100 protein-coding genes, 2 pseudogenes and 1 CRISPR repeat array (2 of these 103 only partly in view) are annotated in these 115,343 nt (G+C 65.4%); of the genes and pseudogenes, 45 read left to right on the top strand and 57 right to left on the bottom strand.

The window, feature by feature from the left end:
• Positions 1-182 carry the 3' end of a response regulator gene (locus ACPXYO_RS10105; RefSeq protein WP_423919777.1) on the top strand. It extends 664 nt beyond the left edge of the window, so 182 of the gene's 846 nt are visible here — the last part of the coding sequence; its start codon lies beyond the left edge, outside the window; its stop codon occupies positions 180-182.
• A gap of 29 nt (positions 183-211) precedes the next feature.
• Here the strand turns inward: ACPXYO_RS10105 and ACPXYO_RS10100 are convergent, their stop codons facing one another.
• On the bottom strand, positions 212-1,144 hold the full coding sequence (locus ACPXYO_RS10100; protein ID WP_423923802.1) for a thioesterase family protein: 933 nt from the start codon (positions 1,142-1,144) through the stop codon (positions 212-214).
• 83 nt (positions 1,145-1,227) lie between these two features.
• Here ACPXYO_RS10100 and ACPXYO_RS10095 point away from each other — a divergent pair, with 83 nt between their 5' ends.
• From ACPXYO_RS10095 to ACPXYO_RS10085, 3 genes are all read left to right on the top strand, one after another.
• Positions 1,228-2,199 (top strand): TIGR03621 family F420-dependent LLM class oxidoreductase, encoded by a 972-nt coding sequence (locus tag ACPXYO_RS10095; protein ID WP_423919774.1) that lies wholly within the window; start codon positions 1,228-1,230, stop codon positions 2,197-2,199.
• An 84-nt stretch (positions 2,200-2,283) separates the two neighbouring features.
• A complete protein-coding gene (locus tag ACPXYO_RS10090; RefSeq protein ID WP_423919771.1) occupies positions 2,284-5,667 on the top strand; it encodes a PD-(D/E)XK nuclease family protein in 3,384 nt (1,127 codons plus the stop codon).
• Positions 5,664-9,155: a UvrD-helicase domain-containing protein gene (locus ACPXYO_RS10085; protein ID WP_423919768.1), complete on the top strand. Its 3,492-nt coding sequence runs from the start codon at positions 5,664-5,666 to the stop codon at positions 9,153-9,155. The genes ACPXYO_RS10090 and ACPXYO_RS10085 overlap by 4 nt, the downstream gene beginning before the upstream one ends.
• Positions 9,156-9,223: 68 nt before the next feature.
• Here ACPXYO_RS10085 and ACPXYO_RS10080 read toward each other — a convergent pair whose 3' ends face one another.
• From ACPXYO_RS10080 to ACPXYO_RS10030, 11 genes are all read right to left on the bottom strand, one after another.
• The gene (locus tag ACPXYO_RS10080) at positions 9,224-10,633 is read right to left on the bottom strand and encodes an amidase family protein (protein ID WP_423919766.1); all 1,410 of its coding nucleotides are present in this window, start codon (positions 10,631-10,633) and stop codon (positions 9,224-9,226) included.
• A gap of 54 nt (positions 10,634-10,687) precedes the next feature.
• Positions 10,688-11,185, bottom strand: a complete 498-nt coding sequence (locus ACPXYO_RS10075) for a phosphotransferase family protein (protein ID WP_423919763.1) — start codon at positions 11,183-11,185, stop codon at positions 10,688-10,690.
• A 66-nt stretch (positions 11,186-11,251) separates the two neighbouring features.
• On the bottom strand, positions 11,252-11,656 hold the full coding sequence (locus ACPXYO_RS10070; protein WP_423919760.1) for a hypothetical protein: 405 nt from the start codon (positions 11,654-11,656) through the stop codon (positions 11,252-11,254).
• Positions 11,653-12,087, bottom strand: a complete 435-nt coding sequence (locus ACPXYO_RS10065) for an LLM class flavin-dependent oxidoreductase (RefSeq protein ID WP_423919757.1) — start codon at positions 12,085-12,087, stop codon at positions 11,653-11,655. The genes ACPXYO_RS10070 and ACPXYO_RS10065 overlap by 4 nt, the downstream gene beginning before the upstream one ends.
• A 92-nt stretch (positions 12,088-12,179) precedes the next feature.
• Entirely contained in the window at positions 12,180-13,553 is a 1,374-nt protein-coding gene (locus ACPXYO_RS10060; protein WP_423919754.1) for a hypothetical protein, read from the bottom strand.
• Positions 13,550-14,179, bottom strand: coding sequence for an RNA polymerase sigma factor (locus ACPXYO_RS10055; protein ID WP_423919752.1), 630 nt, complete (start codon positions 14,177-14,179; stop codon positions 13,550-13,552). The genes ACPXYO_RS10060 and ACPXYO_RS10055 overlap by 4 nt, the downstream gene beginning before the upstream one ends.
• A 66-nt stretch (positions 14,180-14,245) precedes the next feature.
• A complete protein-coding gene (locus ACPXYO_RS10050; protein WP_423919749.1) occupies positions 14,246-15,457 on the bottom strand; it encodes a CaiB/BaiF CoA transferase family protein in 1,212 nt (403 codons plus the stop codon).
• A 43-nt stretch (positions 15,458-15,500) separates the two neighbouring features.
• Positions 15,501-16,442 carry a TauD/TfdA dioxygenase family protein gene (locus ACPXYO_RS10045; RefSeq protein ID WP_423919747.1) on the bottom strand — a complete coding sequence of 314 codons (942 nt, stop codon included), beginning with the start codon at positions 16,440-16,442 and terminating at the stop codon, positions 15,501-15,503.
• Entirely contained in the window at positions 16,439-17,464 is a 1,026-nt protein-coding gene (locus ACPXYO_RS10040; RefSeq protein WP_423919744.1) for an LLM class flavin-dependent oxidoreductase, read from the bottom strand. The genes ACPXYO_RS10045 and ACPXYO_RS10040 overlap by 4 nt, the downstream gene beginning before the upstream one ends.
• The gene (locus tag ACPXYO_RS10035) at positions 17,461-18,834 is read right to left on the bottom strand and encodes a cytochrome P450 (protein ID WP_423919742.1); all 1,374 of its coding nucleotides are present in this window, start codon (positions 18,832-18,834) and stop codon (positions 17,461-17,463) included. The genes ACPXYO_RS10040 and ACPXYO_RS10035 overlap by 4 nt, the downstream gene beginning before the upstream one ends.
• Before the next feature lie 5 nt (positions 18,835-18,839).
• Positions 18,840-20,141, bottom strand: a complete 1,302-nt coding sequence (locus tag ACPXYO_RS10030; RefSeq protein WP_423919739.1) for an MFS transporter — start codon at positions 20,139-20,141, stop codon at positions 18,840-18,842.
• A gap of 127 nt (positions 20,142-20,268) precedes the next feature.
• Here ACPXYO_RS10030 and ACPXYO_RS10025 point away from each other — a divergent pair, with 127 nt between their 5' ends.
• The 7 genes from ACPXYO_RS10025 (at position 20,269) to ACPXYO_RS09995 (ending at position 27,413) form a co-directional block, all read left to right on the top strand.
• Complete coding sequence (locus ACPXYO_RS10025) at positions 20,269-21,111, top strand: nitrilase-related carbon-nitrogen hydrolase (protein WP_423919736.1); 843 nt, start codon at positions 20,269-20,271, stop codon at positions 21,109-21,111.
• A gap of 58 nt (positions 21,112-21,169) precedes the next feature.
• Positions 21,170-22,579 carry a dihydropyrimidinase gene (hydA, locus tag ACPXYO_RS10020; protein ID WP_423919733.1) on the top strand — a complete coding sequence of 470 codons (1,410 nt, stop codon included), beginning with the start codon at positions 21,170-21,172 and terminating at the stop codon, positions 22,577-22,579.
• 66 nt (positions 22,580-22,645) lie between these two features.
• Positions 22,646-23,647 carry a TIGR03842 family LLM class F420-dependent oxidoreductase gene (locus ACPXYO_RS10015; RefSeq protein ID WP_423919730.1) on the top strand — a complete coding sequence of 334 codons (1,002 nt, stop codon included), beginning with the start codon at positions 22,646-22,648 and terminating at the stop codon, positions 23,645-23,647.
• Positions 23,648-23,657: 10 nt separating this feature from the next.
• Positions 23,658-24,635 carry an ABC transporter permease gene (locus ACPXYO_RS10010; RefSeq protein ID WP_423919728.1) on the top strand — a complete coding sequence of 326 codons (978 nt, stop codon included), beginning with the start codon at positions 23,658-23,660 and terminating at the stop codon, positions 24,633-24,635.
• A 13-nt stretch (positions 24,636-24,648) separates the two neighbouring features.
• The gene (locus ACPXYO_RS10005) at positions 24,649-25,455 is read left to right on the top strand and encodes an ABC transporter ATP-binding protein (protein ID WP_423919726.1); all 807 of its coding nucleotides are present in this window, start codon (positions 24,649-24,651) and stop codon (positions 25,453-25,455) included.
• Complete coding sequence (locus ACPXYO_RS10000) at positions 25,452-26,234, top strand: ABC transporter permease (protein ID WP_423919723.1); 783 nt, start codon at positions 25,452-25,454, stop codon at positions 26,232-26,234. The genes ACPXYO_RS10005 and ACPXYO_RS10000 overlap by 4 nt, the downstream gene beginning before the upstream one ends.
• A gap of 51 nt (positions 26,235-26,285) precedes the next feature.
• Positions 26,286-27,413: an ABC transporter substrate-binding protein gene (locus ACPXYO_RS09995; protein WP_423919721.1), complete on the top strand. Its 1,128-nt coding sequence runs from the start codon at positions 26,286-26,288 to the stop codon at positions 27,411-27,413.
• A gap of 115 nt (positions 27,414-27,528) precedes the next feature.
• On the opposite strand, the gene ACPXYO_RS09990 is transcribed toward ACPXYO_RS09995, so the two are convergent.
• Positions 27,529-27,864 carry a DUF86 domain-containing protein gene (locus ACPXYO_RS09990; RefSeq protein WP_423919718.1) on the bottom strand — a complete coding sequence of 112 codons (336 nt, stop codon included), beginning with the start codon at positions 27,862-27,864 and terminating at the stop codon, positions 27,529-27,531.
• Positions 27,861-28,298, bottom strand: coding sequence for a nucleotidyltransferase family protein (locus tag ACPXYO_RS09985; protein WP_423919715.1), 438 nt, complete (start codon positions 28,296-28,298; stop codon positions 27,861-27,863). The genes ACPXYO_RS09990 and ACPXYO_RS09985 overlap by 4 nt, the downstream gene beginning before the upstream one ends.
• A gap of 337 nt (positions 28,299-28,635) precedes the next feature.
• Between ACPXYO_RS09985 and ACPXYO_RS09980 the strand changes: the two genes are divergently transcribed.
• From ACPXYO_RS09980 to ACPXYO_RS09960, 5 genes are all read left to right on the top strand, one after another.
• The gene (locus ACPXYO_RS09980; protein WP_423919712.1) at positions 28,636-29,973 is read left to right on the top strand and encodes an HNH endonuclease signature motif containing protein; all 1,338 of its coding nucleotides are present in this window, start codon (positions 28,636-28,638) and stop codon (positions 29,971-29,973) included.
• Positions 29,974-30,079: 106 nt separating this feature from the next.
• Positions 30,080-31,243: an ATP-binding protein gene (locus ACPXYO_RS09975; RefSeq protein ID WP_423923800.1), complete on the top strand. Its 1,164-nt coding sequence runs from the start codon at positions 30,080-30,082 to the stop codon at positions 31,241-31,243.
• On the top strand, positions 31,240-32,235 hold the full coding sequence (locus ACPXYO_RS09970; RefSeq protein ID WP_423919709.1) for a molybdopterin-dependent oxidoreductase: 996 nt from the start codon (positions 31,240-31,242) through the stop codon (positions 32,233-32,235). The genes ACPXYO_RS09975 and ACPXYO_RS09970 overlap by 4 nt, the downstream gene beginning before the upstream one ends.
• 121 nt (positions 32,236-32,356) lie before the next feature.
• The gene (locus ACPXYO_RS09965) at positions 32,357-32,953 is read left to right on the top strand and encodes a winged helix-turn-helix domain-containing protein (protein WP_423919707.1); all 597 of its coding nucleotides are present in this window, start codon (positions 32,357-32,359) and stop codon (positions 32,951-32,953) included.
• Positions 32,943-33,215 carry a hypothetical protein gene (locus tag ACPXYO_RS09960; protein ID WP_423919704.1) on the top strand — a complete coding sequence of 91 codons (273 nt, stop codon included), beginning with the start codon at positions 32,943-32,945 and terminating at the stop codon, positions 33,213-33,215. The genes ACPXYO_RS09965 and ACPXYO_RS09960 overlap by 11 nt, the downstream gene beginning before the upstream one ends.
• Positions 33,216-33,552: 337 nt before the next feature.
• Positions 33,553-36,507: direct repeats of the CRISPR family, unit length 36 nt; unit sequence GCTTCAATGAAGGGCGGATCAATTGATCCGCCAGAC.
• 170 nt (positions 36,508-36,677) lie between these two features.
• Here the strand turns inward: ACPXYO_RS09960 and cas2 are convergent.
• From cas2 to ACPXYO_RS09910, 10 genes are all read right to left on the bottom strand, one after another.
• Positions 36,678-36,974 (bottom strand): CRISPR-associated endonuclease Cas2, encoded by a 297-nt coding sequence (cas2, locus tag ACPXYO_RS09955; protein WP_423919702.1) that lies wholly within the window; start codon positions 36,972-36,974, stop codon positions 36,678-36,680.
• A gap of 4 nt (positions 36,975-36,978) precedes the next feature.
• Positions 36,979-38,619, bottom strand: coding sequence for a CRISPR-associated endonuclease Cas4g/Cas1g (cas4g/cas1g, locus tag ACPXYO_RS09950; protein ID WP_423919700.1), 1,641 nt, complete (start codon positions 38,617-38,619; stop codon positions 36,979-36,981).
• Positions 38,612-39,520, bottom strand: coding sequence for a type I-G CRISPR-associated protein, Cas3-extension family (locus ACPXYO_RS09945; protein WP_423919697.1), 909 nt, complete (start codon positions 39,518-39,520; stop codon positions 38,612-38,614). Before ACPXYO_RS09945 ends, cas4g/cas1g begins: the two co-directional genes overlap by 8 nt.
• Positions 39,517-42,522: a type I-G CRISPR-associated helicase/endonuclease Cas3g gene (cas3g, locus tag ACPXYO_RS09940; RefSeq protein WP_423919694.1), complete on the bottom strand. Its 3,006-nt coding sequence runs from the start codon at positions 42,520-42,522 to the stop codon at positions 39,517-39,519. The genes ACPXYO_RS09945 and cas3g overlap by 4 nt, the downstream gene beginning before the upstream one ends.
• Positions 42,512-44,206 carry a type I-G CRISPR-associated protein Csb2 gene (gene csb2, locus ACPXYO_RS09935; protein WP_423919691.1) on the bottom strand — a complete coding sequence of 565 codons (1,695 nt, stop codon included), beginning with the start codon at positions 44,204-44,206 and terminating at the stop codon, positions 42,512-42,514. Before csb2 ends, cas3g begins: the two co-directional genes overlap by 11 nt.
• Complete coding sequence (cas7g, locus tag ACPXYO_RS09930; protein WP_423919688.1) at positions 44,203-45,429, bottom strand: type I-G CRISPR-associated RAMP protein Csb1/Cas7g; 1,227 nt, start codon at positions 45,427-45,429, stop codon at positions 44,203-44,205. The genes csb2 and cas7g overlap by 4 nt, the downstream gene beginning before the upstream one ends.
• 895 nt (positions 45,430-46,324) lie before the next feature.
• Complete coding sequence (locus tag ACPXYO_RS09925; RefSeq protein ID WP_423919685.1) at positions 46,325-46,558, bottom strand: hypothetical protein; 234 nt, start codon at positions 46,556-46,558, stop codon at positions 46,325-46,327.
• A gap of 41 nt (positions 46,559-46,599) precedes the next feature.
• A complete protein-coding gene (locus tag ACPXYO_RS09920) occupies positions 46,600-47,370 on the bottom strand; it encodes a nucleotidyl transferase AbiEii/AbiGii toxin family protein (protein WP_423919683.1) in 771 nt (256 codons plus the stop codon).
• A complete protein-coding gene (locus tag ACPXYO_RS09915) occupies positions 47,370-48,356 on the bottom strand; it encodes a transposase (RefSeq protein ID WP_423919681.1) in 987 nt (328 codons plus the stop codon). Before ACPXYO_RS09915 ends, ACPXYO_RS09920 begins: the two co-directional genes overlap by 1 nt.
• Before the next feature lie 162 nt (positions 48,357-48,518).
• Positions 48,519-48,698, bottom strand: a complete 180-nt coding sequence (locus ACPXYO_RS09910; protein ID WP_423919678.1) for a hypothetical protein — start codon at positions 48,696-48,698, stop codon at positions 48,519-48,521.
• Between the two features lie 221 nt (positions 48,699-48,919).
• On the opposite strand from ACPXYO_RS09910, the gene ACPXYO_RS09905 reads away from it, so the two are divergent.
• Positions 48,920-49,912 carry a crotonase/enoyl-CoA hydratase family protein gene (locus ACPXYO_RS09905; RefSeq protein ID WP_423919675.1) on the top strand — a complete coding sequence of 331 codons (993 nt, stop codon included), beginning with the start codon at positions 48,920-48,922 and terminating at the stop codon, positions 49,910-49,912.
• Entirely contained in the window at positions 49,909-50,730 is an 822-nt protein-coding gene (locus ACPXYO_RS09900; protein ID WP_423919672.1) for an alpha/beta fold hydrolase, read from the top strand. Before ACPXYO_RS09905 ends, ACPXYO_RS09900 begins: the two co-directional genes overlap by 4 nt.
• Before the next feature lie 3 nt (positions 50,731-50,733).
• Here ACPXYO_RS09900 and ACPXYO_RS09895 read toward each other — a convergent pair whose 3' ends face one another.
• The 4 genes from ACPXYO_RS09895 to ACPXYO_RS09880 form a co-directional block, all read right to left on the bottom strand.
• Positions 50,734-51,165: a hypothetical protein gene (locus ACPXYO_RS09895; RefSeq protein ID WP_423919669.1), complete on the bottom strand. Its 432-nt coding sequence runs from the start codon at positions 51,163-51,165 to the stop codon at positions 50,734-50,736.
• A gap of 43 nt (positions 51,166-51,208) precedes the next feature.
• Positions 51,209-51,979, bottom strand: a complete 771-nt coding sequence (locus ACPXYO_RS09890) for an SDR family oxidoreductase (RefSeq protein WP_423919666.1) — start codon at positions 51,977-51,979, stop codon at positions 51,209-51,211.
• Positions 51,980-51,989: 10 nt separating this feature from the next.
• Positions 51,990-53,240 carry an acyl-CoA dehydrogenase family protein gene (locus tag ACPXYO_RS09885; RefSeq protein ID WP_423919664.1) on the bottom strand — a complete coding sequence of 417 codons (1,251 nt, stop codon included), beginning with the start codon at positions 53,238-53,240 and terminating at the stop codon, positions 51,990-51,992.
• A 90-nt stretch (positions 53,241-53,330) separates the two neighbouring features.
• Positions 53,331-54,881, bottom strand: a complete 1,551-nt coding sequence (locus ACPXYO_RS09880) for an acyl-CoA carboxylase subunit beta (protein WP_423919662.1) — start codon at positions 54,879-54,881, stop codon at positions 53,331-53,333.
• 215 nt (positions 54,882-55,096) lie between these two features.
• Here ACPXYO_RS09880 and ACPXYO_RS09875 point away from each other — a divergent pair, with 215 nt between their 5' ends.
• Complete coding sequence (locus ACPXYO_RS09875; protein ID WP_423919660.1) at positions 55,097-55,339, top strand: hypothetical protein; 243 nt, start codon at positions 55,097-55,099, stop codon at positions 55,337-55,339.
• A gap of 65 nt (positions 55,340-55,404) precedes the next feature.
• On the opposite strand, the gene ACPXYO_RS09870 is transcribed toward ACPXYO_RS09875, so the two are convergent.
• Positions 55,405-56,202 (bottom strand): zinc-dependent alcohol dehydrogenase, encoded by a 798-nt coding sequence (locus ACPXYO_RS09870; RefSeq protein WP_423919657.1) that lies wholly within the window; start codon positions 56,200-56,202, stop codon positions 55,405-55,407.
• 36 nt (positions 56,203-56,238) lie between these two features.
• Here ACPXYO_RS09870 and ACPXYO_RS09865 point away from each other — a divergent pair, with 36 nt between their 5' ends.
• Positions 56,239-57,024 carry an SDR family oxidoreductase gene (locus tag ACPXYO_RS09865; protein ID WP_423919654.1) on the top strand — a complete coding sequence of 262 codons (786 nt, stop codon included), beginning with the start codon at positions 56,239-56,241 and terminating at the stop codon, positions 57,022-57,024.
• Between the two features lie 124 nt (positions 57,025-57,148).
• On the opposite strand, the gene ACPXYO_RS09860 is transcribed toward ACPXYO_RS09865, so the two are convergent.
• Entirely contained in the window at positions 57,149-57,559 is a 411-nt protein-coding gene (locus tag ACPXYO_RS09860) for an acyl-CoA thioesterase (RefSeq protein WP_423919651.1), read from the bottom strand.
• Between the two features lie 73 nt (positions 57,560-57,632).
• Here ACPXYO_RS09860 and ACPXYO_RS09855 point away from each other — a divergent pair, with 73 nt between their 5' ends.
• Positions 57,633-59,270, top strand: a complete 1,638-nt coding sequence (locus ACPXYO_RS09855; protein ID WP_423919648.1) for a Ppx/GppA phosphatase family protein — start codon at positions 57,633-57,635, stop codon at positions 59,268-59,270.
• A 151-nt stretch (positions 59,271-59,421) separates the two neighbouring features.
• Positions 59,422-61,737: an MMPL family transporter gene (locus ACPXYO_RS09850; RefSeq protein ID WP_423919645.1), complete on the top strand. Its 2,316-nt coding sequence runs from the start codon at positions 59,422-59,424 to the stop codon at positions 61,735-61,737.
• Between the two features lie 54 nt (positions 61,738-61,791).
• On the opposite strand, the gene ACPXYO_RS09845 is transcribed toward ACPXYO_RS09850, so the two are convergent.
• Positions 61,792-62,271, bottom strand: a complete 480-nt coding sequence (locus ACPXYO_RS09845) for a YbaK/EbsC family protein (RefSeq protein ID WP_423923798.1) — start codon at positions 62,269-62,271, stop codon at positions 61,792-61,794.
• A gap of 37 nt (positions 62,272-62,308) precedes the next feature.
• Positions 62,309-63,361 (bottom strand): annotated as a pseudogene (locus tag ACPXYO_RS09840) (LLM class F420-dependent oxidoreductase); the annotation flags it as partial.
• Between the two features lie 68 nt (positions 63,362-63,429).
• On the opposite strand from ACPXYO_RS09840, the gene ACPXYO_RS09835 reads away from it, so the two are divergent.
• Complete coding sequence (locus ACPXYO_RS09835) at positions 63,430-64,653, top strand: acyl-CoA dehydrogenase family protein (protein WP_423919643.1); 1,224 nt, start codon at positions 63,430-63,432, stop codon at positions 64,651-64,653.
• A gap of 47 nt (positions 64,654-64,700) precedes the next feature.
• Entirely contained in the window at positions 64,701-66,302 is a 1,602-nt protein-coding gene (locus ACPXYO_RS09830) for an FAD-binding oxidoreductase (protein WP_423919640.1), read from the top strand.
• 109 nt (positions 66,303-66,411) lie between these two features.
• On the opposite strand, the gene ACPXYO_RS09825 is transcribed toward ACPXYO_RS09830, so the two are convergent.
• Positions 66,412-68,097, bottom strand: a complete 1,686-nt coding sequence (locus tag ACPXYO_RS09825) for an ABC transporter substrate-binding protein (RefSeq protein ID WP_423919638.1) — start codon at positions 68,095-68,097, stop codon at positions 66,412-66,414.
• A 229-nt stretch (positions 68,098-68,326) separates the two neighbouring features.
• On the opposite strand from ACPXYO_RS09825, the gene ACPXYO_RS09820 reads away from it, so the two are divergent.
• A complete protein-coding gene (locus ACPXYO_RS09820; RefSeq protein WP_423919635.1) occupies positions 68,327-69,244 on the top strand; it encodes an LLM class F420-dependent oxidoreductase in 918 nt (305 codons plus the stop codon).
• Between the two features lie 53 nt (positions 69,245-69,297).
• Positions 69,298-71,280, top strand: coding sequence for an ABC-F family ATP-binding cassette domain-containing protein (locus ACPXYO_RS09815; RefSeq protein WP_423919632.1), 1,983 nt, complete (start codon positions 69,298-69,300; stop codon positions 71,278-71,280).
• A 36-nt stretch (positions 71,281-71,316) separates the two neighbouring features.
• Here the strand turns inward: ACPXYO_RS09815 and ACPXYO_RS09810 are convergent, their stop codons facing one another.
• Positions 71,317-72,162: a metallophosphoesterase family protein gene (locus ACPXYO_RS09810; protein ID WP_423919629.1), complete on the bottom strand. Its 846-nt coding sequence runs from the start codon at positions 72,160-72,162 to the stop codon at positions 71,317-71,319.
• Between the two features lie 155 nt (positions 72,163-72,317).
• Between ACPXYO_RS09810 and surE the strand changes: the two genes are divergently transcribed.
• A complete protein-coding gene (gene surE / locus ACPXYO_RS09805; RefSeq protein ID WP_423919626.1) occupies positions 72,318-73,133 on the top strand; it encodes a 5'/3'-nucleotidase SurE in 816 nt (271 codons plus the stop codon).
• A gap of 35 nt (positions 73,134-73,168) precedes the next feature.
• Here the strand turns inward: surE and ACPXYO_RS09800 are convergent, their stop codons facing one another.
• Entirely contained in the window at positions 73,169-74,467 is a 1,299-nt protein-coding gene (locus ACPXYO_RS09800; RefSeq protein WP_423919623.1) for an MFS transporter, read from the bottom strand.
• 134 nt (positions 74,468-74,601) lie between these two features.
• On the opposite strand from ACPXYO_RS09800, the gene ACPXYO_RS09795 reads away from it, so the two are divergent.
• Entirely contained in the window at positions 74,602-75,303 is a 702-nt protein-coding gene (locus tag ACPXYO_RS09795) for an SDR family NAD(P)-dependent oxidoreductase (protein WP_423919621.1), read from the top strand.
• On the opposite strand, the gene ACPXYO_RS09790 is transcribed toward ACPXYO_RS09795, so the two are convergent.
• The gene (locus ACPXYO_RS09790) at positions 75,300-76,313 is read right to left on the bottom strand and encodes a sterol desaturase family protein (RefSeq protein WP_423919618.1); all 1,014 of its coding nucleotides are present in this window, start codon (positions 76,311-76,313) and stop codon (positions 75,300-75,302) included. The two genes, ACPXYO_RS09795 and ACPXYO_RS09790, sit on opposite strands and share 4 nt — an antisense overlap.
• 10 nt (positions 76,314-76,323) lie before the next feature.
• The gene (locus ACPXYO_RS09785) at positions 76,324-77,640 is read right to left on the bottom strand and encodes a DUF4032 domain-containing protein (protein WP_423919616.1); all 1,317 of its coding nucleotides are present in this window, start codon (positions 77,638-77,640) and stop codon (positions 76,324-76,326) included.
• Between the two features lie 152 nt (positions 77,641-77,792).
• Between ACPXYO_RS09785 and ACPXYO_RS09780 the strand changes: the two genes are divergently transcribed.
• The gene (locus ACPXYO_RS09780) at positions 77,793-78,446 is read left to right on the top strand and encodes a 5-formyltetrahydrofolate cyclo-ligase (protein WP_423919613.1); all 654 of its coding nucleotides are present in this window, start codon (positions 77,793-77,795) and stop codon (positions 78,444-78,446) included.
• Between the two features lies 1 nt (position 78,447).
• Here the strand turns inward: ACPXYO_RS09780 and ACPXYO_RS09775 are convergent, their stop codons facing one another.
• The 8 genes from ACPXYO_RS09775 to ACPXYO_RS09740 form a co-directional block, all read right to left on the bottom strand.
• Positions 78,448-79,149 carry a DNA-3-methyladenine glycosylase I gene (locus ACPXYO_RS09775; protein WP_423919610.1) on the bottom strand — a complete coding sequence of 234 codons (702 nt, stop codon included), beginning with the start codon at positions 79,147-79,149 and terminating at the stop codon, positions 78,448-78,450.
• Positions 79,150-79,694: 545 nt separating this feature from the next.
• A complete protein-coding gene (locus ACPXYO_RS09770) occupies positions 79,695-80,375 on the bottom strand; it encodes an LLM class flavin-dependent oxidoreductase (protein ID WP_423919607.1) in 681 nt (226 codons plus the stop codon).
• 340 nt (positions 80,376-80,715) lie between these two features.
• A complete protein-coding gene (locus ACPXYO_RS09765; RefSeq protein WP_423919604.1) occupies positions 80,716-81,183 on the bottom strand; it encodes a VOC family protein in 468 nt (155 codons plus the stop codon).
• 83 nt (positions 81,184-81,266) lie between these two features.
• Positions 81,267-81,785: a UGSC family (seleno)protein gene (locus ACPXYO_RS09760; protein ID WP_423919601.1), complete on the bottom strand. Its 519-nt coding sequence runs from the start codon at positions 81,783-81,785 to the stop codon at positions 81,267-81,269.
• A 116-nt stretch (positions 81,786-81,901) separates the two neighbouring features.
• Entirely contained in the window at positions 81,902-82,678 is a 777-nt protein-coding gene (locus tag ACPXYO_RS09755) for a hypothetical protein (protein WP_423919599.1), read from the bottom strand.
• A 49-nt stretch (positions 82,679-82,727) separates the two neighbouring features.
• Positions 82,728-83,792 carry a hypothetical protein gene (locus ACPXYO_RS09750; RefSeq protein WP_423919596.1) on the bottom strand — a complete coding sequence of 355 codons (1,065 nt, stop codon included), beginning with the start codon at positions 83,790-83,792 and terminating at the stop codon, positions 82,728-82,730.
• Positions 83,793-83,850: 58 nt separating this feature from the next.
• The gene (locus ACPXYO_RS09745) at positions 83,851-84,627 is read right to left on the bottom strand and encodes a TIGR00266 family protein (RefSeq protein WP_423919594.1); all 777 of its coding nucleotides are present in this window, start codon (positions 84,625-84,627) and stop codon (positions 83,851-83,853) included.
• 153 nt (positions 84,628-84,780) lie between these two features.
• Positions 84,781-85,929: an amidohydrolase family protein gene (locus ACPXYO_RS09740; RefSeq protein WP_423919591.1), complete on the bottom strand. Its 1,149-nt coding sequence runs from the start codon at positions 85,927-85,929 to the stop codon at positions 84,781-84,783.
• A 125-nt stretch (positions 85,930-86,054) separates the two neighbouring features.
• Here ACPXYO_RS09740 and ACPXYO_RS09735 point away from each other — a divergent pair, with 125 nt between their 5' ends.
• The gene (locus tag ACPXYO_RS09735) at positions 86,055-86,297 is read left to right on the top strand and encodes a type II toxin-antitoxin system VapB family antitoxin (protein WP_423919588.1); all 243 of its coding nucleotides are present in this window, start codon (positions 86,055-86,057) and stop codon (positions 86,295-86,297) included.
• Positions 86,294-86,689: a type II toxin-antitoxin system VapC family toxin gene (locus ACPXYO_RS09730; RefSeq protein WP_423919585.1), complete on the top strand. Its 396-nt coding sequence runs from the start codon at positions 86,294-86,296 to the stop codon at positions 86,687-86,689. The genes ACPXYO_RS09735 and ACPXYO_RS09730 overlap by 4 nt, the downstream gene beginning before the upstream one ends.
• A 28-nt stretch (positions 86,690-86,717) precedes the next feature.
• On the opposite strand, the gene ACPXYO_RS09725 is transcribed toward ACPXYO_RS09730, so the two are convergent.
• Positions 86,718-87,374, bottom strand: coding sequence for a vWA domain-containing protein (locus ACPXYO_RS09725; RefSeq protein ID WP_423919582.1), 657 nt, complete (start codon positions 87,372-87,374; stop codon positions 86,718-86,720).
• A gap of 502 nt (positions 87,375-87,876) precedes the next feature.
• Between ACPXYO_RS09725 and ACPXYO_RS09720 the strand changes: the two genes are divergently transcribed.
• The 3 genes and pseudogenes from ACPXYO_RS09720 to ACPXYO_RS09710 all read left to right on the top strand — a co-directional run bounded on the left by ACPXYO_RS09720 (position 87,877) and on the right by ACPXYO_RS09710 (position 92,216).
• The gene (locus ACPXYO_RS09720) at positions 87,877-89,103 is read left to right on the top strand and encodes an IS110 family transposase (RefSeq protein WP_423919580.1); all 1,227 of its coding nucleotides are present in this window, start codon (positions 87,877-87,879) and stop codon (positions 89,101-89,103) included.
• Positions 89,104-89,380: 277 nt separating this feature from the next.
• A pseudogene (locus ACPXYO_RS09715) lies at positions 89,381-90,424 on the top strand (IS110 family transposase); the annotation flags it as partial.
• Positions 90,425-90,683: 259 nt separating this feature from the next.
• Positions 90,684-92,216, top strand: coding sequence for a hypothetical protein (locus ACPXYO_RS09710; protein WP_423919577.1), 1,533 nt, complete (start codon positions 90,684-90,686; stop codon positions 92,214-92,216).
• Positions 92,217-92,248: 32 nt separating this feature from the next.
• Here ACPXYO_RS09710 and ACPXYO_RS09705 read toward each other — a convergent pair whose 3' ends face one another.
• On the bottom strand, positions 92,249-93,052 hold the full coding sequence (locus tag ACPXYO_RS09705) for an HpcH/HpaI aldolase family protein (RefSeq protein ID WP_423919575.1): 804 nt from the start codon (positions 93,050-93,052) through the stop codon (positions 92,249-92,251).
• A 116-nt stretch (positions 93,053-93,168) separates the two neighbouring features.
• Complete coding sequence (locus ACPXYO_RS09700) at positions 93,169-93,477, bottom strand: NIPSNAP family protein (RefSeq protein ID WP_423919572.1); 309 nt, start codon at positions 93,475-93,477, stop codon at positions 93,169-93,171.
• Between the two features lie 335 nt (positions 93,478-93,812).
• On the opposite strand from ACPXYO_RS09700, the gene ACPXYO_RS09695 reads away from it, so the two are divergent.
• Entirely contained in the window at positions 93,813-94,976 is a 1,164-nt protein-coding gene (locus ACPXYO_RS09695; RefSeq protein WP_423919569.1) for a Fic family protein, read from the top strand.
• A 31-nt stretch (positions 94,977-95,007) separates the two neighbouring features.
• Here the strand turns inward: ACPXYO_RS09695 and paaK are convergent, their stop codons facing one another.
• Complete coding sequence (paaK, locus tag ACPXYO_RS09690) at positions 95,008-96,306, bottom strand: phenylacetate--CoA ligase PaaK (protein ID WP_423919566.1); 1,299 nt, start codon at positions 96,304-96,306, stop codon at positions 95,008-95,010.
• A gap of 123 nt (positions 96,307-96,429) precedes the next feature.
• On the opposite strand from paaK, the gene ACPXYO_RS09685 reads away from it, so the two are divergent.
• The 4 genes from ACPXYO_RS09685 (at position 96,430) to ACPXYO_RS09670 (ending at position 98,939) form a co-directional block, all read left to right on the top strand.
• Positions 96,430-97,572, top strand: coding sequence for an LLM class flavin-dependent oxidoreductase (locus tag ACPXYO_RS09685; RefSeq protein ID WP_423919563.1), 1,143 nt, complete (start codon positions 96,430-96,432; stop codon positions 97,570-97,572).
• Positions 97,573-97,663: 91 nt separating this feature from the next.
• Positions 97,664-98,311, top strand: a complete 648-nt coding sequence (locus tag ACPXYO_RS09680) for a hypothetical protein (RefSeq protein WP_423919560.1) — start codon at positions 97,664-97,666, stop codon at positions 98,309-98,311.
• 107 nt (positions 98,312-98,418) lie between these two features.
• Positions 98,419-98,661 carry a hypothetical protein gene (locus ACPXYO_RS09675; RefSeq protein WP_423919558.1) on the top strand — a complete coding sequence of 81 codons (243 nt, stop codon included), beginning with the start codon at positions 98,419-98,421 and terminating at the stop codon, positions 98,659-98,661.
• Positions 98,658-98,939, top strand: coding sequence for a hypothetical protein (locus ACPXYO_RS09670; RefSeq protein WP_423919555.1), 282 nt, complete (start codon positions 98,658-98,660; stop codon positions 98,937-98,939). The genes ACPXYO_RS09675 and ACPXYO_RS09670 overlap by 4 nt, the downstream gene beginning before the upstream one ends.
• A gap of 51 nt (positions 98,940-98,990) precedes the next feature.
• On the opposite strand, the gene ACPXYO_RS09665 is transcribed toward ACPXYO_RS09670, so the two are convergent.
• Positions 98,991-100,004: a hypothetical protein gene (locus tag ACPXYO_RS09665; protein WP_423919553.1), complete on the bottom strand. Its 1,014-nt coding sequence runs from the start codon at positions 100,002-100,004 to the stop codon at positions 98,991-98,993.
• 234 nt (positions 100,005-100,238) lie between these two features.
• Between ACPXYO_RS09665 and ACPXYO_RS09660 the strand changes: the two genes are divergently transcribed.
• The gene (locus ACPXYO_RS09660; RefSeq protein ID WP_423919550.1) at positions 100,239-101,663 is read left to right on the top strand and encodes an ATP-binding protein; all 1,425 of its coding nucleotides are present in this window, start codon (positions 100,239-100,241) and stop codon (positions 101,661-101,663) included.
• A 161-nt stretch (positions 101,664-101,824) separates the two neighbouring features.
• Here the strand turns inward: ACPXYO_RS09660 and ACPXYO_RS09655 are convergent, their stop codons facing one another.
• Together ACPXYO_RS09655 and ACPXYO_RS09650 are read right to left on the bottom strand one after the other, a co-directional pair.
• Positions 101,825-102,985 carry a pyridoxal phosphate-dependent aminotransferase gene (locus ACPXYO_RS09655; RefSeq protein WP_423919547.1) on the bottom strand — a complete coding sequence of 387 codons (1,161 nt, stop codon included), beginning with the start codon at positions 102,983-102,985 and terminating at the stop codon, positions 101,825-101,827.
• A gap of 95 nt (positions 102,986-103,080) precedes the next feature.
• Positions 103,081-104,415: a hypothetical protein gene (locus ACPXYO_RS09650; protein ID WP_423919544.1), complete on the bottom strand. Its 1,335-nt coding sequence runs from the start codon at positions 104,413-104,415 to the stop codon at positions 103,081-103,083.
• 293 nt (positions 104,416-104,708) lie between these two features.
• On the opposite strand from ACPXYO_RS09650, the gene ACPXYO_RS09645 reads away from it, so the two are divergent.
• Together ACPXYO_RS09645 and gluQRS are read left to right on the top strand one after the other, a co-directional pair.
• On the top strand, positions 104,709-105,920 hold the full coding sequence (locus ACPXYO_RS09645) for a nitroreductase family protein (protein WP_423919541.1): 1,212 nt from the start codon (positions 104,709-104,711) through the stop codon (positions 105,918-105,920).
• Positions 105,917-106,858 (top strand): tRNA glutamyl-Q(34) synthetase GluQRS, encoded by a 942-nt coding sequence (gene gluQRS / locus ACPXYO_RS09640; protein ID WP_423919538.1) that lies wholly within the window; start codon positions 105,917-105,919, stop codon positions 106,856-106,858. The genes ACPXYO_RS09645 and gluQRS overlap by 4 nt, the downstream gene beginning before the upstream one ends.
• Positions 106,859-106,928: 70 nt before the next feature.
• Here the strand turns inward: gluQRS and ACPXYO_RS09635 are convergent, their stop codons facing one another.
• From ACPXYO_RS09635 to ACPXYO_RS09620, 4 genes are all read right to left on the bottom strand, one after another.
• Complete coding sequence (locus ACPXYO_RS09635; protein ID WP_423919536.1) at positions 106,929-109,232, bottom strand: ABC transporter permease; 2,304 nt, start codon at positions 109,230-109,232, stop codon at positions 106,929-106,931.
• 177 nt (positions 109,233-109,409) lie between these two features.
• Positions 109,410-110,138, bottom strand: coding sequence for an ABC transporter ATP-binding protein (locus tag ACPXYO_RS09630; RefSeq protein WP_423919533.1), 729 nt, complete (start codon positions 110,136-110,138; stop codon positions 109,410-109,412).
• Between the two features lie 119 nt (positions 110,139-110,257).
• Positions 110,258-111,838 carry an acyl-CoA carboxylase subunit beta gene (locus ACPXYO_RS09625; protein ID WP_423919531.1) on the bottom strand — a complete coding sequence of 527 codons (1,581 nt, stop codon included), beginning with the start codon at positions 111,836-111,838 and terminating at the stop codon, positions 110,258-110,260.
• Positions 111,839-111,957: 119 nt separating this feature from the next.
• Complete coding sequence (locus tag ACPXYO_RS09620) at positions 111,958-112,185, bottom strand: hypothetical protein (protein ID WP_423919528.1); 228 nt, start codon at positions 112,183-112,185, stop codon at positions 111,958-111,960.
• Positions 112,186-112,310: 125 nt separating this feature from the next.
• Between ACPXYO_RS09620 and ACPXYO_RS09615 the strand changes: the two genes are divergently transcribed.
• Both ACPXYO_RS09615 and ACPXYO_RS09610 read left to right on the top strand, forming a co-directional pair.
• Positions 112,311-112,517 (top strand): type II toxin-antitoxin system HicA family toxin, encoded by a 207-nt coding sequence (locus tag ACPXYO_RS09615; protein ID WP_423919525.1) that lies wholly within the window; start codon positions 112,311-112,313, stop codon positions 112,515-112,517.
• A gap of 3 nt (positions 112,518-112,520) precedes the next feature.
• Positions 112,521-112,979: a type II toxin-antitoxin system HicB family antitoxin gene (locus ACPXYO_RS09610; RefSeq protein WP_423919522.1), complete on the top strand. Its 459-nt coding sequence runs from the start codon at positions 112,521-112,523 to the stop codon at positions 112,977-112,979.
• Between the two features lie 535 nt (positions 112,980-113,514).
• On the opposite strand, the gene ACPXYO_RS09605 is transcribed toward ACPXYO_RS09610, so the two are convergent.
• On the bottom strand, positions 113,515-114,627 hold the full coding sequence (locus tag ACPXYO_RS09605) for an LLM class flavin-dependent oxidoreductase (RefSeq protein ID WP_423919519.1): 1,113 nt from the start codon (positions 114,625-114,627) through the stop codon (positions 113,515-113,517).
• Positions 114,628-114,799: 172 nt separating this feature from the next.
• Here ACPXYO_RS09605 and ACPXYO_RS09600 point away from each other — a divergent pair, with 172 nt between their 5' ends.
• Positions 114,800-115,343, top strand: the 5' portion of a protein-coding gene (locus ACPXYO_RS09600) for a helix-turn-helix domain-containing protein (protein ID WP_423919516.1). It continues 200 nt past the right edge of the window; the window shows 544 of its 744 coding nt (coding positions 1-544); its start codon is at positions 114,800-114,802; its stop codon lies beyond the right edge, outside the window.

Here is a 115,343-nt window from a genome sequence, read left to right as displayed (position 1 = left end):
CGGAGATACGTGCCGCTGACGAGTTCGACAAGGTGATGATGGTTGCGCTCACGACCGAGGAAGCCGCCGACGACCGTGCCCGGGCTTACGACCTCGGCGCCGACGCCTTCGTGATGAAGCGGCCTGACTACAGCCAGATGGCCCACGTCATCGACGACCTCCTCGCCGAGGTCGCCGGGTAATCGGCGACAAGCAAGCACGGGCCGGCTAGTCAGCCGGCTGCGGCCTTGCGGGCGGCGGCCATGCCGCCGGGGAAGTCGATCTCGGCGGGTGCGGTGACCTGACTCTGCAGCACCCAGCCGAGCAGCCCGTGCTGGTCGAAGATCACGGAGTGGGTACCGGCCAGACCCTGTGGCGTGCCGAGAGTCTCTGCGTCGAAGAAGATCCACTCCCCTGCTGGCGGCCGCAGCAGCTGCAGCGTCACGTCGGTGTTGATGTAGGCACCGCCCGTCGGCGAATAGTCCCAGCCGACAGCTGCCCCGAGGTCGGCCAGCGTCGCAATCCGGGCCAGCGGCGATGTCTCCTCGCCGGCCACGAGCGGATGATCCAGCCGTGCCCACGTTCGGCCGGGGCCCGGCTCCTCGGTTGATCCGCCGACGAATCTGAGGTCGACAGCGTCGGCATTGAATCCGGGCCGTGGGTAGTCGATGTCGGGATTGGCGCCAGGGTCGGCACGCTCCGCCGGGATCGGCGGCAGCGCCTGCCCGTCGTTCACGAGCTCACCGCTTGGAATTGTGGGCGCCAGCCACTGCGAGGTGGCGCGCGCCACAAGGCGACCATCTCCAGGCGCACCTGTCTCAGGCGGCGCGGCCCGCACTTCGGCATCGATCAGCGCGGTCCGTTTGCCGGCTTTGACGGTGGTTGCCGTGACCTCGTAGGAAGCCATCGGCATGCCCGAGAGGATCTCGACGGTCAACCGGCTGCACACCTGAGCAATGCCCAGGTTCCGTTGCTCGCGCTCGACTGCCCAGCTCAGCAGCCCGCAGATGGCACCGCCGTGCATCACCTGATGTGCCCAAGGACCGCGCGTCAACTCCGTCGCGCGCACCCCGCCCGGCTCCTGCACGTACAGCCCAGGCGGCATGACCCCCTGCGGTGCTGGGGCCCGGGAATCCGCGGTCGCCCCAGGGCGTTCTGAGGGCATGCTCGCCACGGCGACAAGCTAGGTGGCAGGATGACAAGTCGCTGGTCTGCGATGCTGGCTCACCTGGTTGGGGAGGGGGCACCGTGACAGACACCGCTACGGCGACGACCTCCCTGCGTGCCGCTGCGCATCCGTTCAGATTCGCAGTCCAGTACGGCAAACCGGAGAGTCCGGCGGCGTTTCGAGAGATGGCGCGCAAGGTCGAGGACCTGGGCTACTCGACGCTCTACTGCCACGATCACTTCTGGGACAGCTGGTCGCCGATCGTGCATCCTGCGATCGCGGCGGAGATCACCACGACGCTGCGGGTCGGGACCCTGGTGTTCGCTGCGGACTACCGCCACCCCGCAGTACTGGCGAAGGACTTCGCCACGCTTGACCTGCTTGCCGAGGGCCGAACTGAGTTCGGGATCGGTGCCGGCTGGCTGACTGAGGACTACGAGCAGTCGGGCATCGGGCTGGACCGGCCCGGCGTACGTATCGACCGGATGATCGAGGCTCTCGAGGTCATCAAGGGACTGTGGCTCGGTGAACCGTTCGAGTACGACGGCGAGCACTACCAGATCTCGGGGATGGTCGGTCGGCCGCTGCCGCACACGCCGGGCGGGCCGCCGATCATCATCGGCGGCGGTGGCAAGCGAGTGCTGACAGAGGCAGCCCGGCTGGCCGACATCATCAGCTTGAACCCGAACCTGCGGGAAGGCACCGTGGGAGCCGATGCGGCACGCAGTTCGGTGGCCGGGAAGTTCGCTGAGCGGCGTCAATGGATTGCCGACGCCGCGGGCGAGCGATTCGGAGACATCGAGATCCAGCTCAACACGTTCATGGCTCTCGTGACCGAAGACGCCGACAGCATTCTCGAGCAGTTCGCGCCCGGCTTTGGTCTGACGCTGGCCGAGGCGCGTGAAGTACCCCTGGTGCTGGCGGGCACGGTGGATGACATCTGCGAGCAGCTGCACCATCACCGTGAGGCCTACGGCGCCAGCTACATCGCCATCCACGATCCCGAGGTCGATGCCATGGCACCCGTGGTAGCTCGGCTGGCGGGCACCTGAGCCCGTGACACCGTGAGTCACACCCGGGCCCGACCGCTGACCCCAACATCATGGCTGTGACACCGCAGTCCTAGGTTGTCCGTCGTGACCACCTCCGACTCAGGAGCTGACCCGTCCGTGTTGGCAGGCATCAAGGTGCACCCGGTCGAGTTCGGAGGTCCCGCGCTCGCGCTACTCGCCGAACTCATCGCGAGCTCCAAGGCGCACGATCCCTTCGCGGAAGTGACGGTTGTCGTGCCGACCAACTATGCGGGTGTCGCGCTTCGGCGCGCGCTGGCCTCCGGGACGTGTGGTCCCGTGTCGAGCTTCGGAGACGGTCTGGCTGCGGTCACCGCAGTCACGATGTTCGGACTGGCGCAGCGGTTGGCGGCGCCGAGGATGCACGTACGCGGTCGCCGCCCTGCCACCAACCACATCGTCGATGGAGCCATCCGGCGTGCGCTTGCCGAAGACGCCGGCATGTTCGCAGCCGTCGCCGATCACCCCGCTACTCAAACAGCGCTCGCGCGTGTGCACCGAGAACTGCGCGATCTGCGAGCCGACCAGCTCGAACACCTGCAGCAAATGTCTTCGCGGGCTCGTGAAGTCGTCCGCCTGCACCAACGCGCCTCCCAGATTCTCGCCGACGACTGGTACGACGAATTCGACCTGCTGCGCGAGGCAGCCCGTCTGGCTCGGCGACATCCGGCCGCATCGGAAGCGGCTTCGACTGACGATGCAGAACTCATCGATGGTCTCGGAACGCTCATCATTCACCTCCCCCGAAGGCTGTTGCGGCACGAAGCGGCACTGCTGAGGGCGATTGCGCCGGTGCGCGATGTCCACATCGTGCTCGGCCTCACGGGCGAGCCAGGAGCCGATGAGATTGCCGAAGCCGTGTGTGGACGGCTGAGCGTGGCCCTCCCCCACCACGAAATCAGTCCCACGACCGCACACCGCATCGTCAGCGTCAGCGACGCAGACACCGAAGTTCGGACGGTCGTGCGTTCGGTGATCTCGGACCTCGACGAGGGCGTCGCGCCGAGTCACATCGCCGTGCTCCACGGCCCAACGGAGCCGTACGCACGCATTCTGGCCGAACAGTTCGAGGCCGTCGGAGTCACGACGCACGGCAACTCGGGTCGCACGCTGGCCGAGTCTGCGGTCGGTCGTCTCGTCCTGGGCCTGGCAGGCATGGCGGCCACCACAGCCTTCGGGCGGCGCCTGCATCGGTCGGACGTCTTCGAGCTGCTGGCCGATGTGCCGATCCAACGTTTGGGTCGATCTCGGAACAGTTCCAGGAGCTCGGCTCTAGTGCCCGTGGGTTCATGGGAACGCCTGGCGCGCGCGGCACACGTCGTCGAAGGTGACGACTGGGAGCACCGACTGGCTCGGCATCGCGAAGAGCTGAACGCCGAGGCCGAACGCGAGCGTGCCAGTGACGATCCGTCCGAAACCAGAATCAACCGGCTCGAACAAGATGCGCGGCGTTGCGAAGACCTTGCAACATTCATGCGAGAACTCGCAGCCAACCTCAATAAGGGGCGTGCTCTCAAGCAGTGGCCGCAGTTGTGCAATTGGCTTGGTGGCCTGATCGGTCGCTACCTCGGCACCGTCACCGCGGAGTCCCACCCCGCCGAGTGGCCCGAGTGGGAAGTGACTGCTTCGGGACGCATCGACAGAGTGATCGGCGAGCTCAGAGATCTCGCCGACGTCGAGGACGCGGCGAGCGTGGCCGTCATGTCCCGCATCCTGGCGGGAGCACTCGACCAGCCCCATGGCCGGAGCGGAACAACGGGCCGCGGCGTGTTCGTGGGCAAGATTGCCGGAGCGGTCGATCTCGTCACCGAGCGCGTGTACGTGCTGGGGATGGCAGAAGGCACGTTTCCGACGCGGCAGCGAACCGACGGACTCGTTGCTGACGAAGAGCGCAAGCTGCTCGGTAACGCCCTGGTGCACAGTGGGAGCTACACCGCTGAACAGCATCGCGACTTCCTCGCCGCACTCTCGAATGCCTCCGGCCGCGTCACGCTGCTGTTCCCGAGGGGCGATCTTCGACGAAATGCCGAGAATGTGCCGTCACGATGGCTCTTGCCGACCGCGCGCAAGCTCACATCGGGAGCTCAACGGAAGGTCCGCGACTACCTCGATGGGGATGATCTCGCTGCGGCAGCGCGAGACCGCAAGGCCGCTGACATCATCGAGGTTGCGTCATTGATCGGGAGCGTGCGCAACGCGCCGTTCCCCGCGACAGCCCAGGAATACGACTCTGCGAGCCTGCTCGCAGCCCGGGGCGACGGCACCACGTTCGATCGACACCCGCTGTTCGGCGTCGATGTCGCGTTCCGGCGAGGGGTCGAGCTTGCAGCGGCACGTCGCAGTTCCCTCTTCACCCGTTTCGACGGCAACCTGAGCGGCGTCACAGTCCCAACCGGTGGGCCCGCAAGTGTCCTTTCTGCGACGCGGATCGAACAGTGGGCGCGGTGTCCTCGGCAGTACATGTTCGACCGCTTGCTGAGAGTGAGCGAGATCGAGGAGCCCGAGTCCATTGTGCGGCTGAGCCCGTTCGAGCGCGGACGGATGATGCACGATGCGATCGACCGATTCCTCTCCGATCTGCTCGCCGGGACATCACGCAGCGACGGCATCCGACGATCGGCGATGCAACCCGGTCAAAGCGAGCTCGTGGGCATCGGTGCAGAGCTTGCGTCCGATCTCGAGCGGCGAGGATTGACCGGGCTCGAGTTGTTGTGGGAACTCGATCGCGCCACGATGCTGGCGGATCTCGGCGAATTCGTGCAGCGAGACCTCGAGCGATCAGGTCCCTCTGGGCAGATCATCGCGTCAGAGCATCGCTTCGGATTCGGCGATGACTCTGCCCCTCCGGTGCGCTGGGATCTTGGCGACGGCCGCGAGGTGTACTTGCGAGGCGCCATTGATCGGATCGAACGGCAATCCGACGAGCGGCTCGTCGTCATCGACTACAAGACCGGCAGCCACCGCAGCTACCGGGGAGTCGCGCCGCCGAGTCGTTCCGGTGCCAGTCCGCACGATCCGACCGTGCGCGGCACCAAACTGCAGCTTGGCGTCTACGCACTCGCCGCGGCTCACCACTTCGGCGGCAGCACGGATCCCCGCGATTCCGTCGCCCACGTCGCTTACTGGTTCATCACGTCGGTACGAGGCGACTGGCAGTGGATGGGCTTCGATGTAACGGACTGGGCGATGCAGCGCTTTGCCGAAGTTGTCAGGACGATTCTGGAGGAAATCGACGCGGGCGTCTTTCCGGGATATGTCACGGCTGCGGATGGCCGTCACAGCGGCATGCATTGTCCTGCGTGCGATCCAGACGGGCTCGGCTCGACACAGCTTCGCCGGCAGTGGATTGCCAAGCGAAGCGACCCGGCCCTCGCCCCGTTCTTTCAGCTGGCCGAGCCGGACGAGGCGGCTGCAGATCTCACTCATGCCGAGGGCGTCGGTTCATCATGAATGCCTCCGCCAAGCCTGGGGTATTGCCGGCCGACCAGGCCGAGCGAGATCGCGTCCGGGACGAATTGGGCAACACCTTGTTCGTTGAGGCTGGGGCCGGAACGGGGAAGACGAACTCGCTGATCCGGCGGGTCTTGTCGCTTGTGACAGGTCCCGAAGCGATCCCGCTCTCGAACATCGCAGCGATCACCTTCACCGATAAAGCAGCTGCAGAGTTGCGCAATCGCATCCGAGCCGAACTGCAAGTCGAACTCACCCGTGCCGTCGACAATCCCTCGGACGATGACGCCATCAGCGTCGAACGGCTCCAATCTGCGCTCGATGAACTTGACGGGGCTGCCATCTCGACGCTGCACAGCTTCGCTCGGCGCCTGCTGGGCGAGCATCCCGTCGAGGCCGGGCTGCCGCCCATGTTCGAGACCCTCGACCCGATCGCGAGCGAGGTCCAATTTGACGAGCGTTGGAGCGCATTCGTCGACTCACTCCTGTCGTCAGACTCCAGATGCCGCTGGGCCATCGAGATGGTCGATGCCGCTGGCGTGGGGATTGACTCGCTGCGGCAGATGGCCCTGCACTTCAACGACAACTGGGATCGCCTGAACTGGACGCCAGGCACTGCCGCGACACCATCGATCCCCGTCGAATCACTGGTCGATGCCGCACGACGATTGCTCCTGCGCAGCAACGAATGCACCGAGTCGACCGACAAGCTGCTGGCACGATTCGGCCAGCTCGAAGCATGGACCGCACGTCTCGATGCGGCGCGCAACGACCGAGAGCGTCTGGCCGTGCTGCTCGCCAGTGGAGCCGAAGGCATCCCGAAGGTCGGGAGGGTCGGCAGCAAGGCCAACTGGCCTGATGTGGTGTCGATCCGGGATGGCTTCGCAGAGCTCGACGAGGCGCGCAGTGAAGCGGCATGCGAGGTGCTGGACGCCGCCATCGGGCAGCTCGCCACAGAGATCCGCACATTCACACTCGACGCCGCGGAGGATCGGCGGTCGAGTGGCACGCTCGAGTTTCACGACTTGCTGGTGTGGGCCCGGTGGCTGCTGCGCGACTCGCCGCAAAGCTCGGAGGTGCGCACTGCGCTCAGCCAGCGATACCGGCGCCTGCTGCTGGACGAGTTCCAGGACACCGATCCGATCCAAGTCGAGCTTGCAACGCTGATGTGTTCGGTTGACGTCGACGAATCACCACGTGACTGGCAGCGGGTCGAAACTGAGCCAGGTCGGCTCTTCTTCGTCGGCGATCCCAAACAATCGATCTACCGCTTCCGGCGAGCCGACATCGGCCTGTACCTGGCTGCTCGTGAACGATTCGGAACTCTCACCGGCACGCAGACATCGCTCAGCGTCAATTTCCGTACCACAGCGCCCATCATCGAGTGGATCAACCGCGTGTTCAGCGTCATGATCGTGCCGCACCCGTCCAGCCAGCCCGACTACGCGCCCCTGCGTCCGTGGCGCCCTGCTGCCGAGGAGGGTGCACCGGTCACCTTGCTGGGTCGCAACGAGCACAGCAGGGACACTTCGGCCGCCGAAGTGCGCGTCGCCGAAGCCGCTGACGTGGCCAGAGCGATCGTGGCTGTCGTCGAGGGCCACTGGAGCGTTGCCGACCCCCACACCGGCGAGTCTCGCCAAGCTCGGTTCGAGGACGTCGCAGTGCTGATCCCGACGCGCACGAGCCTCGACGAATTGGAAGTGGGCCTGTCGAATGCGGGCATCCCGTATCGACTCGAAGCATCCTCGTTTGTTTGGCGCAGTGCAATTGTCCGCGACTTGATGATGTGCTTGCAGGCGATAGCCGACCCGACCGACGATCTGGCGATCGTGAGCGCGCTGCGCACCCCTCTGTACGGATGCGGCGACGACGACCTGTACGTGTATGCGCAGCACGCGTCCGGGTGGAACTACTTCTCACCCTGTCCCCAGGGTGTTCCAGACGGCCCCGATCATCCGGTTGCCAATGGCCTCGCCCACTTGCGCGAGTTGCACGAGGCCCACTCGTTGGTATCGCCCGCCGTCATCGCCGACCGGTTGCTACGCGATCGCCGGGTGTTCGAACAGGCAGTCGCCGGGCCGCGGACGCGCGAGGCATGGCGACAACTCCGGTTCGTCGTGGACCAGGCGCGCGCGTGGTCCGAGAGCCAGCACAGCGGCTTGCGGAGCTTTCTGCGTTGGGCACGCCGTCAAGCATCCGAGGGCGCGAAGGTGACCGAAGCGGTACTGCCGGAGTCCGATGACGACGCGGTTCGGGTTATGACGATTCACGCCTCGAAGGGCCTCGAGTTCCCGATCGTCATCGTGGCGGGCCTGCAGAACACCGCTGGAGGAAATCGCGACTCCACTGAAGTCGGTTTTGGGGCAGCAGGGTCACCACCGGCCATTCGGCTTCGCAGCGGCGTGCAGACCGCCGACTACGACGATTGGGTCACCGACGAGCAGGTGGCCGACCACCACGAGCGAGTCCGCCTGCTGTACGTGGGAGCGACCCGTGCCCGCGACCATCTGGTCGTGTCGCTCCACCGCAAGCTGCTCGCGGCATCCAGGCCTGAAGAGCATCGACTCACCAGCGCGCAGGTCATCTGCGAAGCGATTGGTGCGGGTGACGCGATCGATCACGCAGTGTGGGCAGGCGATTGGTCCGGTGACTTCGACGCCGTGTCTCCCGCCCGTGGTCCGGCGCAATCGGTTCCGATGATCGAACGCCCCGAATGGCGAGGCCGCCTCGACGCGGCGTTGGCGTCCACGGAGGCAGCGGCCTCGCTCAGCGCCACCGCCATCGCCCGAGCCAGTGCCCAGCAAGGGGAACCTCTCGACGATGCCGACACGACCGATCTTGCGGCGGGACTCGCCAAGGATGGTCCCGACGACCACCTTGGGGTCGAACACGCGATCGGCTCCCGGGGGCGCTACGGAACGTCTTTGGGCCGGGCTGTTCACGCCGTGCTCCAAGACGTCGATCTGCGGAACGGCGATCACTTGGCGCCGCTGGCCCAGGCCGCCGCAGCAGCTGAGGGTCTTTCCGATCAGCGACGTGCCATCGAGCGGTATGTGCGCTCTGCCCTCGATAGCCCGACTGTGGCGGAAGCCATACGAGGACGCCATTGGCGTGAGATCTATACGGCGGCACCTTCTGACTCAGCGAGCAACCGCGGAGGCACGCACATGGGCAGCCGTTCTGCCCCAGTCATCGAGGGCTACATCGACCTGCTCTATGAGCGAGAGAACGGAGGTCTCGTCGTTGTGGACTACAAGACCGACCGGGTCGACGACGAGGCCTCACTTCGGCGCAAGGTTGACGACTACCGCCTGCAGGGCGCCACGTACGCCTGGTGCCTTGAGCGATCGACGGGGCGCCGTGTCTCCGAGGTGGTGTTCCTCTTCCTCTCGAGCGACAGGCCTGCACGATCGGGAATCTTGGCCGGACACGATCTGATCAGCGCAATTGAAGAGGTCGAAGCTGTCGCATCGAATGCCGCCGCCTGACGGGTTGCGCCGATAGGCCGTTCACAAACCCTGCAGCGGATTCGCCGGGTCAGGCGGCGCGACTCGGCTCAGCCCAGCGCGCGGGGAGGAGGCTGGTAGCCGCCGGTCAGCTCGCCGATGCGGCGGGCCAGAGCCATCGTGGTGCGATCGCCGCCGTAGGGGCCAACGACCTGGAAGCCGATGGGCAGGCCGTGGGGCGTGAGGCCCAATGGCGGCACGGTCGCAGGCAGGTAGGACATGCCGGTCAGGATCGTCCAGCGGGTCATCTCGATGTACGGCCGCTCGACGCCGTTGGCTGGAATGCGGCGCTCGGCGAAGGTGCCGTCGGGCATGTGGTCAAAGGGTGGGTGGAAGCTCACCGGCATGAGGATCGCGTCGTAGCGGGTGAAGAACTCCGCCCACTTCCGGCGGCATTCCTCACGGGTGATGTGGTGTTCCAGCCAATCGCGATGTTTCGGCCCCTCGCCCCGGCCAGCGAGTGTCATCGCCGCTCGCACTAGCCAGAGGCCGTTCTCCCACGCCGGCAACGGATCGATGTCCGGTCGCGCTTCGTGGTCGACGCTCACGCCACTGGCTTCGAGTGCATCAACCGCTGCACCCATCACGCTCAGCACGTCCCCGTCAACGGGGCAGTACGGGTCGTCGAGCCACGCAGCCACCCGGAGCGACCCCACGTCGTCCGGTGCGGGCGGCAGCTGCGGCACCCACGGCGTCTCACGACGCAGCAGCACGTCGAACAGCAGTTCCAGGTCGTCGCAGCTGCGGGTCAGTGGGCCGAAGACGTTGATGTCCGGCTCGGTGGTTCCGCCGCGGATGTGATCCAAGTAGCCGGTGGTCGGGATCAGTCCGAAGCTCGGCTTGTGTCCCCAGATGCCGTTGTACGAGGCCGGGAAGCGGATTGAGCCCCCGATGTCAGTGCCGATCTCGAAGCCGGTGAAGCCCATCGCCGTGGCGGCTGCAGCACCGCCCGAGGAGCCGCCGGGAACCTTCGACAGATCCCAAGGATTGCTGGTGGTGCCGAATAAGTCGTTGAAGGACTGGTTGTCGGCCGACCAGCGCGGCAGGTTGGTCTTGCCGATCACGATTGCACCGGCGGCACGGGCGGCAGCGACAACGGCAGCATCGGAATCGGGAACATTGTCAGCCAGCTCCCGCGCCCCACCCGTCGAGCGGATCCCTGCGGTCATCAGCGCGTCCTTCGCGGTGAACGGAACGCCGTGCAACGGCCCGAGCCGCTCACCGCTCGCCTGCGCGGCGTCAGCGGCTGCGGCACGCTCCAGCGCAGCCTCGAAGTCGCGGGTCACCACCGCATTGATGTCGCCGTCGAGTCGCTCGATCCGCTCGATGACATGGCTGACGAGCTCACGGCTCGACAACTCCCCAGCCGCGATGGCCACTGTTTGCTCGCTCGCGCTCCACAGGCCTGGGTCGTCCATTGAACGGCTCGCGGAGCCATCCGCCCGGTCGTCTGTTGCCATTTCGCGCCCCTGACGTGTTGCCGTGCTGCGGGTAAGTCCTGCGCCGCGCCGAAACTAGCCCGGCCCGCCATCGAGGAACTCAGCAGCTCCCAGCTCGAGCGCATGGCTGGCGTGCCGTTGGGCAGCGACGGCAAGCAACTCAAGGTTCCGTTCGGTTCGCTCCATGCCCACCGAACCGAAAACGCTGATGCAGAACCCGTGGAATGCAGCGCGCCGGTATGACTCCCAGCAGTCCTCCCAGCTGAGGCTCTCAACGCCCGCAGCGCAGATCGCTTGGTGATACGAACGGACCAGATCCTCTTCCGCGGTTCGGCGCACCTCGGTTGTCAAGTTCCCGCCGAGGAAATAGGACACGTCGGTCAGAGGGTCGCCAATCCTCACCGTCTGCCAATCGACGACCGTGACCTTCCCGGCCTGTTGCTGGGTGCCAACCAACAGGTTGTCGAGCCGGTAGTCGAAATGGACAGCCGAGAAGACGTCGGTATACGGCAAGTTGACCGGAAAAGTGCGGGAGTTTCCGAGCTGGATGAAGATGTCTCTAGTCGACTTCACGCAGGTGCAGGCCTTGTAGTACGGCGAAGGACCTGCACATCACATTGCCGGAGGGGGTCTCAGCGGTCACGCAGCGCTCTGCCGGTAGGCATCGCCCACCGGCGCCAGCTCGGCCGGCGTTGCGCCGTGCATGAGTACGGCGTCGCAGCCGAGTTCCATCTGGCGTCTGACGGCTGCGGCGCACTCGCTCGGGGTCCCGGTCGCCATCGGGGCCAGCCATTCGTCGGGAATAAGCGTGCCGATGTGCTCAAGCTCTGCGGTGGTGGCCGTGCCGTCGATCGGAGCGAGGAATCTGGCCACGAGCGGATCCGCACGGAACCGTGCCAGTGCATCGGGGTCCCATCGATTGATCCGTACGAGCAAGTCGCCGTAGTACTGGAAGTAGGTGGCCAGGCGTCCGATCGTCTTGCGCAGCTGCAAGTCGTAGGGCACCTCGTCGCTCACGATCGCGAAGCACGACCACACGCTCACGTCGCTCGGATCTCGCCCCGGAAGAGCCGGCGCATCAAGAGGGCGAATTCCTCCATCTCGGCTGTGGTGACGGGCTTCAGGCCCATCATGTCCTGCGCCGCAGCGACACCACGACCGATACCCATCACAAATCGCCCGCCAGCGAGGTTCTGCACGGTCAGCGCAAGGCCAGCAGTCAGCAGTGGGTGGCGAGTATTGATGTTTGTCACTCCCAGGGTGATGCCAATGGAGTTGGTGGCCGCGGCAGCGGCACCGCAGATGGCACCCGCCTCCTTGCGGTTCGGCCGCTCTCCCAGGAAGGCTCGCCCAAGCCCGAGCTCTTCCGCCGCCTGGACCTGGGTCAACGCATCTGCGGATTGATCAGCTTCACCAGCCAGCATGTAGAAGCCCAGCTCGGGAAACTCTTGTGTTCTCGTCGTGCTGCCAGACACCCGGGTCACACTAGGACCGCTGATGTCGTCGCCTGAGGCTCCTGCTTGGCGCTGTGAACTAGCGCTGTGGACTGGCGCTGTTGCCCGAAGCGCTACCCAGCGCGCTTGACGACGAACAGCGTTTGTTCGGGCTTGCCGACCACGACCGCGAGATGCTCGCCAGCCCAGCCGATCTCCCCGTGCGCCTCGTCGGGGTCCGGGATCGGGCAGACATCCCAGGTCTGGTCGCCGTGACGCAGCACCGCCATACCGTCAGACACCTCGACGCTCGTCGCGACCTCCAGCATCGTGGTCTCGTGCAGTGCAACTGCGATCACATCGTCCGTAGTGGAGCGCGCAGCAGTGAGTTCTCGCGCCTTGACGGTGTACAGGGGTGCTTCCGCCGCCGTCCACCGCAACTCAGAACGCTGCAGCGCCGCCGCCGGCGCGTCATCGCTTGCCACCCGCGGCCAGTGCTGAGCCAAGTCCGGTTCGAGCTCCGCGACCAGCCAACTTTGCCGCTGGATCTCGCCGAGCTGCTCCAAGTCGGCCACCAGCTTCGCAGCGTCGCCGAACGGGTCGGCGTACTCCTCGGGATCGGCACACTCATCGAACAGCGTCAGCAGCTCGGTCCGCTCCACTTCGACGGCAGAGTCGGTAACACGTATGCGCGCCCCGAGCAGCTCGGAGTTCACCATCGGGGGGGTGTCGTCATCAATGCGTGCGAAGCTCCAGCCATCTGCAGTATTCACGCCGACGACGTGCTCGATAGCGCATTCGAGAGGGCGCACAACACCCAAGATCGCGATCCGCTCGGACCCCGACAGGTCGACCGCCACTACCTCGATGTTCTCGGGCAAGCCCACTGACTGCCACTGCGAGCCGTCGTAGGCGTACCAGTCGTCGGCAGCTTGAGCGACCGCGTGCGCGCCGCTGAACGAATAGCGCATCGCGACGCCTTCGGCTTGGGCCGGAGGCGACACCGCCGACACCGCTGTGGCGAACACGGCGCCTTCGGAAGCACTGCTGGACACGCCCTCGGACGTCTCGGCGCCGTCGGACACTGCTGGGGGATCCGCGACGCTGTCTTCCGAGGCTGCCGCGACCTCAATCTGTTCCTCGAAAGACTCCTCGGCGCTCATCGATTCCGAAGGGGCAGTTTCGAAGACTTCGTCTTCCGCCATCTCGTCGAGGTCCACGCTGTCGGCGCTGCTCGCTTGTGTAGCTGCGGGCATGCCTTCGAGTTCGCTCAGCGACTCTGCTTCGACGGAATCTGCAAAATCCTCGATGCCGCCGTCTCGCAGCGACACGAGACCGACGGCCGCCACGGCTACGAGCGCGAACGCACCCACCCCACCACGCACCGCGTTGCGCCGGCGCTGCAACTGAGCCGCTCGTGCTTGGACGCCCGCGAGCGAGCCCGAGCCGACCGGCATTGACGCCCCAGCGTCACGCAGCTGGCTGCGGAGGCGATCCTCAGCCGTCATGACGCCTCTTCTTCGTCGGAACCCGACTCCAGCACTTCCCGCAGCTGTTCGAGACCCCGGCTGAGCCGGCTCTTCACCGTGCCGGTCGCGATGCCCAAGGCCTCCGCGGTCTCGGCGACCGACCAGTCCAGGTAGAAGCGCGCCACGATCACGGCGCGGTGTGCCTCGTTGAGCGACGCGAGCGCACGTTCAAGGTCCAGATCGCGCGCCCTGTCCTCGGTGGAGTGCGGTTGTGCGAGCAAGGGCTGGCGTTCACGCTCTCGCCGGGCCCGTCGCAGCCACGATCGAGCCCAATTCAGCCCGACCCGGTACACCCAGCCCTGCGGATTCGCATAGGCGCCGACCTGTCCCCAGCGCTGGCAGGCGCGGGCGAATGCCTCGTCGGCAGCCTCGGCGCCCAGCGCGGCATCGCGCATCGCCAACCCGAGCGCTCGCGCCATCTCGTCGCGGTGGGCCGCATAGAAGTCCTCGAACCGGAGCGCCACGGCATCCGCCCGGGCGGATCCGGTTGAGGCCGCACCCTCAGCAGCGCTCACTGTCAATCCAGTACGGATCGTGCCTGCGCCCACCAGACCGTGACCGATCGGCGAATGCAGATCTACGAATGCAACGAGCGCGCCAGTCATTCCACGTCCCCACGAAGACTGCCTGCCCCTTCAGACTCCCGCCAGACCGTTTCGGTTCCGTGTCGTTCATGAATGCTCGTCGGAGCGCGCCTCCGCCGCGAACATGTCCTCGGTGAGCACACCCGATTGTCGCAGCGCCTCGATCTCTGCGCGACCGGAGCCAAGCCATTCGGCCAGCACTTCGTCGTTGTGCTCGCCCAAGTGAGACGCCAGCGCTCCCGATGTGATGCCGGAGGTCACCGAGGTTTCCGCGGAGGTGCCGGTGAATCGGTAGGGCGTCTGGGTCACCCGCCGGGTACCCCCGTCCCGAGCGTCGATCTCCACCGACGAGCCACGATGAATCGCCGTGGGCGACTCATGCGCCTCCGCGGTCGTGCGAATATCGCCCCACGCCAGGTTCGCCGCATCGAGGGCTGCCAGCATTTCCGCTCGAGTCTCGAACGAGCTCAGGAAAGCGTTGATGGCTTCGGAGCGGTACGACCGCTTGGTCCCGATGTCGGCATCAGCAGGCGAGGGATCGGCTATCTGATGGGTCTCGCTCAGCTGCTTCCAGATCCACCGGAAATCGCCTGCGGTCAGGATCGGTCCGTCGACGCCGTCCCACACCAACCCGCCTTGAGACTGGTAGGACACACCGTCGAGTCCTGCCTGGCTGCCCTCGTCGGTGGCCAGAAACGACTCGAGCATGGCGATGTCGATGTGCTGGCCGTGACCAGTCAGCTCCGCGATACGCAGCGCCGCCAGGACGCCGACCGACCCATGCAGCGATGCGTAGGTGTCAGCCACCGCCAGATACGGCTCCTGTACCGGCTGCTGGTGTATCTCGGCCGCCCGAGTCAACCAGCCCGATTCACCGTGCAGCACCGGCGCGTAAGCCGCCCGATGCGATTCGGGACCCTCCTGGCCGAAACCGCTGATCGAGAGCATCACCAGTGCCGGGTTCGCCTCGGACAACTCGGCGAACGACAGGCCATGACGCGCCATGACGCCGGGGCGGAAGTTCTCGATGAGCACATGCGCCTTCGAGGCAAGGCGCTTCACCATCTCGGACCCGCCCTCGGCGCGCAGGTCGATGCAGACGTTGCGCTTGCCCACGTTCTGCTGCGTGTAGAAGCCCGCGAGCCCAGCGCGGGTCACTCCCCACAGTCGGGAGATGTCGCCTTCGGGCGGCTCGACCTTGACGACGTCCGCGCCGAGGTCGCTGAGGATCCGCCCGGCGAACGGACCCGCCAGCACGCGGCTCATGTCGACCACTCGTACGCCAGCCAGCGGTTTCATCGGCGTTCTCTCCCGTCGCCTGCCTGTAGCGCCCGGTCGACCCTCAGCGGGGCCGATCGCCGGCGATCGTCACCCGGAGCATGTGCCGGCGCTGCCCGTGGTAGTCGTTCAGCGCATAGTGCTGGACGCTGCGGTTGTCCCACATGGTCAGCGTTCCCGGCTCCCAGCGGACCCGGCACGTGAACTGCTCGTCCACTGCATGGCTCCACAGCATCTCGAGCAGCGCTTTCGATTCGTGCCGGCGCATGCCCGAGATGGCCTCGGTGAACGCCCGATTCACGTACAGCGCCTTCGCACCGGTCTCGGGATGGGTCCGCACGACCGGATGGGTCAGCTGCTCATGGGCGTCGTCGGACACGTTGACCGTCATCGCACTGCGCCGCCCGGAGTACCGGTCCGAGTCGCCGCCCCGCCCGTACTGGCGGGCCGCTGAGTGCACCGCGCTGAGACTCTCGGCGAAGCCCTTCATCGTGTCGGACATGCCGATGTAGGCCGCCTGCTGATTGGCGAACAGCGTGTCCCCGCCGAAGCTCGGCACCTCGACCGCATACAAGGCTGTCGCCATCGGGGGGCACTCCAAGAACGACATCTCCGAATGCCAGCCACCGCCGAAGTTGACCGTCTCATGGGGCTCTTTGATGACGGGGACCACCTCGGGCTCGTCCGATGTGCCACCGAGGTATGGGTGACGCTCCAACTCGCCGAAGCGACGTCCGAAGCGGGCCACGTCACTGGCTTCCATGTGCTGGTCGCGGATGACCACCACGTGGCAGGCACACAGCGCTTCGCGGATCGATGCAATGTGTTCGTCATCGAGTGCGTTCACATTGAGTGCGCCGCCCCCAGCCGCCCACAGCTCGGCGCCGAGCGCGCCCGCGAGCGGCCGGACGTCGAGCAGTCCTGCGCCGGGCTGTTCTGGTTTGGGCTGTCTTGATATGGGCTGTTCTGAAACGGCCGTCGACCCCGGTGCCGCTGTCGTGCTCATCGGTCCTCGCTCCCGTGCTGCGCCCCGCGGGGCACGGTCTCCGCCGTGGCCTTCGCCAGCGGATCTGCCTCACGCAGGCGCCGTGCCACTTCCCCCGCCGCAAGTATCGCCTCATTGGGGTCGGGACCGCACGGGGTCATGTTCACGTGCCGGCAGCCTGCCTCGAGGTACGGCAAGAAGAAATCCACGATGTCATCGACGGTGCCATAGGGCGTGTACTTCTCGAAGGCCTTGAAGGGCACGCGGTAGAAGCGTTCGAGCTCGGGGCCGACACAGCCCGCCGCCTGTTCCCGGCTGTCGCCAATGCCGACCCACAATTGGATGCCATGGTCGGGAACGTCCGGGGCCGCACCCGGAACCGCCCGCTCGGTCTCAGCAGTCTCGGCGTAGAGGCGCAGCGCCGTCTCGTAATGCTCGATGGTGCACCAGATGCCCAGCCACCCATCGGCGAAGCGACCGGCGCGGCGGATCGCGGCGTCGGATCGCCCGCCGACGTAGGTCGGGATAGGCGGGTCGGGCACCGGGATGATGCGGGCTTGTGACAGCGAGAAGAACTCACCCTGGTGATTGACGGTCTCGCCGCCCAGCAGCCGCAACACGATGTCGAGCGACTCGTCGGACCGTCGCCCGCGCGTGCGGGGATCGACGCCGCACACTTCGACCTCGTGCCGGTCGTCGCCGCCAATGCCGACGCCGAAACTGATTCGCCCGGGGGCCATCTCGGCCAGGTTCGCCAGCTGACGGGCGACGGGAACCGGGTGACGCAGCGGCAGGACGTATACGCCCAGGTACACGCCGAGTTCGGGGTGGAGATTGGCCAGCGCTGCTGCGGTCACCATGCCGTCATTGCCGTGCCCGATCCGGAAGCTGACGTGGTCGGCGAAGAACATGCAGTCGATACCGGCATCGGCGACGAGCTCCACCATGCGGCGGCGCTCAGCCCACGGTCGCGACCAGAGCTTGACATCGGGCGTGACACCGACCCGGATAGGCGGCACAGCGGCGCGCTCAGCCGCTCTCATGCTGCGACCCGCTCGGCGCGCGTCATATCCCAGATCACCGGCAGATGCTTGAAGCCGTGCTGGAAGTTCGACAGCAGGCGCTCGGGCGGGCGGGCGGGATCGAGCCGCAGGTTCGGCAGCCGCGACAGCGCCTCGGAGAACATGGCGGTCATCTGGCGGCGCGCCAGGTGCGCACCCAGGCAGAAGTGCGGTCCAGCGCCGAAGGTCAGGTGGTCGTTCGGAGTGCGCTCGATGTCGAAACGGTCGGGCTCGGCGAACACGGCTGGATCCCGGTTCGCCGCCACGTGAAAGACCACCACCTTGTCGCCGGCCCCGACCCGGCAGCCGCCGAGTTCAACGTCGCGGGTAGCGGTGCGCCGGAAGTGCACAACCGGCGGAATGAAACGCAGCATCTCCTCGATGGCGCCCGACAGCAGAGCGGGATCCGCGAGCAGCTTTCCAAGTTGGTCGGGATGGCGCAGCAGCGCCCACATGCCGCCCGGCATGCCGTTGCGCAGCGTCTCGTTGCCCGCCACCGCGAACAGGAAGAACATGGTCTCGAACTCTTCGTTGGTGATGCCGCCCTCGTCGTCGGGTGCAGCCAGCAGGATCGACACCACGTCGGAGCCCGGGTTCGCTCGCTTGTAGGTGGCGAGGTCCTGCGCGTAGGCGTACATGTCTGCGAGGCCTTCGCGGGAGCGAGGGTCGGGCATGCGACCGTCGGGCCCCGGGCGGATCTCGGCGCGCACCTCCCGGGAACGCCGTGCCATCTCGGTGCCGGTCGCCGGGTCGAAAACGTCCGAGACCGCGTACTCTGCGTCCTGATAGCCGATGACCCGGTTCGACCAGTCGAACAGCAGCATCCGGTCCTCGGTCGGCACGCCCATGATGTCGGCGAGCGTCAGCAACGGCAGTTCGGCCGAGACGTCCTTGGCGAAGTCGGCACGTCCCCGGTCCTCCACGGCGCTGACGAGCCGTTCGGCACGAGCCGAGATGGTGGCCTCCAACTCCAACACTGCGCTCGGCGTGAATGAGCGCATCAGCAGGCGGCGCAGCCGTGTGTGCTGCGGCGGATCCTGGTTGAGCATCATCCGCTGGACGAACTCGAGCATTTCAGCGGTCTGCGGGTCGCGGATCTGCGTAGCGCCCAGGTGCGACGAGAATGTCCCCGGATCACGGAGCACCCGGTTCATCAGCTCGTGGGTGAGCACCGCCCAAAAGCCGGGTCCGGCCTCCCACCCCATGAGCTCGGGCTCGGGCACCCAATGGACCGGGGCGCGTGCCCGCAGTTCGGCAATCAGGTCGTGAGGCACACCGTCGAGGTAGGTGCGCGGATCGAACAGCGGCGTCGGGTCGAGATCGGATCGGAACTCAGTACCGGAGCCGGGCATAGCGCTCAGCGTGCCATCTTGGGCTGCATCTGCGGGGTGGTCGCGGCCGTGTTGTCGACAGTGCTTCGCAGCGGCGGTGCCGGTGGCTTGGTGATGACAAAGAAGAGCATTCCCAGAGCCGTCAGCACGGCGAGCGCAACGAAGCCAGTCGCGTAGCTGCCGGTTGTGTCAGCCAGCCAGCCCGCGGCAAGCGGACCCACGATCGGTCCGATCATCACGATGAGCGAGCTCACCCCCATGATCGCCGCGAAGGCCGATGACCCGAAATAGTCGGCACGCAGCGCCTGCATGAGCGGACCGCGCGCTCCCCACGCGAGGCCATGCAGGATCACAAACAACACCACGATGAACACATTGACGGCCCAGGCCAGCAGCAGCACGCCGCCGGCGTGGCCGAACATGGCGATCGATGCAATCAGCCGCTTGTTGACGCGATCTCCCAGCCAGCCGCCCACGGCCATGCCGCCGAGCTGCATCAGGGGCAGCGCGGCTGCCACGAAGCTGGCCTGCTGCAAGGTGTAGCCCCGCTCGGAAGTCAGGTAGAGCTGCAAGTGCGCCATCACTGCGCCGACTACGAACAGTGCGCTCAGGTGTCCGAACGAGATCGTCCAGAACGCCTTTGTGCGCATCGCCTCCTTGGCCGTGAAGTGGACGTCGCTTACGCCTTCCGCGCGGACTGTCCTGCCGTTCGCGACGACCTCTTTCCCGCCGTCGACCTCCTCGCCGAAGTCGCCGGGACGACCGTCGAGGTACTTGGCAAGCCACCAGGCAACGGCAGCCCCCGCGACGCCGGTCACGGCGGCGGTCGTGCGCCAGCCGAACCACGAGAACGACAGGACCACGAGGGGGACGCACATGCCGCCCGCCGCAAGGCCCATGCCCCCGAGCGCTAGCGCCCGGGCCCGCAGCCGCTCGAACCAGCGCACGATCGAGACGGTGACCGTTAGGAACCCGCAGAACGCGCTGCCGACCGCCATGACCAAGAACGCGCCGTAGAACTGCCACAGCGAGTGCAGCTGGCTGAACCACACGAAGCCGACCGCCATGCCCACCGCACCCGCCCGGGTGATGACACGGGGTCCGAAGCGGTCGATCAGCCAGCCCTGCGCTGGCCCGAGCAGTGCCGTCTCGGCTCGGTTCACGGCAAACGCGCCCGACAGGGCCGTCTTGCTCCAGCCGTACTCCCTCTCGATCTCCACCAAGTAGGCACCCAGCGAGTGCATGACGAACGCACTCTGCAGCCCTTGGATCACTGCCCCTGCACTCACCACCTTCCATCCGCGGAAGGTGGTGGTGCGTCCCGACATCGGTACATCCTGCCCGATCCGGTCCGGTGCGCGTCGGGGGCAAAAGCCCCTCTGCACCCTGACCTAGACTCCTTTCTTTCTATTCACCACGGAAACTCGTCCACCGATCGAGCGAGGGAGGCACCACATGGCCCGAAAGGTGACCGCCGCGATCGTCCAGGTGGCCTGGACCGGTGACAAGGACTCCATGATCGAGCTGCACGAGAAGAACGTCGCCGAGGCCGCCGCTGCCGGTGCCAGGGTGATGTGCTTCCAGGAGCTGTTCTACGGTCCCTACTTCTGCCAGGTGCAGGACGCCGAGTACTACTCCTACGCGGAAGCCATCCCCGATGGCCCGACCACCAAGCGCTTCTGTGAGCTCGCCGCGCAGCACGAGATGGTGCTGGTCGTGCCCATGTACGAGCGTGAGAAGGCCGGGTTCCTGTACAACACCGCAGCCGTGATCGACGCCGACGGGACCTATCTCGGCAAGTACCGCAAGAACCACATCCCGCAGGTCAAGGGGTTCTGGGAGAAGTTCTATTTCCGGCCTGGCAACCTCGGCTACCCGGTATTCGAGACAGCAGTCGGCAAGGTCGGCGTGTACATCTGCTACGACCGCCACTTCCCTGAAGGCTGGCGGGCACTCGGACTCGCCGGAGCGGAGATCGTCTTCAACCCCTCCGCCACCAGCCGGGGACTGTCCGCCTACCTGTGGCAGCTCGAACAGACCTCCGCTGCGGCGGCCAACATGTACTACGTCGGGGCCATCAACCGGGTCGGCGTCGAGCCGCTGGGCGACAACGATTTCTACGGGACGTCGTACTTCGCCAACCCGCGGGGCCAGCTCGTGGAGACGGCTGCATCGGACCGGGACGAAGAGCTCGTGGTGCGCGAGCTCGACCTCGAGATGATCGACGAGGTCCGCAACCAGTGGGCCTTCTACCGGGACCGCCGCCCCGACTCCTACGGGTCGCTGACGGCGCCCTGAACCGGGCGATCCTGACCCGGATCACCGACTATCCCGCCACAACCAAAAGGACACGACGATGGCGACGCTGATCAAGGGAGGCACCGTTGTCAGCTCGACCGGTGCGGATCCGGCCGAGGTGCTCATAGACGGTGAGAAGATCGTGGCCGTTCTGCAACCAGGCAGCGACATCGCGGTTGCGGCCGAGCACGGCGCCGAGGTGGTTGACGCCACCGGACGGCTGGTGGTGCCCGGCGGGGTGGACGTGCACACCCACATGGAGCTGCCGTTCGGCGGCACCTATGCGTCCGACACATTCGAGACCGGATCGCGGGCCGCGGCCTGGGGTGGCACCACCACCATCGTCGACTTCGCGGTGCAAAAGACCGGCGAGAACGTGCGTGAGTGCCTTGACGCCTGGATGGCCAAGGCCGAAGGCAACTGCGCTGTGGACTTCGGCTTCCACATGATCATCGGCGGCGTCGACAACGACTCGCTCAAAGAAATGGACCTGCTGGTCAACGAGGGCATCACCAGCTTCAAGCTGTTCATGGCCTACCCGGGAGTGTTCCTCGCTGACGACGGACAGATCCTGCGGGCCATGCAGCAGGCCGCCGGCAACGGCGGATTGATCATGATGCACGCCGAGAACGGCTTAGCCATCGACGTGCTGGCCGCGCAGGCCTTCGAGCGGGGCGAGACCGCACCGGTCAACCACGGCTACGTGCGGCGAAAAGAACTGGAGTCCGAGGCGACCCACCGGGCAATCCAGCTGGCCAAGGTGGGGGCATCGCCGCTGTACATCGTGCACCTGTCGGCAGCCGAGGCGTTGGAGCAGGTCGCGCTGGCGCGCGACGCCGGCATGAATGTCTTCGCCGAGACCTGCCCGCAGTACCTGCACTTCAGCCTGGAGGAACACCTCGACCGACCGGGCTTCGAGGGCGCGGCCTACGTGTGCTCGACACCCATTCGCTCACGGGCCGAAGGCCATCAGGACGCACTGTGGAAGGGCCTGCGAACCAACGACCTGGCCGTCGTGTCCACCGACCACTGCCCGTTCTGCATGAAGGAGCAGAAGGAGCTGGGGCTCGGCGACTTCCGGGCGATCCCCAACGGCATCGGCGGCGTCGAGCATCGCATGGACATGATCTACCAGGGCGTGGTCACCGGCGAGATCGGCCTGGCTCGCTGGGTCGAGCTGTGCGCCACCACTCCGGCCCGCATGATGGGCTTGTACCCCCGCAAGGGGATCATCGCGGCGGGTTCCGACGCCGACGTCGTGATCTACGACCCCGATAAGCGGTGGACCGTCAGCGTCGACAACCATCACATGAACATCGACCACTCGGCGTACGAGGGTGTCGAGGTGACCGGCCACGTCGACACCGTGTTCTCGCGGGGCCGCAGGATCATCGACGACGGTCAATACCTGGGCCGCGCCGGCGATGGGCACTACCTGCCCCGAGGCCTCTGCCAATACCTGCAATAGGAGGCGACGCCAGGACCTAGCTCGACCACACGCAATTCCCGCTGACCGGATCGGAGGACTGAGAACATGGATTTTGGCGTTGTTCTGCAAACGGATCCTCCCGCGTGGCGGGTGATCGATCTGACCCGGCGGGCTGAGACCCTGGGCTTTTCCTACGGGTGGACCTTTGACAGCCACGTGCTGTGGCAGGAGCCGTACGTGATCTACAGCCAGATGCTGTCGGCCACGAATCGCATGGTCGTCGGCCCGATGGTCACCAACCCGGGCACCCGGAACCCGACGGTGACCGCTTCGATGTTCGCCACGCTCAACGACATGTTCGGCAACCGCACGGTGTGCGGCATCGGCCGGGGCGACTCGGCCATGAGGGTGCTGGGGCACACCCCCACCAGCCTCGCCACGCTGGCCGAGTCGATGAAGGTCATCAAGGGCTTGGCCGAGGGCCGCGAGGTCGAATACAACGGCACCCAGCAGCAATTCGCGTGGTCGGCAGGCAGTCGGCTCGACATCTGGATGGCCGCCTACGGGCCGCGGGCGCTGCAGCTCTGCGGCGAGCAGGCCGATGGCTTCATCCTGCAGCTGGCTGACCCTCAGATCACCGAGTGGACCGTTGCCGCCGTCCGGCGGGCCGCGGCGCAGGCCGGTCGCAATCCCGACGACCTCTACATTTGCGTCGCCGCGCCTGCCTACGTCGGCGACGACCTCGCCCATCAGCGCGATCAGTGCCGGTGGTTCGGGGGCATGGTCGGCAATCATGTGGCCGACCTCGTGGAGCGTTACGGCGACACCGGCGGCGGGGTGCCTCAAGCACTCACCGACTACATCTCCGGGCGCGAGGGCTACGACTACGCCGAGCACGGCAAGGCCGGCAACGTCCACACTGACTTCGTCCCCGACGACGTGATCGACCGTTTCTGCATTCTCGGCGACGCCAGCAGCCACATCGCCCGGCTCGCCGAGCTGCGCGAACTGGGCGTGGACCAGTTCGCCATCTACCTGATGCACGACGCCAAAGACGAGACACTGAGCGCCTACGGCCAGCAGATCATTCCGGCGCTGGGAACCTGACCGGCGCGTCGTGCAAGCAGACACCACTGCCCCGGCGACGATCGACCCGATCGTCCGAGACCAGTTTCTTCGACAGCAGGCGGCCCGCGAGCGCCGCCGCGCCCGCGCCCGCCAAACCTTGCGGCAGGTGGTCGTGCTGGCCCTGTTCGTGTGCCTGCTGGGCCTTGCCTATACCGCCTACAAGAAGGTGGGAACAGCCATTGACGACGGTCAGTCCAGCTGGCCTGTGATCGGGTCGTTCCTGCCCGAGACCAACGACCTGAAGATGCCGCCGGTGACCGACATCGTCTCGGGGATCTTCGCTGAGCCCAGGGGCACGGGCCAGGCCTTCTGGACGATCATCGCCACCGAAGCCGCCTTTACTCTGCGAGAGGCAGCGGTGGGGTTCGCCATCGGGGTATTGGTCGGCTTGGGCATCGCCATCGTGCTCACCACGTCGGGGCGCTTGGAGCGCGCGCTGGTGCCCCACGTCATCGCCAGCCAGACCATTCCGCTGATCGCCATCGCGCCCATCATCGTGATCTGGGGCCGCAAGAGCTTGGACTTCCTGCCCTTCGAGTGGCAGGACTGGATGTCGGTTTCGGTCATCGCCACCTACCTGACCTTCTTCCCGGTGACGATCAACGGCCTGCGAGGCCTGCTGTCCCCCCGGCCCGAGAACCTCGAGCTGATGGACTCCTACGCGGCGCGATGGGGCCAGACGCTGTGGCGGCTGCGCTTGCCGGCATCGCTGCCCTACCTGTTCGCTGCGTTCAAGATTGCGGCCACAGCCAGCGTCGTAGGCGCCATCGTGGGCGAGATCTCTGCCGGGGTGAAAGGCGGGCTGGGCCGCCGGGTGCTGCTGGAGGCCCAGCGCTACACGACAGGGCCCGAACGCCTCTACGTGGCCGTGCTGGGTGCGGCGCTTCTCGGGATCTTCGTTTTCTCGGTGATCTCCTCCGTCGAGTACGCGCTCGTGGGACGCAAGGGCCGGGAGGCCGTCACATGAGCGGTGCTGTCACATGAGCGGTGCGGGCGACATGGACAACCTCGACGGCGCGGCCGCCGTCGAGGTGGAGGGCGTCTCCAAGGTGTTCAACCCGGGGCGCCCCAACGAGGTCTTCGCACTCACCGACATCGATCTCCGGATCGGCTCCGGCGAGTTCGTCACGCTGATCGGCCCGTCCGGCTGCGGCAAGAGCACCCTGCTGAGGCTGATCGCTGCGCTGATCGACGTGAGCGACGGGTCGGTGAAGGTCAACGGCAAGCCGGCCGACCGTGCCCGTCTCGACCGCGACTACTCGATGGTGTTCCAGAGGGCAGGTCTGTTCGACTGGCGCAACGTGTCGCGCAACATTGAGCTGCCGCTCGAGCTGATGGGCTGGAAGGCGGCCGACCGGCGGCAGCGCTCAGCCGAAATGCTCGAATTGGTGAAGTTGGACGAGTTCGCGAGGTACCACCCGGCGGAGCTGTCTGGCGGCATGCAGCAGCGCGTCGCCATCGCTCGGGCGATGTCGTTCGATCCGAAGCTGCTGTTGATGGACGAACCGTTCGGCGCCCTCGACGAGATGACCCGCGAGCACATGCAGAACGAGCTGCTGCGGATCTGGACCGAGACACAGACCACTGTGATCTTCGTGACCCACTCCATCAGCGAGGCGGTTTTCCTGTCCACGAGGGTGGTGGTCATGTCGCCCCGTCCGGGGAAGATCTCCGCTGTCATCGACACCGACCTTGGGGAGCGCAGCGAGGCAACCCGCGACAACCCAGCTTATTTCGCCAACGTGACGGCAGTGCGAAACGCACTGCGAGGAGGTCACACCTCGTGACTGCGGCCAAGGCGCTGCTTCGCTCGTGGCTGCCTCCGATGGTGGCCGCGCTGATCATGTTCGGCGGCTGGGAGGCACTCCTGGCAGTGATCAGCCCTGACGGCTTCGTGCTCCCGCCGCCCTCGCGCATCGGCAGTGCGGTGGCCGAGAACTTCGGCACGATTGCGACAGCGACCGGCATCACCGGTTTCATCATCGTCACCGGACTCCTCGCCGGGGTCGTGGCGGGAGCGGCGGCTGCCGTGCTCGTTACAGCCTTTCGCTCGGCTCACGAGACGATCACACCGCTGGCTGTTGCCGTCAACGCGGTGCCGATCATCGCGCTGGCACCCATCTTCAACGCCTGGTTCGGGATTCTGTCGCCCCGCTCCAACCAGGCCGTGGTGGTGGTGCTGGTCTTCTTCCCGGTGTTCATCAACACGACCCGGGGGCTCGGGCAGCCCGAGCCCAGCCAGGTCGAGCTCATGGAGTCCTACGGTGCCGGAAAGTGGAGGATCATGCGCGAAGTGCGCATCCCGAACGCGATGCCGTACTTCTTCACTGCGCTCAAGCTCGCCACGTCACTGGCGGTGATCGCCGCCATCGTGGCCGAGTACTTCGGCGGCCGCCAGGACGCGCTTGGCAACGTCATCACCAACTCAGCGGGGTTGACCCGCTACGACGACGCGTGGGCCGCGGTGCTGGCGGGCTCGCTGGTGGGCATCGGCCTGTACGCGATTGCTGCGGTGCTCGAACGGCTGATCATGCCGTGGTACTTCGCAGCGCGGAAGACGACATGAACCGATTGTTGTGCGTGAGATCCCATTGGGGAACCTAACAGGGGGAGAATAATGAAGGTTAAGAAAACGTTGATACGGGCGCTGGCGCCGCTGCTGGCACTCGGCCTACTAACCGCGGCCTGCACCGGCAGCGATGACGCAACCGATGAGCCCGAATTCGAGCCCATTTCCGAAGTGTCGCTGCAGCTGCAGTGGTTCACGCAGGCACAGTTCGCCGGCTACTACGCGGCCCAAGCGCTCGGCTTCTATGAAGATGTCGGGCTCGACGTGGAGATCCTCGAGGGCGGTGTTGACATCGTGCCGGCCTCGGTTCTGGACTCAGGCGCCGCCGAATTCGCGGTCTCATGGGTGCCGAGAGGTTTGGTGCCCCGGGAAGAGGGTGCCAACATCACCAACATTGCCCAGGTGTTCCAGCGAAGCGCCACCTTGCAGGTGTCCTTCGTCGACTCCGGTATCTCGGGGGTGAGTGACCTCGAGGGCCGCACGGTGGGCAACTGGGGATTCGGCAACGAGTTCGAGCTGCTGGCGGGACTTCGCAAGAACGGGCTCGACCCGGACTCCGACGTTCAGCTGGTGCAGCAGAACTTCGACATGCTGGCTCTGATCGATGGACAGATCGACGCGGCGCAGGCCATGATCTACAACGAGTACGCCCAAGTGCTCGAGACGGAGAACCCTGCTACCGGCGAGCTCTTCCAGCCCGAGGACCTCAACGTCATCAACTGGAATGACGTGGGCACGGCGATGCTGCAGGACGCTCTGTGGGCCGACGCCGATCGCCTCGATGACGATCCGGCCTACCGCGATGCGGCTGTCCGGTTCGTTGAGGCCTCGCTGAGAGGCTGGATCCACTGCCGGGACAACCCCGCCGAGTGCGTGCAGATCGTGCTCGACAATGTCCCGACGCTGGGCGAGTCGCACCAGACATGGCAGATGAACGAGATCAGCGCATTGATCTGGCCATCGCCACTGGGCGCAGGCATCATGGATCCTGACCTGTGGGCGCAGACCGTCGAGGTGGCGACCGGCGAGGGCATTCTGGCCTCGGCACCCACCGACGGCGCCTACCGCACCGACATCGCCACCGAGGCGGTGGCGAATCTGCGGGAGGCCGGCATCGATGTCGTGGGTGACGGTTGGCAGCGAGTCACTGTCGAGCTGCTCCCCGGCGGCGAGTAACCACTCGCGCACTCACCAGACCGATTTGGGGGCGGCGGCGAGTCAATCGCCGTCGCCCCTGTCGGCCAGAGACCGCTTTGCGGGGAGCATTTGTGACGCTCGGGCCAGGCTCTGGTCAGGCCTCGTCAACGATGCGCCGGATCTTCGCGGCGAATCGCGGGATGTCCTCGGTGACCGCTTGCCAGAGCACGTCGATATCGGTCTTCCAGTACTCATGGATCAGGAAGTTCCGCATGTCGGCCGCTGCTCGGAGTTCGTCAAGATCGGACGCTGAACCGAGACTTGAGGCGAGCCACGTGGCGGCCTCACCGATGACGAGCAGCCGGTAGACGCATGCGTCTTGGCGAATCGCATCGCGTCTGAATTCATCGTGGCCGACTGCTGCATAGAGCGCAACTGCCTCGGCCGCTTCCAGAATGTGCTGCCACCGATGCCGGTCTGCGCCGGTCACAGTGTGATGGCCTCAGCGAGGACCGCTTCACGCTGAGCATCTGTCATGCCGCCGTCTGTCGCAAGATGCACCGGAGCCTCAAGGAGTTGCTCCAGCTCCAACCTCAGCCGAGCCAGATCGAACAGCCCAGTCCCGCGGCCCGTTGAGACGAGGATGTCGATGTCGCTGTCGGGGCGCGCTTCGCCACGAGCGACCGAGCCGAAGATGCGTATGTCGCTGATTCCGTACTTTCGGGCGATCGCGGAGATGTGCCTACGGCTTCGCAACACTCGGTCAAGCTGGGTCGAGCGGCCAGGTCCACCGCCTTGGGCGAGAAACTGCTCCAAGCTCGCTTGCAGCACTGCAGTCACCGAGGGTGGCACCGGCTGCTCAGCGACGAACCGGTCCAAGCCAGCCTCCAGCTCGTCAGGAATGGTCACCGTGACGCGCCTCATGCGCTGACGTTATCAGCAGGTGGCATCATTTGCATCAATTGATTCAACTGATGCCAGCAACAGTTCGGAAAGGCCATCGCCCATACGGTGGCCGACCTGAACTGTTCATCCGTCCGGACCATCAGGGGACAGCTACAAAGATCGACACGACATGAGACTTGGCAATTGGCTCACTGCGCGGCGGGGGCATCGCAATCGTCCGATGCACCCGGCGCATTTGACGCGGCAGTAGGCACCGCATGCATGCTCGGTAGATCGACGCGGTGGCGAGCGGTGATGTCTTCAGAATCTGAGGCCGACGGCATTCGTGTCACAGGGGTTTCGTAGTGTCGAACACATGTTCATATCACCCCCGAACCGCGAGACCGCAGAGGTTGCAGGCGGCACAGGCATTCGCCCTCTCCTTTCGGATCGGCCGTGTCCGGGCATCGACTTCGAGAGGGTTGTCTGTGAAGTCCGGGCTCTGCGGACCGGACGGGCGCAGCTCGACGACCAGCAGGTGTTGGGTGCGCTCGCAGCCGTGCAGCGAACGCTGAATGCGCTCGAAGTTGCTCGGGCGGCGCTCGTCGACGAAGTGACTCGGCGGCAGCTGCACACCCAGCGCGGCGAAGTCTCAGCGGCCGAGACGCTGATGTCGATCGGCTCACTGGGCCAGGCTGCGGCGCGGCGCGCCGAGCGAGAAGCGGCAGCAATTGCAGGGAACGACGAGGTGGCTGAGGCGTTGTCGAGCGGTTCGATCACCACCGATCAGGCTGCTGCGGTCGCTTCGGACGACGTGCCCGAACCCGTGCGCAGCGAACTGCTGGACGGCGCGGCCCAGCAGACTGGCGACCAGACACGCCGAAGAGTCCGGCGATCCGAGGCAGCCCATCGGTCCGAGACCGACGCAGCCCGGCGTACTCGCCAACGCGCGGCGCGGCAAGCGTCGATGTGGATCAGCGAGCATGACGGCATGTGGAACCTGGCGGCGAAGCTCGACCCCGAGACCGGCGATCAGGTCAAGCGCCGGCTGGAGCGAGTCATGGGGCGCGAGTGGCGATCCGACAAGGATTTGCCTGCGATGAAGCGGCGGACCGTCCCCCAAAGGGCCGCGGATGCCCTCGTGCTCATGCTGTGCAGCCCCGGTGTCGGGGCGTGTCCTTCAGATCAGGACGATCCGGCTTCGAGCGAGCACGGCCATCCGGCGTACCCGTTCAACGATCGGGATGCCCAGATGATCGTGACCGTCGAGCTGGAAACACTGCGAAACGCCACGATGGGCACCTGCCCGGGAGCGAGCGGGGGCAGGGGAGTCGGGCGGGCGTCGCGGACCATTCCCCCGGCCATCCGCAGGGCGCTGATCGCACGGGACGGAGGCTGCGTCTGGCCCGGCTGCGGTGCAGCACCGATCGGCTGCGTGGGACATCACCTGATCCACTGGTCCGACATGGGGCCGACCTGTCTGGCAAATCTGGCCCTGCTGTGCCGCCGGCACCACAACTTCCTGCACGAGCACAACCTCGATCTGCGACCCCCCGACGCGCTCGCCTCCGGCCGACTCGGCATGGCCGAGCCAGTTGACACGGCAGGCGCACAATTGGCGACGCAGCCGGAACAAACCATGCAGTGGATCGTCATCGGATTGGAGACAAGCCACGCACCGAACGCAGAGAATTCCCTCCCGCAGCTGTGCTGAACGGTGAACCGCCGGGCAGGGTCCCGCAGCCGTCAGTCCAAGATTACCTTGAATTTCGTCCACTGTTCAACTGATTTTCAAGGATAGAGTTGTTGACGTGCAATTCATTCCTCGCCCGGTTGACGAACGAGCGTTAGGCGCTGCCGTCGCGCATGCGCCAGTGACATTGCTCACCGGACCGCGCCAAGCGGGCAAGTCGACGCTGGTCCGTCGGGTCCTCGAACCCTCGCCGGCAGCGTTCTTTGATCTGGAGGACTACCGCGATCAGGCTCGGCTTGCCGAGCCCATGCTCGCCCTGCGCGACAACGGCGAGACCATCGTGATCGACGAAGCGCAACGCATGCCCGATCTGTTCGCATCGCTTCGGGTCCTTGTGGATGAGAACCGGCGACCGGGCCGATTCGTCGTCCTCGGCAGCGCCTCACCGGATCTGACCGGGCTGAGCGCAGAGTCACTCGCCGGGCGAGTGAGCTTCGTCGAACTCTCGGGCTTCCGCCTGGAGGATCTCGGCGGACGGCATCTCGACAACCTCTGGCTGCGCGGCGGACTGCCTCCCTCGTACTTGGCACCGGATCTGGCAGCGTCGAACCGCTGGCGCGACGACTACATCGCGACGTTCCTCGAGCGCGACCTTGCCAACCTCGGCTTCCGCATCCCCGCGGTTGCAATGCGGCGGTTCTGGACGATGGTCGCCCACTATCACGGCCAGACCTGGAATGGCGCCGCCGTCGCTCGGTCGATCGACGCATCAGCAGCCACCGTGCGCCGGTGCCTCGACGCACTTACCGATGCTCTCGTCGTGCGCCAACTGTCACCCTGGTTCGCCAATATCTCAAAACGGCAGGTGAAGGCACCCCGGGTCTACATACGCGACACCGGCTTGTTGCATCGACTGCTCGGCATCGCGGATCACGTCGAGCTCGAGCGGCATCCGCAGCTTGGCGCAAGCTGGGAGGGCATGGTCATCGAGCAAATCCTTGCCCGACTCGACGGCTCAGCCCAGGCAACGGCGGCGGTCTGGTCAACTCACAGCGGCGCCGAACTCGATCTACGCCTCGAAGTCGAAGGGCGGACGCTGGGAATCGAGATCAAGCGGACCGAGCGTCCCTCGGTGACTCGCTCGATGCGCAGCGCCCTGGCCGACCTAGATCTCGACCACCTCTTCGTCGTGCACGCCGGCGCGCACCGGTTCGCTCTCGACGAACACATCACCGCCGTCGGTGCCGTCGAACTGCTGGCGGACGAGAACCCGCTCATCGACACGACATGAGACTTGGCAACTGGCTCACTGCTCGGCGGGTGGATCTGCTCCTGGCTGTCGCGGCGACAGTGGCGGCCGGGTCCGGGCTGGCGTCCTGGGCGGTGGGCACCGGCTGGGCCCGCTGGTTGACGGTCATGCACGCCCTCGCCGGCCTGAGCCTGCTGGCGCTGGCCCCGGCCAAGCTCCGGGGCTCGGTGCGCACCGGGCTGAAGCGCCGCCGCGCCACCCGGTGGCTGTCGATGCTGCTGGGAACGTTGGTCGCAGCCACCGTCGTTCTCGGCGTCCTCCATGCCACCGGACTGTGGCACGGGGTGGGCTACTGGTCGGCGCTGTGGACCCATGTTCTGCTGGCCGCGCTGCTGGCTCCTCTGTTGGTGTGGCATATCGTCAGCCGACCGGGTCGCCCGAAAGCGGCCGACCTCGACCGCAGGGCACTGATCGGCGGGGGCATCGCACTGGCGGCCGCTGGCGCGGTGTATTGGATTCAGCAGCTGACGGTGGGCGACAACCGGCGATTCACCGGCTCACACGAGATCGCCTCGTTCAACCCGTCAAAGATGCCAACGACCATGTGGCTCAACGACCAGTCGCCCCGAGTGGCCGCTTCGGACTGGGACCTCACTGTCGCAGGCGAGCCGGTGACGCTCGAGAGCTTGGGGGCCCGGGCCACGCCGGTGCCGGCGGTCCTCGACTGCACGGGTGGGTGGTGGAGCCGCCAGTCATGGGACGCGGTGCCGCTGGCCGAGCTGATGCCGTCGGTGGATGCACCCACGTTGGAAGTCACATCGGTGACCGGCTACAGCCGCCTGTTCCCCGCTCGCGACGCTGCCAACCTGTACCTGGCCGTCGGCTACGGCGGTGAGCCGCTGCGCCGCGGACACGGCTCCCCAGCGCGGCTGGTGGCCCCTGGAAGGCGGGGCTTCTGGTGGGTCAAGTGGGTGAGCAGCATCGACCCCGTCGACCGCCCTTGGTGGCTCCAATTCCCGTTCCCGCTGGAATAGCCCGCCGTCGCTGGCCGCCGCTGCGGTCGGTCTCTCATCGAGTCGACTGCCGCGATCTCACATGGCTGACTGACCCGGCTGACATATTTATATCGACATTCGCGATGATATGATCGAAAGTGTGAGTAGATCGGCACCAGCGCTCGTCCCGCTCTTCAGGTCGGATCAACAGCTCCGCATCCTGGGCGTCCTGTTCGCTGGCGCAGAAGACGAACTCAGCATCGGGGAACTTGCGGAACGAGCCGATGTCGCGCAGGCTACAGCGAGCCGAGAAGTGGCGCGCCTCGAAGAGCATGGCCTCGTGGTCTCGCGGACGATCGGCCGCAATCGGCTGGTCCGCCCCAACTGGAGTCTCCCGTGGGCCCTGGAGCTGCGGTCCATCCTCATGCAGACCGTCGGCGTGGTAGGGCGTCTCGGCGAAGCGATCAGCGGCGTGGGCGGAGTGGACAGTGCGTTCGTGTTCGGTTCGTGGGCAGCGCGCTACAGAGGTGAGCCGGGTCCATACCCGAAAGATGTCGATGTCGTCGTGGTCGGCGGCGCTGAATTGCGATCGATTCGCCAGGCATGTCGAAAGGTGGAACGGAATCTGCACGTCGAGATCAATCCGATCGTGATCGACCGTGCCATCTGGGATTCCCGAACGCCGGAGCCATTCATCGCCCAGATCAAAGAGCAGCCGCTTGTACCGATCCTGTTGGAGCACGACCGTGACAGTTGACTGGCTCGCCGAGGCGATCGCCACGCGTGACCTGGAGCGAGTCAAGCCCAACATGGGGGCGGCCGGTGAGCGCGTCAACGACGCCAGGCGACATATCCGCTCGGCTCGGATGCTCGCGGAGGACGACACAACGCTCGCCCTGGCCGCGTGCCGCGACGCAGTACGCAAAGCCGTGACCGCCCACATGGCCGCGAATGGCCTCCGCGTACGCGGCGGCGAGGGAACTCACCGAATCACACTCGACTACGCCCGCCACCAATAGGCAGATGCAATCACCGACGAAGATCTCGTCAATGCGGACGAGATCCGTCAAGACCGCGCCATTGCTGAGTACGGAGACTTTGCTTCCAGGAAACGACGGGACGCATGTCCGGGCCGCAGCCGACGTAGCCGAACGCATCGTCAACGCTGTCGCCGAGGCACTCGCGTCTGCCTCGAATTAGCCAAGGCGAAATTGTTGATCACAAACGGCAGCTCGGGTGCGCCAGTCCAATGACTCGCGGAATGTCTTCAGTAACAACTTGCCAGATGACTTCGACATCGATCCTGCGGCTCTCTTCAAAGAAGCGCTGACCAAGAATTTCCAGCGGCCGCTGCGCGCATCAATGAAGGGCGGATCAAATGATCCGCCAGACGTGCCCTCAGGATCAAAGCCGCCGCCGCCGTTGCGGCTTCAATGAAGGGCGGATCGATTGATCCGCCAGACCCGGCAAGACCGGCATCGGGGTGCTGGTGTGCTCGACCGGCTTCAATGAAGGGCGGATCAATTGATCCGCCAGACCGTTCGGGAGCCTGACGTACAAGTCCTCCAGTTGGAAGCTTCAATGAAGGGCGGATCAATTGATCCGCCAGACAAGATCGCCGCGATGAGGAACCAGGTGGCAACCACGCTTCAATGAAGGGCGGATCAATTTATCCGCCAGACCCCATGGGGTCGTCTTCGCCTGTGTGGTCGATCTCAGCGCTTCAATGAAGGGCGGATCAATTGATCCGCCAGACGTCTGCGACCACTGCCACAGCGCGGGTCAGCTTGCGCGCTTCAATGAAGGGCGGATCAATTGATCCGCCAGACGCTCCTGGGCGCGCACGAGCGCTTCGCCGACACGCCAGCTTCAATGAAGGGCGGATCAATTGATCCGCCAGACCTGAGGATTCGGCGCGTGCCGCCGCCGAGTTCAACGAGCTTCAATGAAGGGCGGATCAATTGATCCGCCAGACCCGACGCATCGACCCGGTACGCCGTCGCGGGCTGCAAGCTTCAATGAAGGGCGGATCAATTGATCCGCCAGACCTCGGGGAGATGGCTCAAATATTCGGACGGTCCAAAGGCTTCAATGAAGGGCGGATCAATTGATCCGCCAGACCTCGACCGGAATGCCTCGTCGGCACACCCAGACCGGGCTTCAATGAAGGGCGGATCAATTGATCCGCCAGACCTGCCCAACCGATTCACATCACATTCCGCCGCTCCGCTGCTTCAATGAAGGACGGATCAATTGATCCGCCAGACTCTCGGGGTTGTCGTGGATCCAGCGGTGGCATGGACGGGCTTCAATGAAGGGCGGATCAATTGATCCGCCAGACCTCGACCGGAATGCCTCGTCGGCACACCCAGACCGGGCTTCAATGAAGGGCGGATCAATTGATCCGCCAGACCCTGGTTTCGGGCCGACAACAGCGGCGTCCTGCGCCAGCTTCAATGAAGGGCGGATCAATTGATCCGCCAGACGGATAGATGCGACGCCCCTTGCCGCGACCGGCACTATGCTTCAATGAAGGGCGGATCAATTGATCCGCCAGACGTGCCAGCGCCGGTCAGGACGCCTGATCCCGCCCAGGCTTCAATGAAGGGCGGATCAATTGATCCGCCAGACCTCGAGGGGGCGGTGCAGCAGGCTCCGACGGGTTTGCGGCTTCAATGAAGGGCGGATCAATTGATCCGCCAGACCCCGGGGGCCCGACAGACAGGACGGTCCAGTGACAGCTTCAATGAAGGGCGGATCAATTGATCCGCCAGACTCGGCTGCCCGTCGAGCTGCCATTGCGCCATCCAGCCGCTTCAATGAAGGGCGGATCAATTGATCCGCCAGACGATGGTCATCGCCCCACCAGCACGTCACCGACACCGTCGCTTCAATGAAGGGCGGATCAATTGATCCGCCAGACCGAACCTGCTCGGGTTCACAAGATCCGTGCTTACGGGCTTCAATGAAGGGCGGATCAATTGATCCGCCAGACCGACTCCCCGATGCAGAGACCGGAATTCGCACACCGCTTCAATGAAGGGCGGATCAATTGATCCGCCAGACCTCCGACTTCCCGTTTCACGTGCTGCCGTGGTTCATAGCTTCAATGAAGGGCGGATCAATTGATCCGCCAGACGACCGTAATCACACGTATGTGCATCGGCGTAAGCCGCGCTTCAATGAAGGGCGGATCAATTGATCCGCCAGACCCGCCGACCCACACCGCGACCGCAGCGACCCAACCCAAGCTTCAATGAAGGGCGGATCAATTGATCCGCCAGACCGGCGGCGCAGCCCGCGTCGATGTCGGCAACCGGGAGCTTCAATGAAGGGCGGATCAATTGATCCGCCAGACCTCAACCCGGATGCCTCGTCGGCACACCCAGATCGGCTTCAATGAAGGGCGGATCAATTGATCCGCCAGACGTCGGCCGAGAAGGACATCCGCTCCGACTGCCGTGCTGCTTCAATGAAGGGCGGATCAATTGATCCGCCAGACCAGGCGGCAGGGAGATCGGGCTGTCGACGGAAGTGGGCGCTTCAATGAAGGGCGGATCAATTGATCCGCCAGACTGAACCCCGCGACGTCCACTCCGTCTAGCGCTACGACGCTTCAATGAAGGGCGGATCAATTGATCCGCCAGACCTGCAACCCGACGCGACCGAAGCGGTCATTCTGCCGTTGCTTCAATGAAGGGCGGATCAATTGATCCGCCAGACGGCCGGGTAACAGTCGGTGTGCGGCCCGACTTGTCTCGCTTCAATGAAGGGCGGATCAATTGATCCGCCAGACGGTCGGCTGGGTGGTTGCCATGACCACAAGTGTAGCAGCTTCAATGAAGGGCGGATCAATTGATCCGCCAGACGCTGAATCGCATACTTTCGCGCTTCGGACGCGACCTTGCTTCAATGAAGGGCGGATCAATTGATCCGCCAGACTGTGTCGCTGTCGGTGGCGGAGGCGACTGGTGCAGGCGCTTCAATGAAGGGCGGATCAATTGATCCGCCAGACCAGGAGGTGCTGCTGAGCGTCGACTGCGACGGGACGCTGCTTCAATGAAGGGCGGATCAATTGATCCGCCAGACCCGAGAACCATCCGGCCATGTCAGCGCCCCAGCGACGGGCTTCAATGAAGGGCGGATCAATTGATCCGCCAGACCCCGGTCAACCCAGGCCCACGCACCGACAAGACGACCCGCTTCAATGAAGGGCGGATCAATTGATCCGCCAGACGTGCTGGTCCTGGGCAGAGGCGATGTGCAGGTGATCGGGCTTCAATGAAGGGCGGATCAATTGATCCGCCAGACCGCTCTCGAAATTTGCCAGGTGTGACCAGCAGTTACGCGAGCAGTTGCGAGCACTCTGTTCTGGAGCGCTCGTAGGGAAGCTTGGATTCGGTTGTCAAGGAGCGAAATCGGCCCGTACTTGCGGGGTGCGAGCGCTCCCCGGGCATTGGGGCCTGACTGGACCGCTCGCATCAGACGATGACAGGTCCAGTCTCGGGCAGCGGCGGCGCGTTGCCGAGGAAATCGAAGCAGTCGCGGCCTCGTTCCGTCGGTTTCCCAAGATCGATGAATGCGACCGTGTCCTCAGTGTGATGGATCACCTCGCCGAGCTCCATCTTGAGCTCGATCAATTCAATACTATCGAGATCGCTGATGAAGACGCTGTAGTGCATTGGCCAACCATACGCCTTCATTGCCTTGTGTACCTTACGGAGGCGTTTCGGATCACTGATGTCATAGGACACCAAGTAGCGGCGGCGATTGCTCATTTGCCTACCTCGTGGTGAATGGAACGTACTCAGGGATCTCGCCGAGCATGCATGCAGCGAGCATCCGAGCCTGCACTTCGAGCACTCGGCGGTAGGTGATCTTGTAGCCGTACGTGGGGTGAGTGATCTCATGGTCGAGGCGACGCTCGTACGCCGCGATCACAGCTCGTCGCGTTGGCTGTTCAAGAGCAACACCTCCTGCTCGCACAACGAATCCCTCCTTCGACACTTCACCGTTGTTCACCGCGTTGACGACCACTGACTCGGCGATGATCGGCCGGAATTCCTCTGCGAGGTCGAGTGCGAGCGCTGGCCGTCCGAACCGTGGCCGGTGATAGACGCCGAGGTACGGGTCGAAGCCGATCGAGAACACGACCGCCGTGAGATCCTTGACGAGCAAGGCGTACATGAACGACAGCAAGCAGTTGACAGGATCGCGGGGAGGCCGGCGGTTGCGGCCGGAGAAGTCGAATGTGCCGAGACGATCGTCCTTCAGCATCGCTGCGAAGCTGCCGAAGTACGAGCGGGCCGCAGCGCCTTCGATGCCCAACAGCGATTCGATCGAATCGGTTTCGCCAGCCTTCGCCGCAAGATCTTTGAGCTGCTGTGCTGCTGCCTCCACCGGCGCACGGGAATTGCGCATGAGCAGTGTGCGCGAGTTGCGAATCTTGCCGACCACCATCTGACGAGCCAGCGACAGGCCCGCCTGCGCTGCTACAGCAACCTGGCGTCGGCGCAGCTCGACATGCTTGGACGGCATTCCGTGAGCTATTCCTTGGAACCAGCCGCCATAGCTGAACCAGCACACAGGGATGTCCTCGCGGAATGCTGCGTGCAGCAACTGCGTGGAAACTTGAACGTTGCCGCTGAGATTGATCTGCGACACGTCGATGAGTCGGTCGCTGCGGACGACTTCGCGGTTGACCTTGACCTCCACGCGGCGCTGGTTGACGCCCAGCCGAGCCCCTTGCTCGGTCACATACAGCGGGCGAGCCTCCGAGTCACGCGGTGTCAAGCGCCTCGGAGCCTTGTCGACGTGACCGGTATGGAAGTTGGTTTCGTCGGGCAAGCAGATGCCGACCAACGAACAGCGAGGACACTTCGGGCTATCCACCAATGGCGGCGGTGATTCGTCTCTTGCTGCGACGGCACGCAGTCTCTCCACCACATCGAGTGTTCGCTCCAGGAGTCGATCATCGAAGTCGACCGTTGTGCGCTCGCGTGATTCATTGAAGTAGAATTGTCCCTGATCGCAGTCGTAGCCGTTGTCTCGCAGGATCAGCCCTATCGCAGCCAGTTGCTGCAGCTCGGGCTCCCAAGCGGGTCCGTGCTTGGGCGGTCGGCCGCGTTTGACTTCGACTGGAACGACCTTGCCGTCCGCACCCTCGACAATGTCGGTCTTCGCGATGAGCCCCAGCCGTTCGGAACTCACGAGCACCGAGCGGGCATTGCGCACCGGGTCGTCTTCGGAGGACTCCCCCATCCGGCCTCCGCCCCGGTCGACAGCTCGATGCACGTAGCGGCCATGGACTGTGTCGGCGTTGTCTTCGAAGCGGCTCTGCACCCACTCCAGGTAGAACAGCCGAGGGCAGTACACGAACTCGTTGACCATCCTGGCCGGAACGAGATCAGGTACTTCAGTCACGCTGCCAGATCACCTTCGCAGGCCCGAACGTTCCATAGCCCCCTTGGTCGCTGCGACGAATCTGCGATTGCATGAGCCGAAGGACGCTCCATGCTGCATACGACACCGCTTCATTGCGCCGACGACCGTCGTCTGCCTGGTGCCCAGAAGCGTGGGCCAACAAGGCCTTGACGGCACCAGGTTTGGCGCAACCGTCCCATAGCGGCCATGTGAACGTGCCACGCTTCCAACTGCCAGAACACCCCTGCGTCTCGGTCCCGCTTGACGATCGAAAGCACGGATACCGGCTGATGCCCAGGAGCGCAAGCATTTCCGCTCCTGGGTTGGTGAGCTTCTTCTCAGAGGAAGGGTTCGTCGCTCTCAGCGCATAATCCCGGTCATCGACGGCGTCCCACATCAACGAGGAGCGCTTGCTCTCGTACCGCCACGGTGAGGTCATGTCCTCGATCACTTCACCCTGAGTTGTCTCAGAGAGGATCTCACGCGCCATCGTCACGAACTTCATTTGGCCAGCCGTGAAATAGAAATCGGACGGCTTGGCCCGCCCGCCGTTGTCGAGGCTGTTCTCGGCTACAAGACACGTCGCGAGTACACCCACCGTGCCCGCGGCTCGCGCTTCGCCGAGGTAGCGGGCGATCGCATCACTCTCCAGCTTCAGCTTCGGGTCGACATCCTCGCTGAGCGCAGGGCCGTCGAGCCACTCTTGCGCCAGGTCATGGGCGCGCTCGGCAATCCCGGCCGCACCGACGCGGGTGCGAACGACGGCATGCGGGACTGCGGTATCAGACCACTGCAACGTCGGCGACTCCCCCGCCTGTTCCAGTGCCACCTGAACGCCTAGTGCCGCAAGGAATCCGAGAGGATTGCTCCCGACGAGGCTTGGTAGTTCGATCTCGGTCATGACGATGCCTCCGGGCGGGGCTCGGTTGCCGGCGAACTCTCTCGGGCGCTCTGGCGGTGGTCGGCGAGACGAAAGATCGCTTCAAGCCACGCAAGCCCGTGGTGTCCGTACTTGGCCGTCAGCTTCCAGAAGCGATCGGCCGTGTCCAAAGCAAGCGACGAATCGCTGAATTCGGACCAGACGCTCATCTGGACACCGTCGAATTCGTAGGACAACTTTCGCGGGCTCGGGTCCGCAACGATGTGAGGCAGTGGTCGACCTCGGCCATGATGCGATGCGACTAGATGCAAGACGAGATCTACGTCGTGGGCGCGAACCAACAGTCCCTCGGCGGACTGCACCAATGCCACGCTCGCGACCTCGTGTCGAACTGGCGGCCACTCGCCTCGTCGAGTCCGCGCGCCTGGCAGTGACTTGGCCAACGGCTCATCTTGAGCCTCGCCACAGACCGGATCGTGGCCGGTCATCTGGGCCTGAAAGCGTTCATCGACCTTGCCGAGGTCGTGTAGTTCGCCGGCCAAACGAAGGTCGCCAACCAGCGGTGCCGACAGGCCCAGCCGGTTTGCAAATTCGTCCGCGAGCTCGCCGACGCCGTCAAGATGGCTGCGCAAGCCGATGCCCGTGCCGGTGAGCGAAGGCGCGTCGTCTTCGCCGCCGAACGTCGCTGGGTCGACCGAACGTTCGACAACCACGTAGTAGTCCTCGATCTGACGGCGATCGCCGGTCGCCGCATCATCTGCCGAGGTCGGCAAGACGAGTTCGATACGGCGGCGGCTTGGCTGGGTGAGATAGCCCAGCGTGTCCCTGAACCACTCGGGTGCATTGCCGACGCCAGCGTCGTGAATCGCGGCGATCCAGGCGCTAACTCGCTCTTCTCTCGACTGGGTCGGCATATCAGCATCTGCGTCTGACCGCTCGCCGCCGCTGGTGGGCCGAGGCATTGCTGGTGCCTCAGCATCCAGCCATTCGTGCAACTGCATCTCCAACTGCTTGTCGAGGCGCAGCGTTCGACACCTTTCGTACGCCCATTGGGCTTCGTCACCAAGATCATTCACGGTGTCTGTGGACTGAACTCCCGCGCTGTCGGAGTCCTGCTCGGGAGCTGGGTTGTCGATGTGGCGAGGATCCCACGTACCTGCTGTGAGACCACCATCGGCAGGGTCCACGATGAGGGTGTCACCTGGCCCGAGCTCGCTGATCAGCACGTACTCAAATGGTTCGGCGTTGCCGGCCTGGTCCGTTCTGCGTGCGAGCCGCAAGACGTGGCGACCCGCGGGTTCGTCAGACCCAGCATTGCCCTTGCTTGCGGCTGAATCAGCGGCGGCAATGCCGACGTCAGCGGTCATGACTTCGTCGGATCCTCGGAGCCATGCCTTCGCAGCCGAGAACGGCACCGACAGATACTCGGCCGGTCGTGGCGGCACCAGCTTCAACGCGTCAAGGCAACGATCCCACCGCCAAGCGATCGAAACCTCGGGCTCGGGCGGGTTCTCATCGAAGCCGTGGAGAAAATCGGTAATATCTGGCTGCACGACCGGCTCAGGACTGGTCTGTGCCCACGCCTCCATGTGCGTCGACAGCAACAGCGGTGCGTCACGTCGAGGGGCGCTGGCGTCAGCCGGGAACCCGTCAAGCTGATCGCTGGCGGGGCCGACGTCGATGTGCCTGTCGTTAACCCGACTCTCCATTTCGCGCCAAGTGGCGCGGACTGCATCGCCGTAGATGAGATCCGGCCGCTTGCCGTCAATGTCGCCATTCAAGCCGAGTATCCAACAGCGCGCTGGATTGCCTGTATCAGCGGCGAGAGTGCCTCGGCGATCAAGTCTGCCGACACGCTGACGCAGGCTGTCGACGGGACACGCCTCGCTGATGAGCGCATCAAAACTGAAGTCTGCGCCTACCTCGATGGCCTGGGTGGCCACAACGACGGTCCGTCCTGCGTTGGCATCTCGCTTGTCAGGGTCAACCAGCGTCGCGATTTCTTCCAAGCGTCGCATGCGGTCCAGTGGTCGCATCCGCCCAGTGATGAGATGCGCTGTAACACCAGCCTCGCTGAGAGCCCGCTGGATCTCACGCGCCGTGCGCACGCGGTTCACGATGACGCCGACGCTGCGCTCGTTCTCATGCAACTCGTCCTTGACAATGCGTAGGACTTCTTTGGGCAACGCGACGTGGGGTGCCTTTCCCGAGACAAGAACCAACTGCGCCCGCTTGGCTGCCCGTGCGATTTGGCGCAGGCGCGCGTTCTCATCGCTCAGACCGTCGAGGTCAACTGCCGCATCAAGTTGGAAGCGTGTTCCCTGCGATGACGTCGGAGTGGCCGACATCTCGACGATCGACCGTCTGCGCGGCAGCAACGTCTTGTTGAACGAGTTGACGGTCTGCTGGGCGTCCACATCCCGCAGCGTGTTCACGAAGGGCCGGCTCAGGTGGACTTCATCGAGGATGACCAGGCAGTCATTGCCTGCCAGACCCGCGTCAATCGGCCGCATCCCTTGGCTCACGCCGTACCCGCGAAATAGCAGCTTGGAGCCGAACTGATCGACAGTCGACACCATCACCCACGGCTGATCGGGCCGGGAGGCCCAGTCGCGATCGAGCGGAATGCCACCTCGCAGCGCGGACACACCCACTGGCTGATCCAATCCGGTGGCGACGTTGTCGAACGCGGACTTGACTCGAAGCAGCACCCTTCTCGTCCCGTCGCGAATGCTGTCGCTGATGCACGCAGCCCGCTCGTAAACCTGATCCACAACGATTCGCCGATCAATGACGAACACGACCCGCCTCGGAAACACGCTCGGTTTCGCAGCAAGCGTGAAAATTGCGGTGTCTAGCACAGCCGTCTTCCCGGTGCCTGTAGGCAGATCGATCACATCGGGCCATCGTTCGTCCGCGAGCACCTGTCTGGTCAGACGCACTTGCCACGGGTAGGGCGAATACCCGTGAACGGCCTCGAAGTAGTCGGCGAAATCGTCAGCCGACAATCCCTCATTGCTCATGGCCATCTCGCCTCTGTGCCGAGTCATGCTGCGTCGGCGGCCCCTCTATCGGCCGCATGAGGCCCATCCCGAGAAAGCGGCCCGCGCCGAGCACGACCGGACCTTCGATGGCCTGCTCAAATCGCACCCTGGCGTGCACCAAGCGTCTCCGGACACCCTCGCCGCGTCGGCTGCCTTGCACAAATGGGGGGTACGCGGCTGTGCGCCGTGCCCCGGAAATGAATGGGTTGAGCGACACGGCAACTTGCTCGGGCTCGGGCAGCCCGACGTGCAGACACGACTGGCGAACTTGTTCCTCCGCGGCTGTCCAAGCCCGTGTGCGCGCCGCAGCGGACCCCTGCGCTAGCCGGCCTGGGTTCTTCGGCAATGCGATCGGCGTCGCGGTTGCCCAGTCACGCGATGTTCGTGACCACGTATGAGGTCTCAGACCGCGTAGTTCGAGGGGCGGCTGCTTGCGCTCGAGATCGATCACTCGTCCGCCGCTCAGCTTGATTCGGCATCGACGCTCTGGCTCAGCCCATTCCCAGTTGCCGATAGAACGAAGCGTCGCTGTCCTGGCAACTGCATCGAGGCCTGCAGGCAACATCACAGCAACCCCCAAGATGCGGCCGTCGGCGTGTTCGCTGCCGACGAAGGGCAGCACAAGGAATGCGATGTGGTCATCGCGAGTCGGGGTTCCATCTGGCAGATGGCCGCTCAGGCCTTCGGGTAGCGGATCAGTCGCGTGATGGAATACCGCTCCTCGTAGCGCTTCCGTGAGTTCGACGGTACGTGACATCGGGTGTCGGCGCTGTGACGGCGGCAACTCGAACACGATCATTTCGCCCGCCATGTCAGGCTTCGGTGGAGCGACGGTCTCGCCATCATCTGGCTCAGCGTCGCCGTACGACACACCGACGAATGGCAGCGAACGCGGTCGAACGCCAGCGTGCAAGAGGTGCATCTGTTCCAGTGCCTCGAGTTGGCCCCGCTGAGTGCCGCGCAACATCCGTGTGCCGGTGCCGGGCCGCAGCGTCGGGCGTGGCGCGTCATCTACGAGACGGCACGACACCAGCGAGGACGAGTGCCCGACTCGGGCTACCCGATCGAGCAAGCCGTCAAGGCTGGCGGCGACCTCCGAGTCGGGCGATGTCGTCCAGCTGTAGACGACTCTCGGCTCAGCGGGCGTGACCGACGGGAATTGGCGCTCTTGCTTGCCGCGTCCGTCTGGAAGCATCTGCCGCGCCGAGTCCGGATTCGTCTTGCCGACGGATGCGATGATCGACCCGACATCACGCTTCTTGTCCATTTGGTCCCGGAGCGACTCAGCCTGGCTGGTCAACTCACCCTTCGACGACTCCAACTCGTCCTCGTACTGATCGAAGAGCTCTGCGAGCTGCGCGGCCTTGTTCCGGTACTGCGCTCCGGCGATCACTGCTGCGTCGTTCACCGGCACGAAGTGACTGAGGGCGCGACGTACAGCCACGTCCTCGTCCCGCGACGCCGCTATCGCCGGATGAGGCTGGCCTTCGAGCCATTCCAACGCATGGCGTTCGACGGGGTCGGGATCATCGGAATCCGCCCATGTCGCAACGAGCGCCGCGAATAGGCGCGCTGGATGCGGCGGCCACTCGTGCTCGCGCCGATCGTGATGCGCCGTGGCGACGTATCGGCCCGTCAACAACGTCACTTCGATGGCAATCACGCCGACTCCGAGACGCCCTCGCGTGCCGACACATCGCGGCTGCGACGCAGCAACTCAATCAGCTTCGGCGCCGGGACCAGCCGGATCTCCTCGGTCTCCCAGCCGATCCCTGCTCGGGCTGCAGCACTAGCGGCTTGTTCGACCAAACGGGCACTTACGTCCCGGTCGATGTCGACGACCACGGGTGCCCCACCGTTTCGGCCAACGATCTCGATCGATGGCGCGTGCTCTGGGATCAGCAAGCAGCGTGAGCGCAAGTCGAAATCCATCTCGTGCCCATACGCCATCGCAGCTACGCCAAGCGCTGCCACAGACGTGCGGGCTTCAACAGCAGCATCTCGGGTGGCGCCCGCGAAGCCCAATCGGCGAAGCGCCGCAAGCGACAGAACCGTGGTCTGCCGCGCCGACGAGATCGTCACACCACCGGCGAGTTCATCGATCGAGGGAGCGATGTTGCCGTGATTTACCTCGGAGGGACGTCCGTCCGAACCGGCAGTCTTGGGCTTGCCCTTCTCCTGCGCTGCGTCCTCCTTCTCGAGCGTCCACCGCTGCTCGGCGTCGCTGTGCTCATAGACCGTGGCCGCATTGCGCTCAATCTGCAGCGGATCGATGCGACTCCCGACCTTGTTGCCGCGCTTCGCATCGAGTCCGACAATTTCAGAGACGAACGCCCGCTGGAACTTCGCACCAAGCCCGCCCTTCGGGCCCGTGGAATCCCATTGGCCGAACAGCAGCGCCGTGGGCGCATAGCGGAACATCGCAGTTGCGTTGCGCGGATGAGCGTCGGTAATGGCTCGTCCCACGTCGGACAGTCGGAACAAGGTTCCATCGAGCAGACTGTCGCGGAAAATGGCATCGGCCAGCCGGTGCGGTGCTTCGAGCACGGTCACCCGACCGATGTCCTCGACACCTTCGGCGTCGCTGAAGTCGACGTACGCAACGGGAAACCCCAATTCCCCGGACTCGGCGCCTTCGAGCAAACCCAGCTCTGCACGGTTCGCCTGGGAAGCCACCGAGTCCAACAGCACGGTGGTAACCACGCTGTCCCCGATCTGGCGCTCCTCGATCGCGTACTTGTGCGCGGCACCGCTTGACGGAACGTAAGTGGGCGGGAACACCTTCCCGCCTTTGCCGTCAGCCGGTTGCAGGCCCAGGATCGAACGAAGCGCGACTGCTCCGCCCGCCACTGCCTCCCGCAGTGTCTCGTAGGTCAACTCAGACATTTGCTGTCCTTTCCGGCGGCACGAAGCCACCAATCAAGTGATTTCAACTATGAACGAGGGGTGTGACACGAATACCAACGCGCGACGCGGGTCCTGCTTTGAAGCGGCGCCGCTGCGAAACAATGGAGGCCGAAAAAAATCTTCCGGCGAGCAGCGACGCAGCGCAGCAGATGTGACCCACACACTCCGTCTTCAATGAGGGCAAGGGCAAAGCCCATGCAACGGCAGTCACCACTGCACGGATGCGTGGGCCAACTACGCAAGTTCGGCGTGACCGCACCCGATACACCAGAGCGTGGCCCAGCCTCGGGCGAGCAGTTGCAGCAAGATTGCGAACAAATAAGGCGCAGTCTCGGATACGCGGCCTGAACTCGAGCCGACACCAGAAACGCTTGTGCTTGGAGCTGGTGACTGAACCAGATCACAATCATCGCTGTCGGTGATGACCTCAAGCGATTCTGTGCAGAGCCCTCGCACGACAACCCCGCCGCAGCAGACTTCATCAATCGAGAACCGTCCGAGTACCGCTCGCATGTTCACCTCCTTGGTAACTGCTGGCTGGGCCTCTACCGTAGCATTCAGCCGAGAGATCAAGCGACTGTGACAAATTACTGCACGCCGCAAATGTGACTCACACACTACGCAAAACAAGGCACGGGGCCACCCAGCATCGCCGTGACACCTGTGGGACCGTCGTGAACTGAAGCCGTTAGGTACCCCGCCGCACCGCGAGCACGACATCGCACATCTCGTTGCGCGGCTGCCTTCGGACGAGCAAAACACATAGACCGCGCTTACCGCCGGCATCGATATCTCTGAGGTCCACATCTGCCGCCAAGCCGGTACCTACACCGCCAACCTCCCGTTTGACGGCTTTGACCACGACGTCCCGTCCTCACCTGCCACGGCCGCTGCCGATGTCGCGATCCACGTCACCGACTCCTGCGCCGCCGCGGGCATCGACTCCGACGACGTCCACCTCAGCCATCGCATCCAGCACCGCCTGCGCGCGACGCTGGTCGAGCCGCTGCAGATCGAGCCTTCCCACCCCATTTCGCGGGCTCAGCGGACCAGACGAGGACAACGACACACACGCGTGATCTGTGAGGTCTGCGGTGTAAGCGGCCATTGCGCCTCGTTGAACGCACGCAGCTTGCCTGCCAGGGGCAGCTAATCGCCGCCGTCGGATTGCCGGCCGGGTTCGGCACCAGCGTCTCGAGCACGCTTGAGCGCAGCTGATTCGATCTCGTTCGCCGCTCGATCGCGCATGTCAGCGAGGTGGTCCTGGACCTCAGGCACTCGTGCGGCGAGGTGTTGCAGCGCCTCGTCGCACATCTGCCCGAAGCCGGGATCGGACGGGAGAGTGCCGGGCGATTCGAGCAGCCTGATGATCTGCCCGAGAACATGGGGCGGATGGCCATATCCGTAGCGCTGGCAGTAGAAGGTCAGCCCGGTCTCCAAGCGGCATGCCCCGGTCTGGTCGAGCGCAGCAATGTCGATGTAGTCGCGCATTTTCGCCCGGCGCAAGATGGCGTCGAGCTTCGTTGCCATCAGATCCGGAATGGACCCGACACGCATTCCGTTGATCTCTTCACCCTGCTGGATCCACCTCATCTGGGAGGGATCGACATCGTTGCTGGCCAGCGCTCGGAACACGTCGATCTTCACACCGTCGACGACCCCGTGAAACATGTTGCTCGCCACTTCGATGGTCTCGACAGACTCCGCTGCCTCGCGGAGATGACGCTCGATCGACTTGCCGGAGAACGCTCTCAGCGTCATCACGTCGAGGTCTTCGGACACTCGATGCTGCAAGTGAATGGCGACCGCCGTGCCACCCATCAAGACGCCGTCGGTTTGCTCAGCGCACTGTGCGGCCAGTGGCCAGAGTCGCCGCAGGCTCTCGGGCAGGACTTCGGCCAAGTCGTCGAGGCTGCTCATCACGCTGCAACGCGTCTCGTGATCTCGGCGTCGATCATCTCGGCTGTCAAGCCGGTGTCGCATCCTCGAACCGTGCGGCACTCGCGCAGCACGCTGATGGGAAGATTCGACAGAGCCCAGGCTCGAGCACAGGGATCCCGACCCCCGATCATGGTCTCTGCAATATGCAGACCGTGCTGAGAGATGCGAAGCGTCTCGGCCGCCGCCCCGGACCAGAAGCAGTGCCAGTACCTCTCAGGAACACGATCTTCGAGATCGTCGGGCCGCCGGGTCGGAACCTCACGCAGGTACCCAAGGACACGCATGCAGCCTTCGGACCAGGACAGCCGCCACAGCGTCACCTTCCTGGTCCCGTTGCCCCAGCTGATCGTTTCGGGTGAGCCTGCAGCGAAGCCACGCTCTTCGAGCGAGGCCAAGCAGCGCAGCGTCTGTGCATACGACACCCCACTGAGATGCGCGAGTTTCGCCGCAGTAGCCCCGAAGGGCCGAGCTCGCAGCGCGTTCATGGTCGCCTTAGCCCCTGCGCTCAGAGACCGCAGCGGATTGTCTTGTGCGCGCAGAATCACCGACAGCTGATCGCGCTGCCACCCGTCCTGCGACGCCGGGCGCGTCGAGCGAGCCGCCACGAGGAACTGGAGACGCTCGGACCTCCCGCATTCCGCCACCGGCGCAAGCAGCGCCACGATCTTGCGGGCGGTCACCAGCGACACGCTGACTGCGGCAGCGATCGTTGCCGCAAAGAGAGTGTCGATCTCGACGATGCGGAGCCAATCGGCCGGGGAGAGCTTCGTCGCGTGCATGCGCGTTCTGGTCGCAGCGGTGAACCGCTTGCGACAAGCCGCGCAGCGCCACTTGGTCCACGCCGAGCCATCAGGGGCAACCACCGACAACCTCATGCCGCCGCAGTGCGGGCACGCCGGCACGGGGCCATTCCATCGCGCTTCGCAGATCAGGACTTCGGGCGTACCGAGGGCCGCGGCCTCCATGAAGTCATTCTAGCACTGCCGGGCTTTTTTCTTTCAAATGCGACTAACAATGCAAGCGCACATTTGCCGGACGACCGATAAACAACTCTGCGTGATCCGTCGATGGTGGTCGGAGACCTCAGCAGTTCTTCGGACCCCAGGGGCGGTGATGGTGTCGTGACTTCAGGGATCCCACAGGCGGTCTGCCGGGACCACGAAGATCCGGTCTTCGAGGCAGCGGGCGATCTCAGCCAGCAACGTTGACTTGCCCACGGTACGCGGCCCTTGGAGCGCCACCTCCGGCTCCTCGGCAAGCCGATCCGACACGATCCTCGCCATCCGCCGGTCAACATGGGGCGCCACGCTCTCGAGCTAGCCGAATCAAGAATTTGGAGAGGCTCTCCCAAAGGATTTGGAGCAGGTCCTATCAAGGATTTGGAGCTGCATTTCCGACTGCCTCGCCATCAAGGCCGATGCGGACGCTGATGATCACCGTGGCCTGTTTGACGCTGACCACTTGGGTGCTGCTGACCGTCAACGCCCTTACCTGAGCCCTCCACGAGCTAACAACTAGCGTCCGCGCCATGAACGCAGACATGGGAACTGCTGGGGACGACGCAGGAGCGGCAGCAAGCGGCAGCACCGGCGAGCCGGTGGTGCTGTACGAAGAGGCCGACTCGGTCGCTTTCATAACGCTGAACCGGCCCGAGCGCATGAACACGCTGACCGAGGGCGTCATTGCGGGGGTGGCGGACGGGATCGATCGGGCGACGGCATCGAGGGACGTCCGCTCGATCGTGCTCCGAGGCAGCGGCCCAACGCTGACGGCGGGCTATGACCTCAACCCGGGCGGGGGCAGCACCCGTGGCGGCAGCCACGGCAATGTGACAGCGAGCACTGGAGAATCGAGTTCAGGGGAACTGTACGACTCGTGGGGCAGCCCTTACAGCGCTCCTGGTCCGAAGCCGCGCGAGGGTGCCTGGGACCCTGTCCGGGACTGGCAGTTCATGGGCCACAACGTGAAGCGGTTCATGAAGATCTGGGAATGCCCCAAGCCGGTGCTGGGGCAGATCCACGGCTGGGCAATCGGCGGAGCCACCGACATGATCCTGTGCTGCGACCTGCTGTTCATGGCCTCAGATGCGTACATCGGCTATGCCGCCTCACGCATCTACGGCACGCCCACCACGATGATGTGGGTCTACCGCCTGGGCCTCGAGCACGCCAAGCAGTTCTTGCTGTCGGGCGACGCCATTGACGCCGAGACGGCCCATCGCATCGGGCTGGTCGCCTACGTGTACCCGCCCGACGAGCTCGGCGAGCAGATTGAGGCGTTCGCCCGCCGGCTTGCGCACATCCCCGCGAATCAGCTGGCGCTCAACAAGCTGCTCATCAACCAGGCGTTCGAGAACATGGGACTACGCACGAGTCAGCTGCTCGGCACGTTCTTCGACGGTGTCACTCGGCATACCGAGGAGGCCTACCGCTGGGTGGAGGATTTCGAGACGAAGGGCTTCCGCCAGGTCATCGCTGAGCGGGATGCTCCCCACGGCGACTACGGCGAACGGCCGCGATGAGAGGGCAGGCGGGCGACGGCCTGACGCTGGTCCTGCTGCACGGCTTGGGTGCCAACCGGCACGTGTGGGACGTCGTGGCCGAGCTGTGGGGCGGCGATGTCTACGCACCAGACTTTCGCGGGCACGGTGAGGCACCGTGGCGTGGGCACTACTCGTTCGGGGCGATGGCGGCCGACGTGGCCGAGGCGCTGCAGCGTGACCACGGCCGGGGGCCGTACGCGGTCGTCGGACACTCAATGGGCGGTGCGGTCGGGCTTGCACTCGCCTCGGGCTGGTTCGGACCGCCGCCGACGCACGTGGCCACCATCGGGGTGAAGCTGCGCTGGTCCGACGAGGAGCTGTCCCGCATCGGCGACCTCGCTGCGCGGCCGCCGCGCATGTTCGAAGACCGGGACAGCGCCGTCGAGTGGTTCATGAAGCTGTCGGGTCTATTTGGCGTGTTCGCACCTGATGACCCGCGTCTCGCGGCAACGATCGACTCAGGTGTGATCGCCGATCAGGCCTCAGGCGCAGTAGGCGCCGATTCGCTCTGGAGAACCACCCAGGATCCCGCCACGGTCGGCGTCGGCCCGCCGGAAATGACGGGCTTGCTGCCCGCAGCTAAGTGCCCGGTGGTGATGGCGCTGGGAGAGCACGATCCGCTCGCCGCCCCCGATCATCACGACGACCTGGCCGCGACTGCCGCGACAAACCCGTTCGCCGCCGGGGTCACAACACCGCACGTGTTCTACGGCCTCGGCCACAACGCCATGGTCGAGGACCCTCGGGCTGTCGCAGCGTGGCTCGCGACCCTTCCCGCATTCGCTGGGACTTCTTGAAGTTCAGTCTGAGGTAGGCGAAGCGTCGGGCGGGAGCCGGCGAGCGCGGCGAACCGCCCAGACTGCGAGCGCCACGGCCGCAATGGTGACGAGCATCAGCGCGGTGTGCACAAGCTTGAATCCGGTGGTCTGCGTGCTGTCGGCCCAGAGCTGCGCGCTGCGTAAGGGCCAGTAGAGCACCGACAGCGTTGCCAGCATCACGAACCACCTCGGGCCGAACTTGCCTGAGACAGCCCAGACCAGCGTCGCGAGCCCGAGATTCACAAACATGAGGGCAACGAGCACGCGCCACAGCGTTCCCCCGAAGCCGAGGTCGCCCGCTTGGGCGACGTTGACGATGCGAGTCAACCAGATCGCCACGGTCCACGCCGCCAGAATCAGCAGCGGAAATCGAGCGCCATTCGGGCGCAGCGGCGCCTTGTTCGTGGACTGCATCACCTTGATGATGCCGCCGCTCGTGCGTGTTTCCGGACCGTTGCTAGCCCTCTTCGAGCGGCAGGTCGCCCGAGATCTTCACGCACTCGCCGCCATCGATGTCCATGACGTGCCCGGTCAGCCAGGTCGCGGCCGCCGAGAGAAACAGTGCCGCCTCGCCGATGTCAGACGGCTCGCCGAGCCGCTTCATCGGCAGCTGGTTCGCGATTATCTTCCCGCGCGGCCCATCCCAGAGCACTCGCGCAAAATCGGTGCGAATCAGCCCCGGGGCGATGCAGTTGACCCGCACATTGGGACCCAACTCGGCTGCGAGTTGGCGGGTCATGTGCATGAGCGCGTCCTTGAACATGCAATAGACGCCCAGCGCTTCGGAGGTGTGGTGCCCGCCGACCGAGGCAATGTTGATGATCGAGCCGCCGTGGGTGGACATCCACATCTGCCACGCCGTCTGGGTCCACTGCAACGGCGCCCGCAGGTTCACTTCGTAGGTCTTGTCGAGCCGCGGAACGTCGCAATCGACCATCGGACCGGCCCACGGGTTGGTCGCGGCGTTGTTGACAAGGATGTCCAGCGATCCGAAGTGCTCGATGGTCTCTCCCATCACACGCTCGGCCTGATCGAGATGGCCGATGTGCGAGGCGATGTAATCGCACTCGCCGCCAATGTCGGCAACAGCGGCCTCGCACTTGTCGGCCTTGCGGCTCGTGATCATCACGTTCGCGCCAGCATCAGCGAACGACTTCGCGATGCCCTTGCCGATGCCAGCCGAGCCGCCGGTCACCAGTGCGGTTTTGCCATCCAGTCGCAATTCCATGCTCAGTCCCCTAGTTCCTGCCGATCTGGTTCCACGGACCGCCGTCGGCGCGCGGCTCACGCGGCAGTCCGAGCACCCGGTCGCCCACGATGTTGCGCTGCACCTCGGACGTGCCGGCGTAGATCGTCCCCGGCCTCGCGCCCATGAAGGTCTGCACCCATGAGAGCGAGGAGAACTCTGCGCCGACCGCGTCGGTGTTGATGCCGTTCACCGCCGGATGGCCGCTCGGGGCAGTGGCTTCCATGCCCAGAATCTCCAGCGAGAACTCAGTGAGCCAGTGGTGGTACTCGCTCCACAGCAGCTTGTGCAGCGACGATTCCGGCCCAGGCGCATTGCCGGCAAGCACGTTGGTGACGTTGCGCTGGCCCATCCACTTCATGATCTCGACCTTGCAGTGGGCCTGCGCGAGCTTCTGACGCACCAGCGGATCGTCGGTTACCCCCCGCTCGACGGCGACCGCAGTGACTCGGTCCAGCTCGTTGCGGAACCGGAGCGCGTCGGTGGTGGCCCCGTGGCCTCGCTCGAAGCCGAGCAGCACGTTCGCCACCCGCCAGCCGTCATTCACGTCGCCGACCACGTTCTCCTTCGCCGTCTTGGCGTCCGTGAAGAACACCTCGTTGAAGTCGTGCCGGTTGTTGATGTTGATAATCGGGCGCATCTCGACGCCGGGCTGATCCACCGGGACCAGCAGGAACGAGATGCCACGGTGCTTGGCCTCGGTGGGGTTCGTCCGGCACAGCACGAAGATCCAGTTGGCCGTGTGGCCGCTGGAGGTCCAGATCTTCTGGCCGTTGATGACCCACTCATCTCCATCGAGCACGGCGCGAGTGCCCAGGTTGGCGAGATCCGAGCCGCTGTCGGGCTCGCTGTAGCCCTGACACCAACGGTGCTCGCCGGAGATGATCTTGGGCAGGAAGTGGCGCTTTTGCTCCTCTGTGCCGCACTCGATGATGGCGTTGCCCACCATCGTGATGCTGAAGCCGTCGTTGTCACCGCCCGTCGGCACGCCTGCCTTCAAGAACTCCTCGGCGAGCACGACACCCTCCACCTCGCTGAGCCCGGCGCCGCCATATTCGATCGACCACGACACAGCCAGCAACTGGTTCTCGGACAAGAGCGCACGCCACTCCTCGACGAACTGCTCCCGGGCCTCCTCGGAGAGATCGCCCATTCCGCCCCAGTTGGGCGGTAGGTGCTCGGCCAGGAACGCCTGGATCTTCTCCCGGTAGTCCTCCGCCTCTTCGGTGTATGTGGGATCCATGGTCGCGCTCCCCTATTGCTCGCCGCTGAGTCTGCCACGCGGCTGGTTGCGATGGCTCCGGGCCTATAACCGCCGTGCCCAATGGTTCGGCTACGGCCGGTAGCCGAACGTACTTGGCCCGGGCCGCAGCGAGCGGCGGGCCAGATCTGCCCATTCGCACAGCAGCGGGCGGGTGTCGCGAGGGTCGATGATCTCCTCGACCTCGAAGAACTCCGCCGAACGATGCGGCGAGCGCACCAGGTTCAACCGCTCGCGTATGTCTTCCAGGAGCTCGTCGGGCGTTTCACTGTCGGCGAGGTCCTGCTTGTAGGCGACTTCGATGCCGCCCTCGATCGGCAGCGAACCCCAGTCGCCCGACGGCCAGGCGAAGCGGAAGCTGCGCGCGCCGGGTTTGTTGTTGGCGGCGCCCGCGACACCGAAGGCCTTGCGGATCACCACGCACGCGAACGGAGCGGTCAACTGCCCGAGGGCCGCCAGCGCAGCCGATCCGAACCGGATGGTGCCGCTCTCCTCGGACTCCTTGCCGATGAGAAAGCCTGGGCAATCCTCAAGGTGCACGACCGGCAGATGGAACGTGGAGGCCGTGTCGAGCAGGCGGATCAGCTTGCGGCATCCATCGGCAGTCCAGCCGCCGCCGTACACGTAGGGATCCTCAGCGAACACCGCCACCGGCCAGCCGTCGAGGCGAGCAAGGCCGGTGATGATCGAGCGTCCCCAACGGCTCCCGATTTCGAAGAAGCTGCCCTGGTCGAACACCGATTCGATGATGGAGCGCATCTTGTAGACCCGCCGCGGCTCGCGGGGCACGATCGAGATCAGCTCCTCGTCACGGCGCTGCGGGCTGTCGCCGCTGAGCACGCGCTCTCCCAGCTCGTCGATGTTCGAGGGCAGGTACGACAGGAATTGCCGTGCGCGCTCGAACGCCTCGGCTTCACTGCCGACCACGTCGTCGATGGCGCCGTTCGCGGTGTGAATGTCGGCGTGGCCCAGCTCTTCCTTGCCGTGGTCGCCCAGTGACGCCTGCTCCACCAAGGCCGGTCCGGCGATCATCATCTGCGCGGTGTCGCGCACGATCGCCGAGTAGTGCGCCGTAGCCACCCGGGCGGCGCCGATGCCCGCAACCGAGCCCAATGCCAGCGACACCGACGGCGCCACTGAGAGGTGGTTCACGATGGTGTCCCAGCCGCGCAGCTCGGGGATGTACGTGCGGCCCGCCATCTCGATGGATTTCACTGATCCACCGCCGCCCATGCCGTCCACCAGCCGGATGTGCGGCAGCCGCATTTCGTAGGCCATGGACTCGGCTGCGTTGCGCTTCTCTGGAATGGTGGCGTCCGACGAGCCGCCCCGCACTGTGAAGTCGTCGCCGGACAGGATGACCGGACGGTCGTCGATGCGGGCGAGGCCGAATATGAAGTTCGACGGCGTCAGGTGGACGAGGTTGCCATGATCGTCGTATTCCGCGACGCCGGCGGTCTTGCCGATCTCGTGGAACGAACCCTTGTCGGCCACGGCGTTGATGCGCTCGCGCACGGTCATCTTGCCGAAGAAGTGCTGTCGCTCGACCTTGTCGGGCCCGCCCAGCGCCTCGGCAAACGCCTCCCGGCGCCGAAGCTCAGCAATCTCAGGCTCCCAGCCCATCCGGCCCCCTCTTCTTGCCTTCGCCCCTCGGGTCATGGGACCGCAGCCGTTCACACGCGACCGCAGGATCCAAGTGTCCTGAGGGTACGCGCAGTGCCGAGGTGCTTTGCGGGCGCGCTGCTTCTGGCAGGTGTCTTGCCCGGAGTTTGGCTGCTGTCGGGCTGCTGCTCTCGTGTCCAAGTGGACAGGTCGTTGCGAAAACAACAGTGATTTTCATGTCATTTCCATTGACTGTCTCAGCGGTGTCTGCGGATGCGCCGTTCGTTCGGTTGCCCGGTGCCATCGAGCTGAATCGCGACGAGGCGCTCGCTGTGTTGGACGCACTCGACAGCGCAAAAACGGCAGCTCGAAGCGCGCATGAGCAGCGGGTTTCAGAGGCTGCGATCCTGATCATCACGCGTAAGCTCTGGGACGAACTCGCGGACATTCTCGAAATGAACGGAGGGCACGATGTCTAGGCCGCCGGGCTAGCAATCTCGGGCGAACCCCGCCTGGACCGAGCACCGCGTGTTGCGCAGCCAGATCAGCCGGCGGTGGGGTCAACCAGCAGTTTGACGGCGGGGTTGCGCTTCGTGGCGAGATCGTCGATCGTCTGCGGCAGCTCGTCGAGGGTGACCGTGCCGTTCACGAGCGGGGTGACGCTGATGCGGCCGTCAGCGATGAAGCTGGCCGCAGCCCGCATCTCATCAAGGCTGAACGCCAGTGAGGTGTCCACCGAGATCTCCTTGAACAGCCAGCGGTTCGGACGGATCGTGGCATCGCTGCCGGTCACGCCCACGATGCAGACCGAGCCGCCGTAACGCACCATGCCAACCGACTGCTGGATGGTCTGTGGGATGCCGGCGCAGTCGAAGGCGATGTCGGCCCGCAAGCCACCCGTCGCCTCGTTCACCGCCTCCCGCATCTGTACGCCGGGCTCGACGGCCACATCGGCACCAGTGTCGAGCGCCAACCTGCGTCGGTCGGCGTCGGGCTCCACGGCGATCACCTTGCCGGCACCTGCCAGGCGCGCGCACTGGGCGACCAGCAGGCCGATCGGGCCGCAGCCGACAACGCACACCACATCGCCGGCGCGCATGCGGCTGCGGCGTACAGCATGCAGCGCCACCGAGACCGGCTCGATCACTGCAGCGTCGTCGTCGGTGAGCTCGTCGGGCACCCGCACCAGTCGATCGGCGCTTGCTGCCATGAACGGCGCGAAGCCGCCCGAGGCCGGCGCGTTTGCACCGATGTAGTACGAGCGCGCCGTCGAGCAGTACGCGCCGAGATCGGCTCGGCACTCTGCGCAGCGACCGGACGAAGCGCGAGGCAGCGCCCGCACATAGCGCGAAGCAGCGCCCCGTCATATCGTGCGCGCATGGAATTGAGACTCGACGGCCGCACAGCCCTCATCACCGGCGGCAGCCGGGGTCTTGGCCGCGCCATGGCCGAGACATTCGCCGCAGCGGGTGCATCAGTTGCGGTGGTGGCACGCGACCGCGACGTGCTCGACGAGACGCTTTCGGCACTGCAGGCTGCGAACCCCCATGCAGCCCATGCGGCGATCTCCGCTGACATCCGTCAGGCCTCAGAGGTCGCTCGGGCGCATGCCGAGGCCGTGGCCGCATGCGGGCCGATCGACATCCTCGTCAACAACAGCGGGACATCGAACGCCAAGCCGTTTCTCGAGATCGACGATGACGACTGGCAGGACGACTTCGACCTGAAGCTCTTCTCCGCGATCCGGCTGTGCCGGCTGTGCCTGCCGCACATGCGCCACCAGGGCTGGGGTCGCATCATCAACTCGCTGAACATCGGAGCGAAGGCCGCAAGCGCGCAGACGTGCCCGACTGCTGCAACCCGCGCGGCAGGCATGGCGATGACCAAGGCGCTCGCGTCGGAGTTCGCTGCCGACGGTGTCCTCGTGAATGCGCTCATCACCGGCCTGCTTGTCACTCACCAGTGGCGTACGCGCTGGGAGCGGGAGGGAGCCGGCACCACGTTCACCGAATTCACCGCAGCGGTCGGGGACCGCATTCCCGCCGGTCGCATGGGCGATGCCCAAGAGTTCGCGAACCTCGCCCTGTTCCTCGCGAGCGATGCCGCCAGCTACGTCACCGGCACCGCCATCAACATCGACGGCGGGCTGTCCCCCGTCGTCTGAGCGCGACGAAACAGCAACCCGCCGTCGCAACCGGCACTGCGGGGGCTTGTCCCCCGTCGTCTGAGCGCGACGAAACAGCAACCCGCCGTCGCAACCGGCACTGCGGGGGCTTGTCCCCCGTCGTCTAGCCGGCCAGCAGCGCTTCGAGCTTGCCCATCAGGTCGGGGGGCGGACGGCGGGGCTTGCCGTCGTTGTCGCAGATCGCCGCGACGAGGTCGGCTTCCACGAGCACCGCGTCATCGGCCTCGCGGATGATCCGCTGCTGCCAGCGCGTGCTCGCGCGCCGACGCTCCGCCAACTCGGTTTCGACACGCAGCGTGTCTCGCGCCGTCGCAGGTTCTCGGAAACGCACCTCGAGGTTGGTCACCACGATCTGCACGTTCTGATCTGACAGGTCCGGCAACGCGAGGTCGGCCGACTCGAGCGCCACGCATCGAGCCGCTTCGAAGTACGACACGTAGACCGCGTGGTTGACATGGTTATACGGGTCCAATTCGCCGAAGCGCGGCACGATCGTGGTCGCGTGGGTCGCCATCGGCGCAACGCTAGGGGGCAACGACCGCCGCCATCTTCCGGGTCGCCCACCGATCCCTCTAGCGTTGCGGTACGTGAGCGTCATCGCAGCGATCGACGTGGGAACGAACTCGTTCCACCTCGTCGTCGCCTCCGTCGACGCCGAGGGCCATTTCGAGGTCCTGACCCGCGAGCGCGAGCCGATCCGGCTCGGCTCGGGCGGCGAAGACATGAAGCGCCTCGAACCCGACGCCATGGATCGCGGCATCGAAACGCTCGGCCGGATGCGACGGATCGCTACCCATGCCGGAGCGACGAGCGTCACCGCGGTGGCCACCAGCGCTGTGCGCGAGGCCGACAACCGCAACGAGTTCACCAAGCGAGCCCGCAGTGAGGCCGGAGTGGACATCGAAGTGGTGTCCGGTGTCGAGGAGGCCCGGCTGATCCACCTCGGCATGCTGGCGGCGGTCCCGTTGCTCGACAAGCGCCACTTGCTCATCGACATCGGCGGCGGTTCTAGCGAGTTCATCATCGGCGACGGCGCCGAACCGCTGCTGTTGCGCAGCCTGAAGCTGGGCTCGATCCGGCTGACTGATCGCTTCTTTCCCGAAGGTCGGACCTGCGAGCAGTCCGTGCTGGAGTGCCGTATCTACATCGAGTCGTTCCTCGGGCACCTGCCGTCCGAGATCGCGGAGCTTGGCTTCGAGACCGCGGTCGGCTCGTCGGGAACCATCGCGGCACTTGCGCGCATTTGCGCGATCCGGCGTGGCGATCGCGACAGTCGTACCGGGCGGTTGTCATTCACGGCGAAGGAACTTCGCTCGCTCACCGCGGATCTCGTAAACGCCACGGAACCCGCGCACCGCCTCGCTATCGAGGGGCTGGAAGAACGCCGGGCAGACATCATCGTGGGCGGCGCGCTGTTGCTGGAGCAGACGTTCAAGCTGCTCGGCATCAAGCGCATGGAGGTCTCCGACTACGCACTGCGCGAAGGCGTCCTGTTCGAGCAGATGCGGCGGACCGCTGCGCCGCAGCTGGACCCGTTCCATCGCCTCGAGGATCTGCGGCGCTCAGGCGTGATGTACGTGGCGAACAGCTACCACGAAGACCTCGGGCACGCCGAGCACATCACCGATCTGGCACTCGAGTTGTTCGACGGCCTGGGATCGCAGCACGGGCTCGACGATGAGGATCGGGAGCTGTTCGAGGCAGCCTCATTGCTGCACAACGTGGGCATCTTCATCTCCCACAGCGCCCACCACCGCCACAGCTACTACATCATCCGCAACAGCGAGCACCTGACTGGCTTCACCGAGCGCGAGATCGAGATCATCGCCCAGGTGGCCCGCTACCACCGCAAGAGCGCGCCCAGGTCCAAGCACGCAGACTTCGCCTCGCTGAGCTCGACCGACAAGAACAAGGTGCGGTGGATGGCGGCAATGCTTCGGGTGGCGATCGGCCTGGACCGCTCCAACCGTCAGGTCGTGACGCGCGTGCGGGTGGCGGACGCGCCCCCCCATGAACTCAGGCTGATAGCACGGGTCTCACCAGGCGCCGATACCTCGGTGGAACTGTTCACCGCCCGAGCCCGCAGCGCACTGCTCGAAGTCATCACGGGACGCACGGTGGTGATCCAGCTCGAGGTCGCGGAGACAGGCAAGGCAGTGCACCCGACAAATGGTCTGGCCGCCAGCAAAGCAGCGGCGCCTGCCGAACCCGCCAGCCAGCACTGAAGCCAGCGCACAAGCCGCCCGATCCAAGCACAGCACAGCCCACTCAGGCCAGTAGCTTCGCCGCTTGGTCCCCCCTCCGGGCGCCGCACCCCGGCCCCTGGTCGTCACGCTGGGCGGCAACGGCGCTCACCCTCGCGGAAGGAAGACGACTGTGTACGCAGCTCTGGGCCAATGGTGCTTCCGCAACCCGTGGCGCATCCTCGCATCGTGGCTGGTCTTCGCCGTGGCCGCCGCCGTGCTCGCAGGCACCCTTGGCGCCTCCTACGGCGCAGCACTGTCAACCCCCGACTCCGAGGCCAACCGCAGCGCCGAGGTGCTCGAAGACCACTTCGGCAGCGTCGGCTCCACCATCAACGGCACCATCGTGCTCAAGGCCGAGTCCGGCGTGAACGACCCGGCGGTGCGCGCGGCCATGACCGAACTGCTCGCCACGGTCGACGCCATCGACGAGGTGACGATCAGCTCGCCCTACGACCGGGACGGCGATCGCCGCATCGCCACCCAGGGATCGGGCGCCGGCAAGTACGCCTTCGCCGACGTCGAGCTCAGCCGCAACTTCAACGTGGACGAAGCCGGACCCCTGGGCCTCGAGATCATCGATCTCATCGACGCCAGCGGGTTGCGCTCCATGGACGGCGTCGAAGTCGAGATGGGCGGTTCCTGGCTGGCCCGCCAGGAGCCACCCGAAACCGAGGCCATCGGGCTCGCATTCGCCGTCTTCGTGCTGATCGCGGCCGTCGGCTCGGTGGTCGCCATGGGCGTGACGGTCGGGACGGCCCTGGTCGGGGTCGGTATCGGCGTGCTGGCCATCACGGCGCTCAGCAACACCGTGACCGTGCCCGAATTCGCGCCAACGCTGGGCGTCATGATCGGCCTCGGCGTGGGCATCGACTACGCGCTCATCATCCTGAACCGCTTCCGGGAGTGGCTCAGCAGAGGGCTCGAGCCCTCCGAGGCCGTGGGCGCCGCGCTGGACTCCGCTGGCCGCTCAGTGGTGTTCGCTGGCGCAACGGTGGTTGTCTCGCTGCTGGGGCTGCTGCTCATCGGCCTGCCCTTCGTGGCCGGCATCGGGCTCTCGGCGGCCGTCACGGTGGCGATCGTGATGGTCGGCTCCATGACCGTGCTGCCCGCAGTGCTGGGTCTGACCGGCGACCGCATGACCACCACCAGGGTCCGCGGCATCACGGCCGCAGCGCTGGTGGCAGTCGCCCTCCTGGGCTTCGGCGCCGGCATCCGCCCCCTGCTCGCCGCGCTCCCCGCAGCCGCTGCGGTGTTGATTGCCGGAGCGTTCGGCGGCGATCGCAACCCGCTGCGACGCGTCCTGCGTCACCGCCCGCCCAAGGCGCTACGGGACACCGCGTGGTACCGCCTCAGCCGGGTGGTGCAGGCGCGCCCGTGGCTGTTCGCGCTGGGCGGCACGGCACTGCTCCTCCTGCTGGCAGCTCCGGTGCTGAGCCTGCGACTCGGCTTCTCCGACGAGGGCAATTTCCCGGCTGACACCACCACACGCAAGGCATACGACCTGCTGGCCGAGGGATTCGGTCCAGGTGCGAACGGCTCGCTGTTCATCGTGGCCGAGACATCCACCCCTGCCGATCTCGCAACGCTCAACGGGCTGTCGGGGGCGCTGAACCAAACCGACGGCGTTGCATTTGCGTCGCCGGCGGTGCCGAGCCCCGACGGCGGGGCGGCGCTGATCCGGGTTCAGCCGACCACCGGCCCCCAGGACGCCGACACCGAGTCGCTGGTGCACGAGCTGCGTGACAACGTGATTCCCGCCACCCTCGACGGCACTGGCGTCGACGCCCTGGTCGGCGGCGCAGTGGCGTTCCAGATCGACTTCAGCGACTTCTTGTCCGGGCGCATGCTGATCTTCTTCGCCGCGGTGCTGGGAGCGTCGTTCCTGCTGCTGATGGCAGTGTTCCGCTCGCTCATCGTGCCGCTGAAAGCCGTCGTCATGAACATGCTGTCGATCGGCGCGTCCTACGGCGTGCTGGTGGCGGTGTTCCAGTGGGGCTGGTTCGGCAGCGTGCTCGGGATCGAGGCGGCGCCGATCGAGCCGTTCATCCCGATGATGCTCTTCGCGGTCCTGTTCGGGCTGTCGATGGACTACGAAGTTTTCCTGCTGTCGCGCATGAAAGAGGAGTACGAGCGCACCGGCGACCCGGTCAACTCCGTCGCCGACGGCCTTGCCGCCACCGCTCGGGTCATCACCGCCGCGGCGGCGATCATGGTGGTGGTCTTCGGCAGCTTCGTGCTGGAGGACAACCGGGTCGTCAAGCTGTTCGGCATGGGGCTGGCCACCGCCATTGCCATCGACGCGACGCTCGTACGGATGCTCATCGTGCCCTCCACCATGGAACTGCTCGGGGCCCGCAACTGGTGGCTGCCACGCTGGCTCGACCGGGTCATCCCGAATCTTCGTATCGAGGGCGAGTTGCGTGAGCAGTCCGAGCGGCCTGCCTGAGGGCGAGACCGCAACGCCAGCGAGTCTCAGCGGTCGGCGCCCCGCCAGAGACGATCAATCATCGACGAAATCAGCAACTTCTGCCCCGCTGGCGCGCACCAGCTCATCGGGCGTCAGCTCGAAGACCGTGTCGGGCGTTCCGGCCGCCGCCCACACGGTGTCGTACGCCAGCAGCGCTCGGTCCACCACTGCCCGCAGCGGACGAGCATGGCCAAATGGGGGCGTACCTCCGATCGCATAGCCCGTGGCGTCGCGCACCCCGTCAGCGTCGGCTCGGGTGATCGTGCCGCCGAGCAACGTCCCGAGCTGAGCCGTGTCCACACGGTTGGAACCCGACGTCAGCGCCAGCACGGCCTCGCCGTCGCACAGGAACACCAGCGACTTCACGATCTGGCCCAGTTCGCAGCCCACTGCTGCAGCCGCTTGCGCGGCCGTGCGCGTGCCGTCGGGAAAGCGCAGGATCTCCGGCGCCATCCCCACCTCTTGTGCTCCGGCCAGGAACCGCTCGCGAGCGCTCGCACGCCCCGAGCTCATGTGATTGTTGTCGGCCACTGCCCCAGACGCCGTCTGGCTATTCAGCCCACGCCTTGATCTGGGAGATGACCTCGAGGGGGTTCTCGATCTCGGGCGGGATGGTGATATCCAGGTAGCTCACGCCGACCGAGCGGTACACCTCGACACGCTCCTTTACCCGCTCGGGATCGCCGGTGAGGCTGGCCCGGTCGACATAGTCGTCAGGCACCGCGGCGAACGCCTCGTCGCGCTTGCCGGTCAGGAACAGGTCCTGGATCTTCTCCGCCTCGTCCACGTAGCCGTACCGCTTGAACAGGTCGTTGTAGAAGTTCTTGTCGCGCGCGCCCATGCCGCCCACGTAGAAGCCGACTGTGTCCCGCACGCTCTTGCGCACCGAATCAACCATCGGGCCGTCGCCGAGCGCCACGGTGCCGCCGGCCACGATCTGCAGATCGCCAAGGTCGTCGGCCCGGCGGGAACCGCCGTTCTCCAAAGACTCGCCCCACACCTCGTTGAACTTCTCGGGCAGGAAATGGATCGGCTGCCAGACGTTGGCCAGCTCTGCGGTCAGCTCCACGTTGCGCGGCCCGATCGAAGCCACCGCAATCGGGATGTCCTGGCGATACGGCTTGCCCATGCGCTTGAGCGGCTTGCCCAGCCCGCTGCCCTCGCCCTCGGGCAGGGGCAGGCTGACGGCCCGACCGTCGTGGACGACCCTGTCGCCCGCCCACACCTTGCGGCAGATCTCGATCACGTCTCGGGTGCGGCCGAGCGGCTTCGAGAACGGCACGCCGTGCCAGCCCTCGATCACCTGCGGGCCCGAGGTTCCGAGACCCAGGATGAAACGGCCCTCCGACAGCGTGTCGATCGTCATGGCGGTCTGGGCGAGGATGGTTGGGCTGCGCGAGTAGATCGGCAGGATGCCGGTCATCAGCTGTACGCGCTCGGTCTTGGCCGCGACGTACGCGAGGGTGGAGACCAGATCGAAGCCGTAGATCTCGCCGCCCCACAGCATGTCGACGCCGGCAGCTTCGAGATCGGCCACATGTCGGCTCAGCCGCTTGGGGTCCAAGCTCGCACCGGCTCCAATCGCCATGGATATCTTCATCGATGTACTCCATCCGCTGGGGGGTCGGCGCGCATGTTAGAAGCAACACCACACCGACGTCAGGCCGACGCATGAGCGATGCAACGCACACAGGTGCCAGCGAGGTCCCGAATGACGGGTCAGTCGACGACACTGCCGACGAGATCATCGACACGTTGCGTCGCTGGGTGGACGACGTTGTCGTGCCGGGATCGTCGGCGCTGGAGCTTGCCGACGAGTACCCCACCGAGATGGCCGAGCAGATGGAGGCGTTCGGTCTGTTCGGCGCGACCATCGGTGAATCGCACGGCGGACTCGAACTCGACCACCTCACTTACGCACGGGTGATCGAGGAACTCTCACGGGGCTGGATGTCGCTGGCGGGCATTATCAACAGCCACCTCATCTGCGCCAAGCTCATCTCGCAGTTCGGCACCGCAGAGCAACAGGACCGCTCGCTAACGCGGATGGCCACCGGCAAGCTGCGCGGCTGTTTCTCGCTGTCCGAGCCCGACAGCGGCTCCGACGCCGCCGCCCTGCGCTGCCGAGCAGTCCGCGACGGTGACGAGTTCGTCATCAACGGCACGAAGATGTGGGTCACCAACGGCGAGCGCGCGGGCATCGTGGCGCTGCTGGCACGCGTGCCCGAAGGCGATGCGTCCGGCAGTTCGGGCATCACCTGCTTCCTGGTGGACAAGACACCGGGGAAGACCTCGGGCGGCATCACGATCAGCCGCAAGATCGACAAGATCGGGTACCGCGGCCTCGAGACCGTCGAGATGTCCTACGTGGATCACCGCGTGCCCGCCGACCGGGTGCTGGGCGGCGATGGTCTCAATGGAGCAGGGGGCATCGGCAACGGTCTGCGCTGGGCACTCGCTGCGCTGGAGCTGGGCCGCATCAACGTGGCCGCCCGTGGCGTCGGCGTGGCTCAGGCCGCCTACGACGCGGCGGTGGCGTACGCGAAGCAGCGCGAGGCCTTCGGCAAACCCATAGCGAAGCACCAGGCCATTGCGTTCAAGATCGCCGAGATGGCCACCAAGCTGCACGCTGCACGTCTCATGACCTACGACGCCGCCCGCAAGGCCGACGCGGGCGAGCGGGTCGATCTGGCCGCGGGGATGGCAAAGCTGTTCGCCTCCGAGACCGCCGCGGAGTTGGCGCTGGATGCCATGCGCATTCACGGCGGCAACGGCTACAGCACCGAATATCCGGTGGAGCGCTACTACCGAGATGCTCCCCTCATGATCATCGGCGAGGGCACCAGCGAGATCCAGAAGCTGGTCATCAGCAGGGCACTGCTCGCCGACGACTGAGATGCTGCGCGCCTAGGTTGACGCTCACGCACGTGGAGGCATGAGAGATGGCAGACCGCAAGTCATTCTGGGCGTGGTGCCTGGAATCGGAGGAACCGACGGACGCCGATCGGGCGGCCCTGGCAGCGAAGCTGTCGGCCCAGTACGGCACTGAGGTCACGGCCAAGCCGGTGCCCTCAGTCGACGACGCCGACCTGCGCGCACCCCGCATCCCGATTCCGGACTCGGTCGCGGACTGGTGCTCCATAAGCACCTACGACCGGGCCCGCTACGCCTACGGCGCCCACTTCACCGAGCGGGTGCGAGCGTTCAACCTGGACTTCCCGAACCCGCCCGACGTCGTAGCGCACCCTCGCAACGAGACCGAGGTGGAAGCCACGCTCGACTGGTGCGACGCCAACGGCTACATCGCCGTGCCGTATGGGGGCGGCTCGTCGGTGGTGTGGGGCCTCGCGCCGCCTGAAGACCGCGGTCCCACCGTCATCATCTCGCTGGACCAACTCGATCAAGTGCTCGAGATCGACGACGTGTCGCGGGCGGCTCGTATCCAGGCCGGCGTATTCGGCCCGCACCTCGAAGACCAGCTGCGCCCCAGCGGGCACACGTTGCGGCACTTCCCGCAGTCGTTCCGCTTCTCGACCCTCGGCGGCTGGATCGCCACCCGCTCTGGCGGCCACTACGCCACCAATCACACCCACATCGACGAATTCGTGGAATCGGCGCGGATGATCACACCATCGGGCTGGTGGGAGTCGCGCCGCCTGCCGGGATCGGGAGCGGGCCCCAGCCCCGACCGCATGGTGATCGGTTCGGAAGGCATCTACGGGATCATCACCGAGGCGTGGATGCGCATCCAGAAGCGGCCCACGTTCCGAGCAACAGCCGGCATCACTTTCCCATCGTGGGAATCCGGGTACGACGCTGTGCGACACCTTGTCCAGGCGAAGCTGTGGCCGGCCAACTTGCGAATCCTCGACCCCGCGGAGGCTGGCCGTGCCGCCGGGATGGACGGCCAGCACGCACTGGTCATCGTGTCGTTCGAGTCAGCAGAGCTGACCCAGCGCCACAACATCGCACAAGCCGCCAAGATCGCACGCAGCTGCGGCGGCCATCTTCCTGACGACGAGATCCAAATCGACGACGGCACGGGGACGCCGACGGGCCGCGGCGGTGCCGTCGGGGCATGGCGCAATGCGTTCATCGGGGTCGGCAATGGTGTCGAGACCTCGCTGGGCCTCATCAATGACACCTTCGAGACTGCGATCACCTGGGACCAATGGCCCGAATTCGACGCCGTCGTGCGCGAGAAGGTGGGCGCGGTGCTCGCTGAGGTGTTCGGCAAGCACCACTCGCTCTCGTGCCGATTCACCCACGTCTACACCGACGGCCCGGCGCCGTACTACACGTGGTCGGGCATGGGCACCCAGGGCGGCGAGCTCGAGCAGTGGCAAGCCGTCAAGGACGCCGCCAACGAAGCGCTCGTGTCCGCAGGCGGAACCGCCACTCACCACCATGCGGTGGGCCGCATGCACCGGCCGAACGCGTACGACCGCCAGCGCCCCGAGCTGTTCGCCGAGGCCATCCGAGCCGCAAAGAAGCGTCTCGACCCCAACGGCATTCTCAACCCCGGCGTCCTCATCGACCCATAGACGCGACGAGCGGCCGCCGCTGCCGAGATTGATCCCGGCGGCGACGGCCGCTCTGTCTCGCTCAGTCAGTCAGGACTAACGGCAGCCCCGACTCTGATGCGGCGCCTGTCTAGCGGCAGCCGCCGTCGTCCTTGTCCCAGACGCAGTTGCCTGAAGCGCCGTTCACGTCGATGACGTTCGAGACGATCCAGGAGTGCGTGGACGAGTCGTACTGGCTGAAGTCCGTGCCCTCAATCGGGAACGCATCTGCGTTGCCGTTCATGGCGAACGTGATGCCATCCAGGAAGATCGGGTGATGGATGTCGATCGCCCGCACGGACAGCATGAAGTTCGTCCGGTTGAGGCCGTCCGGCAGATCCGCAGCGATGCGCAGCGCCTCGATGTACGGGTAGCCAATCATGTAGCCGTTGCCGAACATCGCGATGTCAGGATCGAGATCGTTCGCCTCCAAGCTCGCACGGACGAACTGGATGAAGGCGTCGCCCTCGATCAGCACCGGGTCGGTGGTGTCCTTGACACCGCCGCCGACGATCAACCAGCCGTCTCCATCATCTCCAGCGGGAGAGATCCAGCTGGCCGGTGCCTTGCACACCGACGGAGTGAAGGCCGCGGACAGCTCTTCCTTCAGACCCGAAGCCGCCACCTCTTGAATGGCCAGCAGGCACGCGTTGCCCGCGGTCATCGAGATGTAGACATCCGGATCACCTGCTGCGATCGTCGTGATCTCGTTCGTGATCGTCGGCGATGCCGGGTCGTGACGCACGGGGATGAACTCCGACACAACGTCGGGATTGTTGTGCGCGTAGTCCTCGAAGCCCAGCTCGTAGGCCAAGCCGAAGTCGTTGTCCATCACCAGACCGGCAACCCTGACCGGCAGCTCGCCGGCAAGGTTTTCCTTGATCCAGTTGCCCCACAGCACAGATTCCGTCGAATAGGACAGGATGCTGCCGGTGGTCCATGGATGCACTTCGGGGTCGCCCCACGCCGGGTGGCCTGTCCACACGAACGGCTGCGGGATGCACTCGGCGTTCAGCGTGTCGTACACCGCCAGCGTGTTCGGCGAACCCAGAGTGTGGATGGAGAAGACGTTGTCGTTCTCGATCAGCTCGTCGACGAACTCAATGGTCTGTGCAGCGACATACGCATCGTCATAGGACTTCATCACGACATTGCGACCGGCAATACCGCCCTCGGAGTTGACGTGCCCGAGATACGTCTGCCAGCCGAGTCGAGCGTTGCCGTAAAGCGCCAGCGTGCCCGACTGCGGGCCCGTCTGGCCGATACGGATCTCGTCATCGGTGATGCCCTCGGTGTTCGACCAGTCGTCAGGGCATTCGTTCAAGTCGATCGAGAAGCCCTCGGGGCCGCGCAGGATGTTGTCGTCGCCGACGCCGAATTCGCCGGACTCGATGCCAGCGGTCAGCCGCTCAACGACCTTCGCGCGACGGAACGTGGCTTCTTCAAAGATGCCCTCGATGGTGGAGCGGTCAACCTCCATCATCTCCTCTTCTTCGGCCATCTCCTCTTCTTCGGCCATCTCGTCCTCTTGCGACGCCTGCTCGATGACGTCCTGGCTGAGACCGCCGGCCTCTTCCTCAGGCTCGCCTTCGGCCATCTCCTCTTCTTCGACCATCTCCTCTTCTTCGACCATCTCCTCTTCTTCGGCCATGGCCTCGGTGGTCTGCGTCTCGGCCGCGTCGTCGCCGTCGTCGTCGCCGCCGCAGGCGGCCGCTACGAGCGAGAACGCGAAGAGCAGCGCTAGCAAGCGCAGAAGGCGGTTTTTGGATAGTTGCATGGGTTCCTCCTCGGTGGAACTGCAGCCACCGCGGCATCGCGAGGTGAACGACGAGGGCCGTGGCCCTCAACCGTCCCCCAAAGACCGCTACGGCGGTTCGCGCGAGAGTAATCGCGTTGCGCTGAGCGTTTTTCGCTGACTTGCGACGATCCTGTGACAATCCCGGACTTGGACGATGGATTTTCGGTTGCACAGCACGCTCGAGCGGCTCGGAATAGCGTGTCGACCCATGGAATGGGGAGTCACTCTGCCGCACTTGGGGCGCGTCGGTACACGCGACGGGCTCATCACGTTCGCCTCGGAAGTCGATCAGCTCGGCTTCGCTTCTGGCTGGGCGTCCGATCATGTCTGCTGGCCCGCCGAGCTGGTCTCGCGGTATCCGTATACAGACGACGGTTCGTTCCCGGCGCCGCTGAAGACAGGATGGCTCGACCCCATCGGCACGCTGCATTTCGTTGCAGCGGTCACCGAGAACCTGCGGTTGGGTTTCAGCGTGCTGATCCTTCCCTACCGACCGCCGGTCGAGACGGCGAAGCGCCTGGCGACCATCGACGTGCTGTCGAATGGCCGGTTGATCCTGGGGGTAGGCGTGGGCTGGATGCGCGAGGAAGCCGAGGTGCTGGGCATGCCGTGGGACCGCCGCGGCAAGCGCTCTGACGAGCAGCTCCAAGTGTTCCGGACGTTGTTCTCCGAGGATGACCCGAGCTTCGAGGGCGAGTTCTATTCATTCCCGGCGGTCGGCTTCGAGCCCAAGCCCGTGCAGGACCCGGTGCCAGTGTGGGTGGGCGGCAATTCGGCGGCTGCGTATCGGCGTGTGGTGCAGTACGGACACGGCTTCCATGCGGCATTCGAACCGCTGGACGACGTAACGGCCGGCTGGGCGCAGGTGGGTGAGGCGTGCGATGCAGCCGGCCGCGACCGCAACGAGATCACCCTGTCGTTGCGTTACTACCTCGACCCGGCGTCGGCGATGAAGCCGGCGGTGTCGATTGCCGGCAGCACAGAGCAGATGATCGACAGCGTGGGCCACGTCGCAGATACCGGCGTGACGCACCTAGTGCTCGACCCAGTGGCGCGCGGCGGCATCGAGGGCCGCCTCGACGCGCTGCGCGCCTTCATGTCCGATGTCGCCCCTCACTTCGCCTAGCCCCCGCCGGCTCGTATCCGCCCAAACTGACGGCCCACCGGCAGACTCAGGCCGTGCTGTGGGCCTCATCGCTTGCCAAGTCGTACCCGCCGCGGCGGCTGTTCGCTGATGTCAGCGTGCAGCTCGCTGCGGGGCGGCGGGTGGCGCTCGTGGGCGGCAACGGAGTCGGCAAGACAACGCTGCTCGAGATCCTGGCGGGCATCGGCGAGCCAGATGAGGGCGAGGTCCACCGCCAGAGCGGGTTGACTCTCGGCTACCTGCCCCAGGAGCTCGACGACATCACCGAAGGCACCGTGCTCGAGGCGACGCTGGCGGGCGCAGGCGACATCACCGCGATGACTGCCGAGCTGCGCTCGCTGGAGGAGCGCCTGTCAGATGTCAATGCTGCCGACCACGACGGTGTGCTCGCACGGTACGGCGAGCTAGAGGCCCGCTTCCGCCAGCTCGGCGGCTACGGCTTCGAAGCGGAGGCCCACCGGGTGCTCGCTGGACTGGGCTTCGCTCCCGACGATGCGCAGCGCCCCGTCGCACAGCTGTCTGGCGGCTGGAGGATGCGGGTCGCACTCGCGCAGCTGTTGCTGTCGAAGCCCGATGTGCTGCTGGCTGACGAGCCGACCAACCACCTCGATGTCGACTCGGTGGCCTGGCTAGAAGAACAACTCGCTTCGTGGGACGGTGGGCTGCTGTTCGTCAGCCACGACCGCGACTTCATCGACGCGGTCGCCAATCGGGTCATCGAGATGGACGGCGTCAGCGCGTACGAGCACGTCGGCGGCTTTGCCGAGTTCGTCGCGGCTCGCGAGGAGCGCATTGCAGCCGCGGAAGCGGTCGCTGCCACGCAGGCGCGCCGTCGGGCGCACACCGAGCGGTTCATCGAGCGCTTTCGCTACAAGGCCACCAAGGCCCGCCAGGTGCAGAGCCGGATCAAGGCGCTGGCAAAGCTGGAGCCGGTCGAGATCCCGAGCCGCAAGGAACTGGCCGCACGTTTCGGCTTCGGCACGCCGCGGCGCTCGTCTCGGGTCGTCGTAGAGCTGATCGACGCTGCTCTGGGCTATGCCGGCGGCGACGCACCGGTGCTCGAAGGAGTGGACCTGGTCATCGAACGCAGCACCACAGTGGGCGTCGTCGGGCCGAACGGTGCGGGAAAAACGACATTGCTGCGAGTGCTGCAGGGCGAATTGGGGGTTCTCGGTGGTGAGCTGCACCGGGGCCGCAATGTGGACATGGCAACGTTCGCGCAGCACCTCACCGAAGTCATGGATCCCCGCCGCTCGGTGGTGGAGGAATTCACCGCATCAGTTGGCGACCAGCCAGGTCGGAACGTGCGCACGATGCTCGGCGGGTTCGGGTTTCCGGGCGATGCCGCGGACCGCAAGGTTGCGGACCTGTCCGGTGGCGAGCAGACGCGGCTGGCACTGGGGATCACTATGGCCAACCCGGTCAACCTGCTCGTGCTCGACGAGCCCACCAACCACCTCGACTTGCCGAGCTGCGACATGCTGGAGGATGCGCTGTCGGTCTATCCGGGCACGGTGCTGCTGGTGACCCACGATCGCCATCTCATCCGCAGTGTGGCCGACTCGCTGATCGTTGTGCGCGACGGCACCGCCACCCTGCACCCCGGCGTCGACGAGGATCTGCTGCGGCCGCCGGGGCTGAGTACGAGACGGACCGCTGGAGGGAGCACCGGCACTCGGATCACCGGGGGCCGATCCGATGGCGCCCCCGAAGCATCGACGTCGCGGGCAGTCGCGGCCGAGCGCCGCCGCGAGGGAGCCAGCAAGCGCCGGGCTGCTCACGATGCGACTGCGGATCTGCGTCGGGCGCTGGCTGCCGCCGAACGCGACTGGGAGACCGCCGAACACCGCATCGCAGAACTGCAAGCGCTCCTCGGCGATCCGGCTACTTACGACGACCCAGAACTCGCACGCCGCGTCGCCGAGGACTATGGCACTGCCAAGTCCGAGGCCATGCGCCACATGACCGAGTGCGAATCGCTGCAACGACGAATCGACCGCATTGCGGCTGGCCTGTAGCCGCCTGTGATCGCAGTCTGGATTCGAGCGGTCGTCTCAGTACCGCTCCGCGCAGCCGTCGGGGGGCGGCGTGACAGCCACATGGTCAACGGAGACCGTTCCGGCGCTGCCGTCGAGGTGCTGAGAGAAGGTGACCAAGCAGGCAGTCCCGTTCGAAGGTATGCCCATAGGGGCGCCCGGGTACCACGCGATCACATCACCGACTGAGACGTCGGTGGGCACGTGCCAGTGGCCGAGTGCCACGTAATCGGCGCCGGTGGCTTCGATTTCTTCGGCGGCAATCGGCGATGACCGATGCGCATCGTCAGCAGTGCGCTGGAAGTGTCCATGACCCGCTGCGATGAACCAGCCGCTATCGGGACGGGGCGGCACACCGGCGAGAGGGCGGTAGTCGGAGTCATGTGAGTCCATTGCGCGGCCCCACAGGGTCAGGTCGTGCTCGCCGAAGTGCAGCGTTGCACCCTCGGGATCGTCGAGGAAGATCACGCCGGCGCCGGTGACTTCGAGGCGATGTTCGTGGTCGGCGTGGGTGCCCCACAGCGTCCGCTCGTCGTGGACGTCGTGGTTGCCGGGAATGATCACGACGGAGGCGTCGACACCGCCCAGCAGTTCCATCGTGTGCGCAACGTCGGACCGTTTCAGCCGGGCGTGGTCGAACAGGTCGCCGGCGATCAGCAGCACATCGGCTTCGTGGGCCGCGGCGGTTTCGGCCAGGGCCCATATGGGGCACTGACAGACATCGCGGTGCGTCCCCTGGGGTCCCCGGACATGACCGATGTGAACATCGGACGTGTGCAGGACCCGCAACGTGTGCCCGGTGGGGGGCAACGCCTTGGGAGTCCCAGTCTCGGCCAGCCCCTTCACAGCGAAACAGCTTGCCACGGCACACTGCCAGAGACATCAGCCGGAGATTTCAGGACCAAGCCACGAGCACGACACCGTTGAAAACCGCATGTCAGCTGGGTGTCAGCCGTGCGGCATCACCTGTTCGCAGGCCATACGTCGGTATGTCACCCTTGGGCACTACCTTCTGCACGGTGCGGATCCTGGTGACCAACGATGACGGCATCGAATCCGAGGGTCTGCACGTTCTCGCCAGCGCGATGACGGCTCACGGCGACGTCGTAGTGGTCGCACCCGACTCCGAATACTCGGGAGCTGGTGCAGGGATCGGTCCCTTGCACCTGATGGATCCGGAGGTTCACAAGGTGCGATTCGAAGGCATCGAAGACGCCTGGGCAGTGTCGGGAGCGCCGGCGTTGTGCGTGATGTTCGCCCGGCTCGGCGCCTTTGGGCCCGTCGACCTGGTCGTATCGGGCATCAATCCAGGGGCGAATGTAGGTCGTTCGGTGTACCACTCCGGCACCGTCGGAGCGGTGCTGACCGGCCGCAATGGCAACATTCCAGGCTTGGCAGTCAGCCAGACCGTCGAGGGATTCGGTGTCGAGGGCCAAGGCTGGGAAGACGCCATCGCCGACCAGAAATGGCACTCAGCAGCCGAAGTTGCCAGCGTCGTGCTCAGCGGCCTGCTCGCAGACGTGCACGACTCGGCATGGGCAGTGAACCTCAACGTTCCGAATTGTGAGGTCCCAGACATGAAGGGCTGGCGACTCACCGAGGTGGGCACCCTGCCACCGCGCTCGATCACCTCGGTCAGCCTCGAACCGCACTCCGACAACGCAGATGCGTTCCGGGTCGCGATGCACTGGGGTGATGCGGTCGACATGCCTGTCGACGTCGACACCGGCGCAGTCATGCACGACTACGTCTCAGTGTCATTCCTGTCGCGCATCACTGCCCTGTCGCCGGTGCCCGACTCGAAGCTTGCTGCCTGCCTCGACGGGCTGTTCTGAGCGCGGCGACCCGAGTCGCCTAGCGGCTCAGCCTCTTACAGCGTGATCCGACGAGTGACGCGCAAGTGGCGCACGAGGGCCACAGTGGCCACAACGCCGAGCGCCAAGCCCACCAGCGCTCCCCAGTGCGCGAGATCTGCGTAGTCACGGTGTTCAACTGCCAGGCCTGAGCCCACGCCGGCCGCGGCGCCGAGGGCGGTCATCAGCACATCGGCCGTGGCCTGCACGCTGACACGTCGCTCAACGGGGAACGATGCCGTCAGCAGCGAACTGGCGGCAACGACACAGCAGCTCCAGCCGATGCCCACCAAGAACAATCCCCAGAGGTGCCCGCCGGCGTGGGCGGCGTGGGCGTTGGAGGCGATTTCGGCACCCAGCGCCAGCGCCCCGGCACCGGCCAAGATGACCATCTGGCCGCCAATCCGGTCGACCAGCCAGCCCACATACGGTGAGAAGGCGAACATGCCCGAGATGTGCAGCGAGAGCATGATGCCGATGATCAGGGGATTCTGGTCGCCCTGGGACATGTGAATCGGGGACACCGTCATGACGCCGACCATCACGGCTTGGGACAGCATCATCGCGATCAGAGCGATGGACGCCACCGGGTGCGCGAGGACGCGTCCGGCCTCGGCCAAGCTCGGCAGTTGGACGCTCTTCGACCCGGTGTCGGCAGCCACGATGTGGAGCGGGTCGGGGCGCAGGCGGCGTGAGATGTTGACGGCTGCGAGCACGAAGAGGCCGAGGGCCAGCGCATAGGGCAGCGCGAAGCCGCTCAGTCCTGCGGTGTCTGCGAAGAGGCTCTTGAGGCCGAGCGCCACCGTGGGACCCAGCACCGACCCAACGGTGCTGGCCCAGAGCACCAGGCTGATCGAGCGGGCCCGATTTTCGTCAGTGGCCAGATCGGCGCCGGCGTAGCGCGACGCCAAGTTGGCAGCTTGGCCGGTGCCGATCAGCACCATGCCGAGAACCAGCACTGAGTACCGGCCGGCGAACGCGGACAGCAGTGCGAGCGTGGCACCGATTGCACCAGTCATGTAGCCAGCGGCCAGTCCGGCGCGGCGACCATGACGTGCCATCAGCGCGGCCAGCGGGATTCCGGCCAGCGTGCCGCCGATGCTCAGGCATACGGCCGCCAGTGAGGCCTTCGTCTCGCTGCCGGTCATCTGGTCGGCCAGCAGGGTCGACGCCGAGAACGACGCCGTCATGGCCAGTCCGCTGGGGATGACGCCGAGTTGCAGTACCCGGATGGTTCGGCGTGCCAGTTCGTCGCGTTCGGGCGTGCCTGGGAGGTATGTAGCCCCCTCGCCGCCCGCCGACAAGCTCTGCACCATCGCCCTAGCCTTCCCTTCGGCGTGCCGGGTTTGGCGCCGGGGCCGCTTGGGAACGCTACTGCGGGGCATTGCTGCATGCCCGGATGACCCGCCGGAAGAGGTGCGAGATGCGAAATATTACCGGATGCGTAGCGATGATCAGCGGAGCCAACCGAGGCATCGGCGCAGCACTCGCGGCGGCGCTGCACGCCGACGGCTGGGCGTTGTCGCTGGGGGCCCGCGACTTCTCGTCCCTCGAGGAGTCGGCCAAGGCGTATCGGACCGATTGGAGCGGTGGTCCCGCAGTGAGCCTGCACCACTACGAGGTGACCGACCGAGCCGGCGCCGAACGCTGGACCGCGGAGACGCTCGACGCCCATGGCCGCATCGACTGTCTCGTCAATAATGCCGGCGTCGCCTCGACCGACACCCTCGACGAGCTGACCGAGGAGACTCTCGACCTGCTGTGGGAGGTCAACGCGAAGGGCCCGTTCCGCATGATCCGGGCCGCGCTGCCACACCTGCGTCGCAGCGGCGAAGGGCGCATCGTGAACGTGATCTCCATGTCGGGCAAGCGGGTGCGCGGCACCTTCGCCCCTGGCTATGCCATGAGCAAGCACGCCGCGATGTCGCTGCACCATTCGGTCCGCCACGCGACGTTCCCTGACGGGATCCGTTGCACCGCAGTGTGTCCTGGCTACGTGCAGACCGACATGACCGCAGAATTCGGCGTCGACCCCTCGATCATGATCCAGGCGGACGACCTTGCTCACACGGTCGCGACCATCCTGCGACTGCCGAACACAGCGTCAGTGGCCGAGCTGCTGGTCACGACCGAACCCGAGACGATCGCCTAGCGGGCGCGTCCCGTCGTCTCGAATTCACGGCTGGGTCGAGCCAGCGGCTCGACCCAGCCGGTCGAGCGCGTGCTCGCCTTCTTCGCGCGGCGCTGCTTGACCTGATCGGTGGCCTTGTCGCTGCCGTCGTGCCACGTCCCGAACCACTTGTCCATGGGCACCAGCGACGTGCCGTAGTTGCAGTCGAAGTAACGGTGGTGAAGCGTGTGGAAGCGGTCGCCGCCTGCGATGGTGCGCCCGCCGGCCACGATGTAGCGGTCGAAGCCCGAATGCGACGGTGCAGGTGACAGCAGCAGGTACGTGGCAGTCAGCGTCACGAGGTCCGGATTGCCCGGTATCAGCAGGAACATGAGCGGCGCTGAGAAATACAGCACGTGCTCAACGGGGTGCATGGCGACGCCGGTCCACGGACCGATGTTCACGTTGTGGTGATGCAGCGAATGCGCCGTGCGGTACAGGAGCCGGGTGTGCAGCAGTCGGTGGTTGGCGTAGAAGTGCACTGACACCAGCGGGAACATGGCAAACGTCAGCGCAACTGCATACAGAAGGCTGCTGCGGGCCGGGATCGTCCAGATCAGGTCGTTGGCATACAGCCACAGCATCAGCGACTCGTACAGCGCTGCGATCGAGCAGGCACTCACCAGCGACCAGAACACGTTGTCGCGTGTCTGATGCCGGAACAGGAACGGCCGCCGCCCGACTGACAACCATCGTTCGTCGTACTTGTGCTGCGTCCCTTGGGAGCGCCGCATGTACAGCCACCAGTGCAAACCGCCGACGATGACGACCATGAGCCCGACGTTGCGCGCATACACCAGCGCGACCGCCCACGGGGCGGGCGCGGCGAAGCGGTCGAGCGATGGCGTCAGCCACGTCCACGCCACAACGCCGATGACAATCCAGAGCGCGTTCTGCCACCAGAAATACTTGGTGACCAGCCAGCGCGTCATGGCCAGCGGCCGAGGCGGACGCTCGTACAGCGGCGGAAGCGTGACTTCCCCGATCCCCACTGCGCGCAGCCTACGCCTCGCCTGCGGTTGGGGTGGGTGCCTCATGCGCCCCCAGCTCAGGCGCCCCCAGCAAGACATCGCCGGGGTCGTTGCCTCCGTCATGATCGATGAGCGTCCGCTCTCGGGGCAGCCGCTCGAGCACCTCGTCGACAAAGGTGACCATCGCCTCGTCGTTCTCGACCTGACGGCCAGCCGCTTTCGAGCGCTCAAACCGATGCTCGATGAACTCGTAGATCAGCTGGGCGTCGTCGAGACGGTCCCGATACCGGTCTGGAATCGCAGCAATCACCGGCTCGTACCGCTCGGAGAGCCACCGGTAGGCCTTCACCGACTCGGGCAGCACATGACCTGCTTCTCGTTCGAGCGCCAGCCCGTACGCGTCGACCGCGTTGAGCAGCGTCCGTGCCTGGTTCTCTTGGACCTCGAGACCAGTCAGTCGCCGTAGTCGCAGGTGTGCGTGGCCCTCTTCGAGCACCACAGGCCGGATCCGCAGCCGAGAGCCGTCGGACGACTGCACCACGGAGAGCTCTTCGACGTCGAACCCCATCGCGTTCAGTCGCTCGATGCGCTCGCGGATGCGCCACCGTTCATGCGCTGCGATGTCGTCCTCGCGTGTCAGCTCTGCCCAGAGCCAGCGGTATCGGTCAAGAAGTTCATCGGTGATCTCGATCGGGTCGGCGTCGGCCTCGAGCAGTCCTTCGCTGATGGCGTCGTACAAGCCCCCTGCGATGTTCTCGACACCGAGCGCCAGATCGTGCTCGCGCATCTCGTCGCTGAGGCTCGGGCGGCACTCGGCTGTCTCCGCATCGACCAGATATGCCATCAGCGCTCCCGCGTCGCGCCTGAACAGCACATTCGCCAGCGAGATGTCGCCCCAGTAGATCCCCTCGAGATGAAGCCTCGACAGCAGGACGACGGCGGCATCGAGCAGGCGATCGCGCAGCAACGAGGTCGCAGTGGTGCGAAACAGGTGCTGGTACGGAAGCGCGAAGTCCAAGAAGCGGGTGACCAGCACCGACTTGAGATCCTGGCCGTCGCGGTTGCGGCGGCCGGTCACGACGCCGACTGCTTTGACCGCGGGCAGGCGCGAGTCCTCGAGCTGTCGAAGCACCCGATACTCGCGCTCCGCGAGCCGCTGTTCGGTTTCCTTGAGCGCGTAGACCCTGCCGTCGTAGGAGACCATTCGCACGACGTGGCGGCTCAGTCCCCGGCGGACGCTGATCAGCCGGTCTGTCGTGCCGCCCCAAAGCTCGAGCGGCTGCCCCCATGGCAGATCGAGAAAATCTGGATGCCCTTGCCGAGTGATGATTTGCAGACCAGCAGGCACCGCGCTCCCGTTATCAGTCCCAGATCGCCGTGTGAACGCTGAGATCGAAGATGTGATGATTCTGCACCGTGACAGCGATCTTGACCGCCGCCCCGCTGGCGCCGCCCGCCTCAGTCCGATCGGTCGCAACTGTTGCATCTAGCGTGTGCGAGGTGCGCGAGCCCCCCACTGAGGGAGCATCCAAGGACACGTGGCGGCGCTGGCTGCGCGATCGGCAGACCCACGTCGATGCCGGCATCACTGCTGCGATCGTGGCGAGTTTGTGCCGCTTCATCGAGTCTGTCGATGTCACTTGGCGCGAGCGCGACGACCTCACCGACCGCGACGACCGCGACGACCGCGGCGCTATGCCCGACGGCAACGGGCTGATCTTGTTCTACCGAGCGATGCCGCACGAGCTCTCGCTCGATGGTCTGGCGGAAGCACTGGGTTGGCAGCGCTTCGCAGCGACGCGGACTCCGCCGGACGGGCCGCTCACGCTGCACCCAGCCATCGGTGCAATGGAACAGCACCGTTTCGGGTTCCCACAACCCGTTGCAGGCGCATTCGAGCTGCAGCCCCGCCACATCTCACTGGCACTCATTCCCGGCGTTGCGTTCGACCGACGTGGAACCCGTCTCGGCCACGGTGCCGGCTACTTCGACGAATTGCTGTCCCGGCTGCCGTCGCACTGCCTTCGCATCGGAGTCACCCCCGGGTCACTGGTGTTCGACCGGCTCCCGGCCGAACCTCACGACGTGCCGATGACACACCTCGCCACCGAGGACGGCGTGGCCGCGGTAGGAGCCGGTGCCGGCTCGGCCTGAGCTAGCGCCCTGGAATCGCCGGCCGCGCCATCGTGTTACGGGCCGACTCGACAACGGGTCGGCGATGGCAGTCTTCGAGATGGTCGTTGACGATTCCCGAGGCCTGCATCAAGGCGTAGCAGGTGGTGGGGCCGACGAAACGCCAGCCGAGCTTGCGCAGCGCCTTGCTCAGTGCGGTCGATTCGGGTGTCGTTGCCATCGAGGCGAGCGTGCTGTGGTCGATAACTGATGGCCGGTCGCCGAGGGCAGGTTCGAAGGACCAGAAGAAGGCGGCCAGGCTGCCGTGTGCCCCGATCATGTCGAGTGCAGCACGGGCGTTGTTGATCGTCGCTTCGATCTTGCCGCGGTGCCGCACGATGCCTGCGTCGCCCAGCAGCCGCTCGATGTCGGCGTCGCCGAAGCCAGCCACCACCTCGAAGTCGAATGCGCTGAATGCCGCCCGGAAGTTCTCCCGCTTGCGCAGGATCGTCAGCCACGACAGCCCGGACTGGAAGCCCTCGAGGCACATCTTCTCGTAGAGCCCCACGTCGTCCGTCACCGGCACGCCCCACTCGGTGTCGTGATAGGCCTCGTAGTCGCTATGGCCTTCGCCCCACCAGCACGCCAGCGATCCGTCTGATCGCCGCCGCAACCCATCGGGCGCGTCGGCTGTAAAGCGGCCGTATTCAGCGTTCGCGACGCGCACCCTTGAACGAGCCGCCATCCTTCTTGGCCTTCATGAAGCGTCCGGACGAGAGGTCCCGCTTCACCCAAAGGTTTGTGCGCGGGTTGCGAACCTGAGATCGTCCTCGCACGGCACCGCTGCGCCCGGCTCCGGGTTCACCGTTCTTCGCCATAGTTGTCCCGTCTCTGTCTCGTTCTCCTGGCCCATGCGCGCGTCCTAGTTCATCGGGCCGATCACACGGCGGAGTTACCGGTGTCACGAGCCCGATCATACGAATGGGGTGTCACGTGTGGGGGCCTCCCGCCCTACGGTCTCGACAGCCTCAGATTGAGTTGGTACCTCGGTTTGCACGAATGTGCGCACTGCCCATCGTGCCACCAAGATGGAGCAGACGAGAACCACGACGGCGACAATTGTTCCCCTCAAGACACGCTGCAGACGCTCCGCAACGCCGGTCGCAGGTCGAGACAACAGAATGGAGCCAGCGATGGGTACGACAAGAAGCGCCGGCGCCTCCGCAAGTAAGTCGTCGACTCACCAACCGTTGCATCTGCTCCTGAGATACCGCACAGCGAAGCACTCACTCATGCGCTGCCGGCAGCAGATACAGCTTCGGCGATGGTGTCCTGTGTCGGGGTGGGGCCGTAGAACATCATCGTCGTGCGGTCCGCGAACGTGTTGCGCTCGGCGATCTGGGCGCCGACTTCTGCCGGTGTGCCGGACACGACGACCAGGTCGAGCAGATCGTCGTCGATGAGGTCGGTCGTTTCTCGCCAGTTGCCCTGCTTGGACAGTGCGTTGAGCCGTGGCTGCAGGTCGACGTAGCCGTGGTGGTCGAGCGCGCCGGCGTAAGCAGGCGTCGACCCGTAGAACGCAAGCTGGTCGGCTGCCGAACGGCGCGCCTTGCCGATCTGCTCGTCGTTCTCCCCCATCGCGACGATGGTCAGGCAGGCAACGGTGACGTCGCTGACGTCACGCCCTGCTGACTCCGCGCCCGCCGCCAACGCTGGCAGCGTCACGTCGGTCATGAACTGGGCCGTGTGGAACGGGTGGACGAAGAAGCCATCGGCCGCAGCGCCGATCACCGCGACCATGCGGGGTCCGACCCCGGCCACGTAGATCGCTGGTGGCGCCATCCCGATCGGGCCTGGACTGAAGAACGGCGTCATGAGGGCGTGGGTATAGAACTCGCCGCGGTGGTTGAGCCTCTCACCGGTCTCGAAGGTGTGCCAAATGGCCCGTACCGCCTCGATGTACTCCCGCATCCGCTCGGCGTCGAGGCCGTCGTCGCCCCGTCAATGCGGTGCTGTGTTGTCGTCGTGGTGCTCATCGGTCAGACCTCGTGGGATCGTCTCCGGTGCCGTGGGCGGGCTCTTTCGCTCCATCAACTCGATGCATCTTGCCCGACGGGGCGTTCCTAGGCTGCGGCGCCGTGCGGCATCGGCCGGATCGGCTGTTCCTGCTGACGGGAGGCACCCAGGGACTTGCCCTGGCGTGGGGGCTGCCTGCAGTGGTGTGGTGGGTGGTGGAGCTGGCGCTCGAACGGCGCGGAGGGCTAAGCCGGAGTCGGAAGTCGAGCCGGGGCTCGACGCTCGATGTTGCCGGTCAATCCCCCGACATCTCGGCCATGGCAGCCTCGGACCGGCGTGCCAATTCTTCGGGATCCACGTCCTCGACGTGGGTTGCAATGTTCCAGCGGTGACCCCACGGGTCCTCGATCATGCCTGAGCGGTCGCCATAGAACTGGTCGACAACGGGCCGCACCTCTGTCGCGCCTGCTGCCAGTGCAGCCGCGAATGTCGCATCGACGTCTTCGACGTACACGCTCATGTTGACCGGCGTCCCGCCCAGTCGCTTCGGGGAGCCGAATCCCATCTCAGGGAACTCATCGGCCAGCATGACCACCGATTCGCCCAGGGTCAGCTCGGCGTGGCCAATCCTGTCACCCATCGGGATGCGCATCCGCTCGGTCATCCCGAGCACCTCGGTATAGAACGCGATTGCGTCTGTGGCGCCGTCCACGCTCAGCCCGACCGAGATGCGGGGGTAGTCGTCGGGAATTGGTTGAACCATGTTCAGCTGCTCCAAATCGTTGTTCGCTCCATATGCAGCGAATCGCAGTTCGGTCCGCCGGAGGGCGGGCGGGTGGTGCGACGCTAGTCGGCGACAAGCAGCTCAACGACCTGCACGACGGCCGTCTCGGCTCGTTCGGCGAGCCCCGCATCATCGGCGCTTGCGATCGGGTGCTCGATCACGGTGAACGGGTGGTCGGGCACACCCTGGACGCGCGCCATGAGCTCGGCAGCGTCGGCAAAGGCGCTGGTCATAACGCTAACGGCGGGCACTCCAGCCCGCTCGGCGGCGACTGCGTCGTGCAGACTGCACGACGAGCAACTGCCTCAGTCGCCGACGCCTGCGAGCACGGCGTCCCAGCCCATGGCCTCGGCTAGCAACTCGTGCTGCGCGGGCGCGCTGTAGTTGGGTTTAGTCCGCCGGATCACCCTGGCCACGCCGTGACAGTCGCGCAGCAGACGCTCGACGTGGTCGAAGAACGGCCTGGTGTTCTCCTTGCCGTTGGAGATGAAGCCGATGGTCGCGCCCTTCAGCGTGGCCAGCCGCGCCGGCGCCGCGAACCCGGCGGGATCCTGTTCGTGGGTCGGGTTCAGTACTTCCACGTCAACCCTCCTCGGGCGTGGTCGCGCACCCGCTAGCAACCGGCTGCGTACATGGTGCCACGAGGACCGCCCCGATCGGCGTGCGCAGTACGGGGCCGGGCACTCTGGCTGGCAGGTCAGCCGTTGATGCTGTCGTAGCCGGCAAACAAGAACTCGAACGCAGCGTCGGCGGGATTCGCTGTTCCGAGCATCTCGCTGTATGGAAGCGAGGCGCCGAATGCGGGATCATTCCAGTAGGGGTCGGCGCGGTCCACCTCGCCCCATGGTCCGACGTATGCATACGGGTACGGATGGGCAGCGTCGCCCGGAGACAGCCCGTACGTCGCTCTGGTTCCGCGTTCCGCGCCGCCGATTGCAGTTGCGATGTCGAAGTGCCCCGGCCATAGCTGAACCTCGTCGGCATCGACGGCATCCGGCAAAGCCCTCAGCTGCTCCAGAACGTCGTTGCCGAGTCGGAACCACGACTCGAGGTGCGCACCCACTTCGGGGCTGACCCTCAGCCAGCGCTCTGTGTCACCCAGCTCTGGACTGTCGTGCTCCCGAGCTTCGGTCCCCGGTGCGACGCCGACGAAGGCGGCTGCCGCCGCCAGCGTCGTGATGTGCATGCTGCGCACCACGCCGCCCTCGTCGGCGTACAGCTCGTCGCCCGCGATCCACACCCGGCACTCCATCTCACCGGCGCGGCCCATGGGGACGTCGAAGACCGGGGTGCCGAGACCCTCAATCAGGCTCCGCAGACCGAACCGGCCTGTCGCGACACGTCGCGCCTCGCCGACGACCGCATACGCCAGCCGGTGGTAGTCCTCGACCGACGCCAGGTAGTCGTCCGGCAGTTCGGCCAGCAGGCCGTCGTAATTGTCCTTCGGTTGGTGCGAGCCGGAGTTTCCTTCCATGGTGCGATTCTGGCGCGACTGCCGGCCGATGGGGTCGCGGGCTTCAGGCTCAGCGCACTTCACAGTCCACGCAGGCACCGACTGCCACGGTGGCGGCGTGGCTTCGAGTGCCCAGCCAGGGCGGTATGACGGCAGCGAAGCCGCCCGCAGGTCCCCCAGCTGCGACGATCAAGAGGTCTTCCGGTGCCTCAAGCGCCGGGTACTCGCGCTCGGCCCGGTCCTTGACGACCGCACCCTTGCCTACGGCGGCCCAGTCCCCCCGGCGCACCCGTGCCCGCTCGTACACGCAACGTGCAATGTCGTCCTTCGACCAGCCGGCTGCGTCAAAGTGCTCGCGCAGCTGCGGCGGCAGCACCACTGCGTAGTTGCCGGGCCAGATGGAGTAGTTGAGCTGGTTGGCCCGGATCTCAGCGGCGATGGTTTCGCACAGCTCGGCCGGGTCGGTCGTCCACTCGTTCATGATCTGCCGGGGCGCCATCGAGGCCACGGCCGTCACCGACGACACCTGGCCGCGTTCTGCGGTCGTGGTGCCGAGCCGCTGGTCGCCCAGCGACACCCATCCGGTTGCTTCCTCGTCTTCGGCGATGCAGTAGCCGAGTTTGCCGGGGTGGCCCAGCGTCGAGCGGTCGATGCCGCCCGGCCGTACGTCGAGCACGTTTGCCAGCACGAGGCGCACCGCCCGGCCGATGACCGCCCGCGACCGGTCGGCTCCCCCGAGCACGCTGAAGGTGGCGTCCATCGCCAGTTCGTGCCTGATGGGGCCGTTCACGATCAGCAGCACGGCGCAACCGCCGGTGGAGGCCGTCGGCCCGTGGAGGCCGAATTCCGGCTCCAGCATGGCGGTGAGCGCTGTGACCACGACCGGGAAGTGCGGGGGCAGGCAACCCGCCATCACGGCGTTGATGGCGGCCTTCTCTGCGGTGATGGCCCGGGCTCTCACGGGCTCGATGCCGATGAGGTGGTCCGGCGCCAGCATCGCCCACTCCAAGCAAGCCGCCACTGCGTCGGCGGTGGGGGGCACCACCGGCAGGCCATCTGTCCAGCCGCGTGAGTGATACGCCTCCTGCGCGTCGGCAAGGTCGTCGACGTTGATACGGCCCGACGTCAGCTGCATGGCCGTGACCCTATGGCGACTACACGAACCGGACAGCCGGTGAGAGCGCTGTGCGGCGTTAGTTGCGCTCCAACAGACCCGAGAGCAAGCCGCGTGAGTCGTCCGACATCGGTCCCGTTGCGTTGGCGAGCACCCGAGACGCCAGTCGTTCGAACGGCAGTGACTGCAGCCACACCCAGCCGGTGCCCGACACGGTCGCCAGGAACAAGCCCTCCCCGCCGAAGAACATCGACTTGAGGTTGCCCGCCCGCTCGATCGTGTACTTGAGCGACGGTTGCAGGGCGACGAGGCAGCCTGTGTCGAGCCTGACGGTCTGATTGTTCAGCTGGACGGCCTTAATCGAGCCGCCAGCGTGCAGGAAGGTCATCCCGTCACCCGTCAAGCGCTGGAGGATGAAGCCCTCGCCGCCGAATAGCCCCGTGCCGACGCCGCGCTGCCAAGCGATGTCGAGCTTGGTGCCCATGGCCGCGCATAGGAAAGCGTCACGCTGGGCAATGATCTCGCCGCCCATCTCCGCGAGGTTCACCGGGATGATCTTGCCTGGATAGCCCGCTGCGAACCCGACCTTGGCCTTGCCAGCGGCGCCGGTGTTGGTGAAGTGGGTGAGGTACAGCGACTCGCCGGAGATGACACGCTTGCCGGCGCCTTTGAGCTTGCCCCACATCCCCGAGTCCGGCGCGGAGCCATCGCCCATGACCGACTCGAACGTGATGCCGTCTTCAAGGAACATCATCGCGCCGGCCTCGCCGACAACGGTCTCGCCGGGATCGAGTTCGACCTCGACGAATTGCATGTCATCGCCGAAGACTTCGTAGTCGACTTCGTGGCTCTTCATGGCGGGGGCTCCTCGTTCGCAGGATGCGTACGCGCGGGGCGCACGCTGCCCACGGTACCCCTCGGCCTGCTGGCGCCTGGGGCACGCGGGGGCACGGGAGTTGGTCTCGCTCAAGCTCTGATCGCGGCGGATCAGGCGCCCGTTTGCTACCGGTCAGGCTGAGGCTGCTGCAAGCCGGTCGCCGCCGACCGGCAGCTTCGACAGGTCGATGTCGTACAGCTCGGCCGAGTTGTTGCAGAGGATGTCGTGGGCCTGCTCGGGCGTGAGGTGTGCGGAGTGCTCGTCGAGCAGTTCCTGGCTCCACGGCCACGTGCTGTCCGAGTGCGGGAAGTCGTTCGCCCACAGCAGGCGCCGGTGGTTGACGTCGTTCACCATCTTGAACGCCACCCAGTCGTCCTGGAACGTGGTGTAGATGTGCTCGCTGAAGTACTCGCTCGGGAGCTTCGAGAGCTCCTGTCCCGGCGGCAGCCAGTACCGGTGGCGCTTGTAGGCGTGATCCATCCGGTACATGTAATGCGGCACCCAGCCAGCGTCGGCCTCCACACAGACGACCCGCAGCCCGGGGTTGCGCTCGAACACGCCGCCGAATACCAGCGTGCCCATGATGTCCTGGTTGGCCCGGATGATGGTCATGAAGGCGTTCGCCTTCGGGCCTCGGGGCCGGCCTTGGCCGCGGCTGGTGAGGATGTGCCACGAGACGGGCAGGTTCAGGTCAACGGCCGCCTGCCAGAAGGGGTCCCAGCGGGGATCGTCGAAGTCGAACTCTGTGTGCGGGTTGCCGGACATCATCACGCCGCGCATGCCCACCTCAGACATCGCAACGATGTCGTCGATGGCCTCGGACACCGAGCGCAGCGCCGTCTGCCCCACTGCCAACAGCCGATCAGTGTCTACCGAGCAGTAGTCGGAGATCCACCGGTTGTAGGCGTCCATGGCCGCCTTCTTGTAGTCGGGGTCGGAGTGGTTGCACAGCACCATGCCCACCGACGGGTAGATCACCTCGGCGGAGACGCCGTCACGATCCTGGTCGGCGGTGCGAGTTGTCGAGTCGTAGCTGCTTTGGGGAAGTTCCTCGTACGTCGCGGTCCGCTTCAGGTCTTCTGGCTTTTGACCGGCAGCGGCGATGAGTCCCATGTCAATGGTGCGCTTCATGCCGTCGATGACGTAGACATCGCCCCGCTCTTCGGTCCACTCGACGCGGGGCGCTACGTCACGCCACTTCGGATCGATGTAGTCCGTGTAGCAGGTGCGTGCCTCCGCAATGTGCGAGTCAGCGGAGATAATCGGATAGTCGACGTCCACATTCCCCCCAAGTCCGTGATCAGCCAGCGAGCCTAGTTGTGCGCCGCTCGGTCGGCCCGGTTGACCTTCTGGCGAGCCAGGGCGCCTGAAGGTACCTAGGTACCTCAGCAACTACAGTTCTACCTATGGTGCTGAGTATCAAGAGCGCGCAGGCTGATCAGCTTGCCCGGGAGCTGGCCGACCTGACGGGTGAGTCCATCACCGAGGCAGTCGTTGCTTCTCTCGAGGCGCGGATTGCGCTCGAAAGGCTCCGTCGGCGCGAACGAAGTCTCCATGACATCGTCGAGAGATTCCGGCGGTTGCCGACGCTCGATGAACGGAGCATTGACGACATCTTGGGATATGACCAACACGGACTGCCGGGGTGACCGTCGTCGACACCTCTGCAGTCGTCGCGGTGCTGTTCGAAGAGCCCGGCAGCGACGCGGTCGAGCGCGAGCTCCTGCGTGGACCGTGCGTGATGTCCGCCGCGACCCGCGTCGAATTGGGGATTGTGATCGAAGCGCGAGCTAGGGCTGCGGGCACCCAGTTGCTCGAGGAACTGCTCGCTCGCACCGATGTTCACATTGCCCCCGTCGACGAGCGTCAAGCCAGCGAGGCGCTGGTGTGTTGGCGCCGGTTCGGAAAGGGCAGGCATCGCGCAGCCCTCAACCTTGGCGACACGTTCGCCTACGCGCTTGCACGACAGACCGGTCAGCCGCTCCTGTGCGTGGGCGACGACTTCACTCACACCGACATAGCCACGACGCCTTCGCGCTGACGCCACTGCGTGATCAGCCGATCGCTGTTCAGGCGCCTCGACCGCGGCGCCGCATCCCTTCCTCGGCCTCGCGGACGCCGCTGAAATAGTCATCGCTGTGCTCAGTCCGATCTGCCGGCGCCATGGCGCGGCGCGAACGCTGCGCACGGCTCAGCGATCCGAAGGCCTCGTCGACTCCCTCGTCGGATGCTTCGTAGTTCTGCACACTGCGCGGGTCGACGCCCAGGCGGTGACTCTCGCTGTACGAGTCTTGGTTGGCGCCCATGAACACGAACGCCCAGCCCTGCTCGCGCCTGCTGCTGATGAGCCGGTGAATGTCTGCCGATGTGAAGTCGGTGCTGGCGTTCTCGAACCCGTCGGTGACGATCACCACCGTCTGATCCTCGGGCTTCTTGCCGGCCTTGTGCCGCAACTTCGCTCGGCGATCAGCCCGTCCGATCAACGACCCGATCGCGTCGAACAGTGGCGTTGCAGCGCGGGGCTGGTACTGCTCGAACGCGAGCGGTCGGGCCTTGTGCACCGAGACGGCATCGACCAGCACTTCGAACGGTCCTTCCGAATCGAACTGAGCGATGGTCAGCCGGCACTTGCCCGACTCGGCCGCTTGCTCGGCGATGAACCGGTTCACGCCTTTCACGACTGCGATTTCCAGCCCCGTCATCGAACCTGAGCGATCGAGCAGCATCCACACCTTCGACCGGCCTTCTGCCGCTGTCGAATGAGTGCAACTCGATTCCTGCGAATCCTCAGTGCCTGCTGTTCCGCCACGACCCCCTGCCCACGGCGCTGTCGAGCTCCGCTTGAGCTCCCCGTTCGTTGCCCCATTGCTTGATGTTGACCCCATTTTCATTCCCTTCCTGCAGACCCCGACTCATCCGGCTCCGAAGCCGAACTTGCCGGATGCGGGGCCGCTTACCGGCCACCGCCTCACTGATTTCCAAGGTACGGAGGGGGTGTGACAGTCATGATGGGAGGGTCAGCGGTCGGGCCTGGGTTTGACTCGGGGTGTGACGGGCTTGGTGCCTTGTTCGTGATCTGTCGGCCTGGTGTCCCGGCTGCTGGCGCGCACCGACCGGTCGGGCGGACGTGACCTCATAGGAGCCTTGGAGACCGCCTTGACTGTCCTGTCCGCCGTCCCGGCCGATGGTGCCTCGCTCACCCAGTTGGGAGAAAGGCAGGGGTTCATCATGGCTGATCAGCCAGTCGGCGTCTATGGAGGCGTCGACACGCACAAGGAGGTCCACGTCGCTGCGGCGACCGATCAGGCGGGCCGGGTGCTCGCCACGGCGTCGTTCGGGGCGGACCCGGCGGGGTATCGCCGGCTCGCAGAGTGGCTGGGGTCGTTCGGGCCGCTGGTGCGTGTCGGTGTGGAGGGCACCGGCTCCTATGGGGCGGGGCTGACGCGTCATCTGGTCGGCTCGGGCGTCGAGGTGGCCGAGGTGAACCGGCCGAACCGTCAGATGCGTCGCCGCCGCGGAAAGTCCGATGTCGTCGACGCCGAGGCCGCGGCCCGCGCCGCGCTCGCCGGCGACGCGACCACCGCTCCCAAGGGCAGCGACGGGATTGTGGAGTCGATCCGGGCGATCCGGGTCGCGTTGTGCTCGACCCGTGCCCATCGCACCCGCGTCTCCAATCAGATCCGCGATCTTGTCGTCACTGCTCCGGACCGGCTGCGCAGCGCCCTCGAGCCGCTCACGACTGCGCAGCGGGTGGCTCGCTGCGCCCGGTTCCGTCCCGGCGACCCCGCCGAGCCCGCCGAGGCGGCAAAGATCGCCTTGCGCACCCTGGCCCGCCAACATCAGGTCCTCGACGCCGATCTCGACGAGCTGCGCCGCCATCTCGACGAGCTCACCTTGACCGCCAACCCGGCGCTGCGAGCCGCCAAAGGCATCGGCACCGACACGGCGTCGATCCTGCTCATCACCGCCGGCGACAACCCCGAACGGCTCACCGGCGAAGCGTCGTTCGCAGCGCTGTGCGGCGCATCACCCATCGAGGCGTCCTCAGGCAAGACCACCCGCCACCGCCTCAACCCCGGCGGGAACCGCCAAGCCAACCACGCCCTGTGGCGCATCGCCATGGTCCGCCTCGCCACCTGCCCCCGAACACGCGCGTATGCCCAACGCCGCCAAACAGAAGGCAAATCGCGCCGAGAGATCATCCGATGCCTCAAGCGCTACATCGCCCGAGAAGTCTTCGCACTGCTCGCCCACCCCCACCACGCCAACAGCGCCGGCGATCCAGGCGAACTCCGACACCGCCGACAAGCAGCCGGCCTCAGCCTCGCCCACGCCGCCGACCAGCTCAACACCTGGCCCGCAACCATCTCCATGATCGAACGAGGCAAAGCACCCCACCACGCCCTCGTGCCCGCCTACCGCGACTGGCTCAACACACTCCAACCCGCCGCTTGACATCAATAGGAGCATCATCGAAGGGTCCACTTGGGTCGGACTCCGGCTCGGGAGGATGCGTTCGATGTCTCGATGGGCTGGTCTGACTCGGGGTGTGACTGGCCTTGTGCCTTGTGACTGATCCGTCGGCCGGTCCATCGAGACATCGAACGCGCACCAGCTGGTCGGACGAACGTGACCTCATGAGGAGCTTGGCTGTTCCCCCGTCGATGTCTTGTCCGTCGTCCCGGCCGGTGGTGCCATCCATGGGAGTTCACGAACGGAAGGCAGGTTCAGCATGCATGTTCATGACAGGCAGGTCACAGGAGGGGTCGACACGCACGGCGAGGTCCATGTCTGCGCGGTCATCGACGCGGCCGGGCGGATCCTGGCGACGTCGTCGTTCGCGGCGACTCCCGCCGGCTATCGAGGACTGCTGCGGTGGCTGCGCCGCCACGGCCACGTCGTCGGGGTCGGCGTCGAGGGCACCGGCTCCTACGGCGCCGGCCTGGCCCGCTGCCTCGCCGGCGAAGGCGTCACGGTCACCGAGATCAACCGCCCCGACCGGCAGCGACGCCGGCGTCACGGCAAGTCCGACACCGTCGACGCCGAGGCCGCAGCCCGGGCGGCGCTCAACGGCGACGCGGCGGGAACACCCAAGGCGGGCGGCGGGCCAGTGGAGAGTGTGCGGGTGCTGCGCCTCGCTCGCCGCTCGGCGATCAAGTCCCGCACACAGGCCGCCAACCAGATCCGCGACCTGACCCTCACCGCCCCCGACCAGCTTCGATCCCGGCTGGGGAACCTCGACACCGGCCAACGCGTCGCTGTGTGCTCCCGCTTCGGGACGGGGGACACGACAGACCCCGGCGAGGCCACCAAGCTCGCCCTGCGCACCCTGGCGCGTCGGCACTCGGGACTCAGCGGCGAGATCGACGAACTCGACGCCCAGCTCGCCGTGCTTTGCGCCGCCATCAACCCGGCCCTGATCGCCGCCCACGGCGTCGGCCCCGAAGCCGCCGCCACGCTGCTGGTCACCGCCGGCGACAACCCCAAGCGCATGGGCTCCGAAGCCGCCTTCGCTGCGCTGTGCGGCACCAGCCCCGTCGAGGCCTCCTCCGGCAAGGTGACCCGCCACCGGCTCAACAGCGGCGGCGACCGACAGGCCGACAACGCCCTGTGGCGCATCGTTCTCGTGCGCATGCCCAGCGACGCGCGCACCCAGGCCTACGTCGCACGACGCACGCTCGAGGGCAAGTCCAAAAGGGAGATCATCCGCTGCCTCAAGCGCCACGTTGCCCGCGAGATGTTCCGCCTCCTGACCAGCCCCGCGACCGCCCCCCGCGGAGCCGACCTGCGAGCCGCACGCATCAAAAGCGGCCTCACACTCGCCGACGCCGCCCAAGCGCTCAGCACCTGGCCCACCCGCCTCTCCGAGATCGAACGCGGCCTCACCCACAACGCCGAACTCGCCCGCCGCTGCCAAACCTGGCTCCGACCCCACCAAGCCGCTTGACAAATTACGGCCTATAGGAGCATCAACCATGGGTGCCCGGCATGTGAGAATCGACCGGAGGAACCTCGTCGCTCGTAACCTCAACCAGATGGACGAGGAGCTACAGGATCTGGACGAGGTCGCCGCACACCGACCGGCAGAGGAGGGACGACCGTCGGAAGGTCCGGACCCGATCGCGCCGGACCCCACTTCTCCGGCTGAACCAGATCTCGAAAATGACGAGCCCGGACGTCTCAGGCGTCTTGCCGACACCGCACTTGCCACCGGCAAGCAGGCGACCGACGCGACGGTCTCCGGAAGCCGAAAGGCGACCGAGGTTGTCGGCTCGACCGGAGTAGCGACGACTCAGGCCATCGGCAATAGCGCCAAGACAGCAGTGACAACCGGTGCATCAGCAGCGCAGGCCATCGGCAGAGGAACCGCCAAAGCGGGAGTTGCCGGTGGACAAGCCGTTGGGAAGGGCGCTCGGTGGTTGTTCGATTCGACGACTGAGCGGACAGCCCAGGTGTTCTCGGCCGCGCAAGCGCTCGTGGCCAGCGACCTGTCGGCGAGCGTCAACGATGTGGTCGCTTCTGCCGTTACAGGCACGCCGACCATCTACGACAAGGCCATGGACGCCGTCTACCTCGATACCTTTATCGGTGGCGGCAACCACCGTCTCTTCGACGGGGGCCACACGATCAGCGGCGCATTCAAGGCCGCATCGCAAGCCTCAGCCGACGACACGCTGACCCAGGAGACGCTCGGTGCCATCCAGGGACTGCTGCGAGACGTCTCCACGCCCAAGGGGTTGCCGCTGGCCACATGGGACAAGCCCACCTACGACGCCGTAGCCGAATCGCTGAAGTCGACCTTTGGCATCCCCAAGAGCTGGCTCAGCGAACTCGTCACCTACGACGCAGCCGACGTGCTCGGCGCCACTGTGGGCGCGGTCTCGGTGATCTTCGGCTGGAATCGCGCCGACACTGAGACGTTTGCCCAGATCGCCGTATCCATGTCCCTCAGTGCAGCGCTCAGCACGAATCCCCTGCTCATGCCCATCGCGGTAGTCGCATTGGGACGCGCGTTCCACAAAGCCCATTCGGCCGGCGAGTACGACGACCTGGCTGACGGAGCGTTCAAGGGTGCGCTCGCATCCGGCACCAGCCTCGGCGCGATAGCGCTCGTGGGGGTCGCAGGCGGTCCGGCTGGCGTTGCGATGCTGACGGGCATCACGGCGGGGGTGCTCGCCCACACTGCCACGAAGAATGTCGAACTCGATGCGGTCTGCCAGTTCGTCAAGGACGAAGCGCGCACCGTGATGGGTCAGGTTGCAGCGCAAGCTGCCGTCCTCGGCGATTTCGCTGCTGATACGGGACGCACGGTCTCGAGCGGCACGGCAAAGGCCGGAGAGCTCGTTGCAGGCTCAGCGTCGGCTGTTGGCCGCTTCACCGCCGACCAGGCAGCGACCGCCGGTCACGCGACAGCCAGCGGCGCGAAGGCGACCGGACGCTTTGCAGCGCGTACCGCCGACGCAGCAACCTCGGCAATCGGCTCGGCGGCGAGACGAGCCAAAGGAACCGCTGATCGCGACCAGTCAGTGGATCTCGAAGACGACGAGCCGGGCCCGCCTACGGCCTGACGGCGGGTCGCCGCCGCGCTTCGCGGCAGGGGTCAGTAGATCTTGGAATCGGCGCCGCTGGTGGCCTCGGTGACACCGGATTCGCGGGCGGTGCGCAGGTCGCGGGCCATACCTCGGCCGAGCGCCATGGCATCGCCGGCAATGGTCTGCATGCGATAGCCCTTGCCGCGGCGGTCGGCCGACAGCGCGGCCGTCGAGTGGATGCCGGCCACCACGCCATGAGCAGCGCAGCGTTCCGCTATGTGCTCCAGCGCTGCCTTGTAGTCGGCGTGGTCATCGGTGTAACCAGGTCCGTAGCCGTAGCTGATGGACAGATCGGCCGGACCGACGTAGATGGCGTCGACGCCCTCGATCGCCAGGATGTCGTCGAGGGCCTCGACCGCCTGGCGGGTCTCGATCATGGGAATACAGGCCGTCGTGGCATTCGCGACCTCGAAGTAGTTCTCCCCCGCTGCTGCCCGTGCAGCCACGAGCACCGGGCCGAAGCTGCGGGCACCGAGCGGCGGGTACTTGCAGGCTGAGACCGCTGCCTGTGTCTCGGCGACCGAGTTCACCATCGGGACAACCACGCCCCGTGCGCCGGCGTCGAGCACCCGCCCGATGACGCCGGGCTCGTTCCACGGCACCCGCACGATGGGCGTGCCGCCGCTCATCTCGATGGCCTGCATCATCTCCACCGCCACCTGGTAGTCGGCAACGCCGTGCTGCATGTCCACGCAGACGTAGTCGAAGCCGGCTCGCCCGGCGATCTCGGCCGAATGGCTGGAGGCCATGGACAGCCAGGTGCCTAGCGTCTCGTCCCCGGCTGCCCAAGTGTCCATCATGTTGTTCGGCATGGATGTGTGCTCCCGTCTCGGGTCAGTGCGTCAATTCAGCGTGCCAATGCAGCGTCAATTCAGACCGGCGCAGCAACTCGGACCGGGTCCCAACCCGACCGCACGCCGCCGGCTGCTCAGGCTTCGAAGATGTCGCGCAGTATCGAGTTCTCCTGAATCTCGACCAGCGGCGCGATCTCATTCACGAACTCGAGCCATTCGGGATCCTCGAAGAGTGCCTTGCGCTTCTGGGCCCGCTCTTCGAGCGTGTCGTAGCGCCACATGTGGATGACTTCGTTGATGCCGCCGAACTCGGTCGTGTAGTAGCCGACCGGCTCGCCCAGGTACTTGCGTTGCGCCTCGTAGCCCTTGTCGAAGTACGCCTTGACCCAGCGTTCGGGGGCGCCGACCTTCAGCCGGTAGCGCCGCATCTCCACAAAGCTCATCGCTCTCTCCTTCGACACTCGCTCATACGAACTCCACACGCGGCCACCCATGGTGCGGTCGTCGCACCGTAGTTCGCAGGCTGTCCACGCGTCGTGGCGAGTCTGACACGAACGGTCAGCGCTGTGTGCTGGGCAGATGGGCACCGCTGCCCGCATCGGCAAGTGCTGTGAAAGAAAGTTCTATACGGGAAATCGTTGCGAAAATTTGCTTCCTGTATTTTCATACGATATCTGCCAACGAGAATTCCCTGCCTTCGAACGACCAATACGAAAATAAATTGTCAAGTTTTTCTCAAGATTTACGCTCGTGGTACGGCGCCGAAGGAGCAGCCCCGATGAACCGCACCACTGGGCACTACGTGATCACGCACTACAAGGACGAGAAAGTGCGGGCGTTTGTGCCGGACCCCCTGCCACCAGATCCGTCACTGCACTTCGGCATGTCGCTGATCAACGCATTGCATGACGCGGCCAATGCGCTTGGCCGCCTCGACGGTGCGGCCCAGCTGCTGCCGAACGAAGGGCTCCTGCTGTATTCCTACCTGCGCAAAGAGGCTGTGCTCAGCTCGCAGATTGAGGGAACGCAGTCAACGTTTACCGACCTGCTGCGCTATGAAGTCGACGAAGCCGCAGGGGCGCCGCTCGACGACGACATCGAAGTGTCCAACTACGTACGCGCTTTCGTTCATGCCCGCGATCAGTTGGACAGCCCGAACGGCTTGCCGCTATGCAATCGCTTGCTGCGGGGCGTGCACGAGATCCTCCTGACCGGCACTCGGGGGTCCAAGAAGCTGCCAGGCGAGTTCCGGAAGTCGCAGGTCTGGATTGGTGGCACGCGGCCCAGCAACGCCCGCTTCGTCCCGCCGCCGCACGAACAGGCGGCCGAGGCAATTTCGGACCTCGAGAAGTTTCTTCACCAAGATGACGAACTGCCCGCACTCGTGCGCGCCGGTCGGGTGCATGTCCAGTTTGAGACCATCCATCCCTTCTTGGACGGCAATGGGCGCGTCGGCCGCATGCTGATCCTGCTCGTCCTGCTGGACCGGGGCGTCCTCTCAACACCAGCGCTGTATCTCAGCCTGCACTTCAAGCGGCATCGCTCGCTGTATTACGAGCTGCTGGACGCTGTGCGGACACGAGGCGACTGGGAAGCATGGATTGCCTTCTTCCTCGAAGCCGTCACTGTCGCCGCCAACTCGGCAGTCGAGACGGCTCGGAGGATCGCCGAAGTCACCGACCGAGACCGAGCACAAGTGCAACAGGCGGCTCATACAACCGGTGGCACACTGCGCGTGTTGCGTGCGCTGGGCGAGCGTCCCGTCACCAACATCAACCGGGTCGCCGATCAGACTGGCCTCTCGCGGCCCACCGTGGCCACAGCACTCAGTCGGCTGTGTGGGCTCGGCGTGGCACGTGAAGTAACCGGACGTGCGCGAGATCGCGTCTTCGTGTACACGGAATACCTCGACATCCTCGACGAGGACACCGAGCCGCTCTGAGGGGCAGAAGCCTCAGCGCGGCGCTGAGCCGTCAGCCCCGGAGGTCGCGGACGCGCTGGGCCTTGCCTTCTGAGCGGGGAATGCCGTCGGGCTCGACCGTGCGCACATCCACGGCTATGCCGATGCGCTGACGCACTGTGTTGCCGAATTCGGTGGCGATCGCTTCGTGGTCGGTGGCGTCGGGCTTCGGCTCCAGGACGGCAGTGATGCCCTCGAGACGGCCGCGCTGGTGCACCTCGAGCACGAAGTGCGGCGTGAGCCGGGGGTGTGCCGACACCAGCTCCTCGAACTGGCTGGGGAACACGTTGACACCGCGGATGATGAGCATGTCGTCGGTGCGGGCAGCAACCCTTCCCATGCGACGCATGGAACGAGCCGTCCCGGGCTGCAATGAGCAGATGTCCCTTGTTCGATACCGGATCACCGGCATCGCAACCTTGGTCAGCGACGTGAACACCAGTTCGCCGGTCTCGCCCTCACCCAAGACCTCGCCCGAATCGGGATCGACGATCTCGGGATAGAAGTGGTCCTCCCAGATCGTCGGGCCGTCCTTCGTCTCGACGCACTCGTTCGCCACGCCGCCGCCGATGACCTCCGAGAGGCCGTAGATATCCACGGCGTCAATGCCGAACGCGTCCTCGAGCTCAGCCCGCATCGCCTCCGACCACGGCTCCGCGCCGAAGATGCCGACCCTCAGCGAGGTCGACGCGGGGTCGATGCCCTGCTTGCGGAACTCGTCGGCCACCACGAGGGCATACGACGGTGTGGCACACAGCACGTCGGCGTCGAAATCCACCAGGAGCTGTACCTGTCGAGCGGTCTGGCCGACCGATGCGGGAACCACCGTGCAGCCGTACTGCTCAGCGCCGTAGTGCGCGCCCAGTCCACCGGTGAACAGGCCATAGCCGTAAGCGACATGCACGACATCGCCGGGCCGCACACCGGCGGCCACCAGCGAGCGCTGGAACACGTGGGACCACATGTCCAGATCGGATTGTGTGTAGCCGACCACCGTCGGCTTGCCGGTCGTGCCCGAGGAGGCATGGACCCGCACCACCTGTTCCCGGGGCACAGCGAACATCCCGAAGGGGTAGTTGTCTCGCAGCTCCGCCTTTGACGTGAACGGGAACCGCTGCAAGTCATCGAGGCTGCGCAGGTCCGCAGGGTGAACGCCTGCCTGGTCGAACAGCTGCCGATAGACCGGCACGTGGGCGTAGGCGTGCGCCAGGCTCCACTTTATCCGCTCGAGCTGCAGGGCGCGAATCTCGGGGATCGGGGCATTCTCGATGGTGTGCAGGCCTCGCCCTGCAACGGGTTCGAACTTGGGCATGTGGCGGTTCCTTCCGCGCTCAGAGGGTGTCGGGTGGGCGAGTTGGGGGGTCGGCTTCCTAGTGTTGCAGTCTGTGCGGCCGCTTCTGCAAGACGCGGCCCGCTGAAAGGAATCCGGATTCCGATGACCGACTTCCGCTTCACGATCCTGGTGGTGCCGTACATGCGCCGCCGCGGCGAGCAGATCGGCCTCGCCGGATCGATCCCGGAGCGCTGGCAGACCCTCATGGACCACGTGCGAACCCAGATGCAGTTCGCCGAGTCGGTGGGTTATGACGGCTTTGCGATGACCGAGCAGCACTTGCAGGTGGAAGGCATCGAGACCACCACGAACCCGCTGTTCTGGGACTATTTCGTGGCCCAGCACACCGAGCGGATGCGGGTCGGCCAGCTCGGGATGAACCTCACCGCCGTGAATCCGATCCAGCTCGCCGAGAACATCGCCATGCTCGACCACTTCACCGGCGGGCGGACCTTCGTCGGGTTCTCACGCGGCAACACACCCCGCTGGACGGGCACGTTCGGCCAGCATCTGGGCATCACATCAACCGAGTCCGACAAGTCCGAGGCCGACCAGCGCAACCGCCGGGCACTCTATGAGAACTGGCATCTCATCAAGTCGCTGTGGACCCAGGACAAGGTGTCGATCAAAGGAGAGTTCTGGCAGGTTCCGCCAGAGATGGAGTGGCACTTCCCGCCGACTGACGACTTCGACCCCACCGCGGTCGACGAGAACAAGACGCTGCTCGAGATCGGCATCGTGCCCCGTCCGCTGCAGGACCCCCACCCGCCCGTCTATGCGCCGTTCAGCTACAGCATGGAGACCTCGAAGTTCTGGGCACGCGAGGGCGGCAAGATGGTCAGCTTCGTGGCGCCCGAGCGGCAGAGCTTCATCGGCACAGCGCTCAACATCTATCTGGAGGAAGCGCACAACACCGGGCGTGACACCACCGCCGCTGATGCGCTCGCGATCGGCGGCCACCTCACGATGGGCCGCACCCCTGCCGAAGCCGCCGATCTGTACGCGGGATTCGAAGAGCTGTTCAACTGGGCCTACAACGCCCCGCCCTATGTCGTGCCGATGGGCCGCGTGTGGCGCGGCAGCCGGGAACAGGAGCTTGACCACGTCGCCTCGCTGCACGAAGAGTTCGGCGTCACCGAGTTCTTCTTGTGGCACCACGTCGGCTACTTCACCCAAGACCAGGAACTGGCAATGCTCAACGAGTTCGCCGAGGGCGTGATCGCGCCGCTGCGGGCGCGTCCGTGAGCGGGGCGAGGACCGGTTTCGTGCCCCGCTTCTTGAATGCTCTGGGTGATCGCGGCCCTGCGAGCCCGTGGCCGAGCATGGCCGTCACACCATGACCGAGGCGACAGGGACAGATCCGATCTCCAGCGTGGTCGCGCTGGACAGCCGCCGCCGTGCCGTGGCCGTGGCGATGGCGTTCAAGGTTGCGCTGGCGCTGTGCTTCGTGGTGGCGATCGCCGTGCCGCTGGATCATCTCGAGGGCAAGGGAATGGCGTTCCGGTTCCCGCTGTTCATGCTGTCGGCGGTGGTGGTCCCGCTGGCATGGCGGGGACGATTCGGGCCTTATCCCGCAACCGCCGACGTACTGATCGTGGCCCCGTTCCTGATCGACACGCTCGGCAACTTGGCCTACGTCTACGACACGTTCGACGCTACCGACGATGTGCTGCACGCGGTCAATTGGATACTGCTCGTCGGGGCGTTCCATGCTTGGCGCTACCGGCGCGGCGGGGGTGCAAACCGGCTGTCGCGAACCGATGCGTGGCTGCTCGGCACCGGGTTGGGCGCTCTTGCCATCGTGGGCTGGGAGGCGGCCGAGTGGATCGTGGCCGAGACCGGTGCGGGCGGTGGGCTGGATCTCACCTATGACGACACGGTTGCCGACCTCGTGCTGTCTACCGGTGGGGGCATGATCGGCTCCGTCCTCGCCGTCACCCTCTTCCCGTCACGACCGGCTGGATTCATATTTGAAAACCACTAAAATAAATTGAAAAAGCTTGTCAAGCCCTATAGAGACTGCGGATGTTTCCGACTCTGCGAGTCCATCATCGACATAGCTGCCAGATTCGCGTTGACAGGTAGGGTGAGGTGGAACCCAACATTCGGCCCGCTGCTCGCCGGCACGGCATCAGCGACGCCGACATCCTCCACGCTTATCGCAACGCCTTCGATGTGTACGAATTCGACGACACGGCCATGATCATCGGCGGAGATCGCTCGGGCCGTCCCCTAGAACTCATGATTCGGTTTCGCGGACCGATACCCGAGGTCTTTCACGCCATGCCAGCCCGTCCGAGGTTTCTGCGGCGCCGATGGAACGGAGAACCATGACCGAACCTTCGATTGATGAGCTCATCGACAACGAAGACTGGGATGCCGTAGCGCGCTGGTGTGAGAATTTCGATGCCGAACGCGCCGTTCGCCGCCCAATCTCAGACTGGTGGCTCCGCTGTGCCGCAAGCGACCCCGAGAGCCCGGACGAATTAGTTCGCACCAAGGTCGGCGCGGCCCGCGCCGATGGTGTCTCATGGCAACGCATCGGCGAACTGCTCGGCTTGCCAGAGGCAGAAGCCCAACAGCGCTACGACTCACCCGCCGAGCCTTCCTGACAACGACGACCGGCAAGCGGGACAACGTCGCGATGCATGCGACGCGTCGGCTCAGGCTGCCTCGTCGGCCTCCCGGCGCTGTACGTGGGTCTCAAGCACCCGACGAATGAAGCCAACGTTGCTCGCAGCGCGTTGCGAACCGATGTCGTTCAGTAGCCCGGTTATGCGCCGGAGATTGTCGATTTCGCGTTCGCGGACCTGTTCCCGATATGCGAAGTGCGCCCAACGATGTCTCATGCGAAGCAACTGTCGAAAGAAACTGGGTTGCCGGAATGATGGGAAGCAATCTCGCACTCGGTGCCAGTTCTCGTCCTTGGAGACAAGCTTCAGCCAGAGTTCCGGATCTAGAGATCGCTCGGGGTGCTCCCCCAACTCGCGTCGTGCTTCTGCGCTGCCTGCTCCATCACGCAAGGATTGGCGAAGCCAATCCAGGTCGCGAGGGCCGAATTCGCGGACCAGGCGCGCCTGTAGCACTTCACCAAAGATGCGCAGTGCTCGGTCAACGAGGTCGCGCTGGTCATCGGCGAGTGAGTAGGGCCAGACCGAGACGATGGTGTCGCGACGCATGCCGCTGACTTCTGTACCACCCTCGTTCACCCATGCCTGGTGCACCCGGTCGGGTGCAGGACTGGCGTCGAATGCCCAACGAACGCGCTCTTGGTTGCGCCACCGCTCATCCTCAAGTGGACCGGATTCGCATCCTCCGGCCTGGCTGCCGTGCAGGAAGTCATCGACAGACAAGAGGTGGTGCGCGTCGCCTTCCAGGCCAGCAACCCAGTGCCAGCCATCGATCTGCACCACGGCCCGAGTGCGCCCTTGGTGAAAGGCGACTGCGTACTGCACACCCAAAGCGGCCGGATCAGCCAATGCCTGCACATCAGACCCATCGATCTCCCACCAGCCGCGCATGGACCGGATGATCCGCTGCTCGTCGTCGCCTTCGTATTCGTCGTCTGGTCCGCGGTATCCGCTTCGGTATTCCTGATTCGTCCGGTAGCTGAGACGAAACAAGACTGCCGAGAACTCGTTGCGGAGATCGTCCCAATCGTTCTGCCGAACCAACACTGATCACAGCCTCCTCAAGCCACGCTCGTGCAACCCGCGCGTGGTATCTCCGCCTGCCGACCTGCAGCGCATCGTAGGAGGCGGGACGAATTCGCTCTCAACAAGTCTCAACTGCCGTTAACGGCCCGTTGCCCGCAAACCCGCATGAAGACTGGGTTTTGTGGCCTGCTCTTAACTACTCTAAATATTTTAGAGTAAGCTGTGCATGCAGAACGCGGCATCAGGAGCCTGCCGATGACAGCCAAGACTGCGGACCTTGCCCTCGCCGCCGACATGCAGCAACGCGGAACTCTCCTGCTCGGGCTGACGGAGGACCAATGGTTCGACCGAAAAGGTCCAAGGCTCGGGGCGCGACAACTGGGCGAGGTGCTCGTGGGGTTCGCCAACGCTGACGGCGGCACCATCGTCATCGGACTCGGCAATGGACGAGTGGAGGGCATCAACGCCGCCGGACCCGAATCGTTGTCGGGCTGGCAACAGGCCGCCATGGACTTCACGATGCCAACCGTCCCGTGCGAGACCCGGCTCGTGGAATGCATCGATCACCGCGGCGAGGCCGACCGCCTTCTCCTGATGCGAGTCGAAGCGTCCGGCGTCGTGCACACCACCACCGACGACACGGCGTTCCTGCGAGTCGGCGACGAGACGCGCAAGCTGCGCTTCGATCAGCGCCGTGAACTGCTCGCCGACAAGGGGCAGACAACGTACGAGGCGACCGTGCTGCCGGACGTGAGCGTGGCTGATCTCGATGCCGAGCTGCTGGATGAGTACGCACAGGCGGCTGGTTCGAGTGACCCCAGGCGACTGCTGGTCGCCCGAGGACTCGTGACGGCCAGCGACGAAGTCACAGTGGCAGCGGCGTTGCTGTTCGCCCCGATCCCGCAGACTTGGCTCCCTCAGGCCAATGTGCGCGTCGTGCGCTATCGCGGCCGCGAACGAGGCTCAGGGCGCCACCAGCAGATCATCTTTGACGTGCGCTTCGACGGCCCGCTGCCACACCAACTCAGCGCCGCGCGAGAGGCAATTGCGAGCTTGGTCCCCAGTCGACGAGCCTTGGGTCCCGAGGGCCGATTCGAGGACATGCCGATCATCCCCGCAGATGCATGGCTCGAAGGCGTGGTCAATGCCGTAGTGCATCGCTCGTACGGCTATGCCGGCGATCACATCCGGGTCGAGATCTTCGACGATCGAGTCGAGGTGAGGAGCCCTGGGCGTTTCCCCGGCCTGTCTGACCCGGCCGACCCGCGTGAGGTGATGCGATTCGCGCGCAACCCGCGCATAGCTCGCGTGTGCGCCGAATTGCGCTTTGGCCAGGAACTCGGCGAAGGCATTCGGCGCATTTTCGATGAGATGCGCAGCGCCGGGCTCACTGACCCCACGTACACCCAGACATCGACATCGGTGCAGCTCACGCTGTCCAGCTTCACGGTGAACGTGGAACTCGAGCAGCAGCTCATGCCGAGGCAGCGGCAGCTCTTGGGTCTGCTGCGTGCTCATGACGGGCTGTCCACTGGCGATGCCGTCGAAGCCAGTGGCTGGTCCCGCCCAGTGGTGCTCAGAGACCTCGGCCGGCTTCGGGATCTTGGCCTCATCGAGTGGCTGGGGCGTTCACGCAATGACCCGTGGGCGTATTGGCGAGTGCGGGAGCAGACCCGCTGAGGGCATCTTGCTTTCAACAAGTCTCAACTGGTCTTTACAGTTCGGAGCGCGGAAACCCGTATAGACACTGGGTTTTCTGACCTACTCTCAACTACTCTAAATGTTTTAGAGTAGTTGAGAGCCGTGTCGCCGAGGCCGGGTGCAGTCCGCTGAAGCCGGCTTCAGATGGTCTTGAGGCGTTCGATGGCTTCGTCGAGGACGTCGTGCTGTTTGCAGAACGCGAATCGGACGAGATGCCGGCCTTCGTCCGCGTTGTCGTACATCACGACATTGGGCACTGCCGCGACGCCGATTCGCTCCGGTAGCCCCCAGCAGAACTCGATGCCGTCGTCGTGGCCGATCGAGCGAATGTCAGCGGTGATGAAGTAGGTGCCGGACGGTTCGAACACTTCGAGACCGGTTGACCGCAGACCCGCCGAGAGCCGGTCTCGCTTCGCACGCAGATCATCGGCCTGTCCCTTGAAGTAGTCGTCGCCGAGATCGAGTCCGGCAGCGATGGCGTGCTGGAACGGGCCGCCGCTGACGTAGGTCAGCCATTGCTTTGCGGTGCGCACTGCCGCCACCAGTTCCGGGCGGGCACAGACCCAGCCGATCTTCCAGCCGGTCACAGCAAACGTCTTGCCGCCACTGGAGATCGTCACGGTGCGATCCGACATGCCCGGCAGCGTGGCGATGGGGATGTGCTCGCCGTCGAAGACCAAGTGCTCGTAGACCTCATCGGTGACCACGATGAGATCGTGCTCGATGGCTACCTGCGCGATGGCTTCCAGCTCGGACCGGCTGAACACCTTGCCGGTGGGATTGTGCGGGCTGTTGAGCACCAGAAGTCGGGTGCGTGGCGTGATCGCAGCAGCCAACTCGTCGGGATCGAAGCCATAGTCGGGCGGGCGCAGCGTCACCACCTTGCGCACCGCTCCCGCCATGGAGACGACCGCGCCGTACAGGTCGTACCAAGGCTCGAACGTCAGCACCTCATCGCCGACTTCGCACAGCGCGAGCAAGCTGGCCGCCAACGCCTCGCTGGCACCCGCCGTGATCAGAACCTCACTGTCGGGTTCGAAGTCCAAACCCCAGAACCGTGACTGGTGCCGCGCCACGGCATGGCGCAGGTCGGCTATCCCGATGCCCGGCGGGTATTGGTTGGCCGCGCCACTGCGGATCGCGGCCACCGCCGCTTCCAGCACCTCCGTCGGGCCATCCGTGTCGGGAAAACCCTGGCCCAAGTTGATGGCACCAGTTCGCACCGCCAATGCAGACATCTCGGCGAAGATTGTCGACTGATAGCCCTGCAGGCGCGAATTCAGGTATGGCAGCCTTGCCACGCTGCGGATGTTACGGCGCGATCATCGGGTTCAAACTTCGACGCGCCGTCCCTCGCGCGGCACGATGACTGGAACATCGGGACGTGACCGGCGGTCTACTGAAACGACACGTACACCGGCGAAGGAGTGAGACCCAGCACCTGTTCCGCGGTGGCGGTGGGGAAGTCCTCGTCGTAGAAGTTCTTCCAGCCCCAGTAGAAGCGATTGGCGTCGGGTTGGGTGGTCAACGCATCCCAAGTGCTGTATTTCGTACTGATCGGGCCTTGTCCGTCCATGTGGATCAGCACCGCCAGCTCCGCGGGGGTCTCGACCTGATCGCGATTTGTGATCATCGAGAAGCCGAATTGGTGCAGAATCAACAGCTTCTGAGGAAGGGCCTCCTCACGGACGAGACCGGCCATCCAGCGCACGACTTGGTTGATCTCGGTGGCATCGACCGTGCCGATCTGACGCAGATGCACCTGGCCGGGATTGAGTCGCCACTCAGGATCAAGGGCCAGCCCGACGTGGGGGAGCCGCAGGAACTCCTCATACTGCTTGGCTTGCGTGAGAAAATCGGTTCGGCCCGACTGCAGGTCCAGCACCACGTACATGTCGTTGGCAGATGCCGTGGTGATCCACGGCCTGATCTCATCGAGGTCGGTCTCGTTGGAATAATCGCCGTCACGGCCAGCGCCGGATGACGCAACGGTGGCGATGATCTCGAAGGCAAGCACCACGTTTGATCCGTCGGTGTTGTAGCCGTCGGAGATGGACCGCACGCGCGCCACACCCTCAGATGGGCCCTGCTCTCCCAGCACGCCGAGCTGCGATGTTGATGGGTGGCCGTACATCGCCACCAAACGGCGAGCGCGGCCGGGCTCAAACATGAGCAGGCCGCCGCCGGGCAGCTCGTGGCCGCTGCGTATGACCTCCAGTTGCCACGCTGTGTCGGGGCCAAGGTCCGCGTGCAGCTCCACACTCTCCGCCTCGCGCAACATCGCCCGTTCTTCCGGGGCGACGGCCCGCAAGTCTCCGGTCACGGCCATCGCCGCCGCGCCGATCTGGCGCCCGAGAACCCCGAGCATCGCTGCTCGCTCGGCGCTGTCGACCATCCACACGCGCTCATGCGGAACGTTTCCCTGCGGCGGCGCTGCCCCCGGATCAACGGGTACCCATTCGACGGCGAATCCGGCGAGCCGTTGTCGGAGGGCCTGTTCGTTGAAGCCAGCCGCCACGATCCGCTCCGGCGCCAGACGCCGAATTTCTGACATCGGTTCAGCGCCAGACCACGAATCCATGAGCAAGAGGGGTCCGCGTATCCCGCGCTCGGACAGCGTGAGGATCGCCTCGGTATCCCGGGCGAACGCCAGTCCGATCTCGTCGGCACAGTCGTAGAGGGTGCGCGATATCTCGACACTGAGCTGCACAGCAGCGGTGGTGTCGATCACAAGGTCGTCCGCTGGATTCCGAGGGGAACAGTCACGGGCGGTCGCGGAGGGCTCGAGCGCTTCGGAATTCCCTGGCGCAACGGGATCAGTTGCCGCCGAGTCGGCGGATGCGACAGGCTCCTGTGTCTCTCCCAACTCCCAACGACTGGGCAAGCACGCGCAAGCAAGGACAGCGAGGGCGGCAGACGCCAGCACTGCGCCGGCCTTGATCGGTCGAGCGACGTGCCGTCTGGCCGGTGAGGGTTTCGTCACGCTCGGAGAAACTACGGACCGAGACGGCAATACTGACGGTCATGCCGACACCAGAGCTGAACCCCCACGTCCCTGCCCGCTACGACTCCACCGGAGTTGACCTCGCGTCGATCGACGGCGTGCTGTCCACCACCCGCTCGGTACGACTCCGGCTGGACCTCGAACGCGATGTCCCCCACGACGTGGTGCTCGACTGCATCGATGTCGCCGAGCAATCCCCCGGCGGCGGCAACCAGGCCAGTCGACGCTGGCTGGTGATTCGTGACGCAGCTCAGCGGCAGGCCCTCGGCGAGATGTACAACTCGGTCGTCGGCAGCTTCATGCAGCGAGGCCGCGACGCCACCGCAGGCACGGGACACCCGATGGAACAGGTGATGCGCTCCGCCGCACACCTCGCCGAACACCTGGCCGAGGTGCCCGTCATCGTCATTCCCTGCGTGTGGGGTGTACACGACGACAGCGGCAAGCCCGGGCTGTTCGACTCGGTGCTGCAGTCGGCGTGGAGCTTCTGCCTTGCGGCGCGGGCCCGGGGCCTCGCCACGGCGTGGACTACGGCCATCCTCAACAAAGAGGAAGAGCTGCGCCAGGTGCTCGGCATTCCAGAGGGTGTCACCCCCATAGCGCTATTGCCGCTGGCGTGGTCCAAGGGAACCGAGTTCGGCGCGGTGCCGCGGCGGCGCGCCAACGAGATCGCATATGTCGACGGCTGGGGCCGAACCTGGGAAGCACGCGGCGACGAGTCGGCTGCCCGTTCGATGAGCGAGGGTCCCGGCGCCACTGTCGAAGTAGACATCGACGCGCCGGCTGAACGGGTGTGGGAGATCGTCAGCAACATCAACGCCGGTGCCAACTTCTCCGAGGAGTTCGTACGCGCCGAGTGGGCCCCGGGCTACGACTCCCCCGCCGCGGGCGCCAAGTTCATCGGTCACAACCAGCACCTCGCCATCGGCGAGTGGAATATCGATCTCACCGTCACCGAGTTCGAGCCGAACGTGCTCTTGGGCTGGGCAACGGGCGAGACCGAAGATGTCGCCGGGGCCCGTTGGCGCTACGAGATCGACGTCCTGCACGGCCAGCGCTGCCGCCTGCGCCATACGGTGCGGATCGGCCCCGGTCCCTCCGGGCTCAGCGCGGCCATCGAGGCGATGCCCGACAAGGAGCCGCGCATCCTTTCGCGGCGTCAGAGCGAACATCTGGCAAACATGGCTCGCTGCGTGGAGGGAATCAAGGCGCTTGCCGAGGGCAACGCTTGACTGAAGGCCTGACTATCGGTCGCTGGGCTCCGAGCCCGACCGGTGATCTGCACCTGGGGAACCTGCGCACGGCCTTGCTGGCCTGGCTGTTCGCCCGTTCGGCGGGCGGACGCTTGCTGTGGCGGTTCGAAGACCTGGACAGCGCCGTGCGGCCGCAGTTCTACGAATCGCAGTTGCGTGACGTAGCCGCGGTCGGGCTCGACTGGGATGGCGAACCCATTCGCCAGAGCAACCGGATAGACGTCTATCTGGACGCGATCGCCAACCTCCGCCAGCGTGGACTCACCTACGAGTGCTTTTGCACGCGGCGAGAGATCGCCGAAGCTGTCGTGGCACCCCACGGGCCGTCGCCTGAGGGCGCATACCCGGGCACCTGCCGACGGCTCACTCGCTCTCAACTCTCCCAGCGCCGGGGCGAGGGACGACCGCCGGCGATTCGGCTACGCGTCGATGCCCCAGACACTCAGCACCTCGAGCTGACGGTCGCCGACCGGCAGCTAGGCAGCTACACCGGCATCGTCGACGACTTCGTGATCCAGCGCGGCGACGGCACCTCGGCGTACAACCTGGCCGTTGTCGTCGACGACGCCGCCCAAGGCGTCAACCAAGTCGTCCGAGGCGACGATCTGTTGCCGTCCACACCGCGCCAAGTGCATCTGGCCCGCCTGCTCGGCCTCGACCCGCCGGAATGCGTGCACGTGCCGCTCGTGTTGGGCCCGCAGGGTCGACGCCTTGCGAAGCGTGACGGCGCGGTGACGCTGGCGGACCGGTTGGCGCTTGGGGAAGCACCCCTCTATGTCCTGAATCTGCTGTTGACCAGCCTGGGACTTGAACCCGTCACGACCGTCGACGACCTGCCAGCACTGGCGGAGCGCTTCGATCCCACGGCACTGCCGACGCAGCCGTGGGTATGGACACCCGTCGCCCCAGCGATGTGATGCAGCGAGCCGGCCCGACTACAGAGCGGGGGGTTCGGCTCTACTCGATGACGCCGTACTCCGGGAGGCCCTACTCCATGACCCGCAGCTTGCCCGGGATGAACATCTGCTTGAGCTTGCGGCCGGGAAATATCGGAGCCATCCCAATTGCAATGAGCGCCAAGACGAAGTACACCACCATCTCCACCCAGCGCACCGACACGATCATGCCCACTTCAGGAATGGCGGTTGGCATCAAGAACAGGGCCATCCACAGCAGCAACGCATAGCCGAACAAGCCACCGAGCACCACTGCTGCCACGCCCAGCAGCAAACCTTCCATCGAGAGGTTGGCCACGACCCGGCGAACCGGCACGCCGTAGGCGAACATCGTCGCATGGTCGCGAGCTCGTTCGTCCACATTGATGTTGACGGTGTTGAACGCGATCAGCAGCACTAGGAAGATCACGAGTATCCGAGTGAGAATGAAGACGCTCGAGACCTGATCCAGCGAATCCTGCGCCGACTTGAACGACTCGTCGAGTCCCTGCACCAACTCCACACCCGAGCCGGTGCCAAAGAGCGCCCGCTTCACATCGTTCAGGGTGCTGCCGCCCCGGGGAACGCCGGTGACGATATTCGCGAGTCCTCCCAAGCCCCAATCTGACGCCTGGGAGAGGTCCATGTAGGCATTGATCCGCAGCGGATGGGGATGGATCCCGGCGACCGGCAGCGAGCGCGTATCGAAGGTGAACACCCCATTGACGAGTACTAGATGGGTGACGACGACCTCGTCGCCGACCCCGACGTCCAGGTCCCGCGCGGCCTTGTCGGCGAGCACGACTCCCGGCGTACCGCGTGACAGCTCTCCTTCGGTCACCGTTGGCGTCCAGACATCACTGCCGAAATCGGTGAATCGGACGATGAGGTCAAGGCGAGTGGGCTCAGCGCTGCCGTCGTCGCCGACGGGCTCGTCAGAAGTGGCTCTTGCCCCCATGACCAATCCCGGCTCACCGAGTTGCACAGTCGGGTTCGTGAGCACGCCCTGCACCTGAGGCGAGTTGTCCGCGTAGAAGGAGTCGAATCGCGCCATGAAGCGATCGGGCTCGTCGCCGAGCAACTCTTGGTCGCCGCTGTCGAACGTGGCTGCGAAGGTGCTGCTCAAGCCCACCATGCTGAACAGGATCGCCAAGCTCATGGTGAAGGTCAGCAGTGTCAGGAAGGTACGGCGAGGGGCTCTCATCAAGTTGCGGAATGGCATCCGCTCGAGGCTGCGGCCGGGCAAAGGCAAGCGGCTGATAATGGGTGAGAGACCGCCGCCGCGCGATGCCAAGTGCCCCGACCGGATCGCCTCCACGGGTCGAACCCGGACGGCCCGCAGGACTGGCCCGAACACCGCCAGCATGGGCACGACGAAACCGATCGCCGCTGCTCGAGCGAAGATCGCCCCCTGGAACGGCTTGTCGAACACCGGCAGCGTCACGATCTGCTGGATGACGCTTACCGTCTGGAACGAAACCACGAAGCCCACGGCTAAGCCGAATACGACGCCGAGAAGGCCAATCTGTATACCGACCAGCATTGGTCGGATGGCGATTGATCGAGGTGTCTCACCAATTGCCATGGACGTGCCGATCTCACGCCGCTGTGCTTCCACCATCCGTGCCGAGAAATTCAGCGCAGCAAAGGCGGCACCCACGAAGAGCAAGAGCGCGATGACGTTGTAGACGTTCCTATCGACCTCCGCCGTGCCGATCAACCCGATGTACGAGGGCGTGTCGTCACGAGTCACAACTTCCAGCAGAGTCCCGTCCAGCGAAGCCGCAGCATCAAACAACTGCTGCGTCACTGCTCCAGCGTCGGCGCCAGGCTCCAGCGTGAGCACGAGATCGTTGACTGCGCCCGGCCTGCCTGTGATGTCTTGGGCAACCGACAACGGTGCGAACAACACCGCGAGGTTGGACTTGCCAAGCGAACCATTCCCCTCGGTGATCAGGAAATACTCCGGTGACACGGCGTGGCCGAAATAGTCGACGTCAATGTCGCCGCCGACCGTCACCTGGCCGCTCGCGGGCAGACTGTGGAACGAAGCAAAACTCCCTTCGAGCAACACGAGCGGCGTGTCGGACCCCGACTGCGGCAGTTGATCGCTTTCGATGAGCTCGACGCCGTTGACGCTCGGTCCGGTGATGCTTGATCCATCTGCGGACAGATCGATACCGACAACACGCCCGTGCACGATCAGCGCGTCGCCGCCTACGTCAGCTTCAACCTGGGTGTCAATGACGAGTCGTTCGTTGTACTCGTCGATGCCGTCGATCTCGCTTGCGATGTGCGCAAGCGATCCAGAAGGCACATCGGAACCCCCGCTGACCGTCGCACGGAGGTCGTACATGTTGGTGAGCTCGAGGCTTTCGTCGATGGCAGCGGTCCGCCACTCAGTGACGCTGGTGAGTCCGGCGTAGGTGCCGATGCCGATGGCGATCGTGAACGCAATGCCGGTGATCTGGATCCAGCGTGCCCGCGCGTCCCGCAGGGACCAGCGCAGCCGGAGAAGCTACACGTTCGCGACCTACCAGTGAAGCTCGGACAGCGGGGTCTTGCCGCCTTCCGGCGGGCCGTCGCTGATGATCTGCCCGCTGCTCATCTCCACGACGCGGTCGGCCATCCGCGAGATCTCACGGTTGTGCGTCACCACGAGAACTGCCCTGTCCTTTTGGGCCTGCTCGGCCAGCAGCTCAAGAATCTGAGCACCCGTCTTGAAGTCCAGTTCACCCGTGGGCTCGTCTGCAAGCAGCACCGAGTTGCCGGTGGCTAGCGCCCGTGCGATCGCCACGCGCTGCTGCTCACCGCCCGACAGCTCGTGCGGGAAATGCCCGAGGCGGTGGCCGAGTCCAACGGATTCGAGTATGTCGGCGGGGTCGGCCGATCCGCTCTTGCCCGAGACATCCATTCCGAACTCGACGTTCTCGGTTGCGGTCAGGCCCGGGAACAGGTTGAAGCTCTGGAAGATGAAGCTCACTGTCTCTCGGCGCAGGGCGAAGAGCTCGCCGCGGCTGGAGTCGGTGAGGTCGCGGCCGCCGACGGTCACCTTGCCTGTCGATGCAGTATCCAATGCGCCGATGATGTTGAGCGTGGTGGTCTTGCCGCTCCCCGACGGTCCGAGCACTACGACGAACTCGCCAGCGTCGACATGCAAGTCGATGCCGTCGAGCGCCGTGACCAACACGGGGCCCACCTCATAGTGCTTGGTGACACCTTGGAGATCGATCACGACACAGAACTCCCCAGTCGTCAGCACTCTCGATGTTCTCGACCGACTTCATGGCCGCTCGACAACCTCGCGAGACACTACTGCGGGCTAGCTCCCAGATGGGTTACGCCGCAGGCTGCGTACACGGCGCTTGGCGGCACGAAACGTCAGCAGCTCGGCCAGTAGCTGAGGGCTCGCTGCTCGGGCGGGGGCACTGCGCGGTTGGCCAGCATTCGAAGATCGGAGATGAGCACGCGGCGGGTATCAGCGGGATCGATCATCTCGTCGATGCGCATGGTGCCAGCGGCTTCGAAGGGGTTCGTGGCCTCGCCGACCTCGGCCACGAGCTTCAGACGTTCGGCTTCGCGTTCGTCGGGGTCGGCGATCCGGTCGAGCTTCGAGCCGAATGCCACGTTGACGCCGACCTCGGGATCCATGAAGCCAATCTCGGCACCGGGCCAGCAGTAGATGCCATGGCTCGGCATTCGTGAGCCGTTCATGGCCTGCCACGCCAGGCCGAATGCCTTGCGCAGGCACACCGTCAGCGTCGGCGTGGAGGCATTCTGCAGCGCGTGCATCATGCGCATTCCCCAGTGCAGCATCAGGTCGTGCTCGACACGCTTGCCGACCATGAAGCCCGGCACATCGACCAGGAAGACCATGGGAATGTTGTACGAGTCGCAGACGGTGGCCATGCGGATGATCTTGTGGCAAGCCTGCGGGTCGAGGGTGCCGGCTTGGAACATCGGATTGTTGGCGACGACTCCGACCGCGTAGCCGTCGAGGCGGGCGAGAGCGCAGACGACATTGCGGGCGTAATTCGGCTGCAGTTCGAATACTGACTCCGGATCGCAGATACGGGCCACGACGCGCCGCATGTCGTAGCCGCGAGTACGGCGCGCCGGCACCATCCGGGCGAGCTCCGGGTCAGCGCCGTCGCCGCCTCGTGGCTCGGCCCGCGGCGCCGATTCGGTGGCGTTCGACGGCAAGTACGACAGCCACCGCCGAATCGCTGCGTATCCCTCTTCGTCGGTGTCGACGCCGAGGTCGATCTGCCCGGTGATGCGGGCATGCACGTCCACGCCGCCCACGTCTTCGAACGAAATGACCTCGCCGGTCGCGATCTCGAACACCTTCGGCGAGGTAACCGCCAAACACGAGCCCCGCACCATGACCACGTAGTCACTGAGTGCCGACAGGAACGACGAACCGCCGAAGGACTGACCACAGATCATGGTGGCCATCGGCACCCGGTGCCGTCGCTGGGCCATCTCGAACATGGCTCCTGGCTCTGAGATTCCCTCCGAGCCCATGAGGTCGGGAATGCGGCCGCCGCCGGTCTCGCCGAAGTGCACGATGGGGATGCCCATGGCGAGCGCTCGGTCATACAGGCGGGACTCCTTGCGAGTGCCCACGATCGAGCTCGATCCGCGCAGCACTGTGATGTCATCGCCGAACACGGCAACGGGACGGCCGTCGACCTCGCCGTGCCCGCCGATCTTGCCGTCCCCCGGGGTGATGTCACGCATCTCGGGACGCAGCGACCGGGTGAACGTCCCGATTTCGCGGAAGCTGCCCTTGTCAACGAACGCATCGATGTGCTCGCGGATCGTCCGGTCGCCTTCGGCAGCCATGGATTGGACTTTGGACGCGCCGCCCATGTCGCCGCGGATCACCTCAGCACGGGCGTGCAGGTCGGCGACTCGCTCCTCGTGGCTGATCGCGTCACCGTCGCCGTATTCAGGCATCACTGAACTCCTCTAACTCGGTCCGGTGGCGTCAGCGGACGCGACCTCAGGCATCGGCATAGTCGGCGAGTATCTGTCCGTAGGTCTCGCCGAGCTCGCCCGCTCGCCGGGCTGAACGATCACTGTGGCCGCCGACCAGGATCGGCACGGTCGAGCTGGCTCGCGCCCTTGAACAGGCGACCGCCCTCGTCGTAGGGATAGGTGGAGCTGTAGGACTTGGGCACGACCACATGCTCGATTGCCCACAGCGAATCGAAACCGACTTCTTCGGCGGTCTGAGCAGTCTCGGCCGCCAAAGAGCCTTCGACATTTTCCATCAAGTTCGCAGAAATCAGACCAAATTTCATCTGTCTCGCCTCCCTACGCGCCGCTGAGCCGGCACAGCGCCGAACATCATGGCCGAAACGCGTAGCGGGTGCCCGCCCAGAAAACCAATCGACGCAGCGAGGCTTCCGTTGTGGGCTCGCAGCGCATGACCGACCGGGAGTTCCTGCGCCGCCTCCGCCGCTACGCTCGGCAACGCGGGCTGCCAATCGAGTACGTGCCAGCCAGCGGCAAGGGCAGCCATGCCGGTATCTGGCTAGGAGGGCGGCGAACCTTCGTGCCGAGAGGCGAACTGCGACTTGGGACGCTCCGCTCGATGCTGAGGGACCTCGATATCGACAAGAAGGACTTCTGAGCGATGCGATATGCCTATCCGTGCGATGTCGTGCCCGATGAAGAGGAAACTCGCCTGACCGGGCGCGAGGCGTATAACGCCTCATTTCCCGACGTCCACGGGGCACACACCTGTGGATCGACGGTGGAAGAGATCACAAATCGGCTGCAGGACTGCCTCGAGGTGGCCTTGGGTGGCTATCTGCACGACAGCGAAGACCTCCCCGAGCCGAGCGACGCCGCGCCCGGTCAGGTCCTAATTGCCGTGTCCCCTGCCGTAGCAGCGAGACTCGCCCTGTATACGGCCATGCGCTCGCAAGGCGTCACGGCTCAGAGCCTCGCCGTGCGACTCGGTGTGCGTCCCGCACGGGTCCGTCGCCTCATCGACCCCTATGGCCGTGTCAAGCTCCCCTCGCTGGAAGCCGCTCTCGCAGCTCTCGGCGTGTCTTTGGTGGCCGAAGCCGTGCCCAGCGCGCAGCTATGACCGCATGACCGAGTACCTGAGCACGGCGCGCAAGTTCAACGGCGAACCGTTCGACACAAGCACGCAGGGCGACATAAGGAGCTGCGTCAACAGCTGGCACGGATGGCTAGGCGGTTGAGACAGAACCGATGGCGTGGGGAAAGAGCCCTACAGTCCCCCACGGTCGTTCGTCGGCCGATCCAGCTCGCCGATATCGAAGCAGCCCTGACGGCCCTCGGCAGGACGCTGTGTGTCGAGGATCGGCCGACAGGTCAGGACCTCACGGCTCGCTCAGAGTGAGAGCCGAGCCGCAAGTGACCAACCGTCCGAGCGTAGGGACACTGGCCCAGAGACGTGTGGTGACCCAGCCTTGGACTACGCGCTTCCGAACTGTCCCGCTGGCGCGTTCGTCTGACCGGTGTTGTTGCGTCCCCAGCACGCAATCGTCTGGTCAGCACGGATCGCGCACGAAGAAACTCCGGCGGCAGCAATACTGCCGGCTGTGTCTGCCTTAGAGCCGAGGCAGCTGCAGGGCGTCGGGAACGCTGGGCTGAAGTCAGGCAGCAGCAGTGGCGAGCTCGGTGGCAGCGAGGCCGACCGGCGCGGTGTCCCACTCCCTGAGCACCGGCAGCACCTCGGTGGCGAACAGGTCGCGATTGCGTCGAGCCTCGGTCCACGTCATGCCGGCGAAGCTCAGGTTCGGGAAGAACGCCGCCATGTCGATCTTGTCCCTGATGACCTGAATCTTCTCCAGCACCTGATCGGGTGTGCCGAAGGGCATCAGCCGAGCGAAATCCTCGGCGGCGCCACGCGCTCCATGGCGATCGATGTACTTGGAAATGCCCTCGTAGAACTCGTAGCCCTTGACGCCCTCGTGCGGCCGCTTGGGGCCGAACTCGTAGTGCTTCATGACCGTGCCGTAGTAGTTGCAGATGTGCTCCATTGCCTTCTCTTCAGCACGGTCGGCCTTGGTGTCGACGTAGCAGAATCCGCCCGACAGCGGCGGCGGCGGCGGTGCGGTGTGGTGCCTGACCCACTCGCCGTGATAGGCGGCGAAGTCGGCTTCGACGATCTCCCACGGCTTCTGGGGGATCACCAGCAGCCCGATGCCGAGCTGCGCCATGAGGGGCATGCCTTCGGGCGACACGGCAGCGGCGTAGGTGCGACCCTTGAATGAGTGCTGCGGGGTGGGGCGGATCTCGCGGCGTGGCTGCTGCACGAACTCGCCGTCGTGCTCTACGTAGCCCTGCTCGAGGCCCTCGATCAGCATCTTGGCGTACTCCAAGAAGCGCTCCCGGCTGGAGTTCATGTCCACTCGGAAGCCCTCGTACTCGATACGCGCCAGGCCGCGCCCGATGCCCAGGATGAGGCGGCCGTCGGAGAGGTTGTCGAGCACGGTCACCTGTTCGGCGACCCGCATCGGGTCGTGCCACGGCAGCACGATGACTGCGGTGCCGAGCTGAAGATTCGTCTTGCCCGCAACCCAGGTCAGGAACTGCACGGGATCGGGGCACATCGTGTAGTCGGTGAAGTGGTGCTCCACGGTCCAGATCGAGTCAAAGCCGAGATCCTCGGCTTCCTCGACCATGCGGATCTCCTGATCCCAGACCTCGCGGTCCGAGAGCGCATTCTCCGGGTTCTGGAAGACGGCCGAGTAACCCACGTGCATGATGTGCTCCCCTGTTCGGATACCCGGCGCCGGCCTAGAGACCGCGCTCGGGTGATCCAGCAATTCTGGCGTCATCGAGGCTACGCCACATCGCCTTGGGCTCGCTGCGGCGCGCGTCGGCTGCATCGGACAGACTGTGCGCCACAAGGACCCAGGGAAGGGACGACGGGCCATGGAGACAACCGCAGTTGCCCGCAGCATGCGCGGCTCAGTGGGAATGCTGGCGATGGACTGGTTGATGGACCCCTCCACGCTGGAAAAGGCGGCTCAGCGCGGCATGGCAGAAGGCATGGGCGCATATGCAACGGGTCGGCTGGGCGTCTTGGGCGAATGCCCGGTCGACAACGTCATCGGTGCCGCCTTCTTCTGGGCTCCGCAGAAGATGCGCTCGATGACCGAAGAAGGACGCGCTGTCATGAAGCCGTCCGACGGAGCGCTGATCTGGGGCGACATCTGTGCCGAATACGGCGAGAAGCGGCTCGCCGGCATGGAAGGCGCCGGACACCTCGGCGAACTGCTCGAACGCGTCGTGGACTCCGCCGTCCCGCAGGGGGCACCGACATTCGTCGGCTGGCGAGACCTGCCGCGGCCCGACACCGGAGGGCCAGCGCACGCGTTCTTCATGGCCCAGATCATGCGAGAGCTGCGCTTCGGACGGCACGCCGTTGCAGTACAGGCGCTGGGGATGGGCCCACTCGAGGCGATCCTGTCAGGCC

It is taken from the genome of Candidatus Poriferisodalis sp., assembly GCF_965237655.1.
Classification (GTDB): Bacteria; Actinomycetota; Acidimicrobiia; order Acidimicrobiales; family Poriferisodalaceae; genus Poriferisodalis.
This window is presented reverse-complemented; position numbering and strand designations above follow the sequence as displayed.

Coding starts and splice junctions, on each gene's coding strand:
- ACPXYO_RS10100 (WP_423923802.1), bottom strand. CDS start 1,144: ATGCCCTCAGAACGCCCTGGGGCGACCGCGGATTCCCGGGCCCCAGCA.
- ACPXYO_RS10085 (WP_423919768.1), top strand. CDS start 5,664: ATGAATGCCTCCGCCAAGCCTGGGGTATTGCCGGCCGACCAGGCCGAG.
- ACPXYO_RS10080 (WP_423919766.1), bottom strand. CDS start 10,633: ATGGCAACAGACGACCGGGCGGATGGCTCCGCGAGCCGTTCAATGGAC.
- ACPXYO_RS10060 (WP_423919754.1), bottom strand. CDS start 13,553: ATGACGGCTGAGGATCGCCTCCGCAGCCAGCTGCGTGACGCTGGGGCG.
- ACPXYO_RS10055 (WP_423919752.1), bottom strand. CDS start 14,179: ATGACTGGCGCGCTCGTTGCATTCGTAGATCTGCATTCGCCGATCGGT.
- ACPXYO_RS10050 (WP_423919749.1), bottom strand. CDS start 15,457: ATGAAACCGCTGGCTGGCGTACGAGTGGTCGACATGAGCCGCGTGCTG.
- ACPXYO_RS10045 (WP_423919747.1), bottom strand. CDS start 16,442: ATGAGCACGACAGCGGCACCGGGGTCGACGGCCGTTTCAGAACAGCCC.
- ACPXYO_RS10040 (WP_423919744.1), bottom strand. CDS start 17,464: ATGAGAGCGGCTGAGCGCGCCGCTGTGCCGCCTATCCGGGTCGGTGTC.
- ACPXYO_RS10035 (WP_423919742.1), bottom strand. CDS start 18,834: ATGCCCGGCTCCGGTACTGAGTTCCGATCCGATCTCGACCCGACGCCG.
- ACPXYO_RS10030 (WP_423919739.1), bottom strand. CDS start 20,141: ATGTCGGGACGCACCACCACCTTCCGCGGATGGAAGGTGGTGAGTGCA.
- ACPXYO_RS10025 (WP_423919736.1), top strand. CDS start 20,269: ATGGCCCGAAAGGTGACCGCCGCGATCGTCCAGGTGGCCTGGACCGGT.
- hydA (WP_423919733.1), top strand. CDS start 21,170: ATGGCGACGCTGATCAAGGGAGGCACCGTTGTCAGCTCGACCGGTGCG.
- ACPXYO_RS10015 (WP_423919730.1), top strand. CDS start 22,646: ATGGATTTTGGCGTTGTTCTGCAAACGGATCCTCCCGCGTGGCGGGTG.
- ACPXYO_RS10005 (WP_423919726.1), top strand. CDS start 24,649: ATGAGCGGTGCGGGCGACATGGACAACCTCGACGGCGCGGCCGCCGTC.
- ACPXYO_RS09995 (WP_423919721.1), top strand. CDS start 26,286: ATGAAGGTTAAGAAAACGTTGATACGGGCGCTGGCGCCGCTGCTGGCA.
- ACPXYO_RS09985 (WP_423919715.1), bottom strand. CDS start 28,298: ATGAGGCGCGTCACGGTGACCATTCCTGACGAGCTGGAGGCTGGCTTG.
- ACPXYO_RS09980 (WP_423919712.1), top strand. CDS start 28,636: ATGTTCATATCACCCCCGAACCGCGAGACCGCAGAGGTTGCAGGCGGC.
- ACPXYO_RS09970 (WP_423919709.1), top strand. CDS start 31,240: ATGAGACTTGGCAACTGGCTCACTGCTCGGCGGGTGGATCTGCTCCTG.
- cas2 (WP_423919702.1), bottom strand. CDS start 36,974: ATGAGCAATCGCCGCCGCTACTTGGTGTCCTATGACATCAGTGATCCG.
- ACPXYO_RS09945 (WP_423919697.1), bottom strand. CDS start 39,520: ATGACCGAGATCGAACTACCAAGCCTCGTCGGGAGCAATCCTCTCGGA.
- cas3g (WP_423919694.1), bottom strand. CDS start 42,522: ATGAGCAATGAGGGATTGTCGGCTGACGATTTCGCCGACTACTTCGAG.
- cas7g (WP_423919688.1), bottom strand. CDS start 45,429: ATGTCTGAGTTGACCTACGAGACACTGCGGGAGGCAGTGGCGGGCGGA.
- ACPXYO_RS09925 (WP_423919685.1), bottom strand. CDS start 46,558: ATGGCCGCTTACACCGCAGACCTCACAGATCACGCGTGTGTGTCGTTG.
- ACPXYO_RS09920 (WP_423919683.1), bottom strand. CDS start 47,370: ATGAGCAGCCTCGACGACTTGGCCGAAGTCCTGCCCGAGAGCCTGCGG.
- ACPXYO_RS09915 (WP_423919681.1), bottom strand. CDS start 48,356: ATGGAGGCCGCGGCCCTCGGTACGCCCGAAGTCCTGATCTGCGAAGCG.
- ACPXYO_RS09905 (WP_423919675.1), top strand. CDS start 48,920: ATGAACGCAGACATGGGAACTGCTGGGGACGACGCAGGAGCGGCAGCA.
- ACPXYO_RS09900 (WP_423919672.1), top strand. CDS start 49,909: ATGAGAGGGCAGGCGGGCGACGGCCTGACGCTGGTCCTGCTGCACGGC.
- ACPXYO_RS09895 (WP_423919669.1), bottom strand. CDS start 51,165: ATGCAGTCCACGAACAAGGCGCCGCTGCGCCCGAATGGCGCTCGATTT.
- ACPXYO_RS09890 (WP_423919666.1), bottom strand. CDS start 51,979: ATGGAATTGCGACTGGATGGCAAAACCGCACTGGTGACCGGCGGCTCG.
- ACPXYO_RS09885 (WP_423919664.1), bottom strand. CDS start 53,240: ATGGATCCCACATACACCGAAGAGGCGGAGGACTACCGGGAGAAGATC.
- ACPXYO_RS09880 (WP_423919662.1), bottom strand. CDS start 54,881: ATGGGCTGGGAGCCTGAGATTGCTGAGCTTCGGCGCCGGGAGGCGTTT.
- ACPXYO_RS09875 (WP_423919660.1), top strand. CDS start 55,097: ATGTCATTTCCATTGACTGTCTCAGCGGTGTCTGCGGATGCGCCGTTC.
- ACPXYO_RS09865 (WP_423919654.1), top strand. CDS start 56,239: ATGGAATTGAGACTCGACGGCCGCACAGCCCTCATCACCGGCGGCAGC.
- ACPXYO_RS09860 (WP_423919651.1), bottom strand. CDS start 57,559: ATGGCGACCCACGCGACCACGATCGTGCCGCGCTTCGGCGAATTGGAC.
- ACPXYO_RS09845 (WP_423923798.1), bottom strand. CDS start 62,271: ATGAGCTCGGGGCGTGCGAGCGCTCGCGAGCGGTTCCTGGCCGGAGCA.
- ACPXYO_RS09835 (WP_423919643.1), top strand. CDS start 63,430: ATGAGCGATGCAACGCACACAGGTGCCAGCGAGGTCCCGAATGACGGG.
- ACPXYO_RS09830 (WP_423919640.1), top strand. CDS start 64,701: ATGGCAGACCGCAAGTCATTCTGGGCGTGGTGCCTGGAATCGGAGGAA.
- ACPXYO_RS09825 (WP_423919638.1), bottom strand. CDS start 68,097: ATGCAACTATCCAAAAACCGCCTTCTGCGCTTGCTAGCGCTGCTCTTC.
- ACPXYO_RS09820 (WP_423919635.1), top strand. CDS start 68,327: ATGGAATGGGGAGTCACTCTGCCGCACTTGGGGCGCGTCGGTACACGC.
- ACPXYO_RS09800 (WP_423919623.1), bottom strand. CDS start 74,467: ATGGTGCAGAGCTTGTCGGCGGGCGGCGAGGGGGCTACATACCTCCCA.
- ACPXYO_RS09795 (WP_423919621.1), top strand. CDS start 74,602: ATGATCAGCGGAGCCAACCGAGGCATCGGCGCAGCACTCGCGGCGGCG.
- ACPXYO_RS09775 (WP_423919610.1), bottom strand. CDS start 79,149: ATGGCGGCTCGTTCAAGGGTGCGCGTCGCGAACGCTGAATACGGCCGC.
- ACPXYO_RS09770 (WP_423919607.1), bottom strand. CDS start 80,375: ATGCGGGAGTACATCGAGGCGGTACGGGCCATTTGGCACACCTTCGAG.
- ACPXYO_RS09765 (WP_423919604.1), bottom strand. CDS start 81,183: ATGGTTCAACCAATTCCCGACGACTACCCCCGCATCTCGGTCGGGCTG.
- ACPXYO_RS09755 (WP_423919599.1), bottom strand. CDS start 82,678: ATGGAAGGAAACTCCGGCTCGCACCAACCGAAGGACAATTACGACGGC.
- ACPXYO_RS09750 (WP_423919596.1), bottom strand. CDS start 83,792: ATGCAGCTGACGTCGGGCCGTATCAACGTCGACGACCTTGCCGACGCG.
- ACPXYO_RS09745 (WP_423919594.1), bottom strand. CDS start 84,627: ATGAAGAGCCACGAAGTCGACTACGAAGTCTTCGGCGATGACATGCAA.
- ACPXYO_RS09735 (WP_423919588.1), top strand. CDS start 86,055: ATGGTGCTGAGTATCAAGAGCGCGCAGGCTGATCAGCTTGCCCGGGAG.
- ACPXYO_RS09725 (WP_423919582.1), bottom strand. CDS start 87,374: ATGCTGCTCGATCGCTCAGGTTCGATGACGGGGCTGGAAATCGCAGTC.
- ACPXYO_RS09720 (WP_423919580.1), top strand. CDS start 87,877: ATGGCTGATCAGCCAGTCGGCGTCTATGGAGGCGTCGACACGCACAAG.
- ACPXYO_RS09710 (WP_423919577.1), top strand. CDS start 90,684: ATGGACGAGGAGCTACAGGATCTGGACGAGGTCGCCGCACACCGACCG.
- ACPXYO_RS09705 (WP_423919575.1), bottom strand. CDS start 93,052: ATGCCGAACAACATGATGGACACTTGGGCAGCCGGGGACGAGACGCTA.
- ACPXYO_RS09700 (WP_423919572.1), bottom strand. CDS start 93,477: ATGAGCTTTGTGGAGATGCGGCGCTACCGGCTGAAGGTCGGCGCCCCC.
- ACPXYO_RS09695 (WP_423919569.1), top strand. CDS start 93,813: ATGAACCGCACCACTGGGCACTACGTGATCACGCACTACAAGGACGAG.
- paaK (WP_423919566.1), bottom strand. CDS start 96,306: ATGCCCAAGTTCGAACCCGTTGCAGGGCGAGGCCTGCACACCATCGAG.
- ACPXYO_RS09685 (WP_423919563.1), top strand. CDS start 96,430: ATGACCGACTTCCGCTTCACGATCCTGGTGGTGCCGTACATGCGCCGC.
- ACPXYO_RS09680 (WP_423919560.1), top strand. CDS start 97,664: ATGACCGAGGCGACAGGGACAGATCCGATCTCCAGCGTGGTCGCGCTG.
- ACPXYO_RS09670 (WP_423919555.1), top strand. CDS start 98,658: ATGACCGAACCTTCGATTGATGAGCTCATCGACAACGAAGACTGGGAT.
- ACPXYO_RS09660 (WP_423919550.1), top strand. CDS start 100,239: ATGACAGCCAAGACTGCGGACCTTGCCCTCGCCGCCGACATGCAGCAA.
- ACPXYO_RS09645 (WP_423919541.1), top strand. CDS start 104,709: ATGCCGACACCAGAGCTGAACCCCCACGTCCCTGCCCGCTACGACTCC.
- ACPXYO_RS09635 (WP_423919536.1), bottom strand. CDS start 109,232: ATGTACGACCTCCGTGCGACGGTCAGCGGGGGTTCCGATGTGCCTTCT.
- ACPXYO_RS09625 (WP_423919531.1), bottom strand. CDS start 111,838: ATGCCTGAATACGGCGACGGTGACGCGATCAGCCACGAGGAGCGAGTC.
- ACPXYO_RS09620 (WP_423919528.1), bottom strand. CDS start 112,185: ATGAAATTTGGTCTGATTTCTGCGAACTTGATGGAAAATGTCGAAGGC.
- ACPXYO_RS09615 (WP_423919525.1), top strand. CDS start 112,311: ATGACCGACCGGGAGTTCCTGCGCCGCCTCCGCCGCTACGCTCGGCAA.
- ACPXYO_RS09610 (WP_423919522.1), top strand. CDS start 112,521: ATGCGATATGCCTATCCGTGCGATGTCGTGCCCGATGAAGAGGAAACT.
- ACPXYO_RS09605 (WP_423919519.1), bottom strand. CDS start 114,627: ATGCACGTGGGTTACTCGGCCGTCTTCCAGAACCCGGAGAATGCGCTC.